Origin of the sequence: Variovorax sp. DAIF25 (assembly GCF_050711835.1) — a bacterium.
Taxonomy (GTDB): Bacteria; Pseudomonadota; Gammaproteobacteria; order Burkholderiales; family Burkholderiaceae_C; genus Variovorax.
In genome coordinates, this window is record NZ_CP136636.1 from 222,570 (window position 1) to 337,912 (window position 115,343).

Annotated in this window: 98 protein-coding genes, 2 pseudogenes and 1 riboswitch (2 of these 101 cut by a window edge); of the genes and pseudogenes, 62 read left to right on the top strand and 38 right to left on the bottom strand. The window is 69.8% G+C overall.

All coding sequences use genetic code 11. From position 1 onward, the window contains the following. A protein-coding gene (locus tag R0232_RS01055; protein WP_398500058.1) for a LysR family transcriptional regulator crosses the window boundary here: on the bottom strand, positions 1-623 show its 5' portion. 301 nt of this gene lie to the left of the window's left edge; 623 of the gene's 924 nt are visible here — the first part of the coding sequence; it begins with the start codon at positions 621-623; its stop codon lies beyond the left edge, outside the window. 116 nt (positions 624-739) lie between these two features. On the opposite strand from R0232_RS01055, the gene R0232_RS01060 reads away from it, so the two are divergent. The 5 genes from R0232_RS01060 to R0232_RS01080 all read left to right on the top strand — a co-directional run bounded on the left by R0232_RS01060 (position 740) and on the right by R0232_RS01080 (position 7,459). Continuing rightward, positions 740-1,177, top strand: a complete 438-nt coding sequence (locus tag R0232_RS01060; protein WP_093343867.1) for a PACE efflux transporter — start codon at positions 740-742, stop codon at positions 1,175-1,177. Between the two features lie 69 nt (positions 1,178-1,246). Beyond that, positions 1,247-1,371: riboswitch (S-adenosyl-L-homocysteine riboswitch) on the top strand. Between the two features lie 60 nt (positions 1,372-1,431). Further along, positions 1,432-4,146, top strand: coding sequence for a methionine synthase (gene metH, locus R0232_RS01065; protein ID WP_431512848.1), 2,715 nt, complete (start codon positions 1,432-1,434; stop codon positions 4,144-4,146). Positions 4,147-4,294: 148 nt separating this feature from the next. Then, positions 4,295-6,040 carry an ArnT family glycosyltransferase gene (locus R0232_RS01070; RefSeq protein ID WP_431510984.1) on the top strand — a complete coding sequence of 582 codons (1,746 nt, stop codon included), beginning with the start codon at positions 4,295-4,297 and terminating at the stop codon, positions 6,038-6,040. Continuing rightward, a complete protein-coding gene (locus R0232_RS01075) occupies positions 6,037-7,053 on the top strand; it encodes a glycosyltransferase family 2 protein (protein ID WP_208507870.1) in 1,017 nt (338 codons plus the stop codon). The genes R0232_RS01070 and R0232_RS01075 overlap by 4 nt, the downstream gene beginning before the upstream one ends. A gap of 4 nt (positions 7,054-7,057) precedes the next feature. After that, a complete protein-coding gene (locus tag R0232_RS01080; protein WP_431510985.1) occupies positions 7,058-7,459 on the top strand; it encodes a GtrA family protein in 402 nt (133 codons plus the stop codon). 12 nt (positions 7,460-7,471) lie between these two features. On the opposite strand, the gene R0232_RS01085 is transcribed toward R0232_RS01080, so the two are convergent. Genes R0232_RS01085 through R0232_RS01095 form a run of 3 tightly spaced genes read right to left on the bottom strand, consistent with a single transcriptional unit; the run spans position 7,472 to position 10,180 of the window. Beyond that, entirely contained in the window at positions 7,472-8,671 is a 1,200-nt protein-coding gene (locus R0232_RS01085; RefSeq protein ID WP_431510986.1) for an amidohydrolase family protein, read from the bottom strand. Continuing rightward, a complete protein-coding gene (locus R0232_RS01090; RefSeq protein WP_057593424.1) occupies positions 8,617-9,387 on the bottom strand; it encodes a TetR family transcriptional regulator in 771 nt (256 codons plus the stop codon). Before R0232_RS01090 ends, R0232_RS01085 begins: the two co-directional genes overlap by 55 nt. A 19-nt stretch (positions 9,388-9,406) precedes the next feature. Then, the gene (locus tag R0232_RS01095; RefSeq protein ID WP_395349428.1) at positions 9,407-10,180 is read right to left on the bottom strand and encodes a ferredoxin--NADP reductase; all 774 of its coding nucleotides are present in this window, start codon (positions 10,178-10,180) and stop codon (positions 9,407-9,409) included. Positions 10,181-10,485: 305 nt separating this feature from the next. On the opposite strand from R0232_RS01095, the gene R0232_RS01100 reads away from it, so the two are divergent. The 30 genes from R0232_RS01100 (at position 10,486) to R0232_RS01245 (ending at position 50,914) form a co-directional block, all read left to right on the top strand. After that, the gene (locus tag R0232_RS01100; RefSeq protein WP_296793997.1) at positions 10,486-12,111 is read left to right on the top strand and encodes a 6-hydroxynicotinate reductase; all 1,626 of its coding nucleotides are present in this window, start codon (positions 10,486-10,488) and stop codon (positions 12,109-12,111) included. A 99-nt stretch (positions 12,112-12,210) separates the two neighbouring features. Next, positions 12,211-13,116 (top strand): UPF0280 family protein, encoded by a 906-nt coding sequence (locus R0232_RS01105; protein WP_431510987.1) that lies wholly within the window; start codon positions 12,211-12,213, stop codon positions 13,114-13,116. A 21-nt stretch (positions 13,117-13,137) separates the two neighbouring features. Beyond that, positions 13,138-13,782, top strand: coding sequence for an amino acid synthesis family protein (locus R0232_RS01110; protein WP_057593420.1), 645 nt, complete (start codon positions 13,138-13,140; stop codon positions 13,780-13,782). 46 nt (positions 13,783-13,828) lie between these two features. After that, positions 13,829-14,413 (top strand): amino acid synthesis family protein, encoded by a 585-nt coding sequence (locus R0232_RS01115; protein ID WP_057593419.1) that lies wholly within the window; start codon positions 13,829-13,831, stop codon positions 14,411-14,413. A 73-nt stretch (positions 14,414-14,486) separates the two neighbouring features. Next, entirely contained in the window at positions 14,487-15,692 is a 1,206-nt protein-coding gene (locus R0232_RS01120; protein WP_093343883.1) for an ABC transporter substrate-binding protein, read from the top strand. A 142-nt stretch (positions 15,693-15,834) separates the two neighbouring features. Next, positions 15,835-17,766 carry an ABC transporter permease gene (locus tag R0232_RS01125; protein WP_431510988.1) on the top strand — a complete coding sequence of 644 codons (1,932 nt, stop codon included), beginning with the start codon at positions 15,835-15,837 and terminating at the stop codon, positions 17,764-17,766. Then, complete coding sequence (locus R0232_RS01130; protein WP_431510989.1) at positions 17,763-18,527, top strand: ABC transporter ATP-binding protein; 765 nt, start codon at positions 17,763-17,765, stop codon at positions 18,525-18,527. Before R0232_RS01125 ends, R0232_RS01130 begins: the two co-directional genes overlap by 4 nt. Continuing rightward, complete coding sequence (locus R0232_RS01135; RefSeq protein ID WP_431510990.1) at positions 18,524-19,267, top strand: ABC transporter ATP-binding protein; 744 nt, start codon at positions 18,524-18,526, stop codon at positions 19,265-19,267. The genes R0232_RS01130 and R0232_RS01135 overlap by 4 nt, the downstream gene beginning before the upstream one ends. 76 nt (positions 19,268-19,343) lie before the next feature. Beyond that, positions 19,344-20,069 carry a bifunctional nicotinamidase/pyrazinamidase gene (pncA, locus tag R0232_RS01140; RefSeq protein WP_057593414.1) on the top strand — a complete coding sequence of 242 codons (726 nt, stop codon included), beginning with the start codon at positions 19,344-19,346 and terminating at the stop codon, positions 20,067-20,069. Between the two features lie 80 nt (positions 20,070-20,149). After that, positions 20,150-21,310, top strand: a complete 1,161-nt coding sequence (locus R0232_RS01145; protein WP_431510991.1) for an ABC transporter substrate-binding protein — start codon at positions 20,150-20,152, stop codon at positions 21,308-21,310. Next, entirely contained in the window at positions 21,288-21,794 is a 507-nt protein-coding gene (locus R0232_RS01150; RefSeq protein ID WP_431510992.1) for a (2Fe-2S)-binding protein, read from the top strand. Before R0232_RS01145 ends, R0232_RS01150 begins: the two co-directional genes overlap by 23 nt. Then, entirely contained in the window at positions 21,791-25,546 is a 3,756-nt protein-coding gene (locus R0232_RS01155) for a molybdopterin cofactor-binding domain-containing protein (RefSeq protein WP_431510993.1), read from the top strand. Before R0232_RS01150 ends, R0232_RS01155 begins: the two co-directional genes overlap by 4 nt. Positions 25,547-25,644: 98 nt before the next feature. Next, positions 25,645-26,835: a fumarylacetoacetate hydrolase family protein gene (locus tag R0232_RS01160; protein WP_431510994.1), complete on the top strand. Its 1,191-nt coding sequence runs from the start codon at positions 25,645-25,647 to the stop codon at positions 26,833-26,835. 180 nt (positions 26,836-27,015) lie between these two features. Continuing rightward, positions 27,016-28,107, top strand: a complete 1,092-nt coding sequence (gene tssA / locus R0232_RS01165; RefSeq protein ID WP_431510995.1) for a type VI secretion system protein TssA — start codon at positions 27,016-27,018, stop codon at positions 28,105-28,107. A gap of 61 nt (positions 28,108-28,168) precedes the next feature. Continuing rightward, positions 28,169-28,738, top strand: a complete 570-nt coding sequence (gene tssB / locus R0232_RS01170) for a type VI secretion system contractile sheath small subunit (RefSeq protein WP_203203679.1) — start codon at positions 28,169-28,171, stop codon at positions 28,736-28,738. A gap of 33 nt (positions 28,739-28,771) precedes the next feature. Next, the gene (gene tssC / locus R0232_RS01175) at positions 28,772-30,277 is read left to right on the top strand and encodes a type VI secretion system contractile sheath large subunit (RefSeq protein WP_093343894.1); all 1,506 of its coding nucleotides are present in this window, start codon (positions 28,772-28,774) and stop codon (positions 30,275-30,277) included. Positions 30,278-30,322: 45 nt separating this feature from the next. Then, positions 30,323-30,805: an Hcp family type VI secretion system effector gene (locus tag R0232_RS01180; RefSeq protein WP_057593445.1), complete on the top strand. Its 483-nt coding sequence runs from the start codon at positions 30,323-30,325 to the stop codon at positions 30,803-30,805. 257 nt (positions 30,806-31,062) lie between these two features. Beyond that, positions 31,063-31,929: a type VI secretion system accessory protein TagJ gene (locus tag R0232_RS01185; protein ID WP_431510996.1), complete on the top strand. Its 867-nt coding sequence runs from the start codon at positions 31,063-31,065 to the stop codon at positions 31,927-31,929. Further along, a complete protein-coding gene (tssE, locus tag R0232_RS01190) occupies positions 31,929-32,486 on the top strand; it encodes a type VI secretion system baseplate subunit TssE (RefSeq protein WP_431510997.1) in 558 nt (185 codons plus the stop codon). The genes R0232_RS01185 and tssE overlap by 1 nt, the downstream gene beginning before the upstream one ends. A 188-nt stretch (positions 32,487-32,674) precedes the next feature. Next, on the top strand, positions 32,675-34,555 hold the full coding sequence (gene tssF / locus R0232_RS01195; protein WP_208511656.1) for a type VI secretion system baseplate subunit TssF: 1,881 nt from the start codon (positions 32,675-32,677) through the stop codon (positions 34,553-34,555). Further along, positions 34,552-35,736 carry a type VI secretion system baseplate subunit TssG gene (gene tssG, locus R0232_RS01200; protein ID WP_431510998.1) on the top strand — a complete coding sequence of 395 codons (1,185 nt, stop codon included), beginning with the start codon at positions 34,552-34,554 and terminating at the stop codon, positions 35,734-35,736. Before tssF ends, tssG begins: the two co-directional genes overlap by 4 nt. Continuing rightward, a complete protein-coding gene (gene tssH / locus R0232_RS01205) occupies positions 35,733-38,456 on the top strand; it encodes a type VI secretion system ATPase TssH (protein WP_431510999.1) in 2,724 nt (907 codons plus the stop codon). Before tssG ends, tssH begins: the two co-directional genes overlap by 4 nt. 29 nt (positions 38,457-38,485) lie before the next feature. Further along, positions 38,486-40,828: a type VI secretion system Vgr family protein gene (locus R0232_RS01210; protein ID WP_431511000.1), complete on the top strand. Its 2,343-nt coding sequence runs from the start codon at positions 38,486-38,488 to the stop codon at positions 40,826-40,828. 70 nt (positions 40,829-40,898) lie between these two features. After that, a complete protein-coding gene (locus R0232_RS01215; RefSeq protein WP_208509136.1) occupies positions 40,899-43,229 on the top strand; it encodes a type VI secretion system Vgr family protein in 2,331 nt (776 codons plus the stop codon). A 5-nt stretch (positions 43,230-43,234) separates the two neighbouring features. Beyond that, the gene (locus R0232_RS01220) at positions 43,235-45,562 is read left to right on the top strand and encodes a type VI secretion system Vgr family protein (RefSeq protein ID WP_431511001.1); all 2,328 of its coding nucleotides are present in this window, start codon (positions 43,235-43,237) and stop codon (positions 45,560-45,562) included. A 49-nt stretch (positions 45,563-45,611) separates the two neighbouring features. Then, positions 45,612-46,052 (top strand): hypothetical protein, encoded by a 441-nt coding sequence (locus R0232_RS01225; protein WP_431511002.1) that lies wholly within the window; start codon positions 45,612-45,614, stop codon positions 46,050-46,052. Then, a complete protein-coding gene (locus tag R0232_RS01230; RefSeq protein WP_431511003.1) occupies positions 46,049-48,715 on the top strand; it encodes a DUF2169 family type VI secretion system accessory protein in 2,667 nt (888 codons plus the stop codon). Before R0232_RS01225 ends, R0232_RS01230 begins: the two co-directional genes overlap by 4 nt. After that, positions 48,712-49,797, top strand: a complete 1,086-nt coding sequence (locus R0232_RS01235) for a pentapeptide repeat-containing protein (protein ID WP_281077450.1) — start codon at positions 48,712-48,714, stop codon at positions 49,795-49,797. The genes R0232_RS01230 and R0232_RS01235 overlap by 4 nt, the downstream gene beginning before the upstream one ends. Then, complete coding sequence (locus R0232_RS01240; protein ID WP_208509140.1) at positions 49,794-50,483, top strand: DUF3540 domain-containing protein; 690 nt, start codon at positions 49,794-49,796, stop codon at positions 50,481-50,483. Before R0232_RS01235 ends, R0232_RS01240 begins: the two co-directional genes overlap by 4 nt. Positions 50,484-50,530: 47 nt before the next feature. After that, positions 50,531-50,914 (top strand): DUF4150 domain-containing protein, encoded by a 384-nt coding sequence (locus tag R0232_RS01245; protein WP_208509141.1) that lies wholly within the window; start codon positions 50,531-50,533, stop codon positions 50,912-50,914. Between the two features lie 6 nt (positions 50,915-50,920). On the opposite strand, the gene R0232_RS01250 is transcribed toward R0232_RS01245, so the two are convergent. From R0232_RS01250 to R0232_RS01260, 3 genes are read right to left on the bottom strand one after another with little or no spacing between them, the layout of a single operon-like run. Continuing rightward, positions 50,921-51,748: a PP2C family protein-serine/threonine phosphatase gene (locus R0232_RS01250; RefSeq protein ID WP_431511004.1), complete on the bottom strand. Its 828-nt coding sequence runs from the start codon at positions 51,746-51,748 to the stop codon at positions 50,921-50,923. Beyond that, positions 51,741-53,906, bottom strand: a complete 2,166-nt coding sequence (tagH, locus tag R0232_RS01255) for a type VI secretion system-associated FHA domain protein TagH (RefSeq protein WP_431511005.1) — start codon at positions 53,904-53,906, stop codon at positions 51,741-51,743. Before tagH ends, R0232_RS01250 begins: the two co-directional genes overlap by 8 nt. Positions 53,907-53,951: 45 nt before the next feature. After that, on the bottom strand, positions 53,952-54,368 hold the full coding sequence (locus tag R0232_RS01260) for a TssQ family T6SS-associated lipoprotein (protein WP_208509966.1): 417 nt from the start codon (positions 54,366-54,368) through the stop codon (positions 53,952-53,954). Positions 54,369-54,492: 124 nt separating this feature from the next. Between R0232_RS01260 and tssJ the strand changes: the two genes are divergently transcribed. The 6 genes from tssJ (at position 54,493) to R0232_RS01290 (ending at position 64,343) form a co-directional block, all read left to right on the top strand. Next, a complete protein-coding gene (tssJ, locus tag R0232_RS01265; protein WP_208509965.1) occupies positions 54,493-55,008 on the top strand; it encodes a type VI secretion system lipoprotein TssJ in 516 nt (171 codons plus the stop codon). 188 nt (positions 55,009-55,196) lie between these two features. Continuing rightward, complete coding sequence (tssK, locus tag R0232_RS01270; RefSeq protein ID WP_093343919.1) at positions 55,197-56,579, top strand: type VI secretion system baseplate subunit TssK; 1,383 nt, start codon at positions 55,197-55,199, stop codon at positions 56,577-56,579. 8 nt (positions 56,580-56,587) lie between these two features. After that, positions 56,588-57,925, top strand: a complete 1,338-nt coding sequence (locus tag R0232_RS01275) for a DotU family type VI secretion system protein (protein ID WP_296774708.1) — start codon at positions 56,588-56,590, stop codon at positions 57,923-57,925. A gap of 1 nt (position 57,926) precedes the next feature. Next, positions 57,927-61,616 carry a type VI secretion system membrane subunit TssM gene (gene tssM / locus R0232_RS01280; protein ID WP_431511006.1) on the top strand — a complete coding sequence of 1,230 codons (3,690 nt, stop codon included), beginning with the start codon at positions 57,927-57,929 and terminating at the stop codon, positions 61,614-61,616. Then, complete coding sequence (gene tagF, locus R0232_RS01285) at positions 61,616-62,332, top strand: type VI secretion system-associated protein TagF (RefSeq protein ID WP_431512849.1); 717 nt, start codon at positions 61,616-61,618, stop codon at positions 62,330-62,332. The genes tssM and tagF overlap by 1 nt, the downstream gene beginning before the upstream one ends. A gap of 28 nt (positions 62,333-62,360) precedes the next feature. After that, on the top strand, positions 62,361-64,343 hold the full coding sequence (locus R0232_RS01290; protein ID WP_431511007.1) for a protein kinase domain-containing protein: 1,983 nt from the start codon (positions 62,361-62,363) through the stop codon (positions 64,341-64,343). Between the two features lie 16 nt (positions 64,344-64,359). Here the strand turns inward: R0232_RS01290 and R0232_RS01295 are convergent, their stop codons facing one another. The 7 genes and pseudogenes from R0232_RS01295 to R0232_RS01325 form a co-directional block, all read right to left on the bottom strand. Next, positions 64,360-64,902, bottom strand: coding sequence for a cysteine hydrolase family protein (locus R0232_RS01295; protein WP_431511008.1), 543 nt, complete (start codon positions 64,900-64,902; stop codon positions 64,360-64,362). Positions 64,903-64,955: 53 nt separating this feature from the next. Beyond that, a pseudogene (locus tag R0232_RS01300) lies at positions 64,956-66,254 on the bottom strand (YifB family Mg chelatase-like AAA ATPase); the annotation flags it as partial. A gap of 61 nt (positions 66,255-66,315) precedes the next feature. Next, positions 66,316-66,720, bottom strand: a complete 405-nt coding sequence (locus R0232_RS01305; protein ID WP_431511009.1) for a TetR family transcriptional regulator — start codon at positions 66,718-66,720, stop codon at positions 66,316-66,318. Then, positions 66,717-68,567 carry a hypothetical protein gene (locus R0232_RS01310; RefSeq protein WP_431511010.1) on the bottom strand — a complete coding sequence of 617 codons (1,851 nt, stop codon included), beginning with the start codon at positions 68,565-68,567 and terminating at the stop codon, positions 66,717-66,719. The genes R0232_RS01305 and R0232_RS01310 overlap by 4 nt, the downstream gene beginning before the upstream one ends. Positions 68,568-68,614: 47 nt before the next feature. Then, a complete protein-coding gene (locus R0232_RS01315; protein ID WP_431511011.1) occupies positions 68,615-70,309 on the bottom strand; it encodes a hypothetical protein in 1,695 nt (564 codons plus the stop codon). A gap of 6 nt (positions 70,310-70,315) precedes the next feature. Continuing rightward, the gene (locus tag R0232_RS01320) at positions 70,316-71,470 is read right to left on the bottom strand and encodes a tyrosine-type recombinase/integrase (protein ID WP_431511012.1); all 1,155 of its coding nucleotides are present in this window, start codon (positions 71,468-71,470) and stop codon (positions 70,316-70,318) included. 396 nt (positions 71,471-71,866) lie between these two features. Further along, a pseudogene (locus R0232_RS01325) lies at positions 71,867-72,112 on the bottom strand (magnesium chelatase domain-containing protein); the annotation flags it as partial. A gap of 214 nt (positions 72,113-72,326) precedes the next feature. Between R0232_RS01325 and R0232_RS01330 the strand changes: the two are divergent. The 9 genes from R0232_RS01330 (at position 72,327) to glcF (ending at position 82,027) form a co-directional block, all read left to right on the top strand. Continuing rightward, positions 72,327-73,205, top strand: coding sequence for a TorF family putative porin (locus R0232_RS01330; protein ID WP_093343929.1), 879 nt, complete (start codon positions 72,327-72,329; stop codon positions 73,203-73,205). 66 nt (positions 73,206-73,271) lie between these two features. Then, entirely contained in the window at positions 73,272-73,610 is a 339-nt protein-coding gene (gene glnK, locus R0232_RS01335; RefSeq protein ID WP_007833403.1) for a P-II family nitrogen regulator, read from the top strand. 29 nt (positions 73,611-73,639) lie between these two features. After that, positions 73,640-75,061, top strand: a complete 1,422-nt coding sequence (locus R0232_RS01340; protein WP_296774521.1) for an ammonium transporter — start codon at positions 73,640-73,642, stop codon at positions 75,059-75,061. A gap of 264 nt (positions 75,062-75,325) precedes the next feature. Next, entirely contained in the window at positions 75,326-76,255 is a 930-nt protein-coding gene (locus R0232_RS01345; RefSeq protein ID WP_431511013.1) for an SMP-30/gluconolactonase/LRE family protein, read from the top strand. A gap of 10 nt (positions 76,256-76,265) precedes the next feature. Beyond that, on the top strand, positions 76,266-77,159 hold the full coding sequence (locus R0232_RS01350; RefSeq protein WP_431511014.1) for a LysR substrate-binding domain-containing protein: 894 nt from the start codon (positions 76,266-76,268) through the stop codon (positions 77,157-77,159). A 134-nt stretch (positions 77,160-77,293) separates the two neighbouring features. After that, on the top strand, positions 77,294-78,796 hold the full coding sequence (locus R0232_RS01355; RefSeq protein ID WP_431511015.1) for an FAD-linked oxidase C-terminal domain-containing protein: 1,503 nt from the start codon (positions 77,294-77,296) through the stop codon (positions 78,794-78,796). Further along, a complete protein-coding gene (gene glcE / locus R0232_RS01360) occupies positions 78,796-79,926 on the top strand; it encodes a glycolate oxidase subunit GlcE (RefSeq protein ID WP_431511016.1) in 1,131 nt (376 codons plus the stop codon). The genes R0232_RS01355 and glcE overlap by 1 nt, the downstream gene beginning before the upstream one ends. Before the next feature lie 9 nt (positions 79,927-79,935). Further along, positions 79,936-80,748: a YoaK family protein gene (locus R0232_RS01365; protein ID WP_208509052.1), complete on the top strand. Its 813-nt coding sequence runs from the start codon at positions 79,936-79,938 to the stop codon at positions 80,746-80,748. A 43-nt stretch (positions 80,749-80,791) separates the two neighbouring features. Further along, positions 80,792-82,027 carry a glycolate oxidase subunit GlcF gene (glcF, locus tag R0232_RS01370; RefSeq protein ID WP_431511017.1) on the top strand — a complete coding sequence of 412 codons (1,236 nt, stop codon included), beginning with the start codon at positions 80,792-80,794 and terminating at the stop codon, positions 82,025-82,027. Positions 82,028-82,031: 4 nt separating this feature from the next. Here glcF and R0232_RS01375 read toward each other — a convergent pair whose 3' ends face one another. After that, positions 82,032-82,259, bottom strand: coding sequence for a hypothetical protein (locus R0232_RS01375; RefSeq protein WP_208509050.1), 228 nt, complete (start codon positions 82,257-82,259; stop codon positions 82,032-82,034). Between the two features lie 184 nt (positions 82,260-82,443). On the opposite strand from R0232_RS01375, the gene R0232_RS01380 reads away from it, so the two are divergent. Beyond that, positions 82,444-82,863 carry a carboxypeptidase regulatory-like domain-containing protein gene (locus R0232_RS01380; RefSeq protein ID WP_296774536.1) on the top strand — a complete coding sequence of 140 codons (420 nt, stop codon included), beginning with the start codon at positions 82,444-82,446 and terminating at the stop codon, positions 82,861-82,863. Between the two features lie 3 nt (positions 82,864-82,866). On the opposite strand, the gene R0232_RS01385 is transcribed toward R0232_RS01380, so the two are convergent. The 3 genes from R0232_RS01385 to lplT all read right to left on the bottom strand — a co-directional run bounded on the left by R0232_RS01385 (position 82,867) and on the right by lplT (position 85,692). Further along, entirely contained in the window at positions 82,867-83,358 is a 492-nt protein-coding gene (locus R0232_RS01385) for a glutathione peroxidase (RefSeq protein WP_431511018.1), read from the bottom strand. 11 nt (positions 83,359-83,369) lie between these two features. Next, positions 83,370-84,260 carry a DMT family transporter gene (locus tag R0232_RS01390; protein WP_431511019.1) on the bottom strand — a complete coding sequence of 297 codons (891 nt, stop codon included), beginning with the start codon at positions 84,258-84,260 and terminating at the stop codon, positions 83,370-83,372. A gap of 127 nt (positions 84,261-84,387) precedes the next feature. Beyond that, a complete protein-coding gene (gene lplT, locus R0232_RS01395; protein WP_208509046.1) occupies positions 84,388-85,692 on the bottom strand; it encodes a lysophospholipid transporter LplT in 1,305 nt (434 codons plus the stop codon). Positions 85,693-85,870: 178 nt separating this feature from the next. On the opposite strand from lplT, the gene alr reads away from it, so the two are divergent. From alr to R0232_RS01425, 6 genes are all read left to right on the top strand, one after another. Then, positions 85,871-86,980, top strand: a complete 1,110-nt coding sequence (gene alr / locus R0232_RS01400) for an alanine racemase (protein ID WP_431511020.1) — start codon at positions 85,871-85,873, stop codon at positions 86,978-86,980. Continuing rightward, positions 86,977-87,714, top strand: a complete 738-nt coding sequence (locus R0232_RS01405) for a hypothetical protein (RefSeq protein ID WP_431511021.1) — start codon at positions 86,977-86,979, stop codon at positions 87,712-87,714. The genes alr and R0232_RS01405 overlap by 4 nt, the downstream gene beginning before the upstream one ends. A 15-nt stretch (positions 87,715-87,729) precedes the next feature. Then, complete coding sequence (locus R0232_RS01410) at positions 87,730-88,722, top strand: LysR family transcriptional regulator (RefSeq protein WP_431511022.1); 993 nt, start codon at positions 87,730-87,732, stop codon at positions 88,720-88,722. A 105-nt stretch (positions 88,723-88,827) separates the two neighbouring features. Further along, positions 88,828-90,438 (top strand): AMP-binding protein, encoded by a 1,611-nt coding sequence (locus R0232_RS01415; protein WP_431511023.1) that lies wholly within the window; start codon positions 88,828-88,830, stop codon positions 90,436-90,438. 14 nt (positions 90,439-90,452) lie between these two features. Further along, on the top strand, positions 90,453-91,661 hold the full coding sequence (locus R0232_RS01420; RefSeq protein WP_431511024.1) for an acyl-CoA dehydrogenase family protein: 1,209 nt from the start codon (positions 90,453-90,455) through the stop codon (positions 91,659-91,661). 34 nt (positions 91,662-91,695) lie between these two features. Beyond that, positions 91,696-92,691, top strand: a complete 996-nt coding sequence (locus R0232_RS01425; RefSeq protein ID WP_093343960.1) for a tripartite tricarboxylate transporter substrate binding protein — start codon at positions 91,696-91,698, stop codon at positions 92,689-92,691. Between the two features lie 3 nt (positions 92,692-92,694). On the opposite strand, the gene R0232_RS01430 is transcribed toward R0232_RS01425, so the two are convergent. Beyond that, positions 92,695-93,615 (bottom strand): LysR family transcriptional regulator, encoded by a 921-nt coding sequence (locus R0232_RS01430; RefSeq protein WP_431511025.1) that lies wholly within the window; start codon positions 93,613-93,615, stop codon positions 92,695-92,697. A gap of 112 nt (positions 93,616-93,727) precedes the next feature. Here R0232_RS01430 and R0232_RS01435 point away from each other — a divergent pair, with 112 nt between their 5' ends. Continuing rightward, positions 93,728-94,669, top strand: a complete 942-nt coding sequence (locus R0232_RS01435) for a DMT family transporter (RefSeq protein WP_398500538.1) — start codon at positions 93,728-93,730, stop codon at positions 94,667-94,669. Between the two features lie 29 nt (positions 94,670-94,698). After that, the gene (locus R0232_RS01440; protein WP_431511026.1) at positions 94,699-95,403 is read left to right on the top strand and encodes an alpha/beta hydrolase; all 705 of its coding nucleotides are present in this window, start codon (positions 94,699-94,701) and stop codon (positions 95,401-95,403) included. Between the two features lie 12 nt (positions 95,404-95,415). Here the strand turns inward: R0232_RS01440 and R0232_RS01445 are convergent, their stop codons facing one another. The 18 genes from R0232_RS01445 to R0232_RS01530 form a co-directional block, all read right to left on the bottom strand. Beyond that, positions 95,416-96,393: a 2-dehydropantoate 2-reductase gene (locus tag R0232_RS01445; RefSeq protein ID WP_431511027.1), complete on the bottom strand. Its 978-nt coding sequence runs from the start codon at positions 96,391-96,393 to the stop codon at positions 95,416-95,418. A gap of 16 nt (positions 96,394-96,409) precedes the next feature. Next, complete coding sequence (locus R0232_RS01450) at positions 96,410-97,210, bottom strand: class II aldolase/adducin family protein (RefSeq protein WP_431511028.1); 801 nt, start codon at positions 97,208-97,210, stop codon at positions 96,410-96,412. An 18-nt stretch (positions 97,211-97,228) separates the two neighbouring features. Then, positions 97,229-98,218, bottom strand: a complete 990-nt coding sequence (locus tag R0232_RS01455; RefSeq protein WP_208510155.1) for a Bug family tripartite tricarboxylate transporter substrate binding protein — start codon at positions 98,216-98,218, stop codon at positions 97,229-97,231. Between the two features lie 34 nt (positions 98,219-98,252). Further along, the gene (ilvD, locus tag R0232_RS01460) at positions 98,253-99,989 is read right to left on the bottom strand and encodes a dihydroxy-acid dehydratase (RefSeq protein WP_431511029.1); all 1,737 of its coding nucleotides are present in this window, start codon (positions 99,987-99,989) and stop codon (positions 98,253-98,255) included. Between the two features lie 37 nt (positions 99,990-100,026). Beyond that, entirely contained in the window at positions 100,027-100,491 is a 465-nt protein-coding gene (locus R0232_RS01465) for a nuclear transport factor 2 family protein (protein WP_431511030.1), read from the bottom strand. Positions 100,492-100,507: 16 nt separating this feature from the next. After that, positions 100,508-101,338, bottom strand: a complete 831-nt coding sequence (gene hpaI / locus R0232_RS01470) for a 4-hydroxy-2-oxoheptanedioate aldolase (RefSeq protein ID WP_431511031.1) — start codon at positions 101,336-101,338, stop codon at positions 100,508-100,510. Positions 101,339-101,355: 17 nt separating this feature from the next. Continuing rightward, complete coding sequence (gene hpaH, locus R0232_RS01475; RefSeq protein ID WP_093343978.1) at positions 101,356-102,159, bottom strand: 2-oxo-hept-4-ene-1,7-dioate hydratase; 804 nt, start codon at positions 102,157-102,159, stop codon at positions 101,356-101,358. A gap of 17 nt (positions 102,160-102,176) precedes the next feature. After that, positions 102,177-102,584: a 5-carboxymethyl-2-hydroxymuconate Delta-isomerase gene (locus R0232_RS01480; protein WP_208510161.1), complete on the bottom strand. Its 408-nt coding sequence runs from the start codon at positions 102,582-102,584 to the stop codon at positions 102,177-102,179. 13 nt (positions 102,585-102,597) lie between these two features. Beyond that, positions 102,598-103,425, bottom strand: coding sequence for an extradiol ring-cleavage dioxygenase (locus R0232_RS01485; RefSeq protein ID WP_431511032.1), 828 nt, complete (start codon positions 103,423-103,425; stop codon positions 102,598-102,600). Beyond that, positions 103,422-103,757, bottom strand: coding sequence for an aromatic ring-opening dioxygenase subunit LigA (locus tag R0232_RS01490; RefSeq protein ID WP_431511033.1), 336 nt, complete (start codon positions 103,755-103,757; stop codon positions 103,422-103,424). Before R0232_RS01490 ends, R0232_RS01485 begins: the two co-directional genes overlap by 4 nt. A gap of 2 nt (positions 103,758-103,759) precedes the next feature. After that, complete coding sequence (locus R0232_RS01495; protein ID WP_431511034.1) at positions 103,760-104,734, bottom strand: tripartite tricarboxylate transporter substrate binding protein; 975 nt, start codon at positions 104,732-104,734, stop codon at positions 103,760-103,762. After that, on the bottom strand, positions 104,731-106,197 hold the full coding sequence (gene hpaE / locus R0232_RS01500) for a 5-carboxymethyl-2-hydroxymuconate semialdehyde dehydrogenase (RefSeq protein WP_057592752.1): 1,467 nt from the start codon (positions 106,195-106,197) through the stop codon (positions 104,731-104,733). The genes R0232_RS01495 and hpaE overlap by 4 nt, the downstream gene beginning before the upstream one ends. Before the next feature lie 13 nt (positions 106,198-106,210). Beyond that, positions 106,211-107,194 (bottom strand): Bug family tripartite tricarboxylate transporter substrate binding protein, encoded by a 984-nt coding sequence (locus tag R0232_RS01505; protein WP_208513299.1) that lies wholly within the window; start codon positions 107,192-107,194, stop codon positions 106,211-106,213. A 77-nt stretch (positions 107,195-107,271) separates the two neighbouring features. After that, entirely contained in the window at positions 107,272-108,024 is a 753-nt protein-coding gene (locus R0232_RS01510; RefSeq protein WP_431511035.1) for a fumarylacetoacetate hydrolase family protein, read from the bottom strand. After that, positions 108,021-108,677: a fumarylacetoacetate hydrolase family protein gene (locus R0232_RS01515; RefSeq protein ID WP_431511036.1), complete on the bottom strand. Its 657-nt coding sequence runs from the start codon at positions 108,675-108,677 to the stop codon at positions 108,021-108,023. Before R0232_RS01515 ends, R0232_RS01510 begins: the two co-directional genes overlap by 4 nt. After that, positions 108,674-109,105, bottom strand: coding sequence for a homoprotocatechuate degradation operon regulator HpaR (gene hpaR / locus R0232_RS01520; RefSeq protein ID WP_208513296.1), 432 nt, complete (start codon positions 109,103-109,105; stop codon positions 108,674-108,676). The genes R0232_RS01515 and hpaR overlap by 4 nt, the downstream gene beginning before the upstream one ends. Before the next feature lie 89 nt (positions 109,106-109,194). Then, complete coding sequence (locus R0232_RS01525) at positions 109,195-110,181, bottom strand: Bug family tripartite tricarboxylate transporter substrate binding protein (protein WP_431511037.1); 987 nt, start codon at positions 110,179-110,181, stop codon at positions 109,195-109,197. Beyond that, a complete protein-coding gene (locus R0232_RS01530) occupies positions 110,178-111,878 on the bottom strand; it encodes an FAD-dependent oxidoreductase (protein ID WP_431511038.1) in 1,701 nt (566 codons plus the stop codon). The genes R0232_RS01525 and R0232_RS01530 overlap by 4 nt, the downstream gene beginning before the upstream one ends. A 74-nt stretch (positions 111,879-111,952) precedes the next feature. Between R0232_RS01530 and R0232_RS01535 the strand changes: the two genes are divergently transcribed. Next, positions 111,953-112,879, top strand: coding sequence for a LysR family transcriptional regulator (locus R0232_RS01535; protein ID WP_172705404.1), 927 nt, complete (start codon positions 111,953-111,955; stop codon positions 112,877-112,879). 4 nt (positions 112,880-112,883) lie between these two features. Here the strand turns inward: R0232_RS01535 and R0232_RS01540 are convergent, their stop codons facing one another. After that, positions 112,884-113,801 (bottom strand): LysR family transcriptional regulator, encoded by a 918-nt coding sequence (locus tag R0232_RS01540; protein ID WP_431511039.1) that lies wholly within the window; start codon positions 113,799-113,801, stop codon positions 112,884-112,886. Between the two features lie 112 nt (positions 113,802-113,913). Between R0232_RS01540 and R0232_RS01545 the strand changes: the two genes are divergently transcribed. Beyond that, positions 113,914-114,687, top strand: coding sequence for a class II aldolase/adducin family protein (locus R0232_RS01545; RefSeq protein ID WP_208513291.1), 774 nt, complete (start codon positions 113,914-113,916; stop codon positions 114,685-114,687). Positions 114,688-114,724: 37 nt separating this feature from the next. After that, positions 114,725-115,343, top strand: partial view of a Bug family tripartite tricarboxylate transporter substrate binding protein gene (locus R0232_RS01550; protein WP_431511040.1) — the 5' portion only. 383 nt of this gene lie beyond the right edge of the window; only the first 619 of its 1,002 coding nucleotides appear in the window; it begins with the start codon at positions 114,725-114,727; the stop codon falls past the right edge of the window.

A 115,343-nucleotide genomic window follows, 5' to 3' on the forward strand; every position in this document is an offset into this window, starting at 1 on the left:
GCCGTGACGAGGTCGCGGCCGGCCACCACGATCTGGCGGGTGGCGATCAGGTGTTCCTCGCGCAGGCGGCCGCCGGGCGCGGCGGCCAGCACCGGGTGGCCCGGCGCCATCACCGCGACCATGGTGTCGCTGCCCACCTCCTGGAAGCCCTCGCGCCCGTCGAGGCTGGGCCGCTCGAACACCAGCGCGAGCTGGGCCCGGCCGCTATGCAGCAGCGCCAGCGCGTCGGCCTGCGGCGCGGCCAGCACCTCGACCTGCAGCAGCGGGTACTCGTGCGCCAGCTCGGCCAGCGCGCCGCTCCAGGGCGCGGCCAGCAGCTCGGGCGCGATCGCCAGCGTGAGCCGTTCCTCCAGCCCCTGCGTGAGCGCCAGCGCCTGCGCGTCGAGCTGGCGCAGCTGCGCCGCCAGCGCGCGCGCCTGCGGCTCGAGCGAGCGCGCGGCGGCCGTGGGCCGGGGCTCGCGGCCCTTGCGGTCGAACAGCTGCAGGTCGAGCTCGGCCTCGAGGTGGGCGATGGCCATGCTGACCGCCGACGGCACGCGGCGCAGGGCGCGCGCGGCGGCCGAGAAGGAGCCGTGGTCGATCACGGCCAGGAAGACCTCGACGCTGTCGCTGGAGAAGCTCATGGCCGCCTCATGGGGTCGATCTTTCAATAAAACTGAAACAAGTTGACTTTTTATATCAGCAAGAGACACATAAAGTCCACGGATCGCAGTCACACAACAAGCCAAGAGAGTCCGTCATGCAGGGAATCCAGCGTCGCATCGTCTACATCACCCTCTACGAAGGGATCGCCATCGTGGCCGCCAGCGCCGGGCTGGCGCTGCTGACGGGCGCCGGCCTCGGCCATTCGGGCGCGCTGGCGGTGGCGGCCTCGGTCATCGCGGTGATCTGGAACCTGATCTTCAACAGCCTGTTCGAGCGCTGGGAGGCGCGCCAGGCGGTGCGCGGGCGCAGCCTCAAGCGCCGCATCGCCCATGCGATCGGCTTCGAGGGCGGCCTGATCGGGCTGCTGGTGCCGATGTTCGCCTGGGGCCTGGGCATCTCGCTGTGGCAGGCGCTGGTGATGGACCTGGGGCTGGTGGTCTTCTTCCTGGTCTACACCTTCGTCTTCAACTGGGCCTTCGACCGCGCCTTCGGGCTGCCGGCCTCGGCGGCGCCGGTCGCGCAGGCGGCCTGAGCCCTCCCGGCGGCCCGCGGATACACCCGCGGGCCGTTGGCACGGCCGGCAGCCGGTAAAATCGCCACCCCTTCCAAGGAGCGTTGCAGCGGCGGCGCGCGGGACCCCTGGTCCGCGCACCCGCCGTCAGGCTTGGAAGGCGCCTTCTCGCAGAACCTGCCCGGAAGGCCCGGTTGCAACGACGCTCACCTGACGTGTCTTCCCCTGCCCAGGTGAGCCCCATGAGCGATGTCCCCGCGCCTTTCGTTTCTCCCATGAAGCTGTCCGGTCTCGAACCGGTGGCCATCGGCGAGGGATCCCTGTTCGTCAACATCGGCGAGCGCACCAACGTCACCGGTTCCAAGGCCTTCGCGCGCATGATCCTCAACGGCCAGTTCGAGGATGCGCTGGCCGTCGCGCGCCAGCAGGTCGAGAACGGCGCGCAGGTGATCGACATCAACATGGACGAGGCCATGCTCGACAGCAAGGCCGCGATGGTGCGCTTCCTCAACCTGATCGCCAGCGAGCCCGACATCGCGCGCGTGCCGGTGATGGTCGACAGCTCGAAGTGGGAAGTGATCGAGGCCGGCCTGCGCTGTATCCAGGGCAAGGGCATCGTCAACTCGATCTCCATGAAGGAGGGCGTGGACAAGTTCAAGCACGAGGCGAAGCTCGTGAAGCGCTACGGCGCGGCCGCCGTGGTGATGGCCTTCGACGAGAAGGGCCAGGCCGATACCTACGAGCGCAAGGTCGAGATCTGCGAGCGCGCCTACCGCATCCTGGTCGACGAGGTGGGCTTCCCGCCCGAGGACATCATCTTCGACCCGAACATCTTCGCGATCGCCACCGGCATCGAGGAGCACGACAACTACGCGGTCGACTTCATCAACGCCGTGCGCTGGATCAAGCAGAACCTGCCGGGCGCCAAGGTCTCGGGCGGGGTGTCGAACGTGAGCTTCAGCTTCCGCGGCAACGACCCGGTGCGCGAGGCGATCCACACCGTGTTCCTGTACCACGCGATCCAGGCCGGCATGGACATGGGCATCGTCAACGCCGGCATGGTCGGCGTCTACGACGACCTCGAGCCCGAGCTGCGCGAGCGCGTGGAGGACGTGGTGCTCAACCGCCGGCCCGACGCCGGCGAGCGCCTCGTCGAAGTGGCCGAGAGCGCCAAGAGCGGCGCCAAGGACGACAGCAAGAAGCTCGAGTGGCGCGGCACGCCCGAGCAGCCGGTGCACGTCAACCAGCGGCTGTCGCACGCCATGGTGCACGGCATCACCGACTTCATCGTCGAAGACACCGAGGAGGCCTACCAGCAGATCCTCGCCAAGGGCGGCCGTCCGCTGCACGTGATCGAGGGCCCGCTGATGGACGGCATGAACATCGTGGGCGACCTGTTCGGCCAGGGCAAGATGTTCCTGCCGCAGGTGGTGAAGTCGGCGCGCGTGATGAAGTCGGCCGTGGCCCACCTCATCCCCTACATCGAGGAAGAGAAGCGCCAGGACGAGGCCGCGGGCCGCGACGTGCGCACCAAGGGCAAGATCATCATCGCCACCGTGAAGGGCGACGTGCACGACATCGGCAAGAACATCGTCACCGTCGTGCTCCAGTGCAACAACTTCGAGGTGGTGAACATGGGCGTGATGGTCCCGTGCCACGAGATTCTCGCCAAGGCGAAGGTCGAGGGCGCGGACATCGTGGGCCTGTCGGGCCTGATCACGCCGAGCCTGGAAGAGATGCAGTACGTGGCCGGCGAGATGCAGAAGGACGACCACTTCCGCATCAAGAAGATCCCGCTCCTGATCGGCGGCGCCACCACCAGCCGCGTGCACACGGCCGTGAAGATCGCGCCGCACTACGAAGGCCCGGTGGTCTACGTGCCCGACGCCTCGCGCAGCGTGAGCGTGGCGCAGTCGCTGCTGAGCGACCAGGCCGCGGCCTACATCGGCGAGATCAACGCCGACTACGAGAAGGTGCGCACGCAGCACGCCAACAAGAAGCAGGTGCCGCTGTGGCCGCTGGCCAGGGCGCGCGCCAACAAGACGCCCATCGACTGGTCGAGCTACGTGCCGCCCGCGCCCAAGTTCATCGGCCGGCGCGTGTTCCGCAACTTCGACCTGACCGAGCTCGCCAAGTACATCGACTGGGGCCCGTTCTTCCAGACCTGGGACCTCGCGGGTCCGTTCCCGGCCATCCTCAAGGACGAGATCGTCGGCACCGAGGCCGTGCGCGTCTACGCCGACGGCCAGCGCATGCTCAAGCGCCTGATCGAGGGCCGCTGGCTCAGCGCGAGCGGCGTGGTCGGCTTCTGGCCGGCCAACACCGAGAACGACGACGACATCGTGCTCTACACCGACGAGTCGCGCAGCGAAGCCGCGCTCACCTGGTACGGCCTGCGCCAGCAGACCGAGAAGCAGGAGATCGAGGGCACGATGCGCCCGAGCCGCTGCCTGGCCGACTTCGTCGCGCCGCGCGAGAGCGGCCTGAAGGACTACGTGGGCATGTTCGCCGTGACCGCGGGCCTGGGCGTGGAGAAGAAGGAGAAGTACTTCGTCGACGACCTCGACGACTACTCCGCGATCATGCTCAAGGCGCTGGCCGACCGGCTGGCCGAGGCCTTCGCCGAGGCCATGCACCACCGCGTGCGCACCGACCTCTGGGGCTACGCGGCCGACGAGGCGCTGAGCAACGAGCAGATGATCGCCGAGAAGTACCGCGGCATCCGCCCCGCGCCCGGCTACCCGGCCTGCCCCGACCACAGCGTGAAGAAGCCGATGTTCGACCTCCTGAACTGCACGGACATTGGCATGAGCCTGACCGAAAGCCTCGCTATGATGCCGGCCGCCAGCGTGTCGGGGTTCTACCTCGGGCACCCCGACAGCACGTACTTCAACGTAGGCAAAATCGGCCATGACCAGCTGCAGGACCAGGCGGTGCGCCGCAAGGCGAGCGAATCCGAACTGGAGCGGCTGCTGGCGCCCAACCTCTGACGGCGCGCGGCGGGCCCTTCCGTTCCCCCGCGCCGCCGCCATCCACGCCGCCCGCCCCGCGGGCCGCTGAACCGATCCAGGCTTCCGGGGGATTCCCATTCAGACACTGCTCTTCATCCTCGCGCACCACGCGGCGCTCGCGCTCTTCGTGGCCGGCGCCTGGGGCTTCGGCGCCACCGTGCTGGCGCGCTTCGGGGCGCCCGCGCGGCGCGACGCCTGGCTCGAGGGCACGATCGCGACCACGCTCGGCGTCGGCCTGTTCATCGTGGCCTTCCAGGCGCTGGCGATCGCCGATGCGCTGCGCCAGGGCGCGGTGCTCGCGCTGCTGGGCGCCGGCATCGTGCTGGCGCTGCTGCGGCTGCCCGGCTGGCGCCGCGAGCTGAAGGCGCGCGCCGCTCTGGCGCCCGCGCAGCCGGCAGCCACCCTCGGCGAGAAATGCGCGTTCGCCGCGCTGCTGCTCGTGGGCCTGCCCACGCTGTTCTCGCCGCTGGCGCCACCGGTGGCCTTCGACGAGGTGATGTACCACCTGCCCTATGCGCGCCAGGTCGCGCAGAGCGGCACGCTGGGCGTCTACGAGTGGCTGCGCTACCCCTGGTTCCCCTACAACTACGACCTGCTCTACGCCGCCGCGCTGACGGTCTACGACGACGTCTTCACCCACTTCATCCACGGCCTCGCGGGCTGGCTGTCGGTGCTGATGATCCATCGCCTCGGCCGGCTGCATGCCAACCGCTACATCGCCTGCCTGGGCGCCGGCATCTGGCTCGCGCTGGGCGACTATCCCAATTCGTACATCGACATGGGCGTGGCGCTGTTCGTGCTCGCGGCCTTCGTCGCGCTGTGGTGGTGGGACGAGGGCCACGTGCTCGAACCGGCGCCCGGCGCAGCGCGCCACGGACGCGCGCGCTGGCTGCTGCTGGCCGCCTTCTTCCTCGGCGTGGCGGCGGGCTCCAAGTACCAGGCGCTGATCTTCCTGCCGCTGGTGGCGGTGTTCGTGGCGCGGCGCGAGCGCCGGCCGCTGCCGTGGCTCGCGGCCCTCGGGCTGTTCCTGGTGCCGTGCATCTACTGGTATGCGCGCAACTACCTGCAGACCGGCGATCCGTTCAACCCGATCGGCGCGCGCGTGTTCGGCTTCACCAACTGGAACATGGCCGACTACACGCAGCAACTGGCCGACGTGCGCGATCACGCCAACATGCCCAACGGCCTGTTCTGGCCGCTGCTGCTGGTGCCGTTCAGCCCGCTGTGGCGCCCGGGCCCGGTGCGCGCGGCCTTCGTGTTCTGCATCTACTCGCTGGTGATCTGGGTCGCGACCTCGCGCTATCCGCGCTACATGATGGCCTCGTTCCCGCTGCTCGCGCTGATGGCCGCCGTGGGCTGGCACACGCTGCTGGGCTGGGCCGGTGCCTTCGTGCGGCGCCGGCTGCCGGCGCTCGCGCGCGGGCGCACGCCGGGCGTCTTCGGCGGGCTGCTGATGGTGGTGCTCGCGGGCTTCGCGCTCGCGCATTCGGTGCGCGACCTGCGCATGATCTCGCCCACGCCCGCCTCGCGCGAGGCCTTCCTCGCCCGGCACGTGCCGGGCTACGAGGTGCTGAGCCACCTGCGCGCCAACCCCGTGGGCCGGCTCTACCAGGTCGGCCTCAACGACTCGATCTACTTCGCGCCCAACCCGGTGTGGGGCGACATCTTCGGGCCCTTCCGCTACTCGGACTACCTGTACCTTCCGGCCGACCAGCTCGCGCGCAAGCTGGCCTCGCAGCAGTTCGGCTCGATCGTGATCCAGACCGCGCTCGCGCCCTATGTCCACACCAAGCCCGACTTCGACAAGTACTTCAGCCTGATCGTCGAGAAGGACGGTGTGAAGGCCTACCGCATACTCGCGCCCACGCCATGACGACCGCCGACCGCCTCGCTTCCCCCACGGCCGCCGCCGCGCTCTCGCCGCTGCCGCCGGCGCTGCGCATCGCCGCCATCATCCCCTGCTACAACGAGGCGCTGGCCATCCCCAAGGTGGTGGCCGACTTCCGCGCCGACCTGCCCGAGGCGCAGATCCACATCTTCGACAACAACTCCACCGACGGCACCGCCGAGGTCGCGCGCGCCCATGGCGCGCACGTCGTGCACGTGCCGCTGCGCGGCAAGGGCAACGTGGTGCGGCGCATGTTCGCCGACGTCGAGGCCGACATCTACGTCATGGTCGACGGCGACGCCACCTACGACCTCTCGACGGTGCGCGAGATGATCCGCATGCTGGTCGAGCAGAAGCTCGACATGGTGGTGGGCGCGCGCGTCGACGACCAGACCGATGCCCAGACCTACCGTCGCGGCCATCGCCTGGGCAACCAGATGCTGACCGGCGCGGTCGCGGGCCTGTTCGGCGGCAGCTTCACCGACATGCTGTCGGGCTTTCGCGTGTTCTCGCGCCGCTACGTGAAGTCCTTTCCCGCGCTGGCCAAGGGCTTCGAGATCGAGACCGAACTGACCGTGCACGCGCTCGAACTGCGCATGCCCTATGCCGAGGTGCCCTCGGTCTACCGCTCGCGGCCCGAGGGCTCGGTGAGCAAGCTGTCGACCTACCGCGACGGCTGGCGCATCCTCGTCACCATCTCCAAATTGTTCGTGAGCGAGCGGCCGCTGATGTTCTTCGCGATCCTCGCGGGCCTGCTCGCGCTGGCCGCGGTGGGGCTCGCGATCCCGCTCGCGATGACCTTCTGGGAGACCGGCCTGGTGCCGCGCCTGCCCACGGCCGTGCTGGCCACCGGCCTGATGCTCAGCGCGATGCTCGCGCTGGTCTGCGGCGCGGTGCTGCACACCGTGACCATCGGACGCCAGGAGGCCAAGCGGCTGCGCTACCTCGCCATGCCCGCGGCCGGGTCGGCCTCGTGGCAAGACGGCGCCTGCGGTTGAGCCGATGAAGCAGGCCGGGCGCCAGTTCCTGCTGTTCGCCGTGGCTGGCGTGGTGGGCTTCGGTGTCGACGTGGCGGTGCTCTACCTCGCCGCGCCGCTGCTGGGCTGGTACGGCGCGCGCGTGCTGTCCTTTCTCGCGGCCGCCACCACCACCTGGGTGATGAACCGCCACCTGGCCTTCGGCGACCGCCATGCCGGCACCGCCCTGTGGCGCGAGTACCTGGGTTATCTCGCGACCATGCTCGGCGGCGCGGTCGTGAACTACGGTGTCTACGTGCTGGTGCTGCATTCGGCGAGCGGCCGCTGGGCGCCGATGCTCGGCGTGGCCGTGGGCAGCGGCGCCGGCATGGTCGTGAACTTCTTCGCCGCGCGCTACCTGGTCTTCAAGGCGCGGCGCTCGCCCTGAACGCGGGGCGCCTCAGTGCGCGCCCGACACCACCGCCGGAATCTCGGTCGCCGGCGGCGTGTTGCGGCTGCGGCCGCAGCGCACGATGCCGTCGATCATCACCATGCCCACGCCCGGGATGTCGCCGAGCTGCACGCTCTCGAGCAGGCCCGGCGCGGGCGAATGCTGCGCGCGGTCCATGAAGACGAAGTCGGCATCGCGGCCGACCTCGATCAGGCCGCAGTTGAGCTTGCGGATCTTCGCGGTGTTGCCGGTCGCGAAGCAGAACACCAGCTCGGCCGGGATGTTCGCGATCGACGACAGCATCGCGACCATGCGCAGGATGCCCAGCGGCTGAACGCCCGAGCCCGCGGGGCCGTCGGTGCCGAGGATCACGCGGTGCGGGCACTTGAGCTCGAGCGCCGCCTTGGCGGCCGCGATCGCCACCTTCTCGTTGCCGTTGTGCACGATCTCGATCGCGCGCGAGCTCTTCTCGCAGAGCTCGCACACATGGGCCTCGGGCAGCGAGGTGTGGCCGCCGTTGATGTGGCCGATGACGTCGGCATCGGCCTCGAGCACCACGTCCTTGTCGATCAGGCCCGAGCCCGGGATCGAGGGGCCGCCCGTGTGGATCGTGCTCTGGATGCCGTACTTGCGCGCCCAGGCCACCATCTCCTTGGCCTCGTAGCCGGCCTTCACCGAGCCCAGGCCGACCTCGCCGAGCAGGCCCACGCCGGCCTCGGCGAGTTCCTTGAAGTCGCTCTCGACCATGCCCTTCTCGATCACCGGCGCGCCGGCCAGCACCTTCACGCCGCCGGGGCGGAAGTTGTCGAAGGCGCGCTGCGCCGTGATGGCCAGGGCCTTCAGGCCCACGATGTCCTTGGGGCGGCCGGGCAGGTGCACCTCGCCGGCCGAGATCATGGTGGTCACGCCGCCGTGCATGGTGGAGTCGATCCAGCCGAGCTGGCCCTGGCGCGGCGTCCAGTCGCCGAACACCGGGTGCACGTGGCTGTCGATCAGGCCGGGCGCGACGCAGGTCCGGCGCGCGTCGATGACGGTCTTCGCGCCCTCGAGATCGCAGTCCTTCTGCTTGCCGATGGCGACGATCAGGCCGTCGTTCACCACGATGGTGTCGGCGTCGAGGATGGGCTTGTCGACGTCGCCCGAGAGCAGCAGCCCTATGTTCTGGATGACGACCTTGCCCGACTTTCCGCTGCTCGCGATTTCTGCCATTTCGTGTTGTCCTCGTCGTGGGGGGGAGTGTTGTTGTCCTGCAGATCGTCAGCGCGCACGGTGCGCAGCACGGTCTCGATCACGAAGTCTTCCCAGTGCCGGATCGCGTCCGGCGACTCCAGCGGCTCGCCGAGGAAGGCCGTGAGCGTGTGGCGGTTGGAGGTGTAGAAATAGCCGGTGGACGCGATCAGCAGGTAGATGTCGCGCGCCACGAGGTCCTTGCGGAACAGCCCCTGCGCCGCGCCGCTCGCGAGGATCTCCGAGATGATCGCCACCGCCCGCGACGAATACTCGCGCGCGCGCAGCGACTTCGAGATGTGCCGGCCCTTGTGCAGGTTCTCGGTGTTGAGCAGCGTCACGAACTCGGGGTTCTTGCGGTAGTAGCCGAGCACGAAGCGGATCACTTCGGTGAGCGCCTCCACCGGGCGCGAGGCATCGAGCGCGATCGCGGCCTCGGCGTCGTCCATGCGCTGATAGATACCCTCGAGCACCGCGATGAACAGGCCTTCCTTGCTGCCGAAGTAGTAGTAGATCATCCGGTCGTACGACTTGGCGGCCTTGGAGATCTTCTCCACGCTGCCGCCGTCGTAGCCGTACTTGGCGAACACCTTGGTCGCCGACTTGAGGATGCTGTCGCGCGTGGCCTGGGCCGCGGCCTCGCGCACGCCGGTGCGGCGCTGAGGCTTGGGCTTGGTGATGGAGCGGCTGTCGGCCATCGATCGCGCGACGTCCTGCTTACTTCTCGGCGAAGGCGCGCTCGACGACGAAGTCGCCGGGCGTCGAGGTGTTGCCTTCCTTGAAGCCGCGTGCCTCGAGGATGTGCTTGAGGTCGACCAGCAGGCCCGGGCTGCCGCACAGCATCACGCGGTCTTCGGCGGCGTTGATCGGCGGCAGGCCGAGGTCGTCGGTGAGCTTGTTGCTCGAGATCAGGTCGGTGATGCGGCCCTGGTTGCGGAACTCCTCGCGCGTGACCGTGGGGTAGTACAGCAGCTGCTTGGCGACCATCTCGCCGAGGAACTCGTGCTTGGGCAGGTGGTCGGTCACGAGGTCGTGGTAGGCCAGCTCGTCGACCTGGCGCACGCCGTGCACCAGGATGACCTGCTCGAACTTCTCGTAGGTCTCGGGGTCGCGGATCACGCTCATGAACGGTGCCAGGCCGGTGCCGGTGCCGAACAGGTACAGGCGCTTGCCGGGCAGCGTGTAGTCGATCAGCAGGGTGCCGGTGGGCTTGCGGCCCACGATGATGGTGTCGCCCACCTGGATGTGCTGCAGCCGCGAGGTCAGCGGGCCGTCTTCCACCTTGATGCTCAGGAACTCGAGGTGCTCCTCGTAGTTCGGGCTCACGATGCTGTAGGCGCGCAGCAGCGGCTTGTCGTTGACGCGCAGGCCGATCATCGTGAAGTGGCCGTTGGAGAAACGCAGCGCCGGGTCGCGCGTGGTGGTGAAGGTGAACAGGCGGTCGGTCCAGTGGTGGACGCTCAGGACCTTCTCTTCGCTGAATGCACTCATACGGAACTCAATAGTGGTGAATGACGGGGGGTTGGCTGAGCCGGGATGCACGCCCTTGGGGCGCCAGCTGCCGGCCGGCTCCGAACCCTCCATTGTCGTTGGTCGGAAAAACCCCGATGAACATCGCGAGAAAACACCATTGCAAGCATCGGGCCCGTTTGCTACATTGACCTTCAATGTAGTGAATGCAACATGAAAGTGTAGGGGATGCTACACAAACGAAAGCCCCGGCACAAGCGGACATGCGGCACGTTTGTTGCAAACCCCGCCACCACGATTTGCAGCCAACAAGAGGTCGCCCCCCGATGACGGAACACACGAAGACAGACGGACTGCCGGGCATGGACGTGCCGGTGGTCGCCGAGGCCGGCCCCGGCGGTTTCGGCAAGGCGCCGTTGCGCAACGAGCGCATGAGCGCGGCCAAGGTCGAATGCAATGCCTGCCCGGTGCTGTGCCAGATCTCCGATGGCCGCACCGGCGCCTGCGACCGCTATGCCAACCGCGAGGGCGTGCTGGTGCGCGTCGATCCCGTGGTGCTGCTGCGTCGCCAGCTCGCGAGCGATGCGCCCGCGCTGGTGGCTTTCGACCGCACGGCGGCGGCCGAAGACGGCAAGGCCGAAGAGTCGTCGGCCGACTGGAACGGCGACCTGCTGCATGCCGACGAGGTCTTCGTCACCGGCGTGGGTTCCTCCACCACCTACCCCGACTACAAGCCCGCGCCCTTCATCGTCGCCTCGAAGGCGCAGGGCGTGGACATGGTCACCGTGGTCACCGAGGGCATCTTCAGCTACTGCAGCTTCAAGGTGAAGATCGACACCGACCGCTTCCTCGGCGCCGAGCAGGCCAACGTGCGCTACCGCGGCGAGGTGGTGGGCCACGTCACCACGGCCGAGTACGGCTCGCAGATGCTGTCGCTGGGCGGCGTGCACCACCTCACGGGCGGCAGCAAGAAGGAAGGCCGCATGACGGCCGAGCTGATGCAGCTGCTGGGCAACAAGAAGGCCATCGAATGCACCATCGACGGCGGCGCCAGCCTGGTGATCCAGGCCGGCAAGGCGCCGATCGTCAACGGCGTGGAAGAACAGCGCATGCGCGTGGGCTGCGGCTCCGCGGCGGTCGGCATCTTCGCGCGCCAGTTCGCGGGCGTGGCCGACGAGGTGGTGGTGGTCGACGACCACATCACGGGCGTGCTGACCGAGCACCAGGCCGGCCGCTGCCTCGACATGCCGCCCTCGGGTATCCAGATGCTGGGCCGCAAGTCGACGCCGGGGCGCTACTTCCAGGTCGCCAATCCGGGCAACGGCTGGGGCGGCACCGACATCGCTGATCCGCTGTCGATCATCGAGGGCTGGGAGGAGGGCGTGGCCAAGCCCGGCCTGCGCCTGCTCATGACCTCGACCACCGGCGAGCATGCGCAGTGGTACGTGCTCGACGACGCGCTGCAGCCCGTCGAGCAGCCGATGCCGCCCGAGGTCAAGCGCATCGTCGACCGCATCGGCGAGAACTGCGAGCCCTCGCTGTGTACCGTGCTGTTCCTCGGCGGTGCCGGCGGCAGCCTGCGCGCGGGCGTCACCGAGAACCCGGTGCTGCTCACGCGCGCCATCAAGCGCGCGCTGGTCAACGTCACCTGCGGCGGCGCGCCGGCCTATGTATGGCCCGGCGGCGGCATCACGGTGATGGCCGACGTCATGCGCATGCCCGACAACAGCTTCGGCACCGTGCCCACGCCCGCGATCGTCGCGCCCATCGAGTTCAGCATGCGGCGTGCCGACTACGAGGCGCTCGGCGGCCACATGGAGCACGTCTTCCCGCTCGAGCAGGCGCTCGCGCGCGGTGCCTGGCAGGAAGACGGCGCGCCGCTCGCGCGCCAATGGCTCGTCATCGACGAAGCCAATCCCTGGCCCCTCGGTCACGCCCCCATGCTGGGCTGAAATGAGAGCCCCCCGGCTTTTCACGCGCTGCGCGCGTGTAACTCCACCCCCCGAGGGGGCGACGCGGTCCGCCTTGGGGCGGCCCGGCGGCGACCGCACATGACCGCCCAACGCACGGCGCTCGACGAGCACCGCTGGCACTTCAACCACGGCCCGATCGACATCGTGGCCGAGGCGCATGGCGACCGCTACGCGGTGGCGGCCGCGCACGATGCGGCCTGGGCGCGCTTCGCGCACGTGCTCGACGAACTGGTGCACGAACTGCCGCTGCTGCGGCTGCCGGTCACCGACAAGATGCGTCCGCGCGGCGTGGTGGCGCGCCGCATGTGGGATGCCTGCGCGGCGTTCGCGCCGACCTTCATCACGCCGATGGCCGCGGTCGCGGGCGCGGTGGCGCAGGAGCTGATCGCCTTCTACCAGCGCCCCGGCATCGAGCGCGCCTGGGTCAACAACGGCGGCGACATCGCCGTGCATCTGGCGCCGGGCCAGACGGCGCGCGTGGGCGTCTACGCGGACCTCGCGCGCTTCGACTGGCGCGATGCCAACGGCCTCGTCGACACCGACGGTCAGTTCGAACTGCGCGCCGACCAGCCGGTGCGCGGCGTCGCCACCAGCGGCTGGCGCGGGCGCAGCTTCTCGCTCGGCATCGCCGACAGCGTGACGGTGCTGGCGGCCACCGCGGCGCAGGCCGATGCGGCCGCGACCGTGATCGCCAACGCGGTCGACGTCGACAACGAGGCGATCCGCCGCGTGCCCGCGAGCGAGCGCAAGGACAACAGCGACCTCGGCGACACGCTGGTCACCGTCGACGTGCCGCCACTGCCCCCCGCGCAGGTGCGCAGCGCACTCGATACGGGCGCGGTGTGCGCCCGCGTCCTGCAAAAAGGCGGGCTCGCATGGGCCGCTCTGCTCGTTTGCCAGGGGCAGTGGCGACTGGTCGAGCCCTTATGCTCGAAGCCCCTCGAAACAAGGCTTCCGCGCGCAGTTGGTTCAGTAATTGCTTAACGAAAAGCAAGGTTCTTTTTCATGATCGATATCCGCCGAGTCTTCACCCAGGTCGAGCACATCCACCACGAGTTCGGGCCGCGTGCCCAGACGCCGCTGGTGCGTGGTGCCATCGCCGCCGTGCTGACCAATCCCTTCGCGGGCCGCTACGAGCCCGACATCCTGCCGATGATGAGCCTGCTCGATCCGGTGGGCCTCGAGATGGCGCACAAGCTGCACGCCGCGATGGACGTGCCGCTCGAGCAACTCGCCACCTACGGCAAGGGCGCCATCGTCGGCGCCGCGGGCGAGCTCGAGCATGGCGCGCTGTGGCACGTGCCCGGCGGCTATGCGATGCGCGAGCTGCTCGGCTGGAAGGGCGACCGCGTCGCCTATGCCAAGGGCACCGTCGACGAGAAGAAGACCGGCCAGCCGGGCAATGCGCTGTCGATCGTGCCCTCGACCAAGAAGGTCGGCGCGCCCGGCACCACGCTCGACGTGCCGCTGACCAACATCAACGCCAGCTACGTGCGCGGCCAGTTCGACGCCATCGAAGTGCGCGTGCCCGGCGCGCCCGCGGCCGACGAGATCGTGTTCATCCTCGCGATGAGCACCGGCTACCGCGTGCATGCGCGCGTCGGCGGCCTGCTGGCAGAGAACATCGCCAAGTGGGACGGCTTGCGCTGAGCCCGTGTACGAAGAGACAAGAAGAGAAGCCAAAGGAAATCCAGACATGACCGCCAACATCCGCAAGCTCGTCGTCCAGGTCGACGAAACCCGCAAGGAAATGGGCCGCGACATCGCGCCGCCCACGCGCCGCGCCGTCGCCATCGCCGTGATCGCCAACCCCTACGCGGGCCGCTACAGCGAGAACCTCGACGAGCTGATCGCGATCGGCGAGGAGCTCGGCGCGCTGCTGGGCCAGAAGGCCGTGAAGGCGCTGGGCATCGAGCCCGGCCAGGCGCAGAGCTACGGCAAGGCCGCGATCGTCGGCGAAGGCGGCGAGCTCGAACACGCGGCCGCGATCCTGCATCCCAAGCTCGGCGCGCCGCTGCGCGTGGCGGTCGAGAAGGGCGCGGCGCTCGTGCCCTCGGCCAAGAAGCTCGGCACCCTCGGCACCGCCATCGACGTGCCGCTGGGCCACAAGGACGCGGCCTTCGTGCGCAGCCATTTCGACGCCATCGAGGCCCGCGTCTCCGACGCCCCGCGCGCCGGCGAGATCGTGGTGGCCGTGGCGGTCACCGACAGTGGCCGCCCACTGCCGCGCATCGGCGGCCTGCAGGCCGGCGAGATCAAGGGCGAAGACGGCCTGCGCTGAGGCGACACTCCACCTTTCCACCGATTTCCTCGTTCCTTTCCCGTTTTTCTCGAACCCCACCAGGAGCTTCCCGATGATCCCCTTGCGCCATGTTTTCAGCGCGGCTTCCGTCCTGACCCTGACCTGCGCCCTCGTTCCCGCGCACGCCCAGGGCGTGATCAAGATCGGCGAGATCAACAGCTACAAGGCGCAGCCGGCCTTCCTCGAGCCCTACAAGAAGGGCATGGAACTCGCGGTCGACGAGATCAACGCCAAGGGCGGGGTCAACGGCCGGAAGATCGAACTGATCAGCCGCGACGACAACGCCAACCCCGGCGACGCCGTGCGCGTGGCCGAGGAGCTGATCTCGCGCGAGAAGGTCGACGTGCTCGCGGGCGCCTTCCTCTCGAACACCGGCCTGGCGCTGACCGACTTCGCGAAGCAGAAGAAGTTCTTCTACCTGGCCGCCGAGCCGCTGACCGACAAGATCGTCTGGAGCAACGGCAACCGCTACACCTACCGCCTGCGTCCCTCGACCTACATGCAGGTCGCGATGCTGGTGCCCGAGGCCGCCAAGCTCAAGAAGAAGCGCTGGGCCATCGTCTACCCCAACTACGAGTACGGCCAGTCCTCGGTCGCGACCTTCAAGACCCTGCTGAAGGCCGCGCAGCCCGACGTGGAGTTCGTCGCCGAGCAGGCGCCGCCGCTGGGCAAGGTCGATTCGGGCAGCGTGGTGCAGGCGCTCGCCGATGCCAAGCCCGACGCGATCTTCAACGTGCTGTTCGGCGCCGACCTCTCGAAGTTCGTGCGCGAGGGCAACACCCGCGGCCTGTTCAAGGACCGTGAAGTGGTCAGCGTGCTGACCGGCGAACCCGAGTACCTCGATCCGCTGAAGGACGAGGCGCCCAACGGCTGGATCGTGACCGGCTATCCGTGGAGCGGCATCAAGACGCCCGAGCACAAGGCCTTCCTCGATGCCTACCAGGCCAAGTTCAAGGACTACCCGCGCCTGGGCTCGGTGGTCGGCTACAGCGCCATCCACTCGATCGCGGCCGGCATCCAGAAGGCCGGCAGCACCGACACCGAGAAGCTGGTCGCGGCCTTCAAGGGCCTGCAGCTCGACAGCCCCTTCGGCAAGATCAGCTACCGCGCGCAGGACAACCAGTCGACCATGGGCGCCTACGTGGGCAAGACGAAGAACGACGGCGGCAAGGGCGTGATGGTGGACTACGTCTACCTCGACGGCGCCAAGTTCCAGCCGAGCGACGACGAAGTCAAGAAGATGCGCCCCGCCGACTGATGCCGCTGCGCGCGGACCGCGGGCATTGCCCGAACGGTCCGCGCGTGCGCGGCATGGGCAGCAGGTGGCACCACCACCGCTTCAGCCATGCGCCTCGGGCGCCTGGCGGGGGCGGGAGTTTCCAGTTCCTCGGGATCCTTGAATGAGCTTTTCAGGCTTCGTTGTTCAGTTGCTCAACGGGTTGGCCGGCGCCTCGTCGCTGTTCTTCGTGGCGGCCGGCCTCTCGTTGATCTTCGGCGTGACGCGCATCGTCAATTTCGCCCATGGATCCTTCTTCATGGTCGGCATCTACCTCGCGTACACGCTGGTCGACAAGCTCGGCGCGAGCCTGGGCTTCTGGCCCGCGCTGCTGATCGCGGCGGTCGCGGTCGGCGTGCTCGGCGCGCTGATCGAGGTGCTGCTGCTGCGCCGCATCTACAAGGCGCCCGAGCTGTTCCAGCTGCTCGCCACCTTCGCGCTGGTGCTGGTCATCAAGGACGCGGTGCTGTGGCTCTGGGGCCCCGACGAGCTGCTGGGCCCGCGCGCGCCCGGCCTCAAGGGCTCGGTCGAGATCCTCGGGCGCCAGTTCCCCTCCTACGACCTGTTCCTGATCGTGGTCGGCCCGGTGGTGCTGGGCCTGGTCTGGCTGCTGCTCACGCGCACGCGCTTCGGCACGCTGGTGCGCGCCGCCACGCAGGACCGCGAGATGGTCAGCGCGCTCGGCGTCAACCAGGCCTGGCTGTTCACCGCGGTGTTCGCGCTCGGCGCGCTGCTCGCGGGCCTGGGCGGCGCGCTGCAGCTGCCGCGCGAGCCCGCCACGCTCGAGATGGACCTCAACACCATCGGTGCCGCCTTCGTGGTGGTGGTGGTCGGCGGCATGGGCTCGCTGCCCGGCGCCTACGTGGCCGCGCTCTTGATCGCCGAGATCAAGGCCGTGTGCATCTGGCTCGGCGTGGTGCAGATCTTCGGCATCGACGTGTCCTTCTCCAAGCTCACGCTGATGGTCGACTTCCTCGTGATGGCGGCCGTGCTGGTGTGGCGCCCGTGGGGCCTGTTCGGCCGCGCGCAGGCGCCGAGCCGCTACGTCGGCATGCAGGAGGAACCGCTGCGCCGCGCCGGCAACCTCTACCTGGCCGGCGCCGCGGTGCTCGCGCTGGTGCTCGCCGCGCTGCCGGTGCTCACGGCCGGTTCGCCCTACACGCTGGTGCTGATGATCGACCTGCTGATCGCGGCCCTGTTCGCCGCCAGCCTGCACTTCATCATGGGCCCGGCCGGCATGCACTCGTTCGGCCATGCGGCCTACTTCGGCCTCGGGGCCTACGGCGCCGCGCTGCTCGCGCGCTCGCTGGGCCTGCCGATGGAACTCACGCTGGTGGTCGCGCCGCTGGTGGCCGCGCTCGGCGCCTTCGTCTACGGCTGGTTCGCGGTGCGGCTGTCGGGCGTGTACCTCGCGATGCTCACGCTGGCGTTCGCGCAGATCACCTGGGCCATCACCTACCAGTGGGACAGCTTCACGGGCGGCAGCAACGGCCTCACGGGCGTCTGGCCCTCGGCCTGGTTGTCGGACAAGCGCGCCTACTACTGGCTCACGCTGGTGCTGGTGTCGGCCGGCGTCTGGTGGCTGCGCCGCGTGCTGTATTCGCCCTTCGGCTACACGCTGCGCGCGGGCCGCGACTCGGTGCTGCGCGCCGACGCCATCGGCATCGACGTCAAGCGCATGCAGTGGGCCGCCTTCGTCATCGCGGGCGCTGTGGCGGGCCTGGCCGGCGCGCTGTTCGCCTTCTCCAAGGGCAGCATCTCGCCCGAGACGCTGTCGGTCGGCAAGTCGGTCGACGGCCTCGTGATGGTGCTGCTCGGCGGCATCCAGACGCTCGCGGGCCCGGTGGTCGGCGCCGTCACCTTCACCTGGCTGCACGACACCGTGGCGCGCAACACCGACTACTGGCGCGCGATGCTCGGCGCCATCATCCTGATCCTGGTGCTGCTGTTCCCGCAGGGCATCGCGGGATCGATCAAGCAGCTCGCGGAGCGTTTCTGCGCGCCGAAGGAAGAGAAGAAAGCCGTCGATGCGAAGCTCGAAGAGGTGAAGGCATGAGCCTGCTCAAGGTCCAAAACCTCGGCAAGTCCTTCGGGGGCGTCAAGGCCGTCGACGGCATCAGCTTCGAGCTGCCGCCCGGCGAACTGCTGGCGCTGATCGGCCCCAACGGCGCCGGCAAGTCCACCACCTTCAACATGGTCAACGGCCAGCTCAAGGCCGACCAGGGCTCGATCACGCTCGACGGCCAGGAACTCGTGGGCCGCAAGCCGCGCGAGATCTGGCGCATGGGCGTGGGCCGCACCTTCCAGATCGCCGAGACCTTCGCCTCGCTCACCGTGGTCGAGAACGTGCAGATGGCGCTGCTCTCGCACGACCGCAAGCTGTTCTCGATGTGGCGCCGCGCCGCCGAGCACAAACGCGACGAGGCGCTGGCGCTGCTCGACCAGGTCGGCATGAAGTCGCAGGCCGACCGGCCCTGCAGCGTGCTGGCCTATGGCGACGTCAAGCGCGTCGAGCTCGCGATCGCGATGGCCAACAGCCCCAAGCTGCTGCTGATGGACGAGCCCACGGCCGGCATGGCGCCGAAGGAACGCAACTCGCTGATGGCGCTCACCAAGCAGCTGGTCATCGACCGCGGCATGGCCGTGCTGTTCACCGAGCACAGCATGGACGTGGTGTTCGCCTATGCCGACCGCATGATCGTGCTGGCGCGCGGCCGCCTCATCGCGCAGGGCAAGCCGCTCGAGATACGCGACCACCCCAAGGTGCAGGAGGTGTACTTCGGCAGCGGCAAGACCTTCGAGAAAGCAGCGGCATGAACACGACGAACGCTTCCGAACCCCTGCTCCAGGCCAAGGCCCTGTGCGCCTGGTACGGCGCGGCCCAGATCCTCTACGACGTCGACCTCGAGGTGCGGCGCGGCGAGGTGGTCGCGCTCATGGGCCGCAACGGCGCCGGCAAGTCGACCACGCTCAAGGCGCTGATCGGCATGCTCGGCAAGCGCCGCGGCGCGGTGCGCTTCCTGGGCCACGACATCTCGAAGAGCGAACCGCACCACGCGGCGCGCCTGGGCCTGGGCTTCGTGCCCGAGGACCGGCGCGTGTTCACCGACCTCACGGTGATGGAGAACCTCGAGGTCGGCAAGCAGGCCGCGCGCCGCTGGGCCGACGGCAGCGACGCACCGCTGTGGACGCCCGAGCGGCTGTTCGAGCTGTTCCCCAATCTCGGCGAGATGCCCCACCGTCCCGGCGGTCGCATGAGCGGCGGCGAGCAGCAGATGCTGACCGTGGCGCGCACGCTGATGGGCAACCCCTACCTGGTGCTGCTCGACGAACCGTCCGAAGGCGTGGCGCCGGTCATCGTCGAGCAGATGGCGAACATGATCCTCGAGCTCAAGGCGCAGGGCGTGAGCATCCTGCTGTCGGAGCAGAACATGCACTTCGCGGAGCTGGTCTCCGACCGCGCCTACGTGCTCGAGAAGGGCCAGATCCGCTACCACGCCACCATGGCCGAGCTCGCGGCCAACGAGGAAGTGCGGCGCGCGTACCTGAGCGTCTAGTCAGTCAGTCGATGCGCCTTCGGGCGCATTCCTTGCAGGGTTTCGTTTCCATCAACGCAAGCACGGAGCACAGACCATGAACGACACGCACCGCAGACGCTTCCTCCAATCCACGGCCGCCCTCGGCCTGCTCGGCGCCTCGGGCGCGCTCTTCGCCGCCGGCGCGAAGATCAAGCCCGGCGACAAGGCCGTGCTGATCGTGGTCGACGTGCAGAACTGCTTCATCGACGGCGGCACGCTGCCGGTGAAAGGCGGTGCCGACGTGGTGCCGGTCATCAACCAGCTGGCGGCCTCGTTCCAGAACATCGTGGTCACGCAGGACTGGCACACCCAGGGCCATGCCTCGTTCGCGAGCGCGCACGCGGGCCAGAAGCCCTTCAGCAGCATCAAGCTGAACTACGGCAACCAGGTGCTGTGGCCCGACCACTGCGTGCAGGGCACGGACGACGCGGCGCTGCACAAGGACCTCAAGCTGCCGACCGCGCAGCTGATCATCCGCAAGGGCTTCCACGCCGACGTCGACAGCTACTCGGCCTTCGAGGAGGCCGACCGCAAGACCTCGACCGGCCTGGCCGGCTACCTCAAGGCGCGCGGCATCAAGACCGTGTTCGTGACCGGCCTGGCGACCGACTTCTGCGTCGCCTGGACCGCGCTCGATGCGCGCAAGGCCGGCTTCGATGCCTACGTGATCGAGGACGCCACGCGCGCCATCGACCTCAACGGCTCGCTGGCCGCGGCCTGGAAGCAGATGAGCGCCAAGGGCGTGAAGCGCATCCAGTCGGCCGACATCCAGGGCGCCTGAGAAGACGACGGGGAAGCCCGTCGGTGCGCGGGCCCGTGCCGCGCACCCGACACACCACCACTGCGAGACAAGACGACCCCATGACGATTTCCCTCTCCAGGCGTTCCCTGGTGGCCGGCGGCGCGGCCCTCGCGCTCGGCCCCGGCCTGCTGGCCGCCGCGCGCGCCGAGAACGGCGTGAGCGACGGCGCCATCCGCATCGGCCAGTCGGCCGTGTTCAGCGGCCCGGCCAAGGACTTCGGCATCGACTACCGCGCGGGCATCAAGCTGCACTTCGACCGCGTCAACAAGGGCGGCGGCATCAACGGGCGCCGGCTCGAGCTGGTGAGCTACGACGACGTCTACGAGCCCGCGAAGACCGCGCTCAACACCGCGAAGCTGATCGACGAGGACAAGGTGTTCGCGCTCACGGGCTACGTCGCCACCGGCAACCTCGCGGCCGCGATGCCGCTGGCCGAGAAGGCGGGCGTGCCGATGTTCGCGCCGCTGGTGGGCACCACCTCGTTCCGCACCAAGACCAACCGGCTGCTGTTCCACGTGCGCGCGGGCTACGACCTCGAGCTGCGCAAGATCATCAGCCACCTGTCGACCATCGGCATCCAGTCGATCGCGGTGGTGCACCAGGACAGCGCCTTCGGCAAGTCGAACCTCGCGACCTGCGAGGAGCTCGCGGCCGACTACAAGGTGAAGGTGGTCAAGACCTTCCCGCTGGCGATCGCCGCCGAGGATGCGAAGCCGGTGGTCGCGGGCCTCGCCGAGGCCAGGCCCGGCGCGGTCGTGATGATCATGGCCGGGCGCCAGGTCGAGGTCTTCATGCGCGACTACCGCGCGAGCGCGGGCGGCGCGCCGCTGTACACGCTGTCGGTCGGCATCACCGACGCGGCCGGCTCGGCGCAGCGGCTCGAGGGCAAGCTCGCGGGCCTGGTCACGGCCAGCATCGTGCCGCCGCCGCAGGCCGTGCGCGTGCCCATCGTGGCCGAGTACCAGCGCGACCGCGCCGAGTTCGGCGAGAAGATCGACAGCTACACCGCGCTCGAGGGCTACATCGTCGCGCGCGTGATGGCCGAGGGGCTGCGCCGCGGCGGCAAGGCGCTCACGCGCGAGAGCTTCGTCGCGGGCCTCGAGAGCATCGGCAGCACGCGCTTCGGCGACTTCCCGATCGAGTACGGGCCGAAGAACCACAACGGCTCGAACTTCGTGGACCTGGAGATGTACACCCGTGACGGCCAGCTGCGGCGCTGAGGGCCGTGCCGAGCCGCTGCAACTGAGGGTCAACGGCCGGGCGCAGGCGCTCGCGGTGCCGCGCGAGGCCTCGCTGCTGCAGGTGCTGCGCAACGACCTCGGGCTCAACGGTCCCAAGTACGGCTGCGGCCTCGGCCAGTGCGGCGCCTGTACGGTGCATGTCGACGGCATGGCCGCGCGCGCCTGCGTGATCCCCGCGCACGGCGTCGCGGGCCGCGCCATCACCACGCTCGAGGGCCTGGGCACGCGCGGCGACTGGCACCCGGTGCAGGCCGCCTTCGAGCAGGCGCAGGCCGCGCAGTGCGGCTACTGCCTCAACGGCATGGTGATGCAGGTGGCGGCATTGCTGGCGCGCGAGCCGGATGCCAGCGAGGCGCGCATCCGCAGCGAGCTCTCGGGCAACCTGTGCCGCTGCGGCACGCACATCGAGATCCTCGACGCGGCGCAGCGCGCGGCGCGCCAGCTGCGGGCGACGTCGCCATGACGCGGCGCGCCGACCTGCCGCGCACGCGCGCGGAGTTCCTCGCCGCCGAGGGCGTGCTGCTGGTGGTGCGCGAGACCCCGCCGGCACCGCCGCCGGCCCAGGGCCAGCCGGCCTTCATCGCGGGCAATCCCGCCGAGGGCGACGAGGTGCTGCTCGCGGTGTGGGACGACGGCAGCGCCTCGGCGCTCAACGGCCACGTCGACCTCGGCACCGGCATCCAGACCGCGCTGGGCCAGATCGTGGCCGAGGAGCTCGAGCTCGGCATGCCCTGCGTGCGCGTGATGCTCGGCGACACCGCGCGCGCGCCCAACCAGGGCGCGACCATCGCGAGCGCCTCGATCCAGATCCATGCGCAGCCGCTGCGCCTCGCGGCCGCGCAGGCGCGCGCCTGGCTGCTCGCGCGCGCGGCCGAGCGTCTGGGCGTGGCGCCCGAGGCATTGCAGGCGCGCAACGGCATCGTGCGCGTGGCCGAGGCACCCGACCGGCACCTGAGCTACGCCCAACTGGTGGCGGGCCAGCGCACCGTGCTCAAGCTCGATGCGAAGGCCGCCATCAAGGACCCGGCCGACTACCGCGTGGTCGGCACGCGGCAGGCGCGCGTCGACATCCCGGCCAAGCTCGCGGGCGAACTGGTCTTCGTGCACGACATGCGCGTGCCCGGCATGCTGCATGGGCGCGTGGTGCGCCCGCCCTACGCGGGCGCCGACCATGGCGACTTCATCGGCAACACGCTCGAATCGGTCGACGAATCGTCGATCGCGCACATCCCCGGCATCCGCGCGGTGGTGGTGATCCGCGACTTCGTCGGCATCGTGGCCGAGCGCGAGGAGCACGCCGAGCAGGCGCTGCGCGAACTGCGCGTGCGCTGGAAGCCCTGGCCCGGCATGCCCGGCCTCGACGACCTCGCGCAGGCGCTGCGCGACAACCCCTCGACGCAGCGCCTGCTGGTCGACGAGGGCGACGTCGATGGCGCGATCGCGCGCGCCGCGCATCCGATGCCGCGCACCTATGTCTGGCCCTACCAGATGCATGCCTCGATCGGGCCCTCGTGCGCGCTGGCCGAATGGCAGCCCGCGGACGACGGTGGCAGCGGCATTCAACTGCGCTGCTGGGCCGGCACGCAGAACCCGCACGTGCTGCGCGCCGATCTCGCGAAGCTGCTCGGCGTGCAGGACCTGCAGGTCGACGTGGTGCGCATGGAGGCCGCGGGCTGCTATGGCCGCAACGGCGCCGACGACGTGGCCGCCGATGCCGCGCTGCTCGCGCGCGCCGTGGGCGCGCCGGTGCGCGTGCAGCTCACGCGCGAGCAGGAGCATGCGTGGGAGCCCAAGGGCGCCGCGCAACTGATGGAGATCGATGGCGGCCTCGCGGCCGACGGCAGCGTCGCGGCCTACGACTTCCAGACTTCCTATCCGTCGAACGGCGCGCCCACGCTCGCGCTGCTGCTCACGCGCGCCATCGAGCCGGTGGCGCAGGCCTACGAGATGGGCGACCGCACCGCGCGCCCGCCCTACGGCTACGACAACCTGCGCGTGAAGGTCAACGACATGGCGCCGATCGTGCGCGCCTCGTGGCTGCGCGGCGTGTCGGCGCTGCCGAGCTCGTTCGCGCACGAGTCGTACATCGACGAGCTCGCGACCGCGGCCGGCGTCGACCCGGTGCAGTTCCGGCTGCGCCACCTCGACGATCCGCGCGCGGTCGAGCTGGTGCAGGCCACCGCGCAGAAGGCCGGCTGGCGGCTGCGCACCGGCCCGCAGGAGAACGCCGAGGGCGGGCTCGGGCCCGGCGGCGACATCCTGTTCGGCCAGGGCTTCGCCTATGCGCGCTACGTGCACAGCAAGTGGCCCGGCTTCGGCGCCGCCTGGGCGGCCTGGGTGGCCGACGTCGAGGTCAACCGCCGGACCGGCGAGGTGCACGTGCGCCGTGTGGTGGTGGGGCACGACGCGGGCCTGCTGGTCAATCCCGCGGGCGTCGAGCACCAGGTGCACGGCAACGTGATCCAGACCACGAGCCGCGCGCTCAAGGAGCAGGTGCAGTTCGCGCCGCAGTCCGGGCCGGCCGAGGGGGGCGAACGCCTGCCCGGCGTGCTGCCCTCGGGCGTGGTCGCGAGCCGCGAATGGGGCAGCTACCCGATCATCAACTTCCGCGAAGTGCCGGTGATCGAGGTGATGCACATGCCGCGCCCGGGCGAGCCGTCGCTGGGCGCGGGCGAGTCCTCGTCGGTGCCGGGCACGGCGGCGATCGCGAACGCGATCTTCGATGCGACGGGCGTGCGCTTCAGGGCGCCGCCGTTCACGCCGGAGACGGTGCTGGCGGAATTGAATCGCGGGCTGCTGCCTTCCCCTGCGGGAGACGGCGGGGCAGGGGGGACGCCGCGGGGCGATGGTGAGGCCGCAGTGCCCCCATCCCGACCTTCCCCCAGGGGGGGAAGGAGCAATGCCATCTGGCCATGGCGCAAGGGCCTGTGGGCCACGGGCGCCGCGCTCGTGGTCGGCGGCATCGGCGTCGTCGCGGGCCTGCTCGGCTGGCGCTCGGCGATCGCGCCGGTGTCGCTCACCGCGCCGGTCTACAGCGAGGCCACCATCGAGCGCGGCCGCGTGCTCGCGGCGCTCGGCGACTGCGCGGTCTGCCACACCGCGCCGGGCGGCGCGCCCAACGCCGGCGGCCGCGCGATGGACACGCCCTTCGGCACGCTCTACACCACCAACCTCACGCCCGATGCCGAGACCGGCCTGGGTCGCTGGTCCTTCAGCGCCTTCCAGCGCGCGATGCGCGAGGGCGTGTCGCGCGACGGCCATCACCTCTATCCGGCCTTCCCCTACACCGCCTTCGCGAAGACCAGCGACGACGACCTGCAGGCGCTCTATGCCTACTTCATGGCGATGCCCGCGGTGCGCGCCGAAACGCCGAAGTCCGAGCTCAAGTTCCCGTTCAGCCTGCGGCCGCTGATGGCCGGATGGAACGCGCTCTTCCACGATCCCGCGCCGCTGGCGCCCGTGGCCACGCAGAGCGCCGAGTGGAACCGCGGCGCCTACCTCGTCAACGGCCTCGGCCATTGCGGCGCCTGCCACACGCCGCGCAATGCGCTGGGCGCGGAGCAGGGCGGCAGCGCCTTCCTGTCGGGCGCGATGGTCGATGGCTGGGAGGCGCCGCCGCTCACGGCACTTTCGAAGTCCGCCATGCCCTGGGATGCCGATTCGCTCTACCGCTACCTGCGCGACGGCCACTCGCCGCGCCACGGCATCGCGGGCGGCCCGATGGCGGAGGTGGTGCGCGAACTCGGCGCCGTGCCCGATGCCGACGTCCGCGCGATGGCGACCTACCTCGCCTCGTTCAACCCCGAGCCCGTGCCCGAGGCCGCCGCACGGGCCCAGGCACGGCGCATCGTCGACACGGCGGCGCGCACGCAGGGCCAGCTGCTCGGTCCCGCGCAGCGCATGTTCGACAGCGCCTGTGCCGCCTGCCACCACGACGGCGACGGTCCGACGCTGCTGGGCGTGAACACGCCGCTCGCGCTCAACGGCAACCTCGCGAGCGCGAAGCCCGACAACCTGCTGCGCACCATCCTCGATGGCGTGCGCGATCCCGCGACGCGCGACATCGGCTTCATGCCGGCCTTCCGCGACGCGCTCGACGACCGCCAGATCGCCGAGCTCGCGGGCTACATGCGCGCACGCTTCGCGCCGCAGGAGCCCGCCTGGCCCGACCTGCAGGCCGAGGTCGCGCGCGTGCGCGCGGCGCCTGGGCACTGAGGCCACGGAGTCCCTGTCGGTGGAAGACCGCACGCCGCGGCGCGTGCGGCGCTACGATGCCCGCGCATTCCTTCCAACCTCCAGAGACAACCAACGCCATGCCACTCGATCTCCAGACCGCCACCAGCCTCCCGCAAGACGCCGACCAGGCCACCCTCGTCGGCCGCCTCTGGCAACCGGGCGTGGGCCCCGTGCTCGTGGCCGTGCAGGGCGACGGCCTGCATGACCTCTCGCGGCTCGCGCCCACCATGAGCGACCTGCTCGAGCTGCAGGAGCCACCCGCCGATGCCGTGCGGCGCGTGCTGCGCAGCGGCCAGGCACCGCGCATCGCGGCGCTGGCCGAGGTGCTCGCCAACAGCGACGGCGGCGCGCGCAACGAGGACCGGCCGTGGCTGCTCGCGCCCTGCGACCTGCAGGCCGTCAAGGCCAGCGGCGTGACCTTCGTCGCGAGCCTGCTCGAGCGCGTGATCGAGGAACAGGCGCGCGGCGATGCATCGAAGGCCGAGGCCACGCGCGCGGCGCTCGGCGGCGTGCTCGGCGACAACCTCGCCGACATCGTGCCGGGCTCGCCCGAGGCGATGAAGGCCAAGGAGGTGCTGATCGCGCAGGGCGCGTGGTCGCAGTACCTCGAGGTCGGCATCGGGCCCGATGCGGAGATCTTCACCAAGGCGCCCGTGCTCTCGTCGGTGGGCACGGGGGCCGACATCGGCATCCATGCGGCCTCGGTGTGGAACAACCCCGAGCCCGAGGTCGTGCTCGCCGTCAACAGCCGCGGCGAGACGCTGGGCGCCGCGCTCGGCAACGACGTCAACCTGCGCGACTTCGAAGGCCGCAGCGCACTGCTGCTGGGCAAGGCGAAGGACAACAACGCCTCGTGCGCCATCGGTCCGTTCATCCGCCTGTTCGATGCGCACTTCGGCATCGCGCAGGTGCGCCGCATCACGGTCGCGCTCGAGGTCCGCGGGCCCGAGGGCTTCGTGCTCGAAGGCTCGAGCTCGCTCGCGAAGATCAGCCGCGATCCGCTCGACCTCGTGGCGCAGGCCATCGGCATCCATCACGACTACCCCGACGGCCTGATGCTGTTCCTCGGCACGATGTTCGCGCCCACGCAGGACCGCCACGGTCCGGGCCAGGGCTTCACGCACACGGTCGGCGACATCGTGCGCATCGCGGCGCCCGAACTCGGCGCGCTCGTCAATCGCGTCGCGCATGCCGACAAGGCACCGCGCTGGACCTTCGGCATCGGCGCGCTGATGCGCAACCTGGGCGCGCGCGGCCTGTTGCGCTGAGTTCTGTCACGGCGTCGTCATGCGCCGTTAAGCCGTACTGTGTAACGTTAATGGAAGATGTACTTCTTTGTGATTCAGAGACGGCATGATGACCTCTGATGTAGTTGACCGGCTCCTCGCTTCCACTCAAGATAACTAATGATTCGTTAATGTTTTGATTGGTTGAACGAGGGAGATCGGGTGTCGCTGGCAGAGATCGAGCTTTTGCAAAAGCCCGTCGAGGGCCCGCTTCCGTGCGGTGAGGATCTGGAATACGACGCCGATTTCATGGCGTTGCAGCAGGCGACGCTCGGCAAGCGCGAGCAGCAGTTCGGCAACACCATCATTCCGGCCGAGCCGCCCGACTGGACCAAGGTCGAGCGCATCGCCAGGCAGTTGTGCGAACGCACGCGCGACCTGCGCGTGCTGGTGCCGCTCACGCTCGCGTGGACCGAGAACCGCGGCCTGCCGGGCTATGTCGAGGGGCTGCAACTGGTCGACGTGGTGCTGCAGACCTACTGGGACGACGTGCATCCGCGCGTGGTCGACGGTGGCGACGAGGATCCGTTGCCGCGCATGAATGCGTTGGCCGCGCTGGCCGAGAGCGAAGGCATCGGGCGCAGCGTGCGCGATGCGCGGCTGCTCGATGACGGTGGCGTGACGATGACCTTGCGACAGGTCGAGGCGCTGCTCGATTCGAGCAAGGCCGACCAGATCGATTACCCGGGCGGCGTGGGCCGCCTGCGCGAGGCCGCGCGCCGCGCCTACGACAACGACGCGCCGCCGATCGTCGCGTTGCGCTCGGCGCTCGCGCTGCTGCAGCGCATCCGCGAGACCTCCGAGCGCGCGCTGGGCCAGAGCTGGGCGCCCGATTTCTCGCGCCTCGAACGATCGATGCGCACGGTGGCGCAACTGCTGCCCGAGAAGGCATTGCAGGGCGCGGTCGAAGCGCCACGGACCGAACGCCAGAGCCCATCGGCGAGCGATCCGGCCGCGACGGCCTCGTCGCCGGGCGCGATCGAGACCGCTGCAAGTGGCGGTCCCGGCCTACGTGCGATCGGTATCAACGATATTGAAATAACGAGCCGCGAAGATGTGCAGGTGTTGTTGGAAAAGGCTTGTCGGTATCTGGAGCGCGCGGAGCCCAGTCATCCCGCGCCCCTGTTGATACGCAGGGCGCAGAAGCTGCTGGCGCTCAACTTCTTCCAGATCATCGAGGAGCTCATGCCCGAGGGACTGCAGAAGCTGGAGAGCCTGGCCGGCCGGCCACCGGGGTCCGACGCATCGCAGTAGGCGCCGGCGGCCGGCGCACGCGGTCCGCACGCATTCGATCGAAGAATCAAGAGGAAGCTTTATGGCAGACAACCGTGTCAGGAACAGTGGTCAGAAGTTCATCGCGCGCAACCGCGCGCCGCGCGTGCAGATCGAGTACGACGTCGAGATCTACGGCAGCGAACGCAAGATCCAGCTGCCCTTCGTGATGGGCGTGATCGCCGACCTCGCGGGCAAGCAGGTCGACCCGATGCCCGACCTCGCCGAGCGCGAGTTCATGGCGGTGGACATCGACAACTTCGACGACCGCATGAAGTCGATCAAGCCGCGCGTGGCCTTCCAGGTGCCCAACACGCTGACCGGCGACGGCCAGCTCAACGTCGACATCACCTTCGACAGCATGGACGACTTCTCGCCCGCGCGCATCGCGCGCCAGGTCGACGCGCTGCAGCAGCTGCTCGATGCGCGCACCGAACTGTCGAACCTGCTGTCCTACATGGACGGCAAGAACGGCGCCGAGCAGCTCATCGCGCAGGCGCTGCAGAACCCGGCGCTGCTGAAGTCGCTGGCCACCAGCCCGAACCCCGCGGTGGCCAGCGCCATCGACGCGGCCGCGGAGAAGCCGGCGGGCACGCCGGGCACCGCCGAGTAAGCGCGAGCCGATCACGTCGACAGGACCATCACCATGAGTACCGTGCAAAAACAATCCGCGCGCGCCCAGCAGACCGTCGAGGCGCTCGAGCCGAACGAGTTCTCGGACCTGCTCCAGCGCGAGTTCAAGCCCAAGACCGACCAGGCGCGCGAGGCGGTGCAGAACGCCGTCAAGACGCTGGCGGTGCAGGCACTCGAGAGCTCCGTCACCATCTCCAACGATGCCTATCGCACGGTGCAGGCCATCATCACGGAGATCGACCGCAAACTCTCCGAGCAGATCAACCAGATCCTGCACCACGAGGACTTCCAGCAGCTCGAGGGCGCCTGGCGCGGCCTGCACTACCTCGTGAACAACACCGAGACCGACGAGCAGCTCAAGATCCGCGTGATGTGCGCCTCCAAGCGCGAAGTGGCGCGCTCGCTCAAGCGCCACAAGGGCATCGGCTGGGACCAGAGCCCGCTGTTCAAGAAGATCTACGAGGCCGAGTACGGCCAGTTCGGCGGCGAGCCCTTCGGCGCGCTGATCGGCGACTTCCATTTCGACCACAGCCCGCCCGACGTCGAGATGCTCGGCGAGATGGCCAAGATCGCCGCGGCCGCGCACTGCCCCTTCATCGCGGGCGCCTCGCCGACCGTGATGCAGATGGACTCGTGGCAGGAGCTGTCGAACCCGCGCGACCTGACCAAGATCTTCCACAACACCGAGCACACCGCGTGGCGCTCGCTGCGCGACTCGGAAGACGCGCGCTACATCGGCCTGGCGATGCCGCGCTTCCTCGCGCGCCTGCCCTATGGCGCGCGCACCAACCCGGTCGACGAGTTCGAGTTCGAGGAAGAGACCGACTCGGCCGCGCACAGCCGCTACACCTGGGCCAACTCGGCCTATGCGATGGGCGTGAACATCAACCGCTCGTTCAAGCAGTACGGCTGGTGCACCTCGATCCGCGGCGTGGAATCGGGCGGCGCGGTCGAGAACCTGCCGACCCACACCTTCCCGACCGACGACGGCGGCGTCGACATGAAGTGCCCGACCGAGATCGCGATCAGCGACCGGCGCGAGGCCGAGCTCGCGAAGAACGGCTTCATGCCGCTGGTGCACCGCAAGAACTCCGACTTCGCGGCCTTCATCGGCGCGCAGTCGCTGCAGCAGCCGGCCGAGTACTACGACGCCGATGCCTCGGCCAACGCGAACCTCGCGGCGCGCCTGCCCTACCTGTTCGCCTGCTGCCGCTTCGCGCACTACCTGAAGTGCATCGTCCGCGACAAGATCGGCTCGTTCCGCGAGCGCGAGGACATGGAGCGCTGGCTCAACGACTGGATCATGAACTACGTCGACGGCAGCCCCGGTACCTCGTCGCAGGACACCAAGGCGATGAAGCCGCTGGCGGCCGCCGAGGTCCAGGTGGAACCCATCGAGGACAACCCCGGCTACTACGCCGCCAAGTTTTTTCTCCGGCCGCACTACCAGCTCGAAGGGCTCACGGTGTCTTTGCGGCTGGTTTCGAAGCTGCCGTCCAACAAGAAGGACAGCAGCTAATTCAACAGTGCCTCGATGGGGCACGCACAACTCCGGGGGTTAATGATGGCAGTAGACATGTTCATGCGCGTCGAAGGCGCGAACGGCGAATCCAAAGACTCGAACCACAAGGACTGGACGGATATCAAGTCGTTCGCATGGGGTGCGACGCAGCCTGGCAACATGGTCAGCGGTGGTGGCGGTGGCGTGGGCAAGGCCAGCTTCAACGACCTGCAGGTGCTCGCGCGCATCGACAAGGCGGCCCCGTCCGTCATGAAGAACTGCGCCAGCGGCAAGCATCTGAGCAAGGTGGAAGTCTCGGTCTGCAAGGCCGGCGGCGGACAGATCGAGTACACGCGCGTGACGCTCGAGGAAGTGCTGGTCACCTCGGTGCAGTACACGGCCGAGCAGGGCAGCGACGCGGTGTTCGTGCAGTACGCGTTCCAGGCCGCCAAGGTCAAGCAGCAGTACTGGGAACAGACCGACAAGGGCGGCAAGGGCGCCGAAACCCAGCTCGGCTGGAACATCAAGGAAAACAAGGAAGCCTGATCCGCTGGCCCGGCCGGGCTTGCGGGCGGTGCCTCGGCGCCGCGCGCGAGCCGGTCTCCGGCTGACGGTCTTCGGGCCGCCAGCCGAAGGCCGAGCGGCGAAGGCGGCGCATCGCGCCGTCATCCGCGACAGGTCCGCGGCCCCGCGAGGCGGGCGCCGGCGGCCACGAGCGATATCCAACCACCGACCACGGCGGCGGCTCTGGCTTCATCAGGGCCGGGACCGCGCATTGGCGAAACGACAGAGGAAGCTGCTTCATGGGCGACGCGTTTGCAGTGCTGGGCGAGCGCTCGGTGGCCGAGCACACCGAGGGGATACAGCGGCAGATCCGCGCCGATCCCCAGAACGCCAGCCTGCGGCTCGCGCTGTGCCACTTCCTCGCGCTGCGCGGCGAGTGGCAGCGCGCCGAGGACCAGCTCAAGGCGGCCGTCAAGTTCGATCCCTCGTTCACGCCCGCGAGCGCCACCTGCTCGATGGCGCTGGCCGGCGAGCGCCAGCGCAGCGCCTTCTGGGCCGGCGATGCGGCGCGCGCGCCCGCGGTGCTCGGCGACGGCGCGGACTGGGTCGATGCCTTGATCGCGGCCGCCGCGCTGCCGGCCGACCAGGCCGACGAGGCCACCCGCCTGCGCGAGTCGGCGCGCGACGCCACGCCCGCGCTGCGCGGCCTGCTGCAGGCCGTGGACCGCCCGGGCGACGCGGCGAGCGAACGCGTCGATGGCGATGCGCTCGAGCGCATCGACTTCGACTGGCTCTGCGACGGCGATGCGCGCCTGGGCGCCGCGCTCGAGGTCATCACGCCCGCGGGCTATGGCTGGCTGCCGCTGCCCTCGGTGCGCCGCCTGAGCTTCCAGCGGCCGCAGCACCTGGTCGACCTGCTGTGGTCGCCGGTGCAGGTCGAGCTGGCCGATGGCCGCGGCTTGGCCGTGCTGGTGCCGGTGCGCTATGCGGGCGAGCTCGCCGCGCTCGAGGACGGCCTCGCGCTCGCGCGCCGCACCGACTGGCTGCCGCTGCCCGGCGAGGCCGCGTTCGCGGGCGCGGGCCAGCGCACCCTGATCAGCGACGCGGGCGACCATGCGCTGCTCGAGCTGCGCACCATCGAATTCACCGCCGGGGAGGCCGCCTGATGGCCACGGTCGGCGCCTCCGCCTGGTCGGGCTCCGATGCCGAGGGCGAGCAGGAGAGCGTCGCGCGCGACCGGCTGCAACCCGTGCTGCTCGACCGCCTGACCGACAAGCAGCCGAGCAACCGCCAGGAGCGCGCGGGCGCCTTCCTGATGAGCGGCAAGCTGCTGCGCGACTCGGTGCTGCGCGACCTGCAGTGGCTGCTGAACACCACCAACTTCGGCACCGCGCATTCGATCCAGGACCTGCCGCGCGCGCGTCGCTCGGTCGTCAACTACGGCGTGCGAGGCTGGGCCGGCGGGCGCATGTCGGAGGTCGACTTCGCCGACGTCGAGGCCGCCATCCGCACCGCCATCATCGACTTCGAGCCGCGCATCATGAAGGACAGCATCGACGTGCGCTGCGTGACCGACGCCACCGAGCTCGAGCACCACAACCTGCTCGCGCTCGAGATCCGCGGCACGCTGTGGTCGGTGCCCTATCCGATCGAGTTCATCCTGCGCTCCGAACTCGACCTGGAAAGCGGCCACATGATGCTGCGCCCCACCGGAGGCCTGTGAAATGAGTCCTCCCCCGAATCTCCGCGCACTTCGTGTCGCTTCGGATCCCCCCTCAAGGGGGCGCACCCGATGGCCCGGCGAAGCCGGTTCCATGGGTGCTCTGGCATGGCCTGCTCCGCGGCCTTTCGATGGGGCCATGTCGTGTTTCATGCAAGGCGAGCCACTGGGCAGCGCAACGGACAGTTGAGATGGACGCCAGACTTCTCGATTACTACAACCGCGAACTCACCTACATGCACGAGCTCGGTGCCGAGTTCGCGCAGCGCTATCCGAAGATCGCGGGCCGCCTGGGCATGCGCGGCATCGAGGTCAGCGATCCCTACGTCGAGCGGCTGCTCGAGGGCTTCAGCTTCCTCACCGCGCGCATCCAGCTCAAGATGGACGCGGAGTTCCCGCGTTTCTCGCAGCGGCTGCTCGAGGTGGTCTATCCGAACTTCCTCGCGCCGCTGCCCGCCATGGGCGTGGTGCAGATCGACGGCAACCTCAACGAGGGCTCGCTGAAGGCCGGCTACGAGCTGCCGCGCCACACGATCCTGCGTGGCCGCATGATCAAGGGCGAGCAGACGGCCTGCGAGTTCCGCACCGGCCACGCGGTCACGCTGTGGCCGATCCGCATCGCCGAGGCCAGCCTGGGGCCGGTGCCGGCCGAGATCCTGCATGCGCTGCCGATCGTCGCGCGACAGGCCAAGAGCGCGATCACGATCAAGCTCGAGGCCGTGGGCGGCGCGCGCTTCGCCGAGATGCCGCTCGATCGGCTCGAGTTCTTCCTCTCGGGCGCCGAGCTGCATGCGCTGCGCGTGCTCGAGCTCGCGGTGCACCACTCGATCGGCACCGTCTGCCGCAGCGGGCCCGGCACCGCGGGCCAGGGCGCGCGCATCGTGCCACTGGGCGAGGAGGCGATCCGCCACGAGGGCTTCGACCCCGACCAGGCGCTCCTGCCCTACGACGCGCGCTCGTTCCAGGGCTATCGGCTGCTGCACGAGTACTTCGCCTTTCCCGATCGCTACCTGTTCTTCAGCGTCAACAAGCTGCGCGCGGCGGCCGCGGCGATGAGCGGCACCACGATGGAGATCGTGATCCTGCTCGACCGCGCCGACGGCGACCTCGAGCGGCTGATCGACGCGCGCCAGTTCTCGCTGTTCTGCACGCCGATCGTCAACCTGGTGCCGCGCCGCAGCGACCGCATCCCGGTCGGGCCGGGCCAGCACGAGCACCATGCGGTGATCGACCGCACGCGGCCGCGCGACTTCGAGATCTTCACCGTCGAGCGCGTGGTCGGCCACATGAGCAACGGCTCCGAGGAGCGCGAGTTCCGGCCCTTCCTCGGCTCCTTCGCCTCCGACGACGGCGACTTCGGCGCCTACTTCTCGGTGCGGCGCGAACCGCGGCTGGTGTCGGACCGCGCACGCGCGCAGGGCACGCGCACCAGCTACACCGGCAGCGAGGTCTATGTCTCGCTGGTGGACCAGCACGACGCGCCCTTTCCGCACAGCCTGCGCCACATCACGCTCGATGCGCTGTGCACCAACCGCGACCTGCCGCTGTTGCTGCCCACCGGGCTGGAGTCGGACTTCACGCTGCGCGTGTCGGCGCCGGTGCGCGCGATCCGCATCCTGCGCGGCCCCTCGCGGCCCTACCCGGCGCTGGCCGAGGGCGCGCTGACCTGGCGCCTCATCAGCCACCTGGGCCTCAACTACCTGAGCCTCACCGACGTCGATGCCGACCAGGGCGCGGCCGCGCTGCGCGAGATGCTCGATCTCTACGGCAACCTCGCCGATCCCGCGGTGCGCCGGCAGATCCAGGGCGTGCGCTCGATGAAGCTGGCGCCGGTGTTCCGCCGCCTGCCCGAGCCGGGCCCGATCGTCTTCGGCCGCGGCGTGGAGATCGCGCTGAAGCTCGACGAGACCGCGTTCTCGGGCGCGAGCCCGTACCTGTTCGGCGCCGTGCTCGAGCAGTTCTTCAGCCGCCACGTGTCGCTCAACGCCTTCACCGAGTTCGCGCTGGCGAGCCTGCAGCGCGGCGAGATCGCGCGCTGGACGCCGCGCATCGGACGCCGCCCCGCCGTATGAACAGCACCACCGACCTTCGCGAGGACTCGGACGCCGCGCAGGACGTGCAGGCGAGCGACGCGGCGGATCGGGCGGTGGTGAACGAGGCACGAGCCGAGGCCGCGCCGCCGCCCGCGCGCGGCCTGCCGCAGGTCGATCCGGCGCTGTGGGCCGGCCTGGTCGAGCAGCCCTTCGAGCACGACCTCTTCATGCTGCTGCGCCGGCTCGACGCGCACGGCGACCATCCGCTGCTGGGCCGCGCGCCGCGCCCGCTCGACGAGCCGCTGCGCCTCGGGCAGGAGCCCTCGATGGCCTTCGCGCCCTCGAACGTCTCGGGCGTGGACGACAGCCGCGACGGCCCGCCGCAGATCTCGATCTACGGCTTCGGCCTGTTCGGCCCCAACGGCCCGCTGCCGCTGCACCTGACCGAGTACGCGCGCGAGCGCAAGCGGCACCACAACGACCACACGCTCAGCGCCTTCGCCGACCTGTTCCACCACCGGCTGATCCTGCTGTTCTACCGCGCCTGGGCCGATGCCCAGTCGGTCAACAGCCTCGACCGGCCCGACGGCCACCGCTTCGTCGAGTACGTCGCGAGCCTCATGAACATGGGCCAGCCCGGGCTCAAGGAACGCGACCGCATCGCCGACCATGCGCGCACCCACATGGCGGGCCACCTGGTGCGCCAGACGCGCAACCCCGAGGGCCTGATCCAGATCCTGCGCCTGTATTTCGACCTGCCGGTGCGCATCGAGGAGTTCGTGAGCGACTGGGTGACCATCGACGAACCGCAGGTCAGCCGCATCGGCCTGTTCGGGCGCAACCACCGGCTCGGCGCCGGCGCCACCATCGGCCTCGCCGTGCGCGATGCGCAGAGCAAGTTTCGCCTCGAGCTCGGGCCGCTCACGCTCGAGCAGTACCGCGCCTTCCTGCCGGGCAGCCAGCGGCTGCAGCAGGTGATCGACTGGGTGCGCCAGTACGTCGGCATCGAATTCGCGTGGGAGCTGCGGCTCGTGCTGCGCAAGGAGGAGGCCGGCGGCATGCAGCTCAACGGCGGCCAGCGCCTGGGCTGGGGCAGCTGGCTCGGCACCCGCCTGTCCGACAGCGACGCCGGCGACCTGGTGTTCGCGCCCGAGGCCCTGCATTCGCGTTCCGCAGCCACCGCTTCCCACACTTCCGCTTCCTTCACCCAGGCCTCATGACCGACATCCGCCGCGTCTCGCTGTTCTCCAAGCTCAACCCGATGCTCTACAAGGCATTGGAGACCGCCACCGCCTTCGCCAAGCTGCGCGGCAATGCCTACGTCGAACTCGTGCACTGGCTGCACCAGATCCTGCAGCTGCAGGACAGCGACTTGCTGCGCATCGTCAAGCGTGCCGGCCTCAACCTCGACGCGGTCGAGCAGGACCTGGTGCGCGCGCTCGACCGGCTGCCGCACGGCGCGACCTCGATCAGCGACATCTCCGAGCACGTCGACAGCGCGGTCGAGCGGGCCTGGGTCTATGCGAGCCTGCGCTTCGAGGCGACCTCGATCCGCGGCGCCTACCTGCTCGCGGGCATCGTCAAGACGCCGGGGCTGCGCCAGGTGCTCTCGGGCATCTCGCGCGAGTTCGACAAGCTGGTGCCCGACGTGCTGATCGCGCAGCTGCCGGCCTGGACCGAGGGCTCGCCCGAGGACGACTACGACATCGCGCCCGAACCGGCGGCCGGCGGCGCGCCGGCGCCGGCCGGCGCCGCACCGCAGGCCGCGGGCGGCTCGGCGCTCGCCAAGTACGCGAGCGACCTCACGGCCAAGGCGCGCGCGGGCGAGCTCGATCCGGTCTACGGCCGCGACGACGAGATCCGCCAGATCGTCGACATCCTGATGCGGCGACGCCAGAACAATCCGCTGCTCACGGGCGAGGCCGGCGTGGGCAAGACCGCGGTGGTCGAGGGCCTGGCGCAGCGTCTGGCCGCGGGCGACGTGCCGCCCTCGCTGCGCGAGGTCTCGCTGTGGGTGCTCGATCCCACGCTGCTGCAGGCCGGCGCGGGCGTCAAGGGCGAGTTCGAGCAACGGCTGCGGCAGGTCATCGACGAGGTCGAGAAGAGCCCGAAGCCCATCGTGCTGTTCGTCGACGAGGTCCACACGCTGGTGGGCGCGGGCGGCACCGCCGGCACCGGCGATGCCGCCAACCTGCTGAAGCCCGCGCTCGCGCGCGGCCGGCTGCGCACCATCGGCGCCACCACCTGGTCGGAGTACAAGAAGTACATCGAGAAGGACCCGGCGCTCACGCGGCGCTTCCAGACCATCCAGGTGCAGGAGCCGACCGAGGACAAGGCCGTGATCATGCTGCGCGGCATCTCGGCCGAGCTCGAGAAGCACCACGGCGTGCTGATCCTCGACGCCGCGCTCGAGGCCGCCGTGAGCCTGTCGCACCGCTACATCCCCGCGCGCCAGCTGCCCGACAAGGCCGTGAGCCTGCTCGACACCGCCTGCGCGCGCGTGGCGCTGAGCCAGCACGCGCTGCCGGCCGCGCTCGAGGACCTGCAGCGGCGCATCGAGGTGCTGGGCATCGAGTCGGGCATCGCGCAGCGCGAGGCCGCGATCGGCGTCGGCGAGGCGCAGCGCGTGCAGGACATCGCGGCGCAGGTCGATGCCGCCAGGGCCGAGCTCGCGATGCTCGAGCAAAGGCGGACCGAGGAGGCCGAGCTGGTCGAGCGCATCGTGGCGCTGCGCCGGCAGCTCTCGCCGGCGGCGGTGCCGGTGCAGGCTGAAGAGGCCGCCGAGGATGGCGATCAGGAAGACAACACGGAGGCCGCACCGGCGCCCGCCGAGCCCGAGGCCTCGCCCGAGCAGATGCGCGCCGAGCTCGACGCCGCGCAGCAGAAGCTCTCGCAACTGCAGGGCGAATCGCCGCTGATCCTCGCCGCGGTCGACGAGCAGGCCGTGGCCACGGTGGTGGCCGACTGGACCGGCATCCCGATCGGGCGCATGGTGCGCGACGATGCGCAGTCGGTGCTGCGGCTCGGCGAGATCCTGTCGCAGCGCGTGGTCGCGCAGACCGATGCCCTCGACACCATCGCGCGGCGCATCCGCACCGCGCGCGCGCGGCTGGACAACCCCAACAAGCCGGTCGGCGTGTTCCTGCTGTGCGGCCCCTCGGGCGTGGGCAAGACCGAGACCGCGCTCGCGCTGTCGGAGGCGCTGTACGGCGGCGAGCAGAACCTCGTCACCATCAACATGAGCGAGTTCCAGGAGTCGCACACCGTCTCCACGCTCAAGGGCGCGCCGCCCGGCTACGTGGGCTACGGCGAAGGCGGCGTGCTGACCGAGGCGGTGCGCCGGCGGCCCTACAGCGTGGTGCTGCTCGACGAGATCGAGAAGGCCCACCCCGACGTGCACGAGATCTTCTTCCAGGTCTTCGACAAGGGCTGGATGGAGGACGGCGAGGGCCGCCACATCGACTTCCGCAACACCGTGATCATCATGACCTCGAACGTCGGCACCGACCTGGTCATGCAGCTGTGCGAGGACCCGGTGCTGCGCCCCGACCCCGAGCCGCTGGCGCAGGCGCTGCGCGAGCCGCTGCTCAAGGTGTTCGCGCCCGCGCTGCTGGGGCGGCTGGTGGTCGTGCCTTATTACCCGTTGCATGCCGATGCGTTGCATCGCATCATCCGCCTCCAGCTGGACCGGGTCGCCGCGCGCCTCGAGGCGAACCACGGCATCGCGCTCGCCTACGACGACAGCGCCGTCGAGCTCGTGGCGCGCCGTTGCACCGCCATCGAATCGGGCGGCCGGATGATCGACGCGATCCTCACGCACACCATCCTCCCGCGGCTGAGCGAGGAGGTGATCGGCGCCACCGTCAGCGCGCGCAAGCTCGCGCAGGTGCGGCTGTCCGCGGCGCAGGACGACTTCCGCTACGAGTTCTCGGAAGCCTGAGGCAACAAGAATGCAGCAAGGAGACTTTCATGGCGCGAGTCGTCACGGCGCATACGCCACTGGGTGAAGACCGGCTGATGTTTCGTTCGATGCACGGCTCGGAAGGGCTGTCGCAGCTGTTCGAGTTCGAAGTCGATCTGTTGAGCCCCGACGCGGGCATCGACCTCAAGTCGATGCTCGGCAAGTCGCTCGCGCTCGAGATCCAGACCGCGGTGGCCGGCGCGCCGCGCTTCCTCAACGGCCAGGTCATCCGTTTCGCGGCGATGGGGCGCGAAGGCGGCACCTCGCGCCACACCGTCTACCGCGCCACCGTGCGGCCGTGGCTGTGGTATCTCACGCGCTCGAGCGACAACAAGATCTTCCAGGACAAGTCGGTGGTCGAGGTGATCGAGGAGGTGTTCGCCGACTACGGCTTCCCGTGCGAGAACAAGCTCTGCGAGAGCTACCGGCCGTGGGAGTACTGCGTGCAGTACAACGAGAGCGACTTCGCCTTCGTGAGCCGGCTCATGGAGCTCGAGGGCATCTACTACTACTTCAAGCACGAGAAGGACCGGCACACGCTGGTGCTGGCCGACGACATCGGCGCGCACGAGCCGATGGCGGGCTACGAGACCATCGACTACTTCGCGGCCGACCGCGACATCGGCGAGGACATGGAGGTGATCCGCGAATGGCAGCCCAGCGAGGAGATCCGCTCGGGCAGCTACACCGTGAACGACTTCAACTTCACCACGCCGCGCGGCGACCTGTCGAGCGTGCGCAGCCAGCCGCGGCCGCACGACCACGCCGGCCACGAGATCTACGAATGGCTCGGCGACTATCCCTCGCCCGGCGACGGCGAGCACTACGCACGCGTGCGGCTCGAGGAGGCGCAGGCCCTCGCGCAGCGCAGCACCGGCCATGCCACCGTGCGCGGCATGGCCCCCGGCGGCAAGTTCAAGATGCGCAATTCGCCGCGCGGCGACGACAACCAGGAGTACCTGGCCGTGAGCGTGTCGTATGCGCTGCGCGAGGGCGGCTATGCCAGCGGCGCCGAGCCGGGCGAATACAACTTCGACTTCGTGGTGCAGCCCACCTCGCTGCCGTTCAGGGCGCCGAGCCAGACGCCGCTGCCGCGCACCGGCGGCCCGCAGACGGCGACGGTGGTGGGCCCGCAGGGCGAGGAGATCTGGACCGACGAGTACGGGCGGGTGAAGGTGCAGTTCCACTGGGACCGCTACGGCCAGCGCAACGAGAACAGCTCGCGCTTCGTGCGGGTGTCGCACATCTGGGCGGGCGAGCGCTTCGGCGGGGTGTTCACGCCGCGCATCGGCCAGGAGGTGGTGGTGGACTTCATCGGCGGGCGGGTGGACCGGCCGGTGATCGTGGGGCGGGTGTACAACGCCGACCAGATGCCGCCGTTCGCGCTGCCGGGCGAGGCGACGAAGAGCGGGGTGGTGACGCGCTCGAGCAAGGGCGGGTCGCCGGCGGACGCGAATGCGCTGGTGTTCGAGGACGCGATGGGTGCGGAGCAGGTGCTGCTGCACGCGCAGCGCAACCTCGACACGGAGGTGGAGGCCGACGAGACGCACACGACGGGCGCGACGCGCACGACGCTGATCAAGGGGCACGAGTCGGCGACCTACGAGTCGGGCGAGGAGCGGCACATCAGCGAAGGGGCGCTGGAGGTCATCTCGGGTGGCGAGGAGCGCACGGTGACGGGCGGTGCGACCGAGACGGTGACGGGCGGCGAGACGCGCACGATCACCGGCGGCGCGACCGAGATCATCACGGGCGGCGAATCGCGCAACGTGACGGGCGGCATCCTCGAGACCGTCAACGGCAGCGTGACCCTGCGGGTGAACGGCAGCGTCATCCGGCTCGTGAGCGGCGCGGACATCCGGATCGTGGGCGGCGGGCGCATCGAGATCGTCAATGCCGTCGACCTGAAGCTCGTGATCGGCCCCGACACCACGGTGGTCACCGGCCCGAAGAACGTGTTCGCGCCGACCATCGTGCACAACGCGACCAACTACACGCTCAACACGAGCAACTACACGCTCAATGCGACCGTGATCGTCTACAACACGCCCGACCACACGGTGAAGACGGACGACCACTTCCACTGGCGCATGACGAACTACGACGCCTCGTGGGTGAAGGAGTCGAAGTTCACGGCGCAGGCCTACGACATCTACGGCATCAAGGTGATGCTCTCGCCGGCCACCTTCACCTCGATCAACGGACTGTTCGTCAACATCTCGGTCGTCAATTCCAACGAGAACGTGTGGCAGAAGAAGATCGCCTTCGCCGATCTCAAGATCGTCGGCCGGCACCTGTCCAAGGGCGCGCTGCGCCTGGCCTACACGTCGTTCTGGGTCCGGGCCAACTGAGGCACGGGGAACGCGAGAACCCGCCGGCCTCCAGCACCCCGCCAGGAAAGAAGCACAAGGAGAGACAGACATGGCCCGAGTCGTACGCGCGCACACCCCCCTGGGGGACGACCAGCTGCTGTTCCGCTCGATGAGCGGAACGGAGGGCCTGTCGCAGCTGTACGAATTCGAGGTCGACCTGCTGAGCCCCGACGCGGCGATCGACCTGCGATCGGTGCTGGGCAAGCCGCTGACGCTGGAGATCCGCACGGCCGGCGAGAAGCCCAGGTACCTCGACGGCCAGGTGGCGCGCTTCACCGCCGTGGGCCGCGAGGGCGGCACCTCGCGCCACACCGTCTACCGCGCCACCGTGCGCCCGTGGCTGTGGTATCTCACGCGCTCGAGCGACTGCAGGATCTTCCAGGGCAAGACGGTGGTGGAGATCCTCGAGGAGGTGTTCGGCGGCTACGGCTTTCCGTTCGAGAGCAAGCTCTGCGGCAGCTACCGGCCCTGGGAGTATTGCGCGCAGTACAACGAGAGCGACTTCGCCTTCGTGAGCCGGCTCATGGAGCTCGAGGGCATCTACTACTACTTCAGGCACGAGAACGGCCGCCATACGCTGGTGCTGGCCGACGACGAGAGCGCGCACCAGCCGCTGCCCGACTACGGCTGCATCGATCACTTCGCGGCCGACCGCGACATCGGCGACGACCTGGAGGTGATCCGCGAGTGGCAGTCGTCCGGCGAGCTGCGCAGCGGGCGCTACGTGGTGGACGACTACAACTTCACCACCCCCAAGGGGGACCTCATCAACGTGCGCAGCCAGCCCGGGCCGCACGACCACGCCGACCACGAGATGTACGAGTGGCTCGGCGACTATCCGTCGGCGGGCGACGGCGAGCACTACGCGCGCGTGCGGCTCGAGGAGTCGCAGGCGCTCGCCGAGCGCTGCACGGGCCGCTCCACGGTGCGCGGCATGGCGCCGGGCGGTACCTTCACGCTGCGCAACGCGCCGCGCGGCGACGACAACCGGGACTACCTCGTGGTCTCGGTGTCGTACGGGCTGCGCGAGGGCGGCTACGCGAGCGGCGCGCGGCACGGCGACTGGGACTTCGACTTCACGGTGCAGCCCCTGAACCGGCCCTTCCGGGCAATGCGCCTGGCAGCGCCGCCGCACATGAGCGGCCCGCAGACGGCGACGGTGGTGGGTCCGCAGGGCGAGGAGATCTGGACCGACGAGTACGGGCGGGTGAAGGTGCAGTTCCACTGGGACCGCTATGGCCAGCGCAACGAGAACAGCTCGCGCTTCGTGCGGGTGTCGCACATCTGGGCGGGCGAGCGCTTCGGCGGGGTGTTCACGCCGCGCATCGGCCAGGAGGTGGTGGTGGACTTCATCGGCGGGCGGGTGGACCGGCCGGTGATCGTGGGGCGGGTGTACAACGCCGACCAGATGCCGCCGTTCGCGCTGCCGGGCGAGGCGACGAAGAGCGGGGTGGTGACGCGCTCGAGCAAGGGCGGGTCGCCGGCGGACGCGAATGCGCTGGTGTTCGAGGACGCGATGGGTGCGGAGCAGGTGCTGCTGCACGCGCAGCGCAACCTCGACACGGAGGTGGAGGCCGACGAGACGCACACGACGGGCGCGACGCGCACGACGCTGATCAAGGGGCACGAGTCGGCGACCTACGAGTCGGGCGAGGAGCGGCACATCAGCGAAGGGGCGCTGGAGGTCATCTCGGGCGGCGAGGAGCGCACGGTGACGGGCGGTGCGACCGAGACGGTGACGGGCGGCGAGACGCGCACGATCACCGGCGGCGCGACCGAGATCATCACGGGCGGCGAGACGCGCACGGTGAACGGCGGCATCGTGGAAACCGACAACGGCGACGTGCTGCTGATGGTCAACGGCACGGTGGTGCGCCTGGTCACCGGCGCCGACATCCGCATCACGGGCGGCGGGCGGCTGGAGATCGTCAATGCCTTCGACGGCAAGCTCGTGCTGGGGCCGCACATCACCACCGTGACCGGGCCGAAGACGGTGTCGGCGCCCACCATGACCTACAACGCCACCAACTACATCATCAACACCACGAACTACACGCTGAACGCGAAGATCGCGATCTACAACACGCCGAAGCAGACCAGCAACGCCGCGGACCAGAGCTGGCTCTACAAGCTGTGGCACGGCATCACCTACAAGCGCTTCCGGCTCTTCGTCTTCGCGACCGACGTCTACGGCGCCAAGGTGCAGCTCTCGGTGGCGAACACCATGATCAACGGCGTGTTCGCGAACTGGTCGCTGCAGTTCATCATCGATGCGCCGGTCGCGATCAAGTTCGCGATGAAGGAACGCCACATCTTCGGCCTGAAGATCGCGTTGCCGAAGCTGAAGTTCACCCTCAACAAGGCCACCAACAGGAAGTAGCCGCCATGGACAGAATCATCCGCGCCCACACGCCGCTGGGTGAAGACCAGCTGCTGTTCCGCTCGATGTGCGGCAGCGAGGGCCTGTCGCAGCTGTTCGAGTTCGAGGTCGACCTGCTGAGCCGCGACGCCTCGATCGACGCCAAGCAGCTGCTGGGCAAGCCGCTCGCGCTCGAGATCCGCACCGCGGGCGCGGCGCGCTTCCTGCACGGCCACGTCGCGCGCTTCAGCGTCGTCGGCCGCGAAGGCGGCCGGACGCGCCACACCATCTACCGCGCGGTGGTGCGTCCCTGGCTCTGGTACCTCACGCGTGCGAGCAACAGCCGCGTGTTCCAGGGCAAGAGCGTGGTGCAGATCGTCGCCGAGGTGCTGGACGCCTACGGCTTCGCGTTCGAGAACCGGCTGTGCGGCGACTACCGCGCCTGGGACTACTGCGCCCAGTTCAACGAGAGCGACTTCGCCTTCGTGAGCCGGCTCATGGAACTCGAGGGCATCTACTACTACTTCAAGCACGGGAAGGACCAGCACACGCTGGTGCTGGCCGACGACATCTCGGGCCACGACGAGCTGCCGGACTATGGCTGCATCGACTGCTTCGCGGCCGACCGCCCGATCGTGGAGGACCTCGAGGTCATCGACGCCTGGCAGGCCAGCGCCGAGCTGCGCACCGGCAGCTATGCGGTGGGCGACTTCAACTTCACCATGCCCAAGGCCGACATGCACAGCGTGCGGCACCTGCCGGTCGGTGCGAGCCAGGACGGCCATGACATGTACGAATGGATGGGCGACTACAGCGCGCCCGGCCAGGGCGAGCACTACGCGCGCGTTCGGCTCGAGGAGGCGCAGGCGCTGTCGGAACGCTGCAGCGGCCACGCCAGCGTGCGCGGCCTGGCCTGCGGCTGGCGCTTCACGATGAAGGGGTCGCCACGCGCAGCCGACAACCGCGAGTACCTGCTGGTGTCGGTGGCCTATGCGCTCAGCGAGGCCGGCTACGCGAGCAGCGAGGGGCAGGGGCGCTACAGCTTCGACTTCGTGGCCCAGCCTGCGACCCTGCCGTTCCGCGCGCCGCGCCGCACGCCCATGCCCCACGCCACCGGGCCGCAGACCGCGACCGTGGTCGGCCCCGAGGGCCAGGAGATCTGGACCGACGCCTACGGCCGCGTGAAGCTGCAGTTCCGCTGGGACCGCCAGGGGCCGTCGAACCAGGACAGCTCGGCCTGGGTGCGGGTGTCGCAGGCCTGGGCCGGCGACGGCTTCGGCACGGTGCACGTGCCGCGCGTGGGCCAGGAGGTGGTGGTCGATTTCATCGGCGGGCGCGTGGACCGGCCGATCGTGATCGGGCGCGTCTACAACGCCGACCGCATGCCGCCCTTCGACCTGCCGGGCGAAGCCACCAAGAGCGGCATCGTGTCGCGCTCGACGCCCGGCGGCACGCCCGCCGACGCGAACGCGATCGTGTTCGAGGACGCGATGGGTGCCGAACAGGTGCTGCTGCACGCGCAGCGCAACCTCGACACCGAGGTCGAGGCCGACGAGACCCACACCACCGGCGGCTCGCGCACCACGCTGATCGAGGGCCACGAGTCCTCGACCTTCGAGTCGGGCGAGGAGCGCCACATCAGCGCGGGCGCGCTCGAAACCATCGACGGCGGCGAGACGCGCAGCGTGACGGGCGGTGCCACCGAGGACGTGTCCGGCGGCGAGACGCGCACCATCGGCGACGGCGTCGTCGAGACCATCACCGGCGGCGAGCGGCGCACGGTCACGGGCGGCATCGACGAAACCGTCAACGGCGACGTGATCGTGGTCATCAACGGTGCCGTGCTGCGCCTCGTCAGCGGCGCCGACATCCGCATCACGGCGGCCGGGCGGGTGGAGATCATCAACGCCATCGACGGCAAGCTCGTGCTCGGTCCCGACACCACGGCGGTCACCGGCCCCAAGACCGTGACCGCTCCCGACATCACCTACAACAGCACCACCTCGATCGTGAACGCCACGAACTTCACGCTCAACGCCAGCGTGAGTGCCTACAACACGCCCGAGCAGGTGATGAACGCCGACAACGAGAGCTGGTGGCAGAAGATGCTCAAGGAGGCCACGCTGCACCAGGCGCTGGCGCATGCCTGGAGCTTCGACCGCTACGGCAACAAGATGCAGTTCTCGGGCGTCAACTGGCTGATCCAGGGACTGTTCCTGAATCTGTCGGCCGTCAACTGGATCGAGGCCAAGTACCGCCCCAAGGTCGCGGCCTTCAAGACCAAGAAGACCGCCGTCACGGCCAACACGGCCGCCACCGAGTCGGCCAGCAGCGGCGTGGAGAACACCACGTGAGGCGCGTCCTTTCCACCGGCGCCGGTCTTCGGACCGCGGGAGGTCCGTGATGCCGTGGTCCGACATGCTGGGCATGGGCCTCGGCGGCCTCGCGGTGCTGGCCGCGGTGATACTGGCCGCCGCGCTGATCTGGACCAGCGTGGTCACCGACCTGCGTTTTCGCGGCGAGGAAAAGCAATGGGAGCAACTGCGCGCCCAGGGCCGCCGCACCGAGGCCGAGATCGTCGCGCTCGCGCGGCCGCCGGGCCGGCTCATCAAGCGCGGCCGGCATGCGGCCGACATGGCGGCCACCGAACTGCGGCTCGCGTTCACCGATGCCGCGGGACAGCGGCGCGAAGCCAGCGTGCGCACCTTCATCGACACCGAGCTGATCGCCAACTTCACCGCCGGCCGCAAGGTCCACGTGGTCCATTCGGGCGAGGAGCCGCCGCAGGTGGCGATCGACCGCGAGCGCACCCAGCTGGAGATACCCAGCACCACCAGCCCATGAAGATCATCAAGCCGCTGCGCGTGAGCATGCTCACGCGCCCGTTCCCGAGGGACCAGCGCCACTGGCTCGCGATGACGGCCATCGCCATGACCGACGGCTTCGGCGCCGACGCGAAGCTGGTGCCGGAACCGGAGGTCTGGAAGACCCTGGCCGCCGAGCTCGGCCCCGACGCCGCGCTCGATGCGGGCATGCCCAAGGCCGGCCCCGAGTTCCTGGTCAGCGGCCAGGCCTACACGCACCACCAGCAGGACAAGACCCAGTGCGCGGTGTCGGTGCAGGTGCGCGGGCGGCGCAAGACGCTGCACGTGTCCGGCGACCGCTTCTGGGTCGACGGGCGCCCGAGCCCGCCGCAGCCCTTCGACGCGATGCCCGTCGACTGGCGCCGCGCCTTCGGCGGCCCCGGCCACGCGGAGAATCCCGCGGGCATCGGCAGCGCCGACGAACTCGTCAACGGACTGCGCACGCGGCGCCTGCCGAACATCGAGCTGCCGGCGCAGCGGCTGCATCGCCCCGACGAGATCCGCCCGCCGGCGGGCTTCGGCGCGCTCGACGAGGTGCGTGCCTCGCGCGCCGCGCGCCTCGGACGCCAGTACGACGAGCACTGGAAGCAGAACCTCTTCTCGGGCTATGCACGCGACATGGACTGGCGCTACTTCAACATCGCGCCCGAGGACCAGTGGCTGGCGCCGGCCGACGGTGGGCTGGCGGATGCCCCCTTCGAGATCCTCAACATGCACCCGGAGCGGTCCGTGCAGTCGGGCCGCCTGCCGGACTGGCGCGCGCGCGGCTTCGTGGTCCGCGGCGTGCACCACCCGCGCCCGCTCGACGGCGCCGTGCTCGAGGACTTCGCGCTCACGCTGTCCACCGCCTGGTTCTTCCCGCACCTGGAGCGCGTGGCCCTGATCTTCCATGGCGTGACGCCGATCGCCGAGGACGACGCGGCCGACATCAGCCATGCGATGGTCGCGTTCGAGGACGCGGCCGTGCCGCCGCTGCCGCTCGCGGGCTACCGCGAGACGCTGGTCACCCGCTGCGAGTCGGAGGACCGCGCCCTCTACTTCATGCGCGACGAGCAGCTGCTGCCCGAGCGCATCATCGGCCCCTGGCCCGACCTCGATGCCGCGATGCCGCCGCCGAGCCCGCTTCAGCGCAACATGCGCGCCCGCGCGCAGGCGCTGAGCGAGGAGCTCGACGCCAAGGCACGCGCCGACGGCGTCGACACGGCGCCCTACGAGCAGGCCGTGCCGCCCGCGCAGCCCGTGCCCACGCTGCGCGAGCTGCCCGACTTCATCGCGCGCACCCGCCAGTCGATCGCCGAGCAGCGCAGGAAGCTCGACGAGGTGCGCGAGGAGATGGACCGCGCGGGCAAGGCCAACGCGGTCGAGTCGCGCAAGGTCGGCTTCGACACCTCGACCTTCGTGGCCGACGCCGCCTCGAGAAAGCCCAAGGGGCCGCCGCGCTTCGACATGTGGCCGAAGATCGAGCGCATGGCGAACGACACCCGCGCGGGCGGCGCCAGCCCCATGACGCCCGAGGCCAGGGCGCAGATGAAGCGCCTGGTCGAAGGCGCGGGCGAGAAGCTGGTGCAGAACTACCGCCGCACCGCGCAGTACCAGGACGCGGCCGACCCGATGGCCTCGCAGGACGCGCTGCATGCGCGCGAACGCGTGGCCGCGGTGCTCGCGGGGTCGCGCGACTTCTCGGGCATGGACCTCACGGGCGCCGATCTCTCGGGCCTGGACCTGCGCCGCACGCGTTGGCATGCGAGCCTGCTCGAGCACGCCGATTTCACCGACAGCCGCCTCGACGAGGCCGACCTGGCCGAGGCGCTGCTCGTGCGCGCGCGGCTGGTGCGCACCTCGCTGCGGGGCGCCAACCTCGCCGGCGCCAACATGGCGCTGGCGCAGGCCGAGGCGGCCGATTTCCGGCAGGCCCGCTTCGACGGCACCACGCTCGACCAGCTGCAGGCCCGCGGCTGCGATTTCGCGTCCGCGGCCATGGACAACCTGGTGCTGAGCCAGGCGCGGCTCGAGGACTGCGGCTTCGAGGAGGCACGGCTGTTCGCGGTCGACTTCGACGACGGCACCGCGCTGAGCGACGTGCGCTTCGACCGCGCGCACCTGCACAAGGTCTCGTGGATCGACTGCGTCGCGCGCGGGCTCAGCTTCGCCGGGGCGCGGCTCGACACCTGCGACTGGACCGACACGCAGCGCGAGGGCGACATCGATTTCTCGGGCGCGCGCATCGACAGCACCTGCTTCGTCGGCGAAACGGCGCTGCACGAGGCCGGCTTTCGCGGCGCGCTGCTCGTCGACTGCAGCCTGCGCGACGCGCGGCTCGACGCGGCCGATTTCACCGAGGCCAGGCTGGAGAACAGCGATTTCTCCAACGCCTCGATGCGCGGCGCGGTGCTGCATCGCGCCGACGCGATGAACTGCATGTTCGTGCGCACCGATCTCACGGCGGCCTCGCTGGTGGAGACCAACCTGATCGCCGCGAACCTCGACAAGGCCGTGCTCGTGTCGGCCGACTTCCGGCGCGCCAACCTGTTCCAGGCCGATCTCGGCCAGTGCCTGATCGACGAGACGACCCGTTTCGACGAGGCCTACACCGAGCAGGTCAAGACCGTGCCGCGGCGCAAGACCGAAGAGAAGGCCGCATGACGCCGACCCGCCTGGAGGCCATGGTCAAGGGGGGGCAGGAGATCCGCGAGCGGTCGCTGCGCGGGCTCGACCTGCGCGGGCTCGACCTGTCGGGCGGGCTGTTCGCGCAGAGCGATTTCACGCAGGCCGATCTCACGGGCGCGAACCTCGAAGGCAGCGTGTTCGACGATTGCCGCCTCGGCGGCGCCAGCCTGGAGGCGGCTCGCCTCGCCGATGGCGTCTTCAATGCCTGCGATGCCACCGGCGTGCGCATGGACGAGGCCGTGCTGCACGGCCTCATGGTCCACCGCACCGACCTGTCGGGCGCGAGCCTGCAGCGCATCGACGCGGGCGTCGCGGGCTTCGACCACTGCACGCTGGCCGGCGCTTCGTTTCGCGGTGCGCGCTCCGAGTCGCTGGTGTTCCATGGCTGCACGCTCGAGCGCACCGATTTCACGGGCACCTCGCTGCCGAAGGCGACCTTCTTCCAGACCGACCTGCGCAGCGCGCTGTTCGCGGGCTGCGACTTCGACAAGGCGATCTTCACCGAGTGCGATCTCTCGGGCCAGGTGCTGCGCGGGCTGCGCTTCGAGTCGTGCCAGTTCACCGATGCCAACCTGGAGCGCTGCGATTTCGAGGAGGCCTCGCTCGTGCGCTGCAATTTCAAGGGCGCGCGCATGGAAGGCGCCAGCCTGCGCCGCGTGCGGGCGCCGCAGTGCCTGTTCCCGTTCGTGCGGCTCGCGGGCGTGGCCTGCACCGCGGGCGTGTTCACGCAGAGCATCTGGATCGATGCGCAGCTCGAGAAGGTCGATTTCTCGTCGGCCGACCTGGAGCAATGCATCTTCCATCGCGCGCGCTGCGGCGGTGCCCGCTTCGGCGAGGCGCGCCTCACGTATGCGGACTTTTCCTACGCCGACCTGCACGATGCCGACTTCCGCGGTGCTACGCTGATGCGCACCAAGGTGCACCGCGCGCTGCTCGAAGGCGCGAACATTCCCGAGCGCGGCGGGCTGCTGGCGAACGAGCCCGAGCTGTTCGCGGCCGAGGAGTTCTCCGCGCGCCGCCGCTTCGACCCACCGACGACGAATCGAGGTTCCTCATGACAGTCGCTTCCCTCAGAACGGTCCCGGCCAGAGCCGCCGGATACGCGGCGCCGGTTGGCGCGGCCGGCGCGGTCAACGCGCTCGGCGTGGTCGCCTCGGTGCTGCCGGGCGGCATCTACAGCGTGGAGAGCGAGGGCCGGGTGCTGCGCTGCCTGCGCGCGGCGAGCTGCCTGCTGCGCCCCGAGATCGGCGACACGGTGCTGGTCAACGGGCCCGACGAGCACCGCCTCTATCTCACGGCCGTGGCCGAGCAGGCCGATGCCGGCCGCGCGCGGCTCGATGTCGAGGGCGATCTCACGCTCGCCTCGCGCCGCGGCGCGGTGAGCATCGAAAGCCCCACCGCGCTGCGGCTGCACGCGGGCGAGGTGGCCACGCTGGACGGACCCTTGCTGCGCATCGATGCCGACGAGGCCCGCATGCAGGTCGGACGGCTCGACTACAGCGGCAACGAGGCCCGGGCGGCCGTGTTCGACATGCGCGTGATCGGGCGTGTCTACGAAGCCGTGGTGGACCGCCTCGTGCACCTGAGCAAGAGCGCGTTCCGCATGACCGAGGGCATCGACCAGGTGCAGGCCGGGCAGGTCGACTACCGCGCGGACGAGATGATGCGGCTGCACGGCAAGAACACCGTCATCACCGCGCGCGACCTCGTCAAGGCCGACGCCAAGCAGATCCACATGGGCTGAACGCGCCGCCCCGCCCCGCACCGCAAGAGCCACGAAGGAGAAACCGCATGTTTGCCAACTGCCAGCTCATGGGCGTCGACATCGCCTTTCCCGACGTCTGCAAGTCGCCCCTGATTCCGATCCCGTGGCCGAACTTCGCGATCGGCTGCACCGCGATCCCGAAGGCCTGGAACATCCTCTACCTGTGCACGCCCGCGCACAACCTCGCGACCACCACGCCGATGACCAACGGCGACAACGCCGGCGTGGGCCTGGGGGTGGTGATGCCGCGCGTGATGTCGGAATCGCGGCACGTCATCGGCGCCTTCACGCTGCGCATCAAGGGCTCGCCGCAGACGCGCATGACCAGCCTCACGCGCCAGAACGGCGGCAACACCTTCGGCATGCGCATCGTGCCGAGCCAGCCCAAGATCCTGGTGCTGGCGGCCTGAGGGCGCTCAGCCCGCCCTGGGCGGCGCGGCCGTCCCCGCCAGCGTCACCTGCTGCGGAAAGCCCACCCACACCGCGAGCGCCGAGAAGTTGTCGCGCGACTCGTCGGCCTTGGCCTCGGCCGCGCGGCGCAGCAGCGCGAGCCATTCCTCGGCGCTGTCGGCCAGTTGCAGCGAGCGCTCCATGACCTGCTGCGAGATCAGCTGCCACAGCCCGTCGGTGCACAGCAGGAAGGCATCGCCGTCGGCCAGCCGCTGCGTGCCCGAGACGGTGGCCTCGGCACGCTCGCGCGCGCCCAGCGCGCGGTAGAGCAGGTTGCTCTGGATCAGGGCCTGCGCGCCGTTGGCGGGCACGGCCTCGCCCTGCGCCATGCCTTCGCGCGAGCGCTGCGACAGGCTGTGGTCCTCGGTGCGCTCCATCAGCACGCCGCGACGGAACCAGTAGAGGCGGCTGTCGCCCACGTGGGCCCAGCGCGCCTGGCCGTTGCTGCGGTCGACGAACAGCGAGACGAAGGTCGCGCTCATCTTTCCCTGCTCGGCCTGCGCGCGCTGGCGCGCGAGGATCGCGTCGTTGGCGCGCGTCACGCACTGCTGGATGTCCTCGGCGGCCACCGAGGGGTTGGCGACGAAGGTATTGAGCGCGGTGTCGACCGCGGTGCGCGCGGCCTGCTCGCCGCCGGCGTTGCCGCCGACGCCGTCGCTCACGACGAAGCAGCCGAACCAGTCGTCGAGGTGGTAGCCGATCGCATCCTGGTTGCCGCTGCGCTCGCCCACGCAGGAGAACTGCGACGTGGACAGCGGGACGGCGAACGGGGTCGTGCGGGTCGCTTCAAGCACGGCGTGCCTCCTTCAATCGTTCCATTTCCCGGTCGTAGGCCTGCTGGAAGGCCCGGCCGAACACGGCCTGGAAGTCGTCCTCGACGGCAGCCGTGGTCTCGGCATGCAACTGCTGCAGCTGGCGCCACAGGCGCGCCTCGCGCCCGCCGGGCAGCAGCTTCTCGCCGAGGCCGCCGTCGTGCGGCGTGTCCTTCTTGAGCGCCTCGGGATCGAAGCGCTGCAGCACCATCAGCAGCGCGGCGCGCATGCCCGCGACCATGCCGAGCTGGTGCGACTGCAGGTCGCCGAGCGCATCGTGCACCGCGGCCTCGGGCGGCAGGAAGCCCGGCATGCGCGCGCCGAACATCTGCATCAGCACCGCGCGGCCGTTGGGCAGGATCTTGAACGGGTTGTTCTCCTCGTCCACGATCATCGTGATCTCGGCGCGCACCTCGCGCTTGAGCATCGCGCGCGAGGACAGCAGCTCGATGGTGCCGTCGGTGAAGGCCCGCATCAGCCGGCCGAGCCTGCGCATCATCTCGGCATCGAGCTGCTGCTGGCCCGCGACGTCGGGCACGCCGGCGCCGTCGAGGAAGGCGCGGAACAGCACCTCGCAGGAGGCCGCGGGCAGCGCGGGCGCGGTGTCGGCGGCGGGGCTCGGGGACGCAACCACGGCGACCGGTTCGGAGCTCGCCTTCGGCGCGACGACTTCGACGGGCACCTCGAGCATGGCCGGCGCGGGTGCCACCACGGGCGCCGCCGCCGGGGCCATGGTCGAGAGCGCCGCCGGCAGCGGTGCTTCGGCAGGCGTGGCGGGTGCGCGCGTCGGCATCGACGCGAGCGCGGCCTCGACGGGCGCGCCCTGCATCGATGCGGTGGGCGGCGCGGCGACCGGCGCCGCGGGTGCTGCCTCGCGCACGGGCTCGGGCTCGACCATGCGCGCGGGCGGCTGCGCCACGGGCAGCGGCATCGGCGTCGGTGGACGGAACTGGCCCGACACCTCGCGCGCATGGTTCGACTGGCTGTAGCCGGGCACCACCGGCCGCTTCTCGAGCAGGTCCATCGCGGGATGCACGTCCTCGAGCGCGGGCGCATGCGTCAGCGCGGTGGGGCGCGGATCGGACAGCGGCGAGGGCGCGTGCTGGTCGGCCGCGAACAGCGACAGCGGATCGATGCCGCGCTTGAGCGCGAAGTCGGACACGTCGGTGGTGGCGCCGGGATTCAACTGCGCGAGCGGATCGGCCGGGTTCCTGCGCGCCTGCGAGGGCAGCTCGAAGGGCTCGTGCGCGAACGGGTCGGGCATGGGCTCGGGCGTGCTGTCGACGCGGCGCGGCGCGTTGGCGAGGATCGCGTCCCAGTCGGCGGCGGTGGGCATGGCCGAGCGCGCGGCCAGTGCCGGTGCGGGCACCGCGAAAGGCGACGGCGTCGCGGCGGGCGGAGGCGCGAACGCGGGGGGCGGCGCCGGTGCGAAGACCGGTGCGGCCACGGGCGCGGGCGGCCGCTGCACCGGTGGCGGCACCGGTTGCGGCGCGGGCACCTCGCGCGGCGGCGCGGCATGCGTGTCGCCGATCGGCAGCGCGCCCGCGCCGAACAGGTCGGCGAACACATCGGACACCGGTGCCTGCGGCAGCAGCGCATCGAGCGGCGCTGCCGCGGGCATCGGTGATGGATGGGCCGGTGCGGGCGGCGGCATCGACGACGGCAGCGACGCGGCCTGCGCGCCGAAGTCCGGTGCCGATGCGATGCGCGAGCTCACGGGCGCCGACGCCAGGCGCGAACTCGCGGGCTCGATCGCGGGCGGCCATGCGATGGTGGGCTCGGCGGCCGCCGTCGCGATCGATGGCGCCGCGCGGCTCGTGGCGGCATTCGCGGGCGCGGCCTCGAGCACGTAGCTGCCGATGGTCACGCGATCGCCCTCGGCGATCGGCGACTCCTGGTCGTGCCGCAGCGTCTGTCCGTTCACGCTGATCGGCAGCACCGCGCTCATGTTGCGCAGCACCGCGCGGCCTTCGTCGTCGTAGCGCACCGTGGCCTGCAGGCGCGAGATCTGCCGCTGTTCGTCGGGCAGCACGAGGTGGTTGTCGGGGCTGCGGCCGATGGTGCCGCCCGGGGCCGCGAGCAGGGCCGACGGACCCGCGGCCACCGGCCTGCCCGCATGTTCGATCACCGTCCAACGCATGGCATCTCCCAATTCATGAAACGGGCTCCTGGCGCGGGAGACCCGTCAGCGCTTCATCTTCTTGGCGGCTTCGAACGCGGGGCCCCACACGGGATGCTTGCGCTCGGCGATGCTGAGATCGAAGGAGGGGAAGGCGTCGAGGATCTTGAGGAACTGCGTGCGGCACTCGGGCAGCTGGTTGGCCACGCAATAGCTGAAGGCCTCGAGCTTCATCGCGGCGAGCCGCGTGGTGGGCTCGGCCGCATCGAACACCGACACGCCGCCGCTCTTGAGCGTGGAGATGGCCTTCGCGTAGTCGCCGTCGTCATAGGCCTGCTGCGCGCGTTCGAGCGTGGTGCGCGCGACCTGCTGGCTCAGGCGTTCGGGTTGCGGCGGTCCCGCATCGGTGGGAGCCTTGGGCGTGGTGTCGCAGCCTGCGACCAGAAAGAGCGGAATCAGCAGCGCACACAGCAATGACTTCAATCTTCTCTCCTGCCTTGCAAAGTTAAGCCTGGATACTGTGCCGCATCGATATGACGGCACGTCGGCCGACATCGGCCCTGCATGACGTCTCGATACTATAGGTGCGAACTTCGATGGAGAACCCATGCATCGACGAACCCTGTTGCGAAGCGCGATCGTGACGTCGCCATGGCTCGCCGGACTCGGCGGCTGTGCATCGACGGCCAAGTCCATGCCCACGCCCTACGCGGTGTCGATCAAGGTCGACGACGGCGTCAATCCCGATGGCCGCGGGCAGGCCGCGCCGATCCTCGTGAAGGTCTTCGAGCTCAAGTCCTCGGGCAACTTCGAAACGGCTGACTACTTTGCACTGCAGGACCGCGATCGCGAGACGCTCGCGGCCGAACTCGTCAATGCCGACCAGGCCATTCTGCGCAGCGGCGAGGAGCGCACCTTCAAGCGCGAGGCCGGCCTCGATTCGCGCGCCATCGGCGTGATCGCGGGCTACCGCAAGCTCGAGAACGCACGCTGGCGCCTCGTGCTGCCGCTCAAGGAGCCCAAGCAGACCAACCTCTACAAGATCTGGCAGTTCTCGCCGAGTGAACAAAAGGTTCGCATCGTGATCCGCAAGAGCGGTATCGAACTGTTGCCGACTACGTGATTTCGTAGCACTTGCGGCCACTCCCTAGTACGAAAGTGCGCCGCACGTAGGCCGACATCTCGACGCTGCAAAAACGGTGCAAATCGTAAACATCGCCGTGTAGCATCGGCACGCATTGCGCCCATGCAGGAGGCCGTCTCGACGATGGACCATCCGCACGAGAGTGGCCGCACTCCAGGAGGTTTTCTTTGGTGACAGTTCGCAATCCGGGCGCCATCAGCAGAACGGGCGCCCATCCGCAGGCATTGGCGAATCGCGTGGTGTGGTCCGAGGGCATGTACCTGCGGCCGCAGCACTTCCAGCAACTGGAACGCTATGTCGAGCAGTACGTGACGCGCCGCACCGCGGGGTTGCAGGGTGCGTACTGGGGCTGGCTGCACCTGGACATCGATCGCGATGCGCATGCGCTGGGACGCGTCTCGCTGCTCGGCGGCGCGGGCGTGATGCCCGACGGCACGCCGTTCTCCTTCGGCGTCGAGGACGCGCCCGTTCCCTACGACGTGCCCGGCGACCTGACCGACGAACTCGTGGTGCTCGCGCTGCCGCTGCGCCGGCCCGGCGGCGAGGAGGTCATCTTCGCGGAGGACACGACCTCGGCCGCGCGCTTCCACGTGGTCGAGCGCGAAGTCGCCGATGGCAACGCAGTTGCATTGGGGCCGGCGGTGCTGCAGCTCGCGGCGCCGCGGCTGCGGCTGGTGCGCGCTTCGTCGCTCACCGCGGAGTGGCAGGCGATCGGCGCGCTGCGCGTGATCGAGCGCCGCACCGACCACAAGCTGGTGATCGACGCGAACTACATCCCGCCGGTGCTCGACGTGTCGGCGCAGCCGATGCTGCGCAGCATGGTGGCCGAGCTGCACGGCCTGCTCACGCAGCGTTCCGAGGCGCTGGCTTCGCGGCTCTCGCAGCCGGGGCGCGGCGGCGTCAGCGAGGTCTCCGACTTCCTGCTGCTCGAGCTCGTGAACCGCTACCTCGCGCTCACCTGGCATGCGCAGCAGGCGGTGCAGGTGCATCCCGAGGAACTGTTCGTCGACTGGTTCAAGCTCGCCTGTCATCTGGCCACGCACACCTCGCCCACGCGGCGGCCCGTGGTGTGGCCGGTGTATGACCACGACAACCTCAACGAGAGCATCCGCCCGCTGATGGAGGAGCTGCGCCGCTCGCTGTCGGCGGTGCTCGAGCAGAGCGCGATCGCGATCGAGCTCGAGGAACGCAGCCACGGCGTGCGCGTGGGCCGCATGCCCGACCCGGTGCTGGTGCGCAACGCCGGCTTCGTGCTCGCGGTGCATGCCGACCTGCCGGCCGATGCGATCCAGCAGCGCTTCCCCACGCAGGTGAAGATCGGTTCGGTCGAGCGCATCCGCGACCTGGTGCAGCTGCAGCTGCCCGGCGTGACCGTGCGGCCGCTGCCGGTGGCACCGCGGCAGATTCCCTACAACGCGGGCTACCACTACTTCGAGCTCGACAAGAGCGGCGACATGTGGCGCCAGCTCGAGAAGTCGGGCGGCGTGGCCATGCACCTGGCCGGCGAGTTCCCCGGCCTGGCCATGGAGTTCTGGGCCATCCGTCCGTGAGCGATCGCATGAACGGCATCAACGACGTGGCCGTCGGGCCGGGCGGCTTCGTGCCGCCGAATCCGGGTGGCGGCAGCAACGCGGGCAACAACCCGCTGAACGCGCCGCGCGGCCTCGGCGAGCAGCCGCAGGCCTTCACCGCCTTCCACGACACGCGGCGCCCGCATGCGGGCGACACCGCGCTGGCCGGCAACAACCCGCTGGTGGCCGCGGCCAATCCGCTGCTCGACCTGATCCCGCAGATCCGCGCCACCGGCCACCACGACTCGCCCGCGCAGCTGCGCGAGCACCTGGTCGACGAGGTGCGCCGCTTCGAGACGCGCGCGCAGCACAGCGGCATCTCGCCCGAGGTCATCATCGGCGCGCGCTACTGCCTGTGCACCGCCGTCGACGAGGCGGCCGCGCTCACGCCCTGGGGCGGCAGCATCTGGTCCTCGCAGAGCCTGCTGGTGATGTTCCACAACGAGACCTGGGGCGGCGAGAAGTTCTTCCAGCTGCTCTCGCGCCTGGTGCAGAACCCGCAGCAGCACCTGCACCTGATCGAGCTGATCTACTTCTGCCTCGCGATGGGTTTCGAGGGGCGCTTCCGCGTCATCGACAACGGCCGCTCGCAGCTCGAGACCCTCAAGCAGCGCCTGCTGCAGATCATCCGCCAGACGCGCGGCGAGATCGCCGTGCCGCTGTCGCCGCACTGGCAGGACACCAGCGCGCCGGTGCGCCGCACGCGCAACTGGCTGCCGGTGTGGGCCGTGGGCGCGGTGGCCGCGGTGCTGCTGATGATCGCCTTCGCGCTCCTGACCTTCAACCTCGGCGGCACCTCCGACGGCGCCTTCTCCGCGATCAACGCGGTGCGCCTGCCGCAGACGCAGCGTGCGGTGGCGCAGCCCGCGCCGCAGCCGCGGCTGCAGCGCTTCCTCGAGGCCGAGATCCGCGAGGGCCTGGTCAGCGTGCGCGACGAGGCCGACCGCAGCGTGGTGATCCTGCGTGGCGACGGCCTGTTCGCCTCGGGCGCCGACAAGGTGCTCGACCGCTACGTGCCGGTGCTCAACCGCGTGGCCGAGGCGCTCAACGCGGTCGATGGCAGCGTGCTGATCAACGGCTACTCCGACGACCAGCCGATCCGCAGCGTGCGCTTCCCGTCGAACTGGCACCTGTCGCAGGCGCGCGCCGACTCGGTGCGCAAGATGATCGGCGCGCGCATGACACGCCCCGACCGGCTGCGCGCCGAGGGCCGCGGCGATGCCGACCCGATCGTGCCGAACGACTCGCCGGCCAACCGCGCGCGCAACCGCCGCGTGGAAGTGACCTTGCTGGTCGCGCCGGTGGCACCGCAGGGAGGACGCTGAGATGCTGCGCGCGTTCTTCCGTTTCCTCGTCAGCCGCGACCTCTGGGTCTTCTTCGGCCTGGTCGCGCTGGCCTTCCTGATCTGGATCATCGGCCCGGTGATCGCGGTCGGCCGCTACCGCCCGCTCGAGAGCGAGTTCGTGCGCATCGTCGTGATCGCGCTGATGTTCGCGATCTGGCTGGTGCGCGTGGCCTACCGCAAGTGGCGCGAGCGCCGCCTCAACGCGCAGCTGCTGAACCAGCTGCGCACGCCCTCCAAGAAGGAGAAGGAGGCCAAGCCCGAGGAGGCGCCCGAGATCAAGGAGCTGCAGACCGGCTTCAACGACGCCACCTCGATCCTGCGCAACATGCGCTTCGGGCCGGGCGAGGAGGGCAAGGCCGCGGGCCGCTTCTCGATCTTCGACCGCCAGTATCTCTACCAGCTGCCCTGGTACATCTTCATCGGCGCGCCGGGCTCGGGCAAGACCACGGCGCTGGTCAACTCCGACCTCGACTTCCCGCTCGCCGACCAGCTCGGCAAGGCCGCGGTGCGCGGCATCGGCGGCACGCGCAACTGCGACTGGTGGTTCACCAACGACGCGGTGCTGATCGACACGGCCGGGCGCTACACCACGCACGAGAGCAACCGCGAGACCGACGAGGGCGAGTGGAAGGGCTTCCTCGAGCTGCTCAAGAAGTTCCGCCCGCGCCAGCCGATCAACGGCGCGATCCTCACCATCAGCATCGCCGACCTGCCGCTGGCCGACGACGCGCAGCGCGCGCGCCACGCGATGGCGCTGCGCAAGCGGCTGCTCGAGCTGCGCAACGACCTGGGCATCAACTTCCCGGTCTACGTGATGGTGACCAAGGCCGACCTGCTGGCCGGCTTCAACGAGTACTTCGGCGGCCTGAGCCGCGCCGAGCGCGCGCAGGTCTGGGGCTTCACCTTCCCGATCGACGCCAGCGCCGCCAGCGCCAAGGCCGCCAAGGCCGCCAAGGGCAATCAGCGCGCGGGCACCGCCACCACGCTCGAGGGCAGCGACCTGCGCGAGCGCTTCCAGCAGGAGTACCGGCTGCTGCACCAGCGGCTCGACGAGCGCCTGCCCGAGCTGCTGGCCGCCGAGCCCGACCCGATGCGCCGCGCGCAGGCCTACCTGCTGCCGCAGCAGTTCGCGAGCTTCGAGGACATCCTTGGCACCTTCCTGGCCGACGTCTTCAACCCGTCCAAGTTCGAGACCGCGCCGATGCTGCGCGGCGTCTACTTCACCAGCGGCACGCAGGAGGGCACGGCCTTCGACCGCGTGATGGGCGCGATCAAGCGCTACCTGCAGGTCAACGCGCCGCCGGCGCCGCCGCCGGGCCCGGGCAAGAGCTACTTCCTCAAGGAACTGCTGCAGCAGGTGATCTTCCGCGACGCGGGCGTGGCCGGCACCAACCTGCGCTGGTACCGGCGCAAGCGCGCGGCCGACCTGGTGGGCTACAGCGTGATCGGCGTGCTGCTGGTGGCGCTGCTGGGCGCCTGCGTCAACAGCTGGCACAACAACAAGGAGTACGTGGCCGAGGTCGACGGCAACGCGAAGTCCTTCAACCGCGCCGCGGCGCGCGGCGAGCTGCCGACCGTGGTCGACTCGAGCGGCGACCTCGCGAGCTCGCTGCTGATCCTCGACCGGCTGCGCGACCTGCCGAAGTCGGGGAAGTTCGACATCGGCGATCCGCCGCTGGGCTACCGCTTCGGCCTCTACCAGGGCGAAAAGCTGCAGGCCGCGACCGACGGCGTCTACCAGCGCGCGCTCGAGAGCGTGCTGCTGCCGCAGGCCGCGCAGCGCGTGGAGCAGTCGCTGCGCGAGGCCTCGAAGAACAACCCCGAGTACAGCTACGAGGCGCTCAAGGCCTACCTGATGCTGTACGACGCCGAGCGCTACGACGCCGACTTCCTGCAGGCCTGGCTGTTGACCGACGTGGACCGCAAGGTCGGCGCCGCGCTCACGCGCGAGCAGCGCGCCAACCTCGAGTCGCACCTGAAGGCGCTGTTCGGCGGCCGCGTCGTGAGCTCGCCGTTCGCCAAGGACGAGCGCCTGATCACCGAGACGCGCGAGCGCCTCGCGGGCGTGCCGCTGGCGCAGCGCTCGTATGCGCGGCTGCGCCGCATCCTGCTGCAGACCAGCCCGCCCAATGCCTTCACCATCGCCGAGGCCGGTGGCGCCGAGTCGGCGCTGGTGGTGCGGCGCGCCAGCGGCAAGCCGCTGACCGACGGCATCCCCACGCTGTTCACCTACCGCGGCTACTGGGACATCTTCGACAAGCGCATGGCCGAAACCACGCTCGCGCTCGAGCAGGAGGACCGCTGGGTGCTGCAGATCCGCGCGCCCGGCATCACCGACATCACCTCGCGCGAGCTGCTGCTGCGCGAGGTGCGCCGGCTCTACCTCACCGACTACATCCGGGTCTGGGACGACTACCTGGCCGACATCCGGCTGGCCGACAGCCGCTCGCTGCTGCAGAGCATCCAGATGACGCGCGTGCTCTCGACCTCGGAGTCGCCGATGTCGCGCATCATCCGCGGCGCCGCGCGCGAGACCGACCTGCTGCGCAACCACGACGAGGCCGCGCGCAGCCTGCTCGACCAGGCGCAGAACCGCGTGCAGACCACGCGCGAGCGCATCGAGCAGCTGATCGGCCAGCCCGACGGCAGCCAGCGCCGCAACACCGTGCCCGACCGGCCCGAGTCGCTGGTGGACAACCACTTCGAGCCGCTGCGCCGCATGGTGACCGCGCCCAAGCAGGGCGGGCAGGCACCGATCGATGCCACCGCCGCGCTGATCAACGAGCTCTACAACTACCTCACGGCCACCGACACCGCGCTGCGCAGCGGCAACATCCCGCCGACCAGCGACGCCGTGACCAAGGTGCAGGCCGAGGCCGGCCGCATGCCGGTGCCGTTCCAGGGCATGCTCAACGACCTCTCGGCCACCGCCTCGTCGAAGGCGGCCGCGGTCACGCGCCAGAACATCGGGCAGAACGCGGCCGCCACCATCGGCAACTTCTGCAACCAGGCGATCGCGGGCCGCTATCCGTTCTCGCGCGGCTCCAGCCGCGACGTGGCCGCGGGCGATTTCGCCAACCTGTTCGCGCCGGGCGGGATGATGGACGACTTCTTCCAGAAGAACCTCATGACGCAGGTCGACACCTCGAGCAACCCGTGGACCTGGAAGCGCGGCGTCGACGGCAGCGCCTCGGGCCGCTCGTCCTACCTCGATGCGTTCCAGAAGGCGCAGGCGATCCGCGACGTGTTCTTCTCGGGCATGGCGGGCGGGCGCACGCCCTCGTTCTCGATCGATATCCGGCCCGAGGACATGGACGCCGGCCTCACGCAGATGACGCTGGACATCGACGGCCAGACGGTGCGCTACGCGCACGGGCCGCAGGCGCCCACCACCGTCAAGTGGCCGGGCCCGCGCAACAGCAACCAGGTGCGGCTGCAGGTCACGACCTCGAGCGGCACGCCGGCCGGCGGCATCGTCACCGAGGGCCCGTGGGCGCTGCACCGGCTGTTCGACAAGGCCTCGATCTCGCCGGGCGGCTCGAGCGAATCGTTCAATGCCAGCTTCGACCTGCAGGGCCGCAAGGTGGTGCTCAACGTGACCGCCAACAGCGTCTACAACCCGCTGCGGCTGTCGCAGATGAGCGGCTTCTCGTGCCCGGGGCGCTCGTGATGAACCCCGGCGCGGCGGCGCAGCCGGCCTGGGTGCCGGGCGACGAGCAGGTCGGCTGGTACGGCAAGCTGCCCGCGGCCGGCGACTTCCTGCACCGGCGCATGTCGCGCGAGCTGCAGGCCTGGTGGGACCGCTGGATGCAGAACGGCCTGGGCGCCTTCAAGCGCTGGCCCGACGCCATGACGCGGCACTACGCGGTGGCGCCGGTGTGGAACTTCGCGATCCCCGCCACGCAGGGCGTGAACGCGGTGCAGTTCGGTTGCATCGCGCCGAGCTGCGACCGCGTGGGCCGCTACTACCCGGTGTGCGTGAGCCTGCAGGTGGATGCGCGCGCCTACCGGCCCGCGGTGCTCGAGGGCGCGGCCGCCTGGTACTGGCGCTGCGGCAACGCGATGCTGCAGGCGATCCGCCATGGCGTGGCGCCCGAGCAGTTCGACGCGCAGGTGCTGGCCGCGGGCCATGGCGGCTTCCAGCCGGCCAGCGGCGGCTCGGACGACATTCTTTCGATCCTCGGGCCTACGTCGGCGGGCGAGGGCGCCCAGCAGCGGCTGGGCTGGCCGGAGCTTCCACTGTGCTTCGACGCGTTCGGAAGCACGAGCTACTGGTGGACCAACCAGGCCGACGGCTCGCCGCTGCGGACCGCGGCGCATGGCGGCGGGCTCAACACGCCGCTGTTCTCGAAGCTTTTTTCCCAGGGGCACGTGCCATGGGCGTGAGAGTCCCGATGCATGAGGAGGAACAAGAATGACGACGGAAGGACGCACCGGCTCTCCGGTGGGCACCGACCCGCAGGAGCGGCCCCACCCGCTGGCCATCGGCCACCGGCTCGACGAGTTCGAGCTGCTCGAGGTGATCGGCGAAGGCGGCTTCGGCATCGTCTACCGGGCCTACGACCACTCGCTGCAGCGCGAGGTCGCGATCAAGGAGTACATGCCCTCGATGCTCGCGCGGCGCATCGGCGACGACAGCGTGCACGTGCGTTCGGACCGGCTCACGGCCACCTTCCAGGCCGGACTGCGCAGCTTCATCAACGAGGCGCGCACGCTCGCGCAGTTCAGCCACCCGGCGCTGGTGCGCGTGCATCGCTTCTGGGAATCGAACTCGACCGCCTACATGGCGATCCAGCTCTACAAGGGCCGCACCCTGCGCCGGCTGGCCGACGAGGAGCCCGGCACCATCTCCGAAGCCTGGCTGCTTGGCATGCTCGGGCCGCTGCTCGGCGCGCTCGAGACGCTGCACCGCAGCGGCTGCTTCCACCGCGACATCGCGCCCGACAACATCTTCATCCAGCAGGACGGCCTGCCGGTGCTGCTGGACTTCGGCGCCGCGCGCAAGTCGATCGCCGACCTGGTCGACGAGGTGGCGGTGATGGTGAAGTCGGGCTACTCGCCGATCGAGCAGTACGCCGACGACAACACGCTGCTGCAGGGCGCCTGGACCGATCTCTACGCGCTGGGCGCGGTGCTCTACCGCGCCGTCACCGGCCACCCGCCGCCCTCGGCCGTGGTGCGCAGCGTGCAGGACGCCTACGTGCCGCTCGCGAGCCTGAACCGGCCCGACCTGAGCCCGGCCTTCTGCGCCGCGGTCGACCACACGCTGGCCGTGCACAGCAAGGACCGCACGCAGACCGTGGCGGCCTTCGCGGCCGAGCTCGGGCTCAGCAAGCTCGGCGACATCTACGTGGGCGGGCTCGCGGCGCCGGTGCACGCGGCGGGCGTGGCCGCGGTGCCTGCGCCGGCACCGGCGCCCGTGGTGCCCGTCGCTTTGCCCGAGTCGTATGCGCCGGTCTCCGCGCCCGCGCCCTTCGAGGCGCCGCCGCCGGTCCGGGCGCCAGCCGCGCGCCGGCCTGCGAAAAAGTCTGCGCTGCCGCGCTGGGGCCTGGTCGGCGTGCTGCTGGTGGCGCTGGTCGCGGTCGGCAGCTGGATCGGCCTGCGCATCACGCAGTCGCCGCCGCCCACCACCACCGCGATGGCGCCGCCGGTGCCGCCGCCGGGCGCGCCGATGTCGAACCCCGCCTCGCCGCCCGCCGTGATGCCGCCCGCCGCGCCGGCCTCGGCCACGGTGCCCGCCGCCTCGCAGCCGCCGTCGGCCGATGGCGGTGGCGGCGTCGCGGCCGCGCCCACCGGCGGCAACTCGCCGACCGCCGTGCCGCCGGCCACCGCGCCGGGCAGCAACGGCGCGCTGAGCCCGCTCGACAACGTGCCCGTGACGCCCGCGAGCCCGCCGCCCGAGCCCGCGCTGGCGATCAGCGAGGCCGAGGACTGGAACCTCGCGCAGGCCGAGAACACGCGCGAGGGCTACGAGGCCTACCTGCGCCGCTACCGCCGCGGCCCGCATGCACGTGATGCGCGCAATGCCATCGCCGAGCTCAACCGGCTCGCGCAGCCGGCCTCCACGCAGCCCGTGCTGCCGGGCACCGTGCCGCCTGGCACGCCCGGCGTGCCGGGAGCGCCGGGTGCAACGCCCCCGGTCGCGGGAGGCACGGCGGTTCCGCCCGTGCCGGGCGCCGCGGCCGGCATGGGCCGCGTGACGCTCAACATCCGGCCCTGGGGCCAGGTCTTCGTCGACGGCGCCGACCGCGGCGTGAGCCCGCCGCTCAAGTCGCTGTCGCTGCGCCCCGGCATCTACAACATCGAGGTGCGCAACGGCGACCTCGAGGTCTACCGGCAGCGCGTGACGGTGCAGGACAGCAAGTCAGCGCCGGTGGTGAGCCACGAGTTCAAGTAAGGGGCGAAGGCGGCGGTCAGCCGAGCAGGCTGGCCGCGGTCACCACCTGGGCGTATTCGCCCTGCAGGTTGGCCAGCGCCATCGCGTGGACCTGCTCCGCGCCGAAAGTGGCGCCATCGATGCCCGCGCGGTCGAAGGCGAAGCTGGCATCGGACACCACCGTGACCGCGAAGCCGAGGCAGCTCGCGGTGCGCGCCGTGGCCTCGACCGACATGTTGGTGGCCACGCCGACCACCACGAGCGCCTCGATGCCGCGCACGCGCAGCCAGCGCTCGAGGCCCGTGTGCGCGAAGGCATCGGTCACGTTCTTCTCGACCACGTGCTCGGCGGGCAGCGGCACCAGCGCATCCTGGAACGCCGCGCCGGGCTGGCCCGGGAAGAACACCGAATCGGCGAAGCGCGACATGTGGCGCACATGGACCACGGGGCGGCCGGTGGTGCGCCAGTGCGCGAGCAGGCGCTGCACCTGGGCTTCCGCGTCGGGGTTGTTGCGGCGGCCCGCGCGCGGTTCCTGCATGCCTTTCTGCATGTCGATGACGAGGAGGGCGCGGTCGGTCATGGCGGGCCTGGAGTGAGCGGGACTGCGCCGCACTCTAAGCGATGCGCCGGGCGCTACAGGCCCTTCTGCAGCGCCCGCCGGTACTGCACCGCCTCCGCCACGTGCGCCGTCTCGATGACCGCCGCTCCCGCGAGGTCGGCGATGGTGCGCGCCACCTTGAGCGCGCGGTGCGTGCTGCGCGCCGACCAGCCGAGCCGGGCGGCGGCCGTGTGCATGAAGCGGCGCGCCTCGTCGCCGAGCGACGCATGGCGATCGATGTCGGTGCCCTGCAGTGCCTGGTTGGGCCGGCCCTGGCGTTCGATCGCGCGTTCGCGCGCGGCGGCTGCGCGCGCGCGGATGGCGGCGGTGGTCTCGCCCGCGGGCGCATCGAGCAGTTGCTGCGCCGACACCGCGGGCACTTCGATGTGCAGATCGATGCGATCCAGGAGCGGGCCGCTGAGCTTGCGCTGGTAGCGCGCCACCTGGTCGGGCGTGCAGCGGCAGGCTTTCGTGGGCGCGCCCAGAAAACCGCAAGGGCAGGGGTTCATCGCGGCAATGAGCTGGAAGCGCGCCGGAAAATCCGCCCGCCGCGCGGCCCGCGCGATGGTGATGGTGCCGGTCTCGAGCGGCTCGCGCAGCGCCTCGAGCGCGGCGCGCGAGAACTCGGGGAATTCGTCGAGGAACAGCACGCCGTGGTGCGCCATCGAGATCTCGCCGGGCCGCGGGGGCGAACCGCCGCCCACCAGCGCCACGGCGCTCGAGGTGTGATGCGGCGACGCGGTCGGCCGGTGCATCCAGCGCTCGGTCGAGAAGCGGCCGCCGAGGCTCGCGATGGCGGCGCTCTCGAGTGCTTCATCGATGCGCATCGGCGGCAGCAGGCCCGCGAAGCGCTGGCCCAGCATCGACTTGCCCGAGCCCGGCTCGCCCATCATCAGCAGGCTGTGGCCGCCGGCCGCGGCGATCTCGAGCGCGCGCTTGGCGCCGGCATGGCCCTTCACGTCGGCCATGTCGGCATAGGCGGGGGCGCGGGCCTGCGTCGACGCGCAGGCCCGCGACCAGCCCTCGTCGTCCGCCTCCAGGCCCGCCTGCGCATCGGCCGGCAGGAAGCGCCGCACCACGTCGAGCAGGTGCCTTGCGCCGTAGACCTCGCCGCCGGGCACCAGCGCGGCCTCGTCGGCGCTGGGCGCGGGCAGCACCAGCCGGGTGGCGATGCCGCGCGTGTGCAGCGCGAGCGCCATCGCGAGCGCGCCGCGCACCGGCCGCAGCTCGCCCGACAGCGAGAGCTCGCCCGCGAACTCGTGGCCCGCGAGCCGCGCGCCCTCGATCTGGCCGCTGGCCGCGAGGATGCCCAGCGCCATCGGCAGGTCGACCTTTTTGGTGCCTAATTAACAGTTAATGCATAAAAAGTTGTGTGCTCACAACGCCTTAGCTCTCCTAACGCCTCGACGGCCGCAGAGGAGTGACGTTGCCGCCTTGCTTGGCAGAACGAAGCGTCTGGTTATCCACAGTCAACATTTCATTCAGAGTAGCTAGGCAGGCCAATTGCTGCTTCAGAGTGAGGACTTCGCGCCGAAGCTCTGCGTTCTTCTCGCGCTCCGCTTTCAGCTCAGATGCTTTTGCCTCGAGCCGGTCTGCGGTTGCAGCTCCCTGCTTTATGCGGATGAGCTCAGCGATCTGCGGGTAATGGTTGTGGACGAGCGCGGGCGACACTCCGGCTTCGCGCGCGACAGAAGAGATGCTGAGCTCCGTTGCCTTACTGTGCGCACGGCCCCGCTGGATGCGATAGATGGCTAAGCGCAGCTCTTTCTCTCGGATGTCCGCTGGTTTGCGCAGTGTCACAACGCGGTCTCCGGTGAATATCCGAGCTGCTGCAAGACCGTGGAACATCGCTGCAGGTCTCGCTCGACTCTACCCTGGCCTCCAGGACCGATGTCATCGACCGACTGCAGTTCGGCCAGGTGGTCGTACAGCCCTTGGTAAAGGGGTTGGTGACGGCGCTCGATGACGGCGTTGTCACACCCATCGCCACATCGCGTAGGCTCGAGGTCGTTGCCAACGCATTGGCTGTCTTGCGCCGTGCACCAGGCGTGGCCATTGCTGCGGATAGGTGTGCTGAGCGCGATGCTCCTGATCATCGCACTGCGCGACTTGAACATGGTGATGTTCTCGGTGCGTGTGCGCCAGTCCATGAGGTTGCGCCCGTAGCCTCCTGCGAGAGGCTCATCGTCATCGAGCCAAGACGATACCGTCTTCACCTTCAACTCATCGAGTTCATCACCAACTTCCAAAAAGAGGGCCATCTCTTGCGCTTCGTTCAGCGCATACCCGAGCGTCATGTCGAGCGACCAGTGCTTGAAGTGATCTCGCAAGTACCTCAGGTCGCCAAATTGGCTACGAGCAGCGTAGTTTGCGAACTTCCTTCGGAACTGATGCGATGCAAGCTGCCAATCAAGGCCACAGGCGATTGCGAAGCTATTCAGATCGGTGTTTGCGGCGCCGTTCGAGATCGTTCGGACCTGCTTGCCCTGCCTCGCGTCGACACCGACAAAGATCGCACCCAAGTGGGCGCTGGCTTGCGCGATGCGAACGTCTGCAGGGTTTGACTTCCGATAGCCCTCAATCTCCTGGGTCAACATTCCCTGAAGCGGAGCCGCCCATCGATCCATGACACGAAGCGCGGCGACGGCTGCTTCCGGTACTAGCCACTCTGTCGCCCCTTCATAGGTCTTGGTGGACCTAGATCGCATCCACCAGCGGCGATTGCCTTGGGCATCCTCTGTGCTGTAGTAGCTGTTGGTGCGTAAGTACGCCAATTCATGGTTGCGGCAACCACTCAGGCTCGCGATCACGATGTAGCACGCAGTGCGAATCTGCGTGACCGCGACCTTGTAAGAGCGATAGTCCGGAGCCAGGCCGACGCGACGGATCTCTTTGGACTTCAACGCCGCGACGTACTTTTTGTGGAGCCCCGGGTGGGCTGCTTCCACGCGCTCAAGCTCCTCGCGAAGATCTAGTAGGGCAGGAGCCGCTTGGACGATGGCCCAGGCACGCTGGAACAAGGTGGCAAATACCTCATCAGGCATCAAGGGAGTGCGTGCTGAAGCGCTGGAACTCTGGGTATACCCAGTCATGTAGGCTGCGGTGGTGTCAGGCCAAGGATGCTTCGGCATCGCATCGAAGGTGTACTGGCTCAAATCAAAGAGCTCTTCAACCGCAGATAAACGTCGGTACAGGCCCGAGGCCTTCAGGCTCTTCCGATTGCCTGGTCCCGTTCCATCGCGAAAACGTTCCGAAGTGCGCAACTCGTGCGCATAGGAGTTGCACGCAAGAGGGGTCACATCTTTCAATGCGCCAAGGCCAAGAGATGCAAAGTAGTTCAAAGCCTGCGCTATCGACCTGAAGGTTCCGACCACGGTGACGGGGGCCGGCCGACGAATGCTATTCGCGCCGCGCCGCAAATACCTGTACAGCATTGCCTTCGCGACGTCGCGGAAACATTCTGGAATCGCAGCGAAGTCCATCTTCGTCCGAGCAGGACTGTTGTTGGTAGTGACGCCAACGGCCCACCAGACGGAATCGCCGTAGCTGCTGACAACCTGCCAGGTCCCATCGACGCGGGTGAGAAAGACTATCAGCCGATCGCGCTCCTCAGTGGACAGATCGCGTACTTCGTCCGGCTGTGACAAGACTCGGGCTGCCGGTGACGCCTCCGCCGTAGACGCTGTCGCTGCCATCAAGCGGCTCCAATATCGAGTAGGTCAGAAAAAGAGAACTCCCTTCGCCAGAAGGGATGCGGATTCGTCCGCGCGCGCTCGCGCTCGCGTTCAACAGCGTCGCGCTTCAAGATCCCTCGGCTCAATCCCTTCTCAATGATGTCGCGGTCGATGAGACGAACGATGTGGCCAAGCTGGTGCTTCCAGCGGCGAGGATCCATTCGTGATCGCTCCGAAAAGATTCGCCAATAGAAACTAAACAGCCGGTAGAGATCGTCGGCGGTGACAACGTAGTTCTTGCAACGCACGCAGTTGAGAAAGCTCATGCAGACGCCACCACGATTCTTTGGGGCGTACTCACCTTGACTGGGGTCGGAGCATCGGCCCACCGGCGTTCGTTCCGAGTTGCCCAGCGTCCCCGTGAGCAGTTCCTCCGTCAGCGCCTTGCCGAGAAAGACCCAGTTACCCGCAGCCTCTTCGTTAGGCTGCAAATAGTTGATGTCGACGACTCTCGGCGTGTTGCCGGCGGCATTGGCCGTAGCAACGACATCGCCTTCAACAAGCTCATAGATGCGATTGACGAAGGTCTTGCGAAGGCGACTGACGTTCAATTGCAGTGGCTTGCCATCCGCGTCCCGCAGGTCATAGGCAGAAACCAATAATTTGATGGCGCGAAACAATGTGCTCTCGGTCAGCACCGAGATCTCGCCTCGGTTCATGCCGCGGCTCCCGTTTGTCCGGGCCCGAAAGAGCCACACGCGATTTTTTAGTTTCTCTGGAGCTGCGGATCGAAGCGGCTCAGTCAACTCGATGACCCGGCGCACAATGGTGGCGACCGAACTTCGAAGCGGCGGCACCGATTCGATCTCATTCGGTTCAATGGGAGCATCGCGAATGGGTACCTTGTGCTTGGAGTGACCACGACGCTTGAAGAGCACAAGAAACGAGGTGTCAGCCTTCGGGTGCGGCTTCAAAGAGTCCCGTCGCATCTCGAGCAGCGGCGTCGTGTTCCTGCCGGTATGCAGTGCGACGATGAGGAGTGCGTAGGCGAGTAGGTCGGCAGTCACCTCAACGTCAGCGGAAAACAGCGGCCGGATTGCGTCCTTGATCGCCCGAGCAACTTGCTTCCGTTCAGATTGTGAGAAGGGCTTGTGGCCTCGCTTTGTTGCATCAGTACCGGAAAAGGGGTTGGACGGGAACGTGGCGTTGTCACCGCCGATGATCTCGATGATGAGGCCCCGTGCGCACAACGCCTTGAGCACTGATTTGGTGTGCAAGTACCTAGACCGTTGGGTGTACAGCGAATAGTCCCCCACGCCCAGCGCCGCTATGTAGCTGTCGATCACGCTTCTGCTGATATCGGTCAAGTAGAGATCGCGGCCGACTGCTGCGCGCACCACCACCAGATATTCGAGAAAGTAGCGTAGGCCCTGTTGGCAATACGAAAGGATGGTTGCAGACGACAGTTCTGCGTCCTGCTTCGCGAGGAAGCGCTCCACCTGGCGTTGACACGCATAGGTGATCTGATCGATCCCTGCACCGTACCATTCAGCGAAGTCGAACCGCGCCCTGGCTAGCGATTCGTTCACAAAGAAAACGGCGCTCTCAACGGGAGGGATTAGACCGACAGGGATCTCGATGGCTTCGCCACGACGAACATGCTCGACCTTGGGAATGGTCAGGTCGGTCTTGATGAACAATTTTCGTTTTGCCAAGCGTTGCTACTCCTCATCCCAGCTACAGATTTCGGCGTCGTAGGCGAGCACTGCCTCATCGGCCACGTCGTTGACCATGTGCAGGTAAACCATGGTGGTGCTTAGCGAGGCGTGACCAAGCTGCTGCTGAAGAAATACCAAGGGCTCTGTCCTCCGGCCGCGGCCACCTCTGCGCTGAAGTGAAGAAAGGGTGTGCGTCGCGTATGTGTGCCTGAGCATGTGTGGGTGGATTGGCACCCCAATGCGTTGTCCGATCTTTCTAACGATCGCTTCAATTGCCTTGCCGTCCTGAGCGAAGGGTCGGCCATACTGGTTCAAGAAGAGCGATGCGTGCTGGTCTGCGCAAAGCGATGCACGTTCTCCTCGAAGATGATCTGCATAGCGCTTGAGTCCCTTCATCACATCGCGCGCCATGTAAATGACGCGCCGCTTTGAACCCTTCGTGCGCATACCGGTCCCGTCTTCAGGATCAAGCGTCACGGCCACGTTCGCGTCTTTGAGCTTCTTCTGGTCTGGATCGAACACGTAGGCGAGAGGAAATGTCGCCAGCTCCTCTCGTCGTAGCCCGGTCGACAGTGCGAGCCGCATCAACGCCTTGTGGTGTTCGTTGGTCGCGGCCTGAAGTAGCTGTCGCGCCTGCTGGATCGAGAGAAATTTGACGAGATCCTTGTGTTTGCGTGGCATCGCCGAGTTCGTCTCAACGGTGCCATCTGTGCCGCTGAGGTGCGCCAGGAAGCCGCTCGCGACTTGCGTCACATGCCTCTTCTCATAGGTCTGGGGCAATACATCGATCCAGTTGCGCCTCAACGCATATTTATAGAACTCACAGATGTAGGTGAGTCGCAGCCGGATGGTGTTGCGCCTTTGCTTGGCGACATCGAAGCTGTAATCTCTGTAGGCAGCGAGAAGATTCTTGTCCTCTCCTCGATCGACATCGGTCCAGGAGAGCTCATGAGCCTCGAGGAAGCCAAAATAGTCATAGATCGATTGAGCGATCGGGCCCCATGACTTACGCGATTCGATAGCAGCACGCTGCAGATAGAAGCGAAAGAACTCATTGGCTTCGTAGCAGCTTGACATGTCCGAGTTGAGCAGTATCGGAAAACCGGGTACCTCACGCCGAGCGAGCTTGTAGTCTCGCGTTGAGAAGACGAGCAGCACGTCAGATGCCTCGCTCTTCAAGCATGCGAATGGCATTGCGAAACTGCAAATTCCACAGATGAGACACCAAGTCCACGGCGCCAGCGCCGCCGGTCCTGGCCCTGGTGTCTAGGAACCGCGGCCCCGTGCAAACCAACTCGAAGTCGCTTCCACCCGCCGAAACATGCCAGCGAGTAGTACCAGGTGCCTTGATGGGGCGGAAGTTCGCGTCCTGCTTCGCGAAGTCAGCCAGGAGCGGCAGCAAGACGGCCGCGTGCAGCCCGCGCCAGCGCTCCAATCGAAAGTTATCCACAGCCTTCCGCGTCATGTGCCCCTCCCCGGACCCCTCCTGCTACTCATCTCTAACGAGACTGTCAGAGAACACATTCTGTTCTAACAGAGTGAACGCTCTCTAACGAAGCGGCCCGAGTCCTTGGGCAGGTCGGCCGGCGCCAGGTTGACGGTGATGCGCTTGTTGTGCGGGAACTCCAGCCCGGCGTTCTGGATGGCCGAGCGCACGCGCTCGCGCGCTTCCTTGACCTCGGTCTCGGCCAGCCCGACCAGCGTGAAGCTCGGCAGGCCGTTGGCCAGATGCACCTCGACCGTGACACTGGCCGCTTCCAGCCCGAGCAAGGCGCGGCTTTGCACCAAAGACAGACTCATTCTCTGCTTCCTCCCTATATTGGTGCGCCCGATTCCGGTCGTCGCGGGCGTCTTGTTCTTTTTTCGGTGCAAGGCACAAAGCCTTGCGCTTGTAACCATTTTTGGCTGGCTTCCCTGGGCGCGCTTCAACCGGTCACCGGGGGATGTGCACTTTGGCACGCTCCCTGCTTTGAGGGTCATCAGGTTCCACAACACTACTTGCGAGGAGTTCCCGATGACGCACCGTTCCGCCGCCCAGGCCCTGATCGTCCTGGCCACCGCATTGACCACGTCGGGCGCCGCCCTGGCGCAGGCCACCCCAGACGCTGCGGCGGCGCCTGCCGCGGCACCCGCTGCTTCCCCGATCACGGCCAACATCTCGCTGACCACGAACTACAAGTTCCGCGGCCAGGACCAGGACATGATCGGCCGGGACGACTTCGCCAAGACCCGCGGCGTGAAGCCCGCCATCCAGGGCGGCTTCGACTACGCCTTCGGCGAGAGCGGCTTCTACGTCGGCAACTGGAACTCCAGCGTCAACTGGCTCAAGGGCAACAGCGTCGAGGTCGACCTGTACGGCGGCTACAAGTTCAAGGCCGGCCCGCTGGACATGGACGTCGGTGCGCTCACCTACATCTACCCGGGCAACTCCCTCGGCAACACCACCGAGCTCTACGGCGCGGCCACCTACGCCAACGAAACCTTCGGCTCGTTCACGGCCAAGTACTCGCACACGGTGTCGAAGGACTACTTCGGCTACGCCGGCAACAAGAACGGTTCGGGCCTCAAGGGCCGCAACACCGGCTACCTGAACCTGAGCTACAGCAAGGAGATCGTGCCCAAGGTCACGCTCAAGGCCGCCGTGGGCTTCACCCGCTTCTCCAGCGACATCCGCCACAACACGGCCGCCAAGAACTACGTCGACTACAACGTCGGCGCCACCTACGACTTCGGCGGCGGTCTCACGCTCACCGGCTCGGTGCAGGGCGCGAACAAGAAGGACGCGTTCAACGTCGCGGCCGGCCCGCTGTACGACTTCGGCTTCTACACGGTGCAGCAGGTCTACTCGCCCAACAAGCCGCGCTTCATCCTCACGCTGACGAAGACGCTGTAAGCACAGAACACAACGAGGCGCGGCCCATGCTGCCGCGCGAATTCTTTCCATCCAAAGGAGCAACTCATGAAGCTGGTCACAGCCATCATCAAACCGTTCAAGCTCGACGAAGTGCGCGAAGCCCTCTCGGCCATCGGCGTGCAGGGGATCACCGTCACCGAGGTCAAGGGTTTCGGCCGCCAGAAGGGCCACACCGAGCTCTACCGCGGCGCGGAGTACGTCGTCGACTTCCTGCCCAAGGTCAAGATCGAGGCGGCGGTCTCGGATGACCTCGTCGACCGCGTGATCGAAGCCGTCGAAGGTGCCGCGCGCACCGGCAAGATCGGCGACGGCAAGATCTTTGTCTACAACCTCGAGCAGGTCGTGCGCATCCGCACCGGCGAAACGGGCCGCGAAGCCCTTTGATCGAGTCCAGGCCCGAAAGAACAACGTCCATGAAAAAACTGCTTGTCTCCCTCGCGCTCGGCTTGAGCGTGCTTGCCGCCGGCACCACCGGCTTCGCGCAGACGCCCGCGCCCGCCGCCGCCGCTTCGGCACCGGCCGCCGAGGCCTCGGCACCGGCTGCCGCGCCCGCCGCAGCGGCACCGGCTGCTGCAGCGCCCGCCGCCGCACCGGCCGCGGCACCGGCACCCAAGGTCGATTCGGGCGACACCGCCTGGATGCTGACCTCCACGCTGCTCGTGATCCTGATGACCATCCCCGGCCTCGCGCTGTTCTACGGCGGCCTGGGCCGCTCGAAGAACATGCTGTCGGTGCTGATGCAGGTCTTCGTGATCTTCTCGCTGATCAGCATCCTGTGGGCCATCTACGGCTACAGCCTCGCCTTCACGGGTGAAGGAAGCTTCGTCGGTACCTTCGACAAGATCTTCCTCAAGGGCGTGTCGCAGGAGACCTTCGGTGCGCTCACGACGATCCCCGAGTACGTGTTCGTCGCGTTCCAGGGCACCTTCGCCGCCATCACCGTGGCGCTGATCGTCGGCGCCTTCGCCGAACGCGCCAAGTTCTCGGCCGTGCTGCTGTTCTCGGTGCTGTGGTTCACCTTCGCCTACGTGCCGATGGCCCACATCGTCTGGGGCGGCGGCCTGCTCGGCAAGGACGGCGCGCTCGACTTCGCGGGCGGCACCGTGGTGCACATCAACGCCGGCGTGGCCGGCCTGGTCGGTGCCTACATGGTCGGCAAGCGCGTCGGCTACGGCAAGGAAGCCTTCACGCCGCACTCGCTCACGCTCACCATGGTCGGCGCCTCGCTGCTGTGGGTCGGCTGGTTCGGCTTCAACGCCGGCTCGGCGGGTGCCGCCAACGCCGCCGCGGGCCTGGCCTTCGTGAACACGGTGCTCGCCACCGCTGCCGCCGCGCTGTCCTGGATCCTGGGCGAGAGCCTGCACAAGGGCAAGGCCTCGATGCTGGGTGCCGCCTCGGGCGCCGTCGCCGGCCTCGTCGCAGTGACCCCCGCCGCCGGCTTCGTCGGCCCGATGGGGTCGATCGTGCTGGGCCTGCTGGCCGGCCTGGTCTGCCTCTGGGGCGTGGGCGGTCTCAAGCGCATGCTCGGTGCCGACGACGCGTTCGACGTGTTCGGCGTCCACGGCGTGGGCGGTATCCTGGGTGCCATCCTGACCGGCGTGTTCGCGGCCCAGGGCCTCGGCGGCACCGGCGGCCTGACCCCCGACACCTTCTCGATGGGCGCCCAGGTCTGGATCCAGATCAAGAGCGTGCTGTTCACCATCGTCTGGTCCGGCGTCGTGGCGTTCATCGCCTTCAAGATCGCCGACCTGGTGCTCGGCCTGCGTGTGACCGAAGAGGAAGAGCGCGAAGGCCTCGACATCTCGTCGCACGGCGAAACCGCCTACAACCGCTGATCGGACAAGCTCCGACACGCGACAAGGACACCGCGGGTTCCTCGCTCCAGAGGAAGGGACCCGCGGTCCACCACCAGACCACCACCCTATTTTTCCAAGGTCCTTCCAAGGTTTCCTGAAGCCCATTTTTTTCAGCGAGAGTCTCCTTTGGATGTTCAGCCCGCAAGCACTCCGGTGCGAGCGGGCTTTTTTTTGTCCTCGGCCCGGCGCGGCCCGGTGCGGTCCGACAGCGGCGGACCGTGGCGCGGGGGCACAATCCCCGTCATGTGGACCCCCCTGGACAACAGCCTCAGCGCCCTCGGCGAATCGCCGTTCTGGCACCCGCAGGAACGTTCCCTGTACTGGCTCGACATTCCCGGCCGCGCGGTGCTGCGCACGCGCGGCGAGATCGGCGCGGGCGGCGCGGTCGAGCGCTGGGACCTGCCGACCGAGCCCGGCTGCATGGCGCCCGCGCGCAGCGGCGGCCTGGTGATCGCGCTGCGCGACGGCATCTACCGCGCGCGTGAATGGGGCGGCGCGCTGGCCGCGATCGCGCGCGTGGAGCACGACGCGGCCACCATGCGCTTCAACGACGGCAAGTGCGACGCGCTCGGCCGCTTCTGGGCCGGCAGCATCAACGAGGCGAAGGACCGGGCCAATGCCGCGCTCTACTGCCTCGACGCGCGCCGCGACGACGGCCAGTCGCCGATGCTCTCGCAGATGGCCGAGGGCGTGACCACCGCCAACGGCCTCGCGTTCTCGCCCGACGCGCGCACGCTCTACTGGGCCGACACGCCGGCCCACGCGGTGCGCGCCTGGGACTGGGATGCGGCGCACAACACGCTCTCGCACGGCCGCGTCTTCAAGCGGTTCGACGCCAAGCCCGAGGGCTGGGTGCCTGGCTCGGCGCTGGCCTATGGCGGGCGGCCCGACGGCGCCACGGTCGATGCCGAGGGCCACTACTGGGTCGCGATGTTCGAGGGCGCGCAGCTGCTGCGCCTCGCGCCTTCGGGCGAGGTCGTGGCGGCCTTCGCGCTGCCGGTGCAGTGCCCGACCATGCCCTGCTTCGGCGGCGACGACCTGCGCACGCTGTTCGTCACCACCGCGCGCAAGGGCCGGCCCGAGGCCGAACTGGCGCAGAAGCCCGCCTCGGGCATGGTGCTGTCGATGCGCGTCGAGACGCCCGGCCTGCCGGTCCATTTCTTCGAGGACTAGCCCGCGCCGCATGGCCCTGCAGCACATCCCGCCGATCCAGTGCCTCGTGACCTTCGAGGCGCTGGCGCGGCTGCGCCACGCGGGCCGCGCGGCCGACGAGCTCTGCGTGACCGCCAGCGCGGTCAGCCACCGCATCCGCCAGCTCGAGTCGCACGTGGGCTTCAAGCTGTTCGGCCGCGGCGACTTCAGCCTCACGGCCGACGGCGCGGCCTATCTCGCCAACGTGCGCACCGGCCTGGCGGCGCTGCAGGCGCATGCGGGCGGCGGCAACGCGGCGGCGGGCCAGCGCGCGGCCACGCGGCTGCGGCTCGCGGTCACGCCGACCTTCAGCCGCCAGTTCCTCATGCCGCGGCTCGAGCTGTTCCGCAACATCTATCCCGACATCGACCTGGTGCTGCAGGTGTCGATCCCGCTGCTCGACGTGACCGCCGAGCCGGCCGACCTCGAGGTGCGCTACGGCGGCGGCAACTACGCCGACTGCGAGCATCGCCCGCTGCTCGAGGAGCTGGTGGTGCCGGCCTGCAGCCCGAGCTACCTCAACGAGTTCGGCCCGTTCCACGGTTTCCGCACCGCGGCCGAGATCGCGGCCGCGCGGCTGATCCGCAGCCCGCTCGAACCCTGGGGCACCTGGTTCGCGAGCTGCGGCATCGACCAGCCCGAGCCGCAGCTGGGCTCGCAGTTCAACGACCTGGGCCTGGTCTACGACGCGGCGGCCAGCGGTTTCGGCGTGGCGCTGGTGCGCCAGAAGATGGGCGCGGCCTGGTTCGAATCGGGTCGGCTGGTGGCGCTGTCGGAGCATGCCGTGCGCTCGCCGCACCGCCACACGCTGTGCTGGCAGCCGGGCGCGCTCGAGCGCTGGGAGTGCGCGGCCTTCGCCGACTGGCTGGTGCAGGCGCTGCGCTGAGCCCGTGCGGCGCAGCGAAGATTCCTCAAGTCCGCCGCAAAAATCCTTCAACCCGGAGGCCGCGCATTTCCTTAGAGTGGGGGGCCGGCCCCCGCCAGCCATCCGCAGAAGAACACCGAGAAGAGACTTCGCCCATGAACGCGCCCCCGAGCCCGACGCAGCATGCGTCGCTCCAGAAGACAGAACGCCAGTCGCAGGTCGTGCGCGCGCTGCAGGCCCACCTGCCGGCGCATGCGCTGATCTGGCATGCCGAGGACACCACGCCCTACGAGTGCGACGGCCTCACGGCCTACCGCCAGCGGCCGCTGGTGGTGGCGCTGCCCGAGACCGAGGACCAGGTGGCGGCCGTGCTGCGCACCTGCCACGGGCTGGGCGTGCCGGTGGTGGCGCGCGGCTCGGGCACGGGGCTGTCGGGCGGCGCCATGCCGCACGAGATGGGCGTGACCTTGTCGCTCGCCAAGTTCAATCGCATCCTCAAGATCGACCCGGTCGCGCGCACCGCGCTCGTGCAGTGCGGCGTGCGCAACCTCGCCATCAGCGAGGCCGCCGCGCCCTACAACCTCTACTACGCGCCCGATCCCTCGAGCCAGATCGCCTGCTCGATCGGCGGCAACGTGGCCGAGAACTCGGGCGGCGTGCACTGCCTCAAGTACGGCCTCACGCTGCACAACGTGCTCCGGGTGCGCGGCTTCACGGCCGAGGGCGAGCCGGTGGCGTTCGGCAGCGAGGCGCTCGATGCCGCCGGCCTCGACCTGCTGGCGCTGGTGATCGGCAGCGAGGGCATGCTCGCCGTCACCACCGAGGTCACGGTGAAGCTGGTGCCCAAGCCGCAGCTGGCGCGCTGCATCATGGCCAGCTTCGACGACGTGCGCAAAGCCGGCGACGCGGTGGCCGCGGTGATCGCCGCGGGCATCATCCCCGCGGGGCTCGAGATGATGGACAAGCCCATGACCGCCGCCGTCGAGGACTTCGTGCACGCGGGCTACGACCTCGACGCGGCCGCCATCCTGCTGTGCGAATCCGACGGCACGCCCGAGGAGGTCGAGGAGGAGATCGGCCGCATGACGGCCGTGCTGCGCGGCTGCGGCGCCACCGCCATCGCGGTCAGCAACAGCGAGGACGAGCGCATGCGCTTCTGGAGCGGGCGCAAGAACGCCTTTCCGGCCTCGGGCCGCATCAGCCCCGACTACATGTGCCTCGACTCCACCATCCCGCGCAAGCGGCTGGCCGACATCCTGCTCGCGATCCAGGCGATGGAGCAGAAGTACGGCCTGCGCTGCTGCAACGTGTTCCACGCGGGCGACGGCAACCTGCATCCGCTGGTGCTGTTCGATGCCAACGACCCCGACGAGCTGCACCGCTGCGAGCTGTTCGGCGCCGACATCCTCGAGACCAGCGTCGCGATGGGCGGCACCGTCTCGGGCGAGCACGGCGTGGGCGTGGAGAAGCTCAACAGCATGTGCGTGCAGTTCACGGCCGCCGAGAACGAGCAGATGTTCGGCGTCAAGCGCGCCTTCGATCCCGAGGGGATGCTGAACCCCGGCAAGGTGATCCCCACGTTGCAGCGCTGCGCCGAGTACGGCAAGCAGGTGGTGCGCGGCGGCCGGCTGCCGCATCCCGAGCTGCCGAGGTTCTGATGAGCAGCGGCATCGACCACGAATTGGGCCAGGCCGTCGAGCGCATCCGCGCCGCGGCCGCCGACGGCACCGTGCTGCGCATCCGCGGCGGCGGCAGCAAGGACTTCTACGGCGAGGCGCCGCGCGGCGAGCTGCTCGACACGCGCGCGCTCGCGGGCATCGCGAGCTACGAACCCAGCGAGCTGGTCGTGACCGTGCGCGCGGGCACGCCGCTGGCCGAGCTCGAGGCGGCGCTGGCCGAGAAGGGCCAGTGCCTGGCCTTCGAGCCGCCGCACTTCGCGGCGGATGCGACCGTCGGCGGCATGGTCGCCGCGGGCCTCGCGGGCCCGTCGCGCGCCAGCGTGGGCAGTGTGCGCGACTACGTGCTCGGCGCCACGCTGGTCAACGGCCGCGGCGAGGTGTTGAGCTTCGGTGGCCAGGTGATGAAGAACGTGGCGGGCTACGACGTCTCGCGCGTGCTCGCGGGTTCGCTCGGCACGCTGGGCCTGATCGCCGAGGTCAGCCTCAAGGTGCTGCCGGTGCCGCCGGCCGAGGCCACGCTGGAGTTCGCGTGCGACCAGGCCGATGCGCTGCGGCTGCTCAACGAATGGGGCGGCCGGCCGCTGCCGCTCAACGCGAGCTGCTGGTTCGAGTACGCGGGCGCCGGCGCGCTCTACCTGCGGCTGCGCGGCGCGGTGGCGGCGGTCGAGGCCGCGTGCACGCACCTCGGCGGCGAACGCAAGGACAAGGAGCGCGCCGCGGCCGACTGGCAGTCGCTGCGCGAGCAGAGCCTGCCGTGGTTCGACACCGCGGCCGGGCCCGATGCGCTGTGGCGCCTGTCGGTGCCGCAGACCGCGCCGGTGCTGGGGCTCGAGGAATTCGGTGCGCCGCTGGTCGAGTGGCATGGCGGCCAGCGCTGGTACAAGGCGCCGCCCACGCCGGCCGCGGCCGCGCGCATCCGCGAGGCCGCGCGCGCGGCGGGCGGGCATGCGACGCTGTTCCGCCTGCCCGCGAACGGCGAAGCCCACGAGGCCGCGGCGCCGCGCTTCGACCGGCTCGAGCCCGCCGTCGAGCGCATCCACCGCGCGCTGATGCGCGAGTTCGATCCGCACGCCGTGTTCGACCGCGGCCGCCTGCACGCCTTCGACTGAACGATCCCCATGCGGCGCCTGCGCTTTCTCACCGGCCGCCATCGCGCGCCCTCGACCAACCACATGCTCGGCCTGCTGCTCGCGTTCAACGCCGGCGCCGTCAATGCGGGCGGCTTCCTGGTGCTGCACATGTACACCTCGCACATGACCGGCTTCACCTCGCAGGTGGCCGACGGCCTGGTGCTCGGCAACGCAACCCTGCTGCTCAATGCGCTGGGCGCGATCCTGGCCTTCGTGGCGGGCGCGGCGGTCTCGGCGCTGCTGGTCAACTGGGCGCGCCAGCACCACCTGCGCAGCGTCTATGCGCTGCCGCTGCTGCTCGAGTCGGCGCTGATGCTGCCCTTCGGCCTGATGGGCGCGATCACGCTGACCTGGCACACGCCCTTCGCAGTGCCGCTCACGGTGCTGCTGCTCTCCTTCATCATGGGGCTGCAGAACGCGGTGGGCTCCAAGACCTCGGGCGGCCGCATCCGCACCACCCACATGACCGGCAACCTCACCGACCTCGGCATCGAGCTCGGCAAGCTGCTGTACTGGAACCGCCGGGCGAAGCCCGGCGAAACCCCGGCGGGACCGGTGCGCCACAACGGCGCGCGGCTGCGGCTGTTCGCGGGGCTGGTCGGCATGTTCGTCACGGGCGGCATCGTCGGCGCGGCCGGCTTCACCTACGTCGGCTTCGTCTGCGTGGTGCCGCTCGCGGCGTTGCTGCTGGCGCTGTCGCTGCCGCCCTTCATCGAGGACGTGCGGCGTTCGGCCCACCTGCGCCAGCTGCTCGGCGCGATCCGCCCGCGGCGCAAGAACGACGCGTCCTCCGGCCCCTGAGGCCGGCGAGTTTCACGAGACAACGACAAGAACCGACCCCACGATGCAAACCGAGCTCGCTCCTGAATTCCGCGGCACCGACGACGGCCGCGAGGCCGAGGCCATCCTGCGCAAGTGCGTGCACTGCGGCTTCTGCACCGCCACCTGCCCGACCTACCAGCTGCTCGGCGACGAGCTCGACGGCCCGCGCGGGCGCATCTACCTGATCAAGCAGGTGCTCGAGGGCCAGGCGCCCACGCGCAGTACGCAGCTGCACCTCGACCGCTGCCTGACCTGCCGCAACTGCGAGAGCACCTGCCCGAGCGGCGTGCAGTACGGCCACCTGGTCGACATCGGCCGGCGCATCGTCGACGAGAAGGTGCCGCGTCCCGCGATGGAATCGGCCACGCGCTGGGTGCTCAAGGAAGGCCTGCCCTCGCCGCTGTTCGGCCCCGCGATGACGCTGGGCCAGTCGGTGCGCGGCCTGCTGCCCGAGGGACTGAAGGCCAAGGTGCCCGCGAAGCAGGCGGCCGGTGCCTGGCCCACGGCCACGCATGCGCGCAAGGTGCTGATGCTCGCGGGCTGCGTGCAGCCCTCGATGATGCCGAACATCAACACCGCCACCGCGCGCGTGCTCGACGCGGGCGGCATCCAGGCCGTGCTCGCGCCCGAGGCCGGCTGCTGCGGCGCGGTGAAGTTCCACCTCAACGACCAGGAGGGTGGCAAGGCGCAGATGCGCGCCAACATCGACGCCTGGTGGCCGCTGGTCGAACGCGACGAAGTGGAAGCCATCGTGATGAACGCCTCGGGCTGCGGCGTCACCGTGCGCGAGTACGGCCACGTGCTGCGCAACGACCCGGCCTATGCGCTGAAGGCCGCGCGCATCAGCGAGCTCACGCGCGACCTCGGCGAACTGCTGCCCGACCTGGTGCCCGCGCTCAAGCCGCGCGTGCGCGCGACGCCCGGCACCATCGCCTACCACCCGCCCTGCACCCTGCAGCACGGCCAGAAGCTGCGCGGCGGCATCGAGACCCATCTGCGTGCCTTGGGCTTCGACGTTCGTGTGGCGATGAACGAATCGCACCTGTGCTGCGGTTCGGCCGGCACCTACTCGGTGCTGCAGCCCGAGCTCGCCTATCCGCTGCGCGACCGCAAGCTGGGCCACCTCAAGCAGCTGCAGCCGGTGGCGATCGCCTCGGCCAACATCGGCTGCATCACGCACCTGCAAAGCGGCAGCGGCGAGCTGCCGGTGCGGCACTGGGTCGAGCTGCTCGACGCGGCGCTGCAGCCGGCCGGCTGAGCCCTCAATCGCAGCGGTAGGTGACCTCGCCCTGCGGCGCGCGGCCCTTGGTCGGCGGCACGAAGCGCAGCGGCGCGCCGAAGTTGCGGCAGTAGGCCTCGGCCTCCTCGGGACTCGGCGAACGCAGCACGCCGTCGCCGAGCATGGTCACGCGCGGCGCGGTGCGGGTCGCGCAGCCGGCGAGAACGGCCGCCAGGGCCAGGAGGATCAGCGGGGTGGCGCGATGGCGCATGGCGAGAACGGCGCCAGGACGGCGGCGTGGAAGTGCGGGAGCGCCGACTGTAGCGGGTCCGGTCGTCCTGGCGCTTCCGGTCGGCTGCGCCACCGCCGCACACGCGGCCGCGCCCTGGTCCGACTCGCCCGACTGTGGCGCCGGCGCATCATTTCTGCATCCATCGCGCCAAGGAGTACGTCCCATGTCCCGCTTTCCCACCCGTGCCGCGCTCGCGGCCGCCTTCCTGTCGCTCGCAGCCGGTGCTTTCACCAGCGCCCAGGCCCAGTCCGCCATGCCCGCCTGGAAGGGCGAGGGCGCCACGCGCTACGTCTGCGGCGGCATCGGCTCCGACGAGTCGAAGGCCATGCGCGCCGCGATGAAGGAACACCCGCTGGCGCTGCTGTTCGCGCGTGCCGACGGCGCCTACCTGGCCGACCTGCAGGTCGAGATCAAGGGGGCGGACGGCGCCGCCGCGCTCTCGCTGCGCGCCTCGGGGCCGGTGTGCCTGGTCGACATTCCCGCGGGCCGCTACACGGTGGTCGCGACCACCCAGGGCGGCGAGTCGAAGAGCCAGGCCGTCACGGTCGGCAGCGGCTCGACGACCGCGAGCTTCAGGTATTGAGCGTCAGGCGGAGGAGGCGAGCGCCGCCTCGATGTCGCGCGAGAGCGAGGCCGGCGTGTCGAGCGGCGCATAGCGCTTGCGCACCTGGCCGTCGCGTCCGACCAGGAACTTGGTGAAGTTCCACTTGATGGCGGTGCTGCCCAGCAGGCCCGGCTTCTCCTTCACCAGCCACTGATAGAGCGGCGCGGCGCCGCTGCCGTTGACGTCGATCTTCTCCATCATCTGGAAGCTCACGCCGTAGTTCTTCATGCAGAAGGCGCCGATCTCCTCGTTGGTGCCCGGGTCCTGGCCGCCGAACTGGTTCGACGGGAAGCCCAGCACCGCGAGGCCCTGGTCGGCGTACTTCTCGTGCAGTTCCTCGAGGCCCGCGAACTGCGGCGTGAAGCCGCACTTGCTCGCGGTGTTGACGATGAGCAGCACCTTGCCCTTGAAGGCCGAGAGGCTCACCGGCTGGCCGTCGATCTGCCTGGCCTCGAAGTCGTAGACGCTGGTCATGGGGAGTTTCCTCAGGGGGTCGAAGGAGCGCGATCTTCGCTCGCGGCGGGCGTTCGCGCAAACGAGGACCAGACCGCGGCCGCCACGATCAGCGCGCCGCCCGCGAGGATGCGCGAGTTCATCGTGGCCGCGCCCAGCGCCACCGAGGACACGCTCGCGAACAGCACCTCCGACAGCATGATCACCGCGGTCGCGCTGGCCGCCAGCCGCGCGGCGCCGTACTGCAGGCAGACGTTGGCGATCACGAAGCCGAAGCCCAGCAGCGCGGCCCAGCCGATCCAGCCCGGCGAGGCGGCGGTCGGCGGCGCGAAGGCGCCGAGCGCGGTGCCGGTCAGCGCGGCCGTGCCCGCCACCACCGCGCAGCCGCAGAACATCGCGAGCGCGCGCGATTCGCCGGGCGCCGCGCGCAGCTGGCGCAGCACGATGTTGGTGACCGCGAAGCCGAAGCCCGCCGCCACGCCGAGCCAGTCGGGCAGGCTCGAGGGCACGGGCCAGTCGGTGCCCGGCGTCTTGAGCACCACCGCCACGCCGGCCAGCGCCAGCGCCACGCGCGCCAGCGATCCGCCCGTGGGCCGCTCGCCCAGCACCGTCCAGCCCAGCAGCACGCTCCACAGCGGCATCAGGTAGAACAGCAGCACCACGCGCACCACGTCGCCCTGCGTCACGGCCCAGTTGAAGCCCACGTTGGTGAAGCCGGCCGCGAGGCCCAGCAGCACCAGCATCGGATGCGCCACGAAGCTGGCCCAGGCGCCGCGGCGCAGCAGGCCCACCACGGTGGCGATCGCAAGGTAGATCAGGCAGGTGGTCCACACCGGATGCAGGCCATGGCCTTCGATGTGGCGGAACGGAAACCACGACAGCCCCCAGACGAAGGCATTGAAGATCAGGGCGAGGGCGGGCATCGGGCGGGCAAACCGCCGAGCATAGCGGTCCCTCGGTGCGGCCGCCGCCGGGCCGCCCCAAGGCGGGCCGCGTCTCCCCCTCGGGGGGTGGAGTTACACGACCGAAGGGCGTGAAAAGCCGGGGGGCTCAGTGATGCTTGTCGCTGCGCGCGATGGCGAGCAGGTGCTCGACTTCCTCGGGGTACTTCTTGAGGTTGTTCTCGTGCCAGCGCTTGATGACCCACATGCAGCCCGCCACCACGAAGCCGAAGGCGCTGATCGCGCCGTAGGCCGACAGGCCCAGGCCGGTGCACACGCTGTAGAAGCCGCCGAGCAGCAGGATGCAGGCCTGCTCGTTGAAGTTCTGCACCGCGATCGAGCGGCCGGCGCCCATCAGGTTGTGGCCGCGGTGCTGCAGCAGCGCGTTCATCGGCACCACCAGGAAGCCGCCGAGGCCGCCCAGGATGATGAGGAAGGGCACCGCGAGCCACACGTTGCCGATGAAGTTCATGCAGATCACCATCAGCCCCATCGCGATGCCCATGGGGATCACGCGGGTGGCCATGTCCAGCCGCATGCGCATCGAGGCCACGATGGCGCCCACGGCGGTGCCGATGGTCACCACGCCCGTGAGGGCCGAGGCCTGCGTGGTGTTGTAGCCCAGCGCCAGCGAGGCCCAGGCCAGCACGATGTACTTGAGGTTGCCGCCCGCACCCCAGAACAGGGTGGTGGTGGCCAGCGAGATCTGGCCCAGGCGGTCGCGCCACAGGCGGGCGTTGCAGTGCCAGAAGTCGGGCAGCAGGCCGACCAGGTTGCGCGCCAGGCTGTGCTCGGGGTTGGAGCGCATCGGCCGCATCTCGACGCCGGTGTGCGGGATGCGCGTGTTGAACCAGGCCGCGACCATGTAGACCACGATCAGCACCGAGAGCGCGGCCTCGGCCGGCGAATCGATGCCGGTGTCGATGAAGGGCATGTCGAAGGCCAGCAGCTTGCTCGAGACCGCATGGCCCACCAGCGTGCCGCCGAGCACGATGCCCAGCAGGATCGAGGCGATCGTCAGGCCCTCGATCCACCCGTTGGCCTTGACCAACTGCGAGGCCGGCAGCAGCTCGGTGAGGATGCCGTACTTGGCCGGCGAATAGGCGGCCGCGCCCAGGCCGACGATCGAATAGGACAACAGCGGGTGCGAGCCGAACAGCATCATCAGGCAGCCGAACACCTTGATGGCGTTGCTGATGAACATCACCCGCCCCTTGGGCAGCGCATCGGCGAAGGCGCCCACCAGCGGCGCGAGCACCACGTAGAAGACGGCGAAGATCGGCACCAGCGCCGCGCGCTGCCACTCGGGCGCGCCGGCGTTTCGCATGAGATCGACCGCAACGACGAAGAGCGCTTGGTCGGCCAGCGACGAAAAGAACTGGGCCGACATGATCGTGTAGAAACCGCGCTTCATCGATGGGCTGGCTGGCCAGGGGGGTCGCTGGCAGTAGTGAAAAAGTGTCGCGTGGAAGGCGAGTGGGCGGTTATAGCATGGGGGTACGACAGGCCCTGCAGGCAGCTTCTGCGTATTCGACCCCATTCCCGAAGATGCTAAAACGTGGTCTGCAAATCGTTTTCAAAGACCCTTCGCCATGCCCCGCCCCATTCTCGCCACGGTTCACACCGCCGCCTTGCGCCACAACCTCGAGCGCGTGCGCCGCAATGCGCTCGATTCCCGCGTCTGGGCGGTGGTCAAGGCCAATGCCTACGGCCACGGCATCGAGCGCGTCTACGAGGGGCTGCGCGGCGCCGACGGCTTCGCGCTGCTCGACCTGGCCGAGGCGCAGCGCGTGCGCGCGCTGGGCTGGCGCGGCCCGGTGCTGCTGCTCGAGGGCGTGTTCGAGGCGCGCGACCTCGAGCTGTGCTCGCGGCTCGACCTCTGGCACACGGTGCATTGCGACGAGCAGATCGACATGCTCGCGGCCCACAAGACCCTGCAGCCGCACCGCGTATTCCTCAAGATGAACTCGGGCATGAACCGCCTGGGCTTCACGCCCGAGCGCTTCGCCGCCGCCTGGACCCGCCTCAACGCGCTGACCCAGGTCGACGAGATCTCGCTGATGACCCACTTCAGCGACGCCGATGGCGAGCGCGGCATCGCGCACCAGGTCGAGGTCTTCGAGCGCGCCGCGCGCGACCTGCCCGGCGAGCGTTCGATCGCCAACAGCGCCGCCACCCTGCGCCATGCCGACAGCACGCGCGGCGACTGGGTGCGCCCCGGCATCGTGCTGTACGGCAGCGCCCCCGACTTCCCGGCCAACGATGCCGCCCACTGGCAGCTGCAGCCCACCATGACGCTGTCGACCAAGCTGATCGGCGTGCAGACCCTGCAGCCCGGCGACACCATCGGCTACGGCTCGCGCTTCACGGCCGATGCGCCGCTTCGGATCGGCATCGCGGCGGTCGGCTATGCCGACGGCTATCCGCGCCACTGCGACACCGGCACCCCGGTGCTGGTCAACGGCGTGCGCACGCGCATGGTCGGGCGCGTCAGCATGGACATGATCACGGTCGACCTCACGCCCGTGCCCGACGCCGGGTTCGGCACCGAGGTCACGCTGTGGGGCCGCTCGGCCGTCAACGATGCGGTGCTGCCCATCGACGAGGTGGCGCGGGCCGCGGGCACCGTGGGCTACGAGCTGATGTGCGCGGTGGCCCAGCGCGTGCCCTTCGCACCCGAGACCGTCGACCACGACCGATGAAGGTCCTCTCCAACTGGCGCTCGGTGCGCCTTTGGGAGACGCAGGTCGAGCGCGACCTGCACCGCCACCACAGCCTGCGCACACACGGCATCCTGATCGGCAGCCTCACGCTGCTGCTGATGTGGGGCGCCTCGGCGCTGCAGATGCACCTGCTGGGCGTGCAGTCGCTGGCGGTGCGCTACTTCATGACCCTGGGCGTGGGCTACCTCGGCTACCTGCTGGTGCTGCGCTGGTGGGCGCAGCGGTTGGTGGAGGGGCGCGCCGACCTCGGTGACGCGGTCGATGCGGGCGATGCCGGCGAGTTGGCCTTCGACGCGGGCAGCGCGCTCGCGCGCTCGGGTGCCAGGGCGGACGGCGGCCTGCTGTCCGATGCCGCCAGCGGCGCGCTCGAGGTCGCCGGCGGTGCCGACGAGGGCGCCGTGGTGGTCGTGCCGGTGGTCGCGATCTTCCTGGTCTGCATTGCCGTCGTGCTCGGCGCCGGCTCGCTGGTGCTGCTGTATTTCAGCTGGGACGCGCTGCTGGCCGTGGCGATCGAGGTGGCGTTCTCGTACGTCTCGGCGCGCGCCGCGGTGCGCGTGGCGCGCGAGGGCTGGCTCCTGGCGGCGGTGCGGCTGACCTGGAAGCCGCTGCTGGGCGCGGTCGCCTGCGCCGTGATCCTCGGCGCCACCCTCGACCACTTCCTGCCCGAGGCGCGCAGCCTGCCCGAGGCGGTGCGCATGCTGCTCGGGCGCTGAGGCGAGGCTCGCACCGTGGACCTGCGCACCCTGCGCTACTTCATCGCCGTGCTCGAGGCCGGCAGCCTCTCGCGCGCCGCGGGCACGCTCTACATCGCGCAGCCGGCGCTCACGGCGCAGATCAAGAAGCTCGAGTCCGAGCTCGGCGCGCAGCTGTTCGACCGCTCGCACGCGGGCGTCACGCCCACGCCCGCGGGCCTGCAGCTCTACGAGGACGCGCGGCGCCTGCTGTCCGATGCCGACGCGGTGCGCGAGCGCATCCAGCGCCTGCCGCAGGGCCCCGAGGGCTCGGTCACGGTGGCCGTGCCCTTCCTGCTGGCTTCGCTGCTGCTCGGGCCGGTGCTGGCCGAGCTCAAGGCCTCGCATCCGCGCATCCGCGTGTTCGTGCTCGACGACCTGAGCCTGATGGTGAAGAAGGCCATGCTCGACCGCCGTGCCGATGTCGGCATCCTGGTCGACACGCCGCAGGTCGAGGGCCTGGCCTGCCGCCCGCTCGCGCGCGAGGCCATCTTCGCCTGCGGCTTCGACCGCGACGGCAGCGTGGCGCCGCGCCTGCGCACCGGCCGGCGCAGCAAGGCCCGGCCCGCGCCGCGGCCCGAGATCGACTTCGCCGACGCGGCCCGGCTGCCGCTGGTGCTGCAGTCGCGCCGCTTCGCGATCCGCCAGCGCGTGGAGGAGGCCGCGGCCACGCTCGGCGTGGCGCTCAACCTCGCGCACGAGCACGATTCGGCGCGCGTGATCCGCTCGCTCTATGTCTGCGGCGCCGGCTTCACCTTCACGCCGGCCTGCGCGCTGTCGGACAACCCGCCCGCGGGCGAAGGCTGGATCGCGGCGCGCGTGGTGCGGCCCGCGCTGCAGCGCAGCTACGCCATCGCCACGCCGGCCGACCGCGCGCCCGATCCCGCCGCCCAGGTGGTGGCGCGCGCCCTCGTGCGGCAGGCCGCGCGGCTGATCGCCGAGGGCCGCTGGGAGGCCGAGCTGCTGGCCGAGGTCGAGCCCGAGGCATAGCGCGGCGCCGGTCTTGCAACCAAGGCCATCAATGCGATTGATGGCTCGGCATCAGCAAACGGTATTTCCCGTGCCGGGGCGCTTTGGCGGACAGTGGCGCATCGCATGCACGAACGCATGCCTGCCCCCAGGAGACACCCCTTGCCACAGACCACCCCCCGGGTCGCCAACGTCGGCGAACTCGTTTCGCGCTGCGCGCGCCTGCACGGCCCGCGGATCGCGCTGCGCACCGAATCCCGCAGCCTCAGCTACGAGGCGCTCGACCGCCGTTCCAACCGGCTCGCCAACGCGCTGCTGGGGCTGGGCCTCGCGCGCGGCGACCGCGTCGGCATCTACCTGCCGAACTGCATCGAGATCGTCGAGGTCGAGCTGGCCTGCTACAAGGCCGCGCTGGTCAAGGCGCCGTTCAATGCGCGGCTCTCGCCCGCCGAGGTCGGCGAGATCGTCGCCAACAGCGGCGCCGCGCTGATCGTCACCACGGCCGAGCGTGCCGAAGCCTTCCTGCCGCACCTGAAGGGCGACGCGCGTCCCAGGCTGCTGTTCGTCGACGCGCCCGAGGGCGACGCCTCTTCCTACGAAGGCGCGCTCGGCCGCGCCAGCGATGCCTTCGAGGCCGCGCGCGTCGAGGCCGACGAGCTCGCCGTGCTGCACTACACCTCGGGCTCCTCGGGCGTGCTCAAGGCCGCGATGCAGACCTTCGGCAACCGGCTCGCGCAGCTGCGCAAGTTCCTCGTGCGTTCCGAAGGCATGCGCGAAGGCCACCTGCTGGGCCTGGTCGGACCGGTCACCCATGCCTCGGGCATGCAGATCGTGCCCGCGCTGTGCAGCGGCGCCACCATCCGCCTGTTCGCGGGCTTCGAGCCCGGCCGCTTCCTCGCCGACATGAAGGCCGAGCGCGTGACCCACACCTTCATGGTGCCGACCATGATCAACATGCTGCTGGCCGAGCTCGAGGGCCGCTACCGCCCGCTGCCCGACCTGCAGCGCCTGGGCTACGGCGCCGCGCCGATGGCGCCCGCGCGCATCCTGCGCGCCATGGACGTGTTCGGCCCGGTGCTGTCGCAGGGCTACGGCGCGGGCGAGACCACCTCGGGCGTCTGCGGCCTCGGCGTGGAGGACCACCTGTTCGCGCGCGCCGCCGCGCCCGAGCGGCTGGCCTCGTGCGGCCGGCCCTTCCTCGAGTCGCTGGTGGAGATCGTCGACGACGCGGGCCAACCCGTGGCCCGCGGCGAGATCGGCGAGATCGTGGTCAGCGGCCCCGACGTGTTCGCCGGCTACTGGCGCGCACCCGAGCTCACGGCCGAGGTGCTGCAGAACGGCCGCTACCACACGGGCGACCTCGCGCGCGCCGACGACCAGGGCTTCGTCTACATCGTCGACCGCAAGAAGGACATGGTGATCAGCGGCGGCTTCAACGTCTATCCCTCGGAGGTCGAGGCCGTGCTCTACCAGCACGAGGCCGTCGCCGATGCCTGCGTGTTCGCCGTGCCCGACGACAAGTGGGGCGAGGCCGTGGCCGCGCACGTGGTGCTCAAGCCCGGCCATGCGCTCGACCTGGGCGCGCTCGATGCCTTCTGCGCCGAGCGGCTCGGCGGCTTCAAGCGGCCGCGCCGCGTGGAGTTCGTGGGCGCGCTGCCGAAGAACCCGAACGGCAAGGTCGCGCGCAAGGCGATCCAGGCGCCGTACTGGGCCGGCCAGAGCCGCATGGTCAGCTGAGGGCGGGGACGGACATGAACGCATCCCTCCCGTCGTCCGGCGCCCATGCGCGCCCCTTCGAAGGTTCCGCGCGCGCGGCCGAGCTGATCGCGCGCATCGAGGACTTCCTGCACGGCGAACTCGCCGACCTGGTGCGCGCGCACGGCATCGACCACGAGCACGGCGCGAGCCGCGAGCTGCTGCGGCAGGTCTGGTGCCGCTCGCAGGCACTGGGCTTCTACGGCATGACCCTGCCCGAAGCCATGGGCGGGCTCGGCCTCAGCGTGCTCGACCACGTGCTCGTCAAGGAAGCGATCTACGCGAGCGGCTCGCCGCTGGCGCCACACGTGCTCGGCGAGCTCAGCGGCCCGCCGCGCGTGGGTGCGCTGGTGCGCAAGGCCACGCCGCACCACATGGAGCGCTTCATCGTGCCGGTGGCGCGCGCCGAGAAGGCGATCTGCTTCGCGCTGACCGAGGCCGAGGCCGGCTCCGACGCGGGCGCGGTGCAGACGCGCGCCGTGCGCGAGGGCGAACACTTCGTGCTCAACGGCCGCAAGCGCTTCATCTCGGGCTCGCCCTTCGCCGACTTCGCGGTGCTGATGGCCTCCACCGCGAGCGACCCGGCGCAGCGCGAGGTCAGCGCCTTCTTCGTCGACCTCGCGCAGCCCGGCGTGCGCGTGGAGGCCGGCTACAAGACCATGGCGGGCCAGTCGCACACCGGCGACATCGTGCTCGAGGACTGCCGCATCCCGGTAGCGAACCTCGTGGGCGAACCGGGTCGCGGCCTCGCGCTCGCGCTCGGTCGCATCACGGTCAACCGGCTGCTGCACTGCCCCGCGATGGTGGGGCTGGCCGCGGTGGCGCTGCGCGATGCCTGCGAATACGCCGGCCGGCGGCGCCAGTTCGGCCGCGCCATCGGCCAGTTCCAGGCGATCCAGCACATGCTCGCCGACATGGCGACCGAGCTGGCGGCCGCGCGCGCGCTGATGCTCGCGACCGCGCGCCAGATCGACGCCGGCTCCGAGGCGCGCGCCGAGGCCTCGATGGCCAAGCTGTTCTGCTCCGAGTCGGCCTTCCGCATCGCCGACCGCGCGGTGCAGATCCATGGCGGCGAGGGCATCGTGCAGGGCCGGCGCGTGGAGTTCCTGTTCCGCATGCTGCGCATGTACCGCGTGCTGACCGGCACCAGCGAGATCCAGCGCAACACCATCGCGCGCGAGCTGCTCGGCGAGCTTCCGGGCTGAACGCATCAACCAAGAACGACAAGGAGACAACCCCATGTGCTTCACGGACCGCCGCCGCTTCCTCGGCACCGCCTCCGCCGCGCTGGCCGCCTTCGCGCTGCCGGCCGCCTCGCGTGCCCGCGCGGCCGCCGCGCCCTGGCCCGAGCGCCCGATCAAGTGGGTCGTGCCCTACCTCGCGGGCACCGGCCCCGACATCACGGCGCGCGTGCTGGCCGAGGCCGTGGGCCCGCTGCTGGGCCAGCCGGTGGTGATCGAGAACAAGGGCGGCGCCGGCGGCAACATCGGCGCGCGGCTGGTGGCGCGCGCGCCGGCCGACGGCTACACCTGGATCTACTCGGCCGCGCCGATGGCCGCCAACATGCGCATGTACCGCAGCCCCGGCTACGACGCGCTCAAGGACTTCCGCCACCTCATGCGGCTCACCACCTCCGACATCGTGCTGGTGGTGAACGCCAACGCCGGCATCGCGAGCCTGGCCGAGCTGGCCGCGAAGGCGCGCGCGAACCCCGGCAAGCTCGACTACGCCTCGGGCGGCGTCGGCACGCCCTCGCACCTCGGCGTGGAACTGCTGCTGAACGCGCTCGGCGCGCAGGCCACGCACGTGCCCTACAAGGGCGCCTCGGAGCTGGTCAACGCCATCCTCGGCCAGCAGGTGGTGTTCGGCACGCCGATCCTGTCGGTGGCCGCGCCGCAGATCCAGGCCGGCAGGCTCAAGGCGCTCGCGATCGCGGGCGCGCGCCGCAACCCCACACTGCCCGAGGTGCCCACGCTGGCCGAGCTCGGCGTGAAGGGCGTCGAGCTGACCTCCTGGGGCGGCATCTCGGTGCCGGCCGGCACGCCCGACGCGATCGCCGAGCGCATCCGCGCGGCCTTCGAGAAGGCGCTCGCGCAGCCCGCGGTGCAGGCCACGCTGGCCGAGAACGGCGGCCTGGCCAGCCCGCAGGGCGCGCGCGAGTACACGCGCGGCTTCACGCAGGAGATGGCGCTGACCGAGACGATGATGAAGCAGGCGGGGCTGCAGCCGCAGTGAGGCTCAGCCCTCGGTGCCGAGGTGCGCCACGAGGTGGTCGATCAGCACCCGGCACTTGGGCACCGTGAAGCGGTTCGGCGGATAGAGGATCCACGCATGGCCGTGGTAGTTGCCGCGGAACTCCCAGTCGCCGAGCACGCGCGCCACGCGGCCCTCGCCCAGGGCCTGCCGCGCCGAGAAGGCCGGCACGCAGGCCACGCCCAGGCCGGCCGTCGCGGCCTCCATGCGCATCTCGCTGTGGTTGGCGATGTAGCGGCCGTGCACCGTCACCTCCACGTCGTCCTCGCCGGGGCGGCTGAAGCGCCAGTGGTTGTCGCGCTCGTGCTCGCCCAGCGACAGGCAGCTGTGGGCCGCGAGATCGCGCGGGTGCGCGATGGCCGCATGGCCCTCGAGGTAGGCGGGCGCGGCCACCAGGATGTGCGCCACCGCCATCAGCCGGCGCGCCACCAGCCCCTCGGGCGGCTCGGTGGTGAGCCGCACCACGAGGTCCACGCCCTCGCGGATCGGATCGATGTCGCGGTCCTCCACGATCAGCTGCACGTCGACCGCCGGATGGCGCGCGAGGAAGTCCAGCACCAGCGGATGCAGCACCCGCCGCGCGAAGGCCTTGGGCGCGCTCAGCCGCACCAGCCCGCGCGGCTCGGCCGAGAAGCGCTGCGCCAGCGCCATCGTGTCCTGCGCCGCGGCCGCCAGTTCGCGGCAGCGCTCGAAGGCCTCGGCGCCGGCCTCGGTCAGGCGCAGCTGGCGCGTCGTGCGCTGCAGCAGCTGCACGCCGATCTCCTTCTCGAGCCGCTTCACCTGCCGGCTCGCGGCCGAGGGCGTGATGCCCAGCAGGTCGGCCGCGGCCGAGAAGCTGCCGAGCTCGGCCACGCGCAGGAAGGCCACCATCTCGGGCAGTACCTTGAGGAATGAATTCGGTCCCACGGTGCAACAGTCCTGTTCCTGCGGATGGCTACTCGCCGCGATCGATGCCCGGAACAATTCCGCCTCGGGCCCTGCGCATGGCGCGCGGGCACCGGCATCGAACAGGCGGAGTATGGATTCAAAGCGCGCGGGCGGCATCGCCCTCACCCCCGGCGGCGTGCCGGCCCGGCCCGGCTTCGGCATGGCCGAACTCATGCTGCTGCTGGTGGCGGCGGTCTGGGGCGGCAGCTATGCGGTCGCCAAGCAGGCCACCCTGCAACTGCCGGTGCTCGAATTCATCGCGCTGCGCTTCGGCCTGACCTTCCTCGTGCTGCTGCCCGCGCTGCGCCCGCTGGTGGGGCCGCAGTGGCGGCAGGGGCTCGCGGTGGGCGGGCTGCTGGGCGCGAACCTGCTCGCGATCTTCGTCTGCGAGACCTTCGGCGTCTCGCTCACCAGCGCGAGCAACGCCGCCTTCCTGATCAGCCTGTGCGTGGCCTTCACGCCGCTGGCCGAATGGTGGCTGCTCGGCGAGCGGCCCGCGCCGCGCGTGTTCGCGGCCGCGGCGATCTCGCTCGCGGGTGCCGCGCTGCTGTCGCTGAGCGCGCATGCCTCGGCCAGCTCGGCCGGCCTGGGCTGGGGCGACGCGCTGATGGTCGCGGCCGCCGTGCTGCGCGCCCTCATGGTCTGCCTGACGCGCCGCCTCGCGGGCCGCCATGCGCTGCCGGCGCTCACGCTGACCGCGGTGCAGGCGGGCACCATGGCCCTGGGCGCGGCCGTGCTGGCGCTCGCGGTGTCGGGCGGCGCCTGGCATCTGCCGCCGGCCACGGCCTCGTTCTGGTGGGGCATGGCCTACCTCGTGCTGCTGTGCACCGTGTTCGCCTTCTTCGCGCAGAACCATGCGGCCTCGCGCACCAGCCCGAGCCGGGTGTCGCTGCTGATGGGCAGCGAGCCGGTGTTCGGCGCGCTGATCGCGGTCTGGGGCTTCGGCGAACGGGTCGGCCCGGGCGGCTGGATCGGCGGCGCGATGATCGTCGCGGCCGCGTGGTGGGTCACGCTGCCGCCGCGCCGAGCTTGAGCCCGCCGGGCATGGCATCCTCGGCGCGCATGACCGATTTCTCCGTGGCCCACGGCCCCCACACCCTGCGGGGCTCGATCCTTCCGAATGCCGCGGGCGAGTTGCCCCGCGTGCTGGCGCTGCATGGCGGCGGCGTCCAGGCCTCGCGGCGCGGCATCCGCTACCTGCTCGACGGCCTGGTGCAGGGCGGCGTGCCCTGCGCCTCCTTCGACTTCTGCGGCCATGGCGAGAGCGATGGGCAGCTCGAGGGCTCGAGCCTCGCGCACCGCGTGGCGCAGGCGCGGACCGTCGCCGAGCGGGTGGCACCGGGCCGGTCGATGTCGCTGATCGCCAGCAGCATGGGCGGCCACATCGCCTGCGCGCTGATCCCCGTGCTGAACCCGCCCGCGCTGGTGCTGTTCTGCCCCGCCGCCTACGTGGCCGAGGCCGAGGACGCGCCCTTCGGCCCGCGCTTCCAGGGCCTCCTGCGCGCGACCCGCGACGAGGACTACGCGGCCTCGCCGGCCTTCGCCGCGCTCGATCGCTTCGAGGGCCGGCTGCTGCTGGTGCTCGGCGACGAGGACGCGGTCATTCCCGCCGCGGTGCTCGCGCAGTACGCGCAGCGGGCGCGGCGCGCGAAGAGCGTGGAAGTGCTGCAGCTCGCGGGCGCGGGCCACAAGCTGCACGAATGGCTGCCCGCGCATCCGCGGGACCACGCGCGCGTGCTCGAGGCCGCGCTGCGCACGCTGGCGTAGCGCCGGCGCCGCTCAGTACAGGCCGAGCTGCCGCGTCTTCAGGCGCGCCAGCCCCAGCAGCGCATCGGTGAACGGCGTCGCCACGGCGGTCAGTTCGCCGAGCTCGCGCACCACGGTCACGAGGGCGTCGAGCTCGACCGAGCGGCCGGCCTCCACGTCCTGCAGCATCGAGGTCTTGAAGGCGCCGAGCTTGCGCGTGACGGCGTGGCGGTCTTCCGGGCTCTGCGCGATCTCGATGCCGATGCGGCGACCGATCTCCTTGGCCTCGAGCATCACGGCCGAGATGAAGCCGCGCACGTAGTCGTCGCCCATGATCAGGTCGGTGGTGGCACCGGTCAGCGCGCTGATCGGGTTCACCGTCATGTTGCCCCAGAGCTTGAACCAGACGTCGCGCTGGATCTGCGGCGACAGCGTGGTCTCGATGCCCGTGGCCTGCAACAGCTCGACCAGCTTCTTCACGCGCGGCGTGGCCTCGCCCGAGGGCTCGCCCACGATCAGGCCGTTGCCGAAGTGGTGCCGCACCACGCCGGGCGCGTCGAGCGAGCAACTGCAGTGCACCACGCCGCCGATCACGTTGGCTGCTGGAATGGCACGCGCGATCGCGCCGTCGGGATCGACCGCACCCAGGCGGTGGCCCGCGATGGGGCCGCCGAAGCCGCCCTCGAGGAACCACCAGGGGACGCCGTTCATCGCGGTCAGCACCAGGGTGTCGGCACCGATCAGCGGCGCGATGCGCTCGGCCACGCCGGCCAGCGCCGGCGCCTTGACGGCGATCACCACCAGGTCCTGCACGCCGAGTTCTTCCGGGTCGGCCACCGCATTGACCGGCACGCGCGTGCGCACGTCGCCGCGCATCAGCGAGAGGCCGTCGCGCTGCAGCGCTTCGAGCGTGGCGCCGCGCGCCACCACGTTGAGGCGCTGGCCCGCTTGCGCGAGGCCGACGCCGATCCATCCGCCGATCGCGCCGGCGCCGTAAATGCAGATCTTCATGGTCGGATCGTAGCGGTCAGGCGCGGTAGGAAGGATCGATGCGGTCGACCTGGCGCACCAGGGCATTGAACACGTCCTGGCCGGCGCCGTGCGCGGGGCTGAACTGCAGCGCGTCGCGCGTGCAGCGGCGCGCGATCTCCTCGCTCACGGGGATCGCGGCGCCCATCGAGAAGGTCGCCATCTGGATCTCGCAGGCGCGCTGCAGGGTCCAGAGGATCGCGAAGGTCTGCGGCAGGGTCTGGCCCCAGGCCAGCAGGCCGTGGTTGCGCAGGATCACGGCATTGCGGTCGCCGATGCTCTTGAGCAGGCGCGGACCCTCGTCGGCGTGGATGGTGATGCCCTCGAACTCGTGGTAGGCCACCATGCCGTGCAGCTGCGCGGTATAGAAGTTGGTCTGCTGCAGGCCGCCCTGCAGGCAGGCCACGGCCACGCCCGCGGTGGTGTGCGTGTGCATCACGCAGTGCGCGCCCTCGAGGCCGTCGTGGATCGCGGCATGCACCGTGAAGCCGGCCGGGTTGACCGGGAAGGTCGAGCCGTCGAGCACGCGACCCTGCAGGTCGATCTTCACCAGGTTGCTCGCCGTGACCTCGCTGTAGTGCAGGCCGAAGGGATTGATCAGGAACTGCTTCTCGCCACCGGTCACGCTGTCGGGCAGCCGCACCGTGATGTGGTTGTAGATCATCTCGGTCCAGCCCAGCATCGCGAAGATGCGGTAGCAGGCCGCGAGCTCCTCGCGCGCGGCGCGCTCGTCGGGATGGATCGAGGGATGGACCAGGGCCGACGCGGACGACGGCGTGGTGGTGGCGAGAGGGGTCATTGCAGTTCCTTCATACGGTTAGCCTTCCGCGGTGAAGCCGACTTCCTTGACGATCGGCGCCCACTTGGCGGTGTCTTTCTTCAATAGTTCGGTCAGTTCGGCGGGCGTGGAGGACATGGCTTCCAGGCCGAAGGTGCCGAGGCCGTCGACCACGTCCTTCTGTGCCAGCGCATTCTTCATCGAGGCATTGAGCCTCGCGACCAGCTCGGGCGAGGCCTTGGCCGGCAGGAAGAAGGCGAACCACTCGCTGTGCGCCATGTCCTGGATGCCCTGCTCGCCGAAGGTCGGCACGTCGGGCGCGAAGCGGCTGCGCTTGGCGCCCGAGACGCCGAGGATGCGCACCTTGCCCGTGGGCAGGTGCTGCGTGATGTCGCCGATCGGGCCCGACACCGCCGAGATGTTGCCGCCCAGCAGGTCGAGCATGGCCGGCTGCGTGCCGCGGTAGGCCGCGTGCTTGAGCTCGACGCCGCCCTTCTTGCCGAGCAGCGCGCCGATGAAGTGCGGCGTGGAGCCGGCCGCCGGCGAGCCGTAGTTGGCGCCGGCCGGGTTGGCCTTGGCCCAGGCCAGGAATTCGGGCACGGTCTTCACGCTGGCCGGCACGGCCGGACCGACCGCGAAGCCGAAGTCGAAGATGCAGCCGATGGTCACGGGCGTGAGGTCGACCATCGGGTCGTACGGCAGCTTCTTGTAGATGTGCGGGTAGATCGTGAGGATCGAGGTCGGCGTCTGCAGGATCGTGGTGCCGTCGGCCGGGCGGCCCTTGACGTAGCCGACCGCGATCTGGCCGCCCGCGCCGGTGCGGTTCTCCACCACGGCCGCGCGCGCGTAGTCGGGGCTCAGCTTGGTCGCGACCCGGCGGCAGATGGTGTCCGAGGTGCCGCCGGCCGCGAAGCCGGTGACGATGGTCGCGGTCTCGATGCCGGCCTGCGCGAAGGCCCGTTGGCCGATGCCGGCAAGCAGCGCGGAGGCGCCGGTGGACTGCAGCAGCTGGCGGCGGGTGAAGCTCATGATGGTTCTGTCTCCGGGTAACGGTGGTTGGGGGTCAGGACTCGTCGCGCAGCCAGGTGACCGCGCCCGAATGGGTCACCGCGCCCTGGTGGGCCGGGCGCACGGTGAGCGCGTATTTTTCCAGCAAGCCACCGCGCGGGACCCCCGCGTTTACCTCACGTCCGGCGAGGCGCCGCGCGATCTCCTCGTCCGTCAGTTCCACCGAAATGGTGCGCGCCGCCGCGCGCGCGTCGATCGCGATCAGGTCGCCGTCGCGCAGCGCCGCGATCGGGCCGCCGTCGGCCGCCTCGGGCCCGGCATAGCCGATGCACAGGCCGCGCGTGGCGCCCGAGAAGCGTCCGTCGGTCAGCAGCGCCACCTTGTCGCCCATGCCCTGGCCGTAGAGCAGGGCGGTGATGCCCAGCATCTCGCGCATGCCGGGGCTGCCCTTCGGGCCCTCGTTGCGGATCACGATCACGTCGCCGGCCTCGTACAACCGGTTCTGCACCGCCGTCTGCGCCTGCTCCTCCGAATCGAAGACGCGCGCCGGGCCGCGGTGCACCAGCGTCTGCAGGCCGGCGGTCTTGAGCAGCGCGCCATCGGGGCAGAGGTTGCCCTTGAGCACCGCCAGCCCGCCGTCGCGCGTGATCGGGTTGCCGGCCTCGCGCACCACGCGGCCGTCGGGCGCCAGGGCGTCGGCCAGTTCCTCGGCCATGGTGCGGCCGGTGAAGGTGAGCACGTCGCCGTGCAGGAAGCCCTGCTCGAGCAGCGTGCGCAGGATCACGCCGGCGCCGCCGATGTAGAACACGTCGCGCGCGAGGTAGCGCCCGCCCGGGCGCAGGTCGGCGATGAGCGGCGTGCGCGCGAACACCTCGGCCACGTCGTCGAGGTGGAAGCGGATGCCGGCCTCGTGCGCGATCGCCGGCAGGTGCAGCGCGGCATTGGTCGAGCCGCCCGTGGCCGAGACCACGGCGCAGGCGTTCTCGAGCGCCTTGCGCGTGACGATCTCGCGCGGCAGCGGGCTGTCGCCCATCACCGCCTTCATCAGCGTCTTCGCGGCGCGGCGCATCAGCGGCGCGCGCTCGCTGAACACGGCCGGCACCATGCTCGAGCCGATCGGCGCGAGGCCCAGCGCCTCCGACACCATGCCCATGGTGTTGGCCGTGAACTGCCCCGCGCAGGCGCCGGCCGTGGGCAGGCAGGCGCGGCTCATGGCGTCGAGCTCGTCGTGCGTGGCCGTGCCGGCGAGCACCTTGCCGATGGTCTCGTAGGTGTCGACCACGTTGAGGTCGCGCCCGTCGGGCCCGGGCATCTGGCCCGGCAGCGCCGAGCCGCCGTGCACGAACACGCTCGGCACGTTGCAGCGCACCATGCCCATCATCAGGCCCGGCAGGTTCTTGTCGCAGGCGCCGATCGCGAAGATGCCGTCCCACTGGTGGCCGCGCACCGAGGCTTCCACGCTGTCGGCGATCAGCTCGCGCGAGATCAGCGAGAAGCGCATGCCCGAGTGCGCCATGGTCAGCCCGTCGCTGACCGACACAACCGGGCATTCGTGCGGCGTGCCGCCGCCCGCGTAGATGCCGGTCTTGGCATGCTGCGCCTGCTCGCGCAGGTTCAGGTTGCACGGGCTCATCTCGCCGCCGGTGTGGAACACGCCGACGTGCGGGCGCTCGATGTCCTCGTCGTCCTGGCCCAGCGCATGCAGGAAGCTGCGCGTGGTCGCGCGGATCGTGCCCTCGCGGATGGTGGCGGAACGGAAGCGCGGCGGCTTGGGGTCGGTGGGCGTGGTCATCGGCTGGCGGCGGGCTGGCTCGGGTGGGGGAAAAGGGTCAGAACATGCCGTTGCTGTTGGCGGCGGTCTCGGGCACCGGCTGGATCACGTCCCAGTGCTCGACGATCTTGCCGTTCTCGAGCTTGAAGATGTCGACGATCGCGTTGCCGCGCGTGCCGGGCTCGCGCACCGCGTGCACGTGCAGGATCACGTAGTCGCCCTCGGCGAAGCTGCGCTTGATCTCGCTTTTCGAGTTCGGGAATTTCTCGCGCAGGAAGGCGATGAACTTGCGAAAGCCCTCGGGGCCGTCGGCCGCGGTCGGGTTGTGCTGCACGTAGCGGTTGCCCACGTACTGGAGCGCGGCCTCGGCGTCCTTCTGGTTCAGGCCCTTCTCGTAGAAGGCCAGCACGGCCCGGCGGTTGGCTTCCTGCTGCGCGCCGGGGCCGGTGGCGGGGAGTTGGGCGCAGGCCGCGAGGCCCAGCACGGCGGCGGCGACGAGGAACTTGAGGGCGATGCGGCGCATGCGGACTCCTGCGTGGTCAGTAGCTGCTGGGGGCGGGCGCGGCCGGGGCGGCGCCGTTCTTGAACTTGGCGGCGAGCTGGCGCGCGGCCGCGGCCAGCACGATGGTGTCCACGCCCACGGCCACGAAGGTGGCGCCGGCCGCGAGCCACTTGCGCGCCTGCTCCTCGGTGGTCGAGAGGATGCCCGCGGCCTTGCCGGCCTTCTGGATGCGCGCGACCGCGTCGGCAATCACCGCCTGCACCTCGGGATGGTTGGGCTGGCCGACGAAGCCCATCGAGGCCGAGAGGTCGGCCGGGCCGATGAACACGCCGTCGACGCCGGGCGTGGCCGCGATCGCGTCGAGGTTCTTCATCGCTTCGACCGTCTCGGCCTGCACCAGCAGGCAGGTCTGGGCATTGGCTTCGTGCAGGTAGTTCGGATAGGCCTGCCAGCGCGAGGCCCGCGCGAGCGCGCTGCCCATGCCGCGGATGCCCTCGGGCGGATAGCGCATGCCCTGCACCATGCGCGCGGCCTGCTCGGCGGTGTCGACCATCGGCACCAGCAGCGTCTGCGCGCCGATGTCGAGGTACTGCTTGAGCAGCGTGGTGTCGCCCACGGGCACGCGCACGATCGGCTGCGGCCGGGTCGCGCCCTCGGGCAGCGCCGACCAGGCGCTCGAGATGCCCTGCAGCTGCGCGAGCACCGAGCGCACGTCGTTGGGCGCGTGCTCGCCGTCGACCAGCAGCCAGTCGTAGCCGGTGCCGGCCAGGATCTCGGCCGCGTAGCCGTCGGCCAGGCCGACCCACAGGCCGATCTGGGCGCGCTTCTCGGCCATGGCCTTCTTGAACAGGTTGATGGGGGTTTGCATGAGGTATTCCGAAGAGGTCAGACGAGGCGGAACGACACGGCGCCCAGCGGGCCGTAGTCGGCATGGAAGGTGTCGCCGGGCAGCGCGGTGGTCGGGCGCGTGAACGAGCCGCCGAGCACGACCTCGCCGGCCTCCAGGTGTTCGTCCCAGGGCGCGAGCTTGTTCGCGAGCCAGGCCACGCCGGTGGCCGGATGGTTGAGAACGGCCGCGGCCACGCCCGATTCCTCGATCACGCCGTTCTTGTAGAGCAGCGCGCTGACCCAGCGCAGGTCGACCGCGTCGGGCTTCACGGGCCGCCCGCCGATCACGATGCCGGCATTGGCCGCGTTGTCGGCGATGGTGTCGAAGACCTTGCGCGGCGCCTTGGTGTGGCGGTCGAACTGCTCGATGCGCGCATCGATGATCTCGATCGCCGGCACCACGTAGTCGGTGGCCGCGAGCACGTCGAAGATGGTCACGCCCGGGCCCTTGAGCGGCTTGCCGAGGATGAAGGCCAGCTCGACCTCGATGCGCGGCGCGATGAAGCGCGTGAACGGGATGTCGCTGCCCTGCTCGAAGAACATGTCGTCGAGCAGCGTGCCGTAGTCGGGCTCGGTGATCTGGCTCGACTGCTGCATCGCGCGCGAGGTCAGGCCGATCTTGTGGCCCTTGGCCACGCGGCCCTCGGCGATCTTCTGCTTGACCCATGCGCGCGAGATCGCATAGCCGTCCTCGATGGTCATCTCGGGAAAGCGCTTGGAGAAATGCTCGACCTGCACGCGCGAGCGTTCGCTCTCGTGCAGTTCGGCCGCGAGCCGGGCGATGGTGTCGGAAGAAAGCATGGCGGTGTGTGTGGGGGTCAGCTCTTGTTGAACAGGGGATGCAGGTTGCTGTGCTTGCCGTCGTAGACCTGGCCGGGGCTCTCGTCGATCTGCAGCGTGATGCCGATGTGGCGTTGCGAGAAGACGGGTTCGAAGTGGCTTCGCACCCTGGCCAGCAGCTCGTCGCCGGCCTTCTTCTTCACGGCCTCGGAGCGGCCCGCTGCCATGCGCAGGTTGAGGTAGACGAAGGCGTAGTCGGCCTGGCCGTCGGCCACCGCGTAGTGGGCGGCAGGGTAGGCCAGCACGCGCGTGCCACCGGTCGGGAACACCGGCTTGCCGGCTTCGTCGCGCTGTTCGAGCATGGTGTCGGCCAGCGTGCGGCACAGCGCCGACATGTCGGTCTCGGCCTCGATGTTGGGCGTGTAGAGGATCACCAGGTGCGGCATGGTCGTGCTCCGTTCAAACCACCGACATCGTCGCGGCCGTGCAGGTCACCGCGAAGATCGGAATGGCCTTCATGTGGAAGATCTCGCCCTGGCCGCGCGCGGCCGCGGCCACGCTGAGGAAGGTGCGGATCTCGAAGCCGCCCTGGCCGGCCTCGCGGTAGGTCGCCTCGTCGCCGTAGTCGTCGAGCGACAGCAGCGCCTCGCGGTCGTTGGCGCACCAGCGGCGCATGAACTCGGCGTCCCACTCGGCATTGACCTTGCCCGAATCGGGCGTGGCCGGCCAGTGCGAGATGCCGCCGGTGCCCACCAGCGCGATGCGCTCGGGCACCTTGTCGCAGGCGCGGCGCAGCGCTTCGCCGAAAGCCCAGGCGCGGTGCAGCGGCGTGAGCGGCGGGCCCTGGCAGTTGATGTTGACCGGGATGACCTTGGTGTCGAAGTTCGGCGTGAGGAAGTTCAGCGGCACCATGATGCCGTGGTCGAACTTCCACTCCTCGGCATAGGCCACGTCCACCGTCTGCATCACCTCGCGGATCAGCCGCTGCGACAGCGCGGCGTCGCCCGGGATCGTGTGCTTCTCGATGCCGAGCCACTTCGGGTCCTCGATCGGGCCCTCGTAGCTGTCGGCCATGCCGATCGCATAGGCCGGCATGTTGTTCATGAAGAAGTTCGCGAAGTGCTCGGCCGCGATCACGATCACCGCGTCGGGCCTGGTCGCGCGCATGGCCTCGCCGAAGCGATGGAACTGCGCGTGGAACTCGTCCTTCACCGCCGGGTCGGCGAGATGCGCGCGGCCGGTGATGCCGGGGGCGTGGCTGCACACGCCTGCGAATACGAGACTCATACGCCCGCCACTTTCTCGTCGGTTCCGGTTGTCATTGCATAGATGCCGGCGCGCACCGGTCCGTACTTGCGCACGCCCTCGCGCATGGCCTCGAGGTAGTCGGCCCACGGAATGCCCAAGAGCGGCGCGAAGTGCATCAGCAGCTGCCCGTTGCAGCCCAGCACGTAGAGCTTGCCGACGTCGCCGCCGTCGATGGCCTCGCGCTCCTCGTCGCTGAGGTCGTAGCCGCCGAGCAGCGCCTTGCGCGCGTCGCCGCCTTCGGCATAGCGCCGCTGCACCTCGGCATCGCGGTTGAGCGCGAACAGGAATTTCTGCATCGCATAGAGGCTCATGGTCAGCCCTCGATCTGGATGTTGGCCTTGCGGATCACGTCGCCGTACTTCGCGATCTCGCTCTGGACGAAGACCGCGAAACGCTCGGGCGAGCCCGACAGCGACGCGATGCCGCCCTTGCGGAAGGCCTCGGTCACCACCGCTCCCGCGAGCGCGCGGTTGACCTCGGCGTTCACGCGCTGCACCACGGCGTCGGGCGTGCCGGCGGGCGCCAGCAGGCCGTTCCACGAATTGGACTCGATCGCCACGCCCTGTTCGGCCAGTGTGGGAATGTTCGGCGCGTACTGCGAGCGCTGCGCGGTCGCCATGCCCAGCGCCACCAGCTTGCCGCCCTCGACGTGGCCGCGGAACTCGGGCCAGTTGCCGAACATCATCGTGACCTGGCCGCCGAGCAGGTCGGTCAGTGCCGGTCCCTGGCCCTTGTAGGGCACGTGCACGATGTCCAGGCCCATCTGCAGCTTGAGCATCTCGCCCGAGAGGTGGGCCGAGGTGCCGTTGCCGAAGGAGGCGAAGCTCAGCGTGCCGGGCCTGGCCTTGGCCTGGTCGCGCAGGTCGGCCAGCGTCTTCAGGCCGCTGCCCGGATGGGTGGCGAGCACATGCTCCGACATGCCCATCAGCGCCACCGGGCGCAGGTCCTTCAGCGTGTCGTAGGGCAGCTTGCGCACCAGCGTCTGGTTGGCAGCGAAGCTGTTGGCCACGCAGACGAAGCTGTAGCCGTCGGGCGCGGCCTTGGCGACCGTGTCGACGCCGATCACCGTGCCCGCGCCGGGCTTGTTCTCGATCACCACGGGCTGGCCCAAGGCCTTCGCGAGCTCGGTGCCGACCAGCCGCGCGACGAAGTCGGTGGTGCCGCCGGGCGGGAAGGGCACGACGATGCGCACCGGCCGGGCCGGCCACGCGGCCTGGGCGCGCGCCAGCATCGGCAGTGCCGCGAGCGCGGCCGTGCCTTGCAGCAGCGTGCGGCGCGCGAGGCTCATGCCACGCCCCAGTGCGGGATGTGGTGCGAGCCCATCGACACCGCCACGTTCTTCGGTTCGCAGAACACCTCGTAGCTCCAGGTGCCGCCTTCGCGGCCCGTGCCCGAGGCCTTGGTGCCGCCGAAGGGCTGGCGCAGGTCGCGCACGTTCTGGCTGTTGACGAAGCACATGCCGGCTTCCACCGCGGCGGCCACGCGATGCGCCTTGCCGATGTTCTCGGTCCAGACGTAGCTCGACAGGCCGTACTGGATGTCGTTGGCCAGTTCGATGGCATGCGCCTCGTCGCGGAACGGGATCAGGCAGGCGACGGGGCCGAAGATCTCGTCCTGCGCGATCTTCATGCGGTTGTCGACGTCGGCGAACACCGTGGGCACCACGTAGTTGCCCTTCTTCACGCGGTCGGGCAGGTTGCTCGGTGCTTCGAGGCCGCCGCACAGCAGGGTAGCGCCTTCCTTCGGGCCCAGCTCGATGTAGCTGCGCACCTTGGCCAGGTGGGCCTGCGAGATCATCGGGCCGACGATGGTCTTCTCGTCGAGCGGATCGCCCACCGTGATGCGCCGGGCGCGCTCGGCGAATTTGGCGGCGAAGTCGGCGTAGATCGACTGCTGCACCAGGATGCGCGAGCCGGCCGTGCAGCGCTCGCCGTTGTTGCTGAAGATCATGAACACGGCCGCGTCGAGCGCGCGGTCGAGGTCGGCGTCGTCGAAGATCACGAACGGGCTCTTGCCGCCGAGCTCCATGCTGAACTTCTTGAGGCCCGCGCTCTTCACGATGCGGTTGCCGGTGGCGGTGGAGCCGGTGAACGAGATCGCGCGCACGTCGGGGTGCGCCACCAGCGGCTCGCCCGCTTCCTTGCCGTAGCCGTGCACCAGGTTCAGCACACCGGGCGGAATGCCGGCCTCGAGCGCCAGCTCGCCGAGGCGCGCGGCCGACAGCGGCGAGAGCTCGCTCATCTTCAGCACGGCCGTGTTGCCGAAGGCCAGGCAGGGCGCGACCTTCCAGGTGGCGGTCATGAAGGGCACGTTCCACGGGCTGATCAGCGCGCACACGCCGACCGGATGGAACAGCGTGTAGTTCAGGTGCGTGGGCGTGGGGTAGGTGTGGCCGTCGACGCGCGTGCACATCTCGGCGAAGTAGTAGAAGTTGTCGGCCGCGCGCGGCACCAGCTGCTTGCCCGTCTGCGCGATGACCTGGCCGCAGTCGTTGGTCTCGGTCTGCGCGATCTCTGGCACGTTCTTCGCGATCAGGTCGCCGAGCTTGCGGATCAGCTTCGCGCGCTCGGGCGCGGGCATGCCTGCCCACTTGGGGAAGGCTTCCTTGGCGGCGGCCACGGCCGCGTTCACCTCGGCCTCGCCTCCGGAGGCGACTTCGGCCAGCACTTCCTGCGTGGCGGGGTTGACGGTCTCGAAGTAGTCCGAGCCCTTGACGGACTTGCCGCCGATGAGATGGTCGATCTGTTGCATGAGGGAATCCGGTTCAGTCCAGTTTGATGTCGCGCGCCTTGATCAAGGCATGCCATTTCTTGCGCTCCGCATCGGTGTAGCGCGTCATTTCGGTGGCGTCGGCGGGGCGGGCCTCCCAGCCGGCGTCGTAGAGCTTCTGGCGCACGCCGGCATCGGCCATGGCCTTCTGCAGCTCGGTGCCGAGCCGTGCCTGCACCTCCTTCGGCGTGGCCGCGGGCGTGACCAGGCCCTGCCAGGTGTAGGCCTCGACGTTGGCGAAGCCCAGTTCCCTGGCGGTGGGAATGTTCGGCAGCTGCGGCACGCGCTCGGCCGACATGGCGAGCAGCGGCACCACCTTGCCGGCCTTGACCGCGCTCACGCCGCTGGGCAGGTCGAGCATCATCAGCGCGACCTGGCCGCCCATCAGGTCCTGCAGCGCGGGCGCGCCACCCTTGTAGGGCACGTGCAGCATCGACACGCCGGCTTCGCGCTGGAACAGTTCGTAGGCGAGATGGTGCGGACTGCCGGTGCCCGGCGTCGCGATGCTGTACTTGCCGGGCGAGGCCTTGAGCGCGGCCAGCAGCGCCTTGGCGTCGGCGATGCCCGCGTTGGGCGCGGCCGTGATGATCAGCGGCGAGCGGCCCATCATGCCGACCAGCGCGAAGTCCTTCTCGGCGTCGTAGGGCAGCTTCTTGTAGAGCGCGGGGTTGTAGACCAGCACGCCGTTGTCGGCCGAGAACACGGTGTAGCCGTCGCCGGCCGAGCGCGCCACGTTCTCCGACGCGATGATCGCGCCGGCGCCGGGCCGGTTGTCGACCAGCACCGGCTGGCCCAGCTGCTGCGACACCTGCGCGCCCACGGTGCGCGCGAGGAAGTCGGTGCCGCCGCCGGCCGGATAGCCGACCACCCAGCGCACCGGCTTGGCGGGGTAGGCGGTCTGCGCGACGGCGAGGGCCGAGACGGCCAGCGCCATCGTTGCGGCCGCCACGGATTGGAGGAGCTTCTTGCCGGTGATCATGTCGTGTCGTCTCCGCTGATCTCTTGTGTGTACGAAGGGAAAAGGAAAGCGCGCCGTGCGGACGCGCGGGAAGGAAATCAGGCCGCCGCGATGGTGTTGACCAGCGCGCCGATGCCCTCGATCTCGGTCACGACCTCGTCGCCGGGCTGGCAGTCGACCACGCCGTCGGGCGTGCCCGTGAGGATCAGGTCGCCCGGCGACAGCGTCATGAAGCGGCTGAAGTACTCGATCAGGAAGGGCGCGTCGAAGATCATGTCGCGCGTGTTGCCTTGCTGCGTGACCTGGCCGTTGACCGTGGTGCGCAGCGCGAGCGCCATCGGGTCGGCCACGTCCTTCGCATCGACCAGCCAGGGGCCGATCGGCGTGCAGGTGTCGCGGTTCTTCACGCGCAGGTTGGGGCGGTACCAGTTCTCGAGGTAGTCGCGGATCGCGTAGTCGTTGGCCACGGTGTAGCCGCCGATGAAGTCGTAGGCATCGTCGCGCTTCACATGGCGCGCGGTCCTGCCGATCACGATCGCGAGCTCGCACTCGTAGTGCATGAACTGCACGCCGGCCGGGCGGAAGGTCTTCTGGCGGTGGCCGATCAGCGCGCTCTGGCCCTTGACGAAGACCAGCGGCTCCTCGGGCGCCTTGAACTCGAGTTCCTTCGCATGGTCGGCGTAGTTGAGTCCGAGCGCGAGGATGGTGCGCGGGCGCGGCGTGGGCGCGAGCGGTGGCAGCCAGTCGACGGCGTCGAAGCCGACCACGCGGCCATCGGCCAGCCGCAGCGCGCCGTCGTGTTCGACGGCCTCGTGCACGGCGTTCTCGTAGCGGATGCGTGCGTGCTTCATGCGGCGGCTCCCGTCTCTTCTGCCACCAGGGTGTTGCTCAGGGTCTCGAAGCCCGGCGCCGAGATCTCGATGCGATCGCCCACGCGCGCCAGCGGCCGGCCCGCGCCGCAGCCGAGCATCAGCACGTCGCCGTGCGCCAGCGTCATGAATTCGCCGACCTCGGCCAGCAGCTGGCGCGCGGGGCGCACCAGCGTGGAGAAGTCCAGCGTCTGCTGAAGCTCGCCGTTGATGCGCACCTCGACGCGGAACGCCGCGGGATCGTCCACCTCCTGCGCGTCGCGCAGCGCGGGGCCGATGCCGAGGAAGCCGTCGAGGCATTTGAACTTGACCGGCGGGCGGAAGAAGCTCGCATGCGGCACCGACAGGTCGTTCATCGGCACGAAGCCTTCGATGTCGCCGTCGGCGCCGACCACCATGCCGATGCTCGCGCCCACCTCGACCTCGGGCACGTTCGCCGGCACGGGGATCGCGGCGCCATGCGGGCTCCAGGTGTTGGCGGTCTTGACGTAGAGCACCGGGGCCTTGGGCGGTTCCTTGTAGGGCGGCGCGCTCATCTGCGGCGCGAGCGCCTCCACCTCGGCGCGGAAGTTGAGCAGCGTGCCGTAGACGGTGCCGGCGGGAAGGAAATGGGAAGGTGAAGAAGGGGGGCTCATGGCTGTTCCAGTGCGATCAGTTCGTCGAGCAGCTCGTAGAGCTGGCCGAGCTTGTCCTTGCCCAGGGATTGCTCCATCCACTGGTAGTGCGCCTCGATGCTCGAGGACAGCTTGGTGACCAGCTTCATGCCGCGCGGCGTGGCCTCGACCACGGTGCGGCGCTGGTCGGCCGGGTCGCGGCTGCGCGTGATCAGGTCGTCGCGCTCCATGCGTGCGAGCACGCCCGTGAGGCTGGGCCCGAGGATGAAGGCCTCGCGCGCCACGCGGCCGGTTTCGACCGCGCCGTGTTCGCCGAGCACGCGCAGCACGCGCCACTGCTGGTCCGACAGCGCATGCACGCGCAGGCTGGGCCGGGTGTGGGCCATGACGGCTTCGCGCGCCTGCAGCAGCAGGCGCGGAAGGTTGCGGTGGGTGAAGGTGGTGCTCATGTCGCTCGATTTATTTAACATGTTAAATGATCGGCAAAAAAACACGGCTACGGGATAACCCTGGCCCGCGCGGGCCAGGGTGGTTTGCCTCAATCGATGGTCGCGCCCGAGGCGCGGATCACTTGCCCCCAGCGTTCCGATTCGCTGCGGATGTAGGCCGCGAGTTGCGCGGGCGTGCTCGAGCCGGGCTCGAAGCCGTCGTTCTCTAGCTTCTGGCGCAGCGCGGGCTGGGCGATCACCTTCGCGATCTCCTGGCTCAGCCGCTCGACCACCGGCGCCGGCGTGCCCGCGGGCGCGACGATGCTCTGCCAGGCCACGGCCTCGAAATCGGCGGTGCCCGGCAGCCGCGACTCGGCCACCGTCGGCACGTCGGGGAAGGTGGGCTGGCGCTTCTTCGAGGTCACGGCCAGCGCGCGCAGCTTGCCGCTGCGCACGTGCTGCAGCGCCGGCGCGATGTCGGTGAACATCAGCTGCAGCTGGCCGCCGAGCAGGTCGGTCAGCGCGAGCGCGCTGCCCTTGTAGGGCACGTGCGTCATCGCGGTGCCGGTGGCGAACTTGAACATCTCGGCGCCCAGGTGCTGCGGGCTGCCGTTGCCGGCCGAGCCGTAGCTCAGGCCCTCGGGTTTGGACTTGGCGAGCGCCACCAGTTCGGCCAGCGTGCGCGCGGGCACCGAGGGATGCACCACCACCATCAGCGGCACCGCGCCGATCAGGCCCACGGGCGCGAAGTCCTTGGCCGGGTCGTACGAGAGCTTCTTGTAGAGCCAGGGATTGATCGCGAGCGTGGTGCTGGTGGCCACCAGCAAGGTCGAGCCATCGGGTGCCGAGCGCGCCACCTGCGAGGCGCCGATGGCGGTGCCCGCGCCGGGCTTGTTGTCGACGATCACGGTGCGGCCGAGCGCCGTGCCGAGCTGCTGTGCGATCAGCCGGCCGAGCATGTCGGTGGTGCCGCCGGGCGCGTAGGGCACGACGATGGTGATGGGCCTGTCGTTCTGTGCCAGCGCGGCGAGCGGGCCGGCGGCGCAGGCGGCGGCGGACAGGGCGCCGAGCTGGCGCAGGGCGTGGCGGCGGTTCATGCGGATGTCTCTCTTTCTTTCCTGGATTCGGAAGCGGCCGCGGGCGTGGCGCCGCGCAGCAGGTTGACCAGCGCCTCGGGATCGGCCGGCACGGCATCGCCGCGCCAGGCCACGTGCTGGTCGGGGCGCGAGATCACGAGCGCGCGGTCGTAGAGCGCGGCGGCCTCGGGGCCGTCGATGTCGAGCACGCGCAGCGGCAGCCCGCGCGCGGCGGCCGCGGCCGCGAGCGGCGCCACATCGAGCGCCGGGTCGCGGCGCAGCAGCACGTAGCCCTCGCCGAGCGCGGCCATCGCGTCGTAGAGTGAGCGGCCGTCGGCCAGCCACAGGTGCGGCACGCGGCAGCCGGGCACGGTCGAGGGCTTGAAGTCGTACATGGTGTAGGCCGGCGCGGCCTCGCCGTCGTAGGCGATCAGCGGCGAGGCGTCGTAGAAGTAGCCGAAGTTCAGCCCGCCGCAGCAGTACTGCTGCACGTTGAGGTCGTACAGCGCCTGGCCGCGCGCGGCGCGCAGCGCGTCGCCCTCGGGGCCCGGTGCCTCGATGCCCTCGGGCACGCCCTCGCGCTGCTTCTGCAGGGCCAGCGCATGGTTCATCGCGAACTTCGAGACCTGCTCGGTGATCGGCTGGCGCTCGGCCTCGTGCGCGCCGAGCGCGGCCTCGGCAAGCCAGCCGCGCAGGTGGCCCGCGAGCAGCCACGACAGGTTCATCGCGTCGGCGATGCCGGCGTTCATGCCGTAGCCCGCCATCGGGATCCACAGGTGGGCCGCGTCGCCGCAGATGAAGACGCGGCGGTCGCGGAAGCGCTCGGCCACCAGGCGGCGGCCGATCCAGTCCTCCTTCGAGATCACCTCGTACTCGAAGTCGGAACCCACGCCGAGGATCTGGCGGATCGCCCAGTCGCGGTCGATCGATTCGAAGTCGGTCTCGTCGGCCAGCAGGTAGTTGTGCAGCAGCCAGGTCTCGCGCCCGTCGATCGCATAGACGTTGCCGCAGCGCCGCGGATTGAGCGCGAAGGTGGCCCAGGCCGGCTTGTTCTTCAGCAGGCCCAGCAGCGCGGGCGCGCGGAAGTAGGTCGACTGCACGCGGCCCACCACGTCGGTGCCGCGCAGGTTGGCGCCGATCTTCTTGCGCACCGTCGAGCGTCCGCCGTCGCAGCCGATCAGGTAGCGGCAGCGGATGCGCACCGCGCTGCCGTCGTCGAGGTCGACGCCGGTCGCCCACACGCCCTCGTCGTCCTGCTCGAAGTCGTCGATGCGCGTGCGGTTGCGGATGCGCAGGCCCGGCGTGGCCTCGGCATGCGCGAACAGCACCGGCTCGAGGAAGATCTGGTTGATGCGGTGCGGCGGCTCGGCCGTGGGCCACCAGGTGTCCGGGCCGCCGGTGGCGGTGTAGCGCTCGCGCCGCGCGGGGATCGGGATGCGCGAGAGCTCGGGTCCCGTCACCGTGGTGCGGTAGGCCACGTCGTTCGGATAGTCGGCCGGCAGGCCCGCGTCGCGCAGTGCCTGCGCCACGCCGAGCCGGCGGAAGATCTCCATCGAGCGGGCCGACACGTGGTTGCACTTCACGTTCGGCGGCTCGCCGCGGTGGCGGATCTCGGTGACCAGCACGTCGATGCCGCGTTGCGCCAGGTCGATGGCCAGCGTGAGGCCGACCGGCCCGCCGCCGACGATCAGCACCTGCGCCTGCAGTGGTTCTGTCATGGGTTCGTTTGTCTCTCGTTGTGGACGGCGGCCATTACAGTGCCGAAGTGCCATCCGACAGAAGTGAAACTTTCATGGCCATTCATAAAAAGCCTTTATCAATGCGCGGCGTGCCCTCGGTGCGCCAGCTGCGCGCCTTCGCGGCCGTCTATCACAGCGGCCAGCTGTCGAGCGCCGCCGCGGCGCTGTCGCTCACCCAGCCGGCGGTCAGCGTGCTGCTGCGCGAGCTCGAGGACCGGCTCGGCGTGCGGCTGTTCGACCGCACCACGCGCAGCCTGCACCGCACCGCCGCGGCCGACGAGGCCATCGGCCATGCCGAGCGTGTGCTGGCCGAGCTCGACGCGCTGGGCAGCGGCATGGCCGAGCTCGCGGCCGGGCGGCGCGGCCGCCTGCGCATCGCCGTCACCTCGACCATCGCGCAGACGCTGATGCCGCGCGCGCTGCGCCGCTACACGCAGCAGCATCCGGATGTGAAGGTCGCGATCGACGACTGCGCACCGAGCCAGTTCGTCGAGACCGTGCTCAGCGGCCAGGTCGACTTCGGCGTCGGCACCTTGCAGGCGCGCACGCCGGGCCTGGACGAGCGCGTGTTCGTGCACGACCACCTCGCCGTGATCGCCGACCGCGACCTGCCGCTGCCCGGCGGCGCCGCGGGCATCACCTGGCGCCAGCTCGCGGCGCTGCGGCTCATCACGGTCAAGCCCGGCTACGGCGTGCGCAACAGCATCGATGCCGCGGCCGCCGAGGCCGGCGTGCGGCTCGAGATCGCCTACGAGGTGACGCTGTTGACCACAGCGCTCGCGATGGCCGCGGGCGGGCTCGGGCCGGCGCTGCTGCCGGCCTCGATCCTCGCGCATGCCGATCCCTCGCGACTGGTCGCGCGCCGGCTGATCCGGCCGACCGTGGCGCGCAACATCGCGGTGGTCACGCGGCAGGGCCGCTCGCTGTCGCCGGCCGCAGCGGCCTTCGCCGACCTGCTGGCGAGCGAATTCGCGATCTGAAGGCTCAGGCGCGCGGGTGCGCCAGGTAGGCCTGCATGGTCTCGATGAAGGTCTTGGCCGCCACCGAGAGCGTGCGGTCGCGCTTGGCGACCACCGAGATGTTGCGCGTCACCACCGGCGCGTGGATCTTGCGCGCCACCAGCTCCTTGAAGCCGCACTGCGCCACCAGCTCGGCCGGTACGATCGACGCGCCCAGGCCCGAGGCGCTCATCGCGAGCGCGGTGGTCAAGAGCGACACCTCCTGCTGGATGTCGAGCGCCACGTTGGCCGCGCGCGCGGTGCGGTCGATGGCATTGCGGATGCCGTAGCCGGCCTTCACCGTGATCAGCGCATGGCCCGCGAGGTCGCTCCAGCGCACCTGGCGGCGCCGCGCCAGCGGATGGCTGGGCAGGCACACCAGCGCGAGGTGGTCGTGGATCAGCGTGCGCTGGCTCAGCGCCGCCACCTCCTGGTCGGGCGAGCCGATGCCGAAGTCCACCTGCTCCGAGAGGATGCGCGGCACGAACTGCTCGGTCTCGCAGTCGACCAGCTGCACGCGCACGCCCGGATGCAGGTCGTTGAAATGCCGGATCACCGGCGGCACCAGCGTCAGCGCGATGGTCGGCGTGACCGCGATACCGATGCGCCCGCTGGGCGCGGCCTGGCCGCGGAAGCCGGTCTCGAGCGAACGCACGTCGCGCAGGATGCGCTCGGCCACCGGCAGCATCTCGTGCGCGGCCTCGGTCGGGCTCAGCGAGCGCGTGGTGCGGTCGAACAGGCTGGTGCCGGTGGCGGCCTCGAGCTGGCGGATCAGCACGCTGACGGCCGAGTGCGTGAGGTAGAGCCGATCGGCCGCCGCGCTGAGCTTGCGCCAGCGGTAGACCTCCACGAAGGCGCGCAGCTGGCGCAGGCTGGTGCCGGGGATCGAGCCATCGTGATTCATGAATTTATTTCGACGCTTGCAAAATAAGTTTCGATTCTCTCGCGCTGCGTCCTCCGCTCCAATCGCGCCCATGCCCTGCATCCGGAGGGCGCCAACGACAACAGGAGACTCGATGAACGGCTCGGGCTTTTCATTCGCGCACACGCGCGCCGCCGTGTCCGACGCGGAGTGGCAGCAGCGCGTCGATCTGGCGGCGGCCTTCAGGCTGGCCGGCTACTACCGCATGACGGACCAGATCTACACCCACCTCACGGCCAAGGTGCCGGGCACGCAGTCGCATTTCCTCATCAACCCCTACGGCGTGCTGTTCGACGAGGTCACGGCCTCCTGCCTGGTCAAGGTCGACATCGACGGCGAGGTGGTGTTCGACCCGACCGGCATCGGCATCAACCCCGCGGGCTTCCTGATCCACAGCTGCATCCACCGCGCGCGGCCCGACCTGCATGCGGTGCTGCACACCCACACCGCGGCCGGCATCGCGGTGGCGGCGCAGCGGCGCGGTCTGCTGAACCTGTCGCAGCACGCCATGCGCTTCCATCGCCGCATCGGCTATCACGACTACGAAGGCGTGGCGCTCGACTTCAGCGAGCAGGACCGGCTGGTGCGCGACCTCGGCCCGCACAACGTGATGATCCTGCGCAACCACGGCCTGCTGGCCGCGGGCGACACCATCCGCGAGGCCTTCGAGCGCCTCTACTACCTCGAGCGTGCCTGCGAGGCGCAGGTGCGTGCGCAGTCGGGCGGCGCCGAGCTCATCGAATGCAGCGACGAGATCGCCGAGAAGGTGGCGCAGGCGCTCGACCGGCCCGGCCGCTCGGCGCGCGACAACGACTGGCCGGCGCTGCGCCGGCTGCTGGACCGCATCGATCCGTCGTACGCGACCTGAAGCCGGCAGCCCCAACGAGAACGACAGGAGACACACGATGACGAAGAAGAAGACCGATGGATGGCCGCGCCGCGCGGCCGCGCTGCTGGGCATGGCCGCCGTGGCCTTGCAACTGGCCGCGGGGCCCATGACTGCGAGCGCGCAGTCCGCCTGGCCGAGCAAGCCGATCCGCTGGGTGGTGCCCTACACGCCCGGCGGCGGCACCGACCAGAGCTCGCGCATTATTGCCGAGAAGCTCTCGGTGGCGCTGGGCCAGCCGATCGTGATCGACAACCGGCCCGGCGGCAACACGGTGATCGGCGCGGCCGCGGCTGCTTCCGCGGCGCCCGACGGCTACACCGTGTTCTTCGCGGCGCTGTCGACCATGGCCGTGATACCGAACCTCTACGACAAGCTGCCCTATGCGAGCGATGCGCTCACGCCGGTGACGCAGCTGGTGCACTTCCCGCTGTTCCTGATGGTCGAGGCCGGCGGGCCGCTCGACACCATGCCCAAGTTCCTCGCGGCGGCGCGCAGCCAGCCGCTGCTGTTCGCGATCGGCGGCAGCGGCAGCGGCGGCCACCTGGGCTCGGAGCTGATGAAGCGCCAGCTCAAGGCCGACATGACGGCGGTGCCGTTCAAGGCCATGGTGCAGGCCGCGCCCGAGGTCGCCACCG

Bases quoted from the DNA above. Each gene is read 5' to 3' on its own strand.
- alr (WP_431511020.1), top strand. From the start codon at position 85,871: ATGCCCCGCCCCATTCTCGCCACGGTTCACACCGCCGCCTTGCGCCAC.
- hpaH (WP_093343978.1), bottom strand. From the start codon at position 102,159: ATGCTTTCTTCCGACACCATCGCCCGGCTCGCGGCCGAACTGCACGAG.
- R0232_RS01545 (WP_208513291.1), top strand. From the start codon at position 113,914: ATGAACGGCTCGGGCTTTTCATTCGCGCACACGCGCGCCGCCGTGTCC.
- R0232_RS01440 (WP_431511026.1), top strand. From the start codon at position 94,699: ATGACCGATTTCTCCGTGGCCCACGGCCCCCACACCCTGCGGGGCTCG.
- tssF (WP_208511656.1), top strand. From the start codon at position 32,675: ATGGACGCCAGACTTCTCGATTACTACAACCGCGAACTCACCTACATG.
- R0232_RS01155 (WP_431510993.1), top strand. From the start codon at position 21,791: ATGACGCGGCGCGCCGACCTGCCGCGCACGCGCGCGGAGTTCCTCGCC.
- R0232_RS01295 (WP_431511008.1), bottom strand. From the start codon at position 64,902: ATGACCGACCGCGCCCTCCTCGTCATCGACATGCAGAAAGGCATGCAG.
- R0232_RS01415 (WP_431511023.1), top strand. From the start codon at position 88,828: ATGCACGAACGCATGCCTGCCCCCAGGAGACACCCCTTGCCACAGACC.
- tssB (WP_203203679.1), top strand. From the start codon at position 28,169: ATGGCAGACAACCGTGTCAGGAACAGTGGTCAGAAGTTCATCGCGCGC.
- hpaI (WP_431511031.1), bottom strand. From the start codon at position 101,338: ATGCAAACCCCCATCAACCTGTTCAAGAAGGCCATGGCCGAGAAGCGC.
- R0232_RS01220 (WP_431511001.1), top strand. From the start codon at position 43,235: ATGGACAGAATCATCCGCGCCCACACGCCGCTGGGTGAAGACCAGCTG.
- glcE (WP_431511016.1), top strand. From the start codon at position 78,796: ATGAGCAGCGGCATCGACCACGAATTGGGCCAGGCCGTCGAGCGCATC.
- R0232_RS01230 (WP_431511003.1), top strand. From the start codon at position 46,049: ATGAAGATCATCAAGCCGCTGCGCGTGAGCATGCTCACGCGCCCGTTC.
- R0232_RS01210 (WP_431511000.1), top strand. From the start codon at position 38,486: ATGGCGCGAGTCGTCACGGCGCATACGCCACTGGGTGAAGACCGGCTG.
- tssE (WP_431510997.1), top strand. From the start codon at position 31,929: ATGGCCACGGTCGGCGCCTCCGCCTGGTCGGGCTCCGATGCCGAGGGC.
- R0232_RS01185 (WP_431510996.1), top strand. From the start codon at position 31,063: ATGGGCGACGCGTTTGCAGTGCTGGGCGAGCGCTCGGTGGCCGAGCAC.
- R0232_RS01510 (WP_431511035.1), bottom strand. From the start codon at position 108,024: ATGAAGCACGCACGCATCCGCTACGAGAACGCCGTGCACGAGGCCGTC.
- R0232_RS01445 (WP_431511027.1), bottom strand. From the start codon at position 96,393: ATGAAGATCTGCATTTACGGCGCCGGCGCGATCGGCGGATGGATCGGC.
- R0232_RS01225 (WP_431511002.1), top strand. From the start codon at position 45,612: ATGCCGTGGTCCGACATGCTGGGCATGGGCCTCGGCGGCCTCGCGGTG.
- tssM (WP_431511006.1), top strand. From the start codon at position 57,927: ATGCTGCGCGCGTTCTTCCGTTTCCTCGTCAGCCGCGACCTCTGGGTC.
- R0232_RS01390 (WP_431511019.1), bottom strand. From the start codon at position 84,260: ATGCCCGCCCTCGCCCTGATCTTCAATGCCTTCGTCTGGGGGCTGTCG.
- R0232_RS01420 (WP_431511024.1), top strand. From the start codon at position 90,453: ATGAACGCATCCCTCCCGTCGTCCGGCGCCCATGCGCGCCCCTTCGAA.
- R0232_RS01385 (WP_431511018.1), bottom strand. From the start codon at position 83,358: ATGACCAGCGTCTACGACTTCGAGGCCAGGCAGATCGACGGCCAGCCG.
- glnK (WP_007833403.1), top strand. From the start codon at position 73,272: ATGAAGCTGGTCACAGCCATCATCAAACCGTTCAAGCTCGACGAAGTG.
- R0232_RS01330 (WP_093343929.1), top strand. From the start codon at position 72,327: ATGACGCACCGTTCCGCCGCCCAGGCCCTGATCGTCCTGGCCACCGCA.
- R0232_RS01515 (WP_431511036.1), bottom strand. From the start codon at position 108,677: ATGAGCCCCCCTTCTTCACCTTCCCATTTCCTTCCCGCCGGCACCGTC.
- R0232_RS01450 (WP_431511028.1), bottom strand. From the start codon at position 97,210: ATGACCCCTCTCGCCACCACCACGCCGTCGTCCGCGTCGGCCCTGGTC.
- R0232_RS01530 (WP_431511038.1), bottom strand. From the start codon at position 111,878: ATGACAGAACCACTGCAGGCGCAGGTGCTGATCGTCGGCGGCGGGCCG.
- glcF (WP_431511017.1), top strand. From the start codon at position 80,792: ATGCAAACCGAGCTCGCTCCTGAATTCCGCGGCACCGACGACGGCCGC.
- ilvD (WP_431511029.1), bottom strand. From the start codon at position 99,989: ATGACCACGCCCACCGACCCCAAGCCGCCGCGCTTCCGTTCCGCCACC.
- pncA (WP_057593414.1), top strand. From the start codon at position 19,344: ATGAACGACACGCACCGCAGACGCTTCCTCCAATCCACGGCCGCCCTC.
- R0232_RS01085 (WP_431510986.1), bottom strand. From the start codon at position 8,671: ATGGCAGAAATCGCGAGCAGCGGAAAGTCGGGCAAGGTCGTCATCCAG.
- R0232_RS01535 (WP_172705404.1), top strand. From the start codon at position 111,953: ATGGCCATTCATAAAAAGCCTTTATCAATGCGCGGCGTGCCCTCGGTG.
- R0232_RS01110 (WP_057593420.1), top strand. From the start codon at position 13,138: ATGATCGATATCCGCCGAGTCTTCACCCAGGTCGAGCACATCCACCAC.
- R0232_RS01480 (WP_208510161.1), bottom strand. From the start codon at position 102,584: ATGCCGCACCTGGTGATCCTCTACACGCCCAACATCGAGGCCGAGACC.
- R0232_RS01455 (WP_208510155.1), bottom strand. From the start codon at position 98,218: ATGAGCTTCACCCGCCGCCAGCTGCTGCAGTCCACCGGCGCCTCCGCG.
- R0232_RS01160 (WP_431510994.1), top strand. From the start codon at position 25,645: ATGCCACTCGATCTCCAGACCGCCACCAGCCTCCCGCAAGACGCCGAC.
- R0232_RS01240 (WP_208509140.1), top strand. From the start codon at position 49,794: ATGACAGTCGCTTCCCTCAGAACGGTCCCGGCCAGAGCCGCCGGATAC.
- R0232_RS01245 (WP_208509141.1), top strand. From the start codon at position 50,531: ATGTTTGCCAACTGCCAGCTCATGGGCGTCGACATCGCCTTTCCCGAC.
- R0232_RS01435 (WP_398500538.1), top strand. From the start codon at position 93,728: ATGGATTCAAAGCGCGCGGGCGGCATCGCCCTCACCCCCGGCGGCGTG.
- lplT (WP_208509046.1), bottom strand. From the start codon at position 85,692: ATGAAGCGCGGTTTCTACACGATCATGTCGGCCCAGTTCTTTTCGTCG.
- R0232_RS01365 (WP_208509052.1), top strand. From the start codon at position 79,936: ATGCGGCGCCTGCGCTTTCTCACCGGCCGCCATCGCGCGCCCTCGACC.
- R0232_RS01060 (WP_093343867.1), top strand. From the start codon at position 740: ATGCAGGGAATCCAGCGTCGCATCGTCTACATCACCCTCTACGAAGGG.
- R0232_RS01540 (WP_431511039.1), bottom strand. From the start codon at position 113,801: ATGAATCACGATGGCTCGATCCCCGGCACCAGCCTGCGCCAGCTGCGC.
- R0232_RS01105 (WP_431510987.1), top strand. From the start codon at position 12,211: ATGACCGCCCAACGCACGGCGCTCGACGAGCACCGCTGGCACTTCAAC.
- R0232_RS01100 (WP_296793997.1), top strand. From the start codon at position 10,486: ATGACGGAACACACGAAGACAGACGGACTGCCGGGCATGGACGTGCCG.
- R0232_RS01125 (WP_431510988.1), top strand. From the start codon at position 15,835: ATGAGCTTTTCAGGCTTCGTTGTTCAGTTGCTCAACGGGTTGGCCGGC.
- metH (WP_431512848.1), top strand. From the start codon at position 1,432: ATGAAGCTGTCCGGTCTCGAACCGGTGGCCATCGGCGAGGGATCCCTG.
- R0232_RS01375 (WP_208509050.1), bottom strand. From the start codon at position 82,259: ATGCGCCATCGCGCCACCCCGCTGATCCTCCTGGCCCTGGCGGCCGTT.
- R0232_RS01350 (WP_431511014.1), top strand. From the start codon at position 76,266: ATGGCCCTGCAGCACATCCCGCCGATCCAGTGCCTCGTGACCTTCGAG.
- hpaE (WP_057592752.1), bottom strand. From the start codon at position 106,197: ATGCAACAGATCGACCATCTCATCGGCGGCAAGTCCGTCAAGGGCTCG.
- R0232_RS01090 (WP_057593424.1), bottom strand. From the start codon at position 9,387: ATGGCCGACAGCCGCTCCATCACCAAGCCCAAGCCTCAGCGCCGCACC.
- tssJ (WP_208509965.1), top strand. From the start codon at position 54,493: ATGCATCGACGAACCCTGTTGCGAAGCGCGATCGTGACGTCGCCATGG.
- R0232_RS01235 (WP_281077450.1), top strand. From the start codon at position 48,712: ATGACGCCGACCCGCCTGGAGGCCATGGTCAAGGGGGGGCAGGAGATC.
- R0232_RS01485 (WP_431511032.1), bottom strand. From the start codon at position 103,425: ATGAGTCTCGTATTCGCAGGCGTGTGCAGCCACGCCCCCGGCATCACC.
- tagF (WP_431512849.1), top strand. From the start codon at position 61,616: ATGAACCCCGGCGCGGCGGCGCAGCCGGCCTGGGTGCCGGGCGACGAG.
- R0232_RS01275 (WP_296774708.1), top strand. From the start codon at position 56,588: ATGAACGGCATCAACGACGTGGCCGTCGGGCCGGGCGGCTTCGTGCCG.
- R0232_RS01490 (WP_431511033.1), bottom strand. From the start codon at position 103,757: ATGAGCCTCTATGCGATGCAGAAATTCCTGTTCGCGCTCAACCGCGAT.
- R0232_RS01525 (WP_431511037.1), bottom strand. From the start codon at position 110,181: ATGAACCGCCGCCACGCCCTGCGCCAGCTCGGCGCCCTGTCCGCCGCC.
- R0232_RS01075 (WP_208507870.1), top strand. From the start codon at position 6,037: ATGACGACCGCCGACCGCCTCGCTTCCCCCACGGCCGCCGCCGCGCTC.
- R0232_RS01355 (WP_431511015.1), top strand. From the start codon at position 77,294: ATGAACGCGCCCCCGAGCCCGACGCAGCATGCGTCGCTCCAGAAGACA.
- R0232_RS01145 (WP_431510991.1), top strand. From the start codon at position 20,150: ATGACGATTTCCCTCTCCAGGCGTTCCCTGGTGGCCGGCGGCGCGGCC.
- R0232_RS01115 (WP_057593419.1), top strand. From the start codon at position 13,829: ATGACCGCCAACATCCGCAAGCTCGTCGTCCAGGTCGACGAAACCCGC.
- tssC (WP_093343894.1), top strand. From the start codon at position 28,772: ATGAGTACCGTGCAAAAACAATCCGCGCGCGCCCAGCAGACCGTCGAG.
- tssG (WP_431510998.1), top strand. From the start codon at position 34,552: ATGAACAGCACCACCGACCTTCGCGAGGACTCGGACGCCGCGCAGGAC.
- tssH (WP_431510999.1), top strand. From the start codon at position 35,733: ATGACCGACATCCGCCGCGTCTCGCTGTTCTCCAAGCTCAACCCGATG.
- R0232_RS01380 (WP_296774536.1), top strand. From the start codon at position 82,444: ATGTCCCGCTTTCCCACCCGTGCCGCGCTCGCGGCCGCCTTCCTGTCG.
- tagH (WP_431511005.1), bottom strand. From the start codon at position 53,906: ATGCGTTGGACGGTGATCGAACATGCGGGCAGGCCGGTGGCCGCGGGT.
- R0232_RS01135 (WP_431510990.1), top strand. From the start codon at position 18,524: ATGAACACGACGAACGCTTCCGAACCCCTGCTCCAGGCCAAGGCCCTG.
- R0232_RS01425 (WP_093343960.1), top strand. From the start codon at position 91,696: ATGTGCTTCACGGACCGCCGCCGCTTCCTCGGCACCGCCTCCGCCGCG.
- R0232_RS01290 (WP_431511007.1), top strand. From the start codon at position 62,361: ATGACGACGGAAGGACGCACCGGCTCTCCGGTGGGCACCGACCCGCAG.
- R0232_RS01215 (WP_208509136.1), top strand. From the start codon at position 40,899: ATGGCCCGAGTCGTACGCGCGCACACCCCCCTGGGGGACGACCAGCTG.
- R0232_RS01345 (WP_431511013.1), top strand. From the start codon at position 75,326: ATGTGGACCCCCCTGGACAACAGCCTCAGCGCCCTCGGCGAATCGCCG.
- hpaR (WP_208513296.1), bottom strand. From the start codon at position 109,105: ATGAGCACCACCTTCACCCACCGCAACCTTCCGCGCCTGCTGCTGCAG.
- R0232_RS01080 (WP_431510985.1), top strand. From the start codon at position 7,058: ATGAAGCAGGCCGGGCGCCAGTTCCTGCTGTTCGCCGTGGCTGGCGTG.
- R0232_RS01120 (WP_093343883.1), top strand. From the start codon at position 14,487: ATGATCCCCTTGCGCCATGTTTTCAGCGCGGCTTCCGTCCTGACCCTG.
- R0232_RS01180 (WP_057593445.1), top strand. From the start codon at position 30,323: ATGGCAGTAGACATGTTCATGCGCGTCGAAGGCGCGAACGGCGAATCC.
- R0232_RS01495 (WP_431511034.1), bottom strand. From the start codon at position 104,734: ATGAGCCTCGCGCGCCGCACGCTGCTGCAAGGCACGGCCGCGCTCGCG.
- R0232_RS01465 (WP_431511030.1), bottom strand. From the start codon at position 100,491: ATGCGCCGCATCGCCCTCAAGTTCCTCGTCGCCGCCGCCGTGCTGGGC.
- R0232_RS01340 (WP_296774521.1), top strand. From the start codon at position 73,640: ATGAAAAAACTGCTTGTCTCCCTCGCGCTCGGCTTGAGCGTGCTTGCC.
- R0232_RS01095 (WP_395349428.1), bottom strand. From the start codon at position 10,180: ATGAGTGCATTCAGCGAAGAGAAGGTCCTGAGCGTCCACCACTGGACC.
- R0232_RS01505 (WP_208513299.1), bottom strand. From the start codon at position 107,194: ATGATCACCGGCAAGAAGCTCCTCCAATCCGTGGCGGCCGCAACGATG.
- R0232_RS01130 (WP_431510989.1), top strand. From the start codon at position 17,763: ATGAGCCTGCTCAAGGTCCAAAACCTCGGCAAGTCCTTCGGGGGCGTC.
- R0232_RS01405 (WP_431511021.1), top strand. From the start codon at position 86,977: ATGAAGGTCCTCTCCAACTGGCGCTCGGTGCGCCTTTGGGAGACGCAG.